This window comes from Sphingomonas sp. PR090111-T3T-6A (genome assembly GCF_000383095.1).
Lineage (GTDB): Bacteria > Pseudomonadota > Alphaproteobacteria > Sphingomonadales > Sphingomonadaceae > Solisphingomonas.
Genome location: NZ_AORL01000009.1, coordinates 110,813 through 202,123, shown reverse-complemented (window position 1 = coordinate 202,123; position 91,311 = coordinate 110,813). Strand labels below are relative to the sequence as shown.

Genomic DNA, 91,311 nt, shown 5'->3' with positions numbered 1-91,311 from the left:
CGGTATAGAACAGCCCCTAGCGCTGCCGCGCTGGGCGCTGTTGTCGTTTGTGGCATACGCCGCCAGCGCTCAGACGTGGCCACGACATGCCAAGGCGCAGGACGTCGCCCTCTCCTTCGGGACCGTTTCGTAATCAGGCATGACAATAACGGACATCCCTGCTGGCTAGCACCGCGTGGCTTTCCGCAGCTTCGCCAGCTATGCGGCCCGTACGTTTATCCCTACGTTAAAAAATTCTGCTAGAAGCCATCGGCGATGACCCATGTGCTGATCTCTGTGGACACCGAATTGTCGGCGGGGAGACGGGCGCGGGGGCAGGGCGTCCGCGAGAATTTCGAGAGTTCGATCCTGGGACGATGCCCGGCGGGTGATTTCGGCATCGGCTGGCAGATGGACTGCCTCGATCACCACGGGCTCAAAGGCGTGTTCTTCGTGGACCCGATGCCGGCGCTGGTTCATGGTGAGCAGGTCGTCGCCGATATCGTCGGGCCGATCCGCGCTCGCGGCCATGAGGTTCAGCTGCATATCCACACCGAATGGCTGCGATGGGCGAATTCGTCACCCGTAGCCGGCCGTTTGGGGCACAACATCGGCGATTTCGATCTCGACGATCAGACGCGTTTGCTGTCCCTTGCGCGCGATCTTCTCGTCAGGGCCGGCGCCCCGCAGCCCATCGCGTTTCGGGCAGGCAATTACGGGGCCGACGACAACAGCCTGCGAGCGCTCGCGGCGCTTGGGGTCGCGTGGGACACCAGCGTCAATCCGGCCTATCTCGGCGGCGATTGCCGCATTTCCGTCGCTCAAGGACAGGTCGGGGCGGTGGAGAAAGAGGGGGTTTCCCTGTTGCCCGTGTCGGGATTTTTCGACCGGCCCCGTCACTTCAGACCCGCCCAGATCTGTGCCGCGTCCGGCATGGAGATGCGTGCGGCGCTTCTCCATGCCGCAGAGACGGGGCAGCCGGCCTTCGTGATCGTCACCCACAGTTTCGAGATGCTGTCCCGCGACCGGCAACGACCGAACCGCTCCGTCATGGCCCGGTTCGACAGCATGTGCCGAACCATTGCGGATCATCCCTCGCTCCGGACGAGCGGCTTCGCGGACCTCGATCGGAGCGAGGTGCTGGGCGGGGATCGCCAGCAGGAGCGCCTGCCTGCCAATCTGCTGCGGACCGGCCTGCGGTTTGCGGATCAACTGATCGGGACCTGGCGCTATGAGCGCCAGGTGCTGCCCGGATGAGTCGTCATCCGCCGGCGATCGTGCTTGGCGTGGACTCTCCGATCGGGCTGACCGTGATCCGGGATCTGGGCTCGCACGGGGTGCCGGTGCACGGCGTCGGCAAGGCTGCGTCGATCGGGCGGGCTTCCCGCTATTGCACGAGCTTTTCCGAGCGTTCGCAACGCCCCATCGGGCAATGGCTGCCGGAGATGATCGAGGCGACCGGTGCGGCGGCCGTGCTGGCCATTTCGGAGAACGATCTCGCGGCACTTGCCGACCTGCCGCAGCGGATCGGAGATTGCGAGATATTGACGCCACGGGCCTCGGCCCTGCGTCTGGTGCTCGACAAGCGCGAGACGTTGCTGCGTGCGGCGGCCTTGGGGATCGATACGCCGCAGAGCTGGCAGCCGGCCGATGGCGACGATTTCGCAGCACGGGCCGGCGGACTGGGTTTCCCGGTCGTGGCGAAATGGGCCGATCCGACAGCCATGTTGCCAAAGCTGGAGGCGCACGGGTTCGATTTCGCCAAGGCCGAGTTCATTCTGGATGAGGGTGGTCTGCTGGCGCTGCTCGATCGCTATCGTCCGCTTGGTTGCTGGCCTTTGATCCAGAGCTATTGCCCTGGCGTCGGGCTGGGGCAGATGATCCATATGGCCGATGGCGAGGCGACGCTGCGATTCCAGCATCGCCGATTGCATGAATGGCCTCCCGAAGGCGGTGTCTCGACCTATTGCGCGGCGGAGCCGCTCGATCGCCATCGGGATCAGATGGAGAGGTCCATCGCCCTATTGCGGGCGGCCGGCTGGCAGGGCACGGCGATGGTCGAATATCGCTTCGACGCTCGGACCGGCCGCTATTGGCTGATGGAAATCAATGGCCGGTTCTGGGGTAGTCTGCCATTGGCCTGGCATTGCGGCGCGCATTTCGCGTGGGAAGCCTATCGCCGTGCGGTGCTTGGCGATCGTGGTCCGGCCGCGGCGCCCGGCGACACTCTCCGCGCCCGTTACATGATCCCGGAAACCCGCCGCCTGCTGCGTATCCTGTTTTCCCGGTCGAGCATCGCCGACCCGATGTTCCGGCCTCGCCCGCTCGCGGACCTCGCATCCTATGTGCTGGGATTCATCGATCCCCGCACCCGCTATTATGTGATGAGCTTGCGCGATCCGGCGCCCTTCATACGAGACTTGGTCAACGTCCTTGGGAAAGCCGTGCGGCGGGGTAGCTCCTGACGAGATCGGCCACCGCCGTTTCGATCGAGCGCAGGCAGGTGGTCATATAGGCCGCGTCCAGCCCGTACGGATCATGCAGATGCGGCCTCGCCGGCCTGGCCCAGCGGCCGAGGAGCGATCGCGGCAGGTGGCGGAGCCTTTCATTCGCGGCGAGGCGAGCGAGCTGGCGCACCTCCATCGCCAGCAGAAAGTCGCCGGGCTGGGGAGCATAATCCTCTACGCGTTGCGTCCGATGCGTGGAAAGATCCACGCCGAGATCGGCGGCCGCCTGCACCGCGGGGGGATGTGCCGGCCCATCCGCCGACGTCGACAGGCCGAACGACATGCTATCGAAGCCCAGATCGCGTGCGACCTGATCGGCGAATGCGCTCCGGCAGATATTGCCCTGGCATATGAACACGAAGCGCCGGACCGATTCCGGCTCGGGCATGACGATATGCGACAGGCGCCCCGCAACCTGAAGGTGGGACAGCAGAAGCCGTACCAATCCTCGGGCCGTGCCGTATCGCGTGCGGATAGGCGAAGAGTGGCGCGGGGGTTCGACGATCGATCGGCCTGTGTCCATGGCCGGATGCTTATCACAGCCCCGGCCCCGGTCGAGGATGGCCGTGGTGGAACAGTCCCGATGCTGGCCAGACTCCCGCATCCGGAGAAACCCGCCGGAAGCCGAAAATGGGGATGATTTAATTATTGAACGATCGTTCCTTAAAGCGTAGGAGAGGGTCATGGCGAGACCCCGGGAATTTGACGCTGACGCTGCTCTCGATGCGGCCATCGGGATATTCCGCGAACATGGCTTCGAGGGCACGTCCGCGCAGATGCTCGTCGATGCGATGGGGATCGGGCGGCAGAGCCTCTACAACTCGTTCGGCGACAAATGGCAGCTCTATCGGTCTGCTGTCCGCCGATATGGCGAGGCGGAGCGCGCCGCCCATATCGAGGCGTTGCGCAGCGGACCGCGGGCGATCGACGGCATCGAGGCGATGCTGCGCCGGGTGGTCGATACGGCTGCCCAGCCGTGTCTCGGCACCAGTTCGATTTGCGAGTTCGGCACGTCGCGGCCGGATCTCGTCGAGGAGCGCGCGCCTCTCGCCCGCGCCATTCGCTCTGCTGTGGTCGATCGCATCCGCGAAGCCCAGTCCGAGGGAGGCATCCCACGGGGCCTCGATCCGGAGGCGATCGCCGACTTCCTGATCGCGAGCTTCGTCGGAATCCGGGTGGCCGCACGCGGCGGCGCGGACATGACGGCGCTGACTAGCCTCGCCGACTTGACGCTTCGAGCCCTGCGGTAAGCCGGCGCCTTTTTATTTGTTCAATTATGGAATGATCATTCAATTCAGGAGTGCGGACATGAAAGCTGTCGTGATGAACGGGATCGGCGGCGCCGGTATGCTGGCTTATGTCGATGGGCCGGACCCGGTGCCCGGAGCAGGCGAAGTGCTGGTGGAAGTCGCCGTTGCCGGGGTCAATTTCATGGATGTCGGCGTCCGGCAGGGGATGGCGTGGCGCGACATGCCCGATCCGAAGATCCTCGGCGTGGAGGGAGCCGGGCGCGTGGTGGCGATGGGCGATGGCGTCGAAGGCTTCCGGCCCGGCCAACGCGTCGCCTGGGTCTATGCGCCCGGAAGCTATGCGGAGAAGGTCGTGATCCCGGCGGGGGCGCTCGTCGCCGTTCCCGATGCCATCGACGACCGGACCGCTGCGTCGATCATGATGCAGGGCCTCACCGCCAGCCATTTCGCAACCGACTTCTATCCGGTGCAGCCCGGCGACATCGCCTTCGTCCACGCGGCGGCGGGTGGGGTCGGGCTGCTCCTGACCCAGATCATCAAACTGCGCGGCGGCCATGTCATCGGTCGGGTGTCGTCGAACGACAAGGCGGCCGTCGCGCGGGAGGCGGGCGCGGACCATGTGATCGTGGAGGCCGAAGGCCGGTTCGCGGACGAGGCCCTGCGCCTGTCCGGCGGCGAAGGCGTGCATGTCGTCTATGACGGTTCCGGCCCCGCCACTTTCCAAGGCTCGCTCGACATATTGCGGCGATCGGGCACGTTCTGCTGGTATGGCCCCGTCCTTGGCGGACCCGGCCCGCTCGACATCATGAGCCTGCCGAGGAGCATCAAGATCGGCTACGCGACCTTCTTCGATCATATTCCCACGCCGGAATTGCTGCGAGCCCGCACCGCGCAGCTCTTCGACTGGATCATCGACGGCAGGCTCAAGGTCCGGATCGGCGGGGAGTATCCGCTTGCTGAGGCTGCGCAGGCGCATCGCGACATGGAAAGCCGCGCGACCACCGGCAAGCTGCTGCTATTCCCTTGAGGGCGTGAGGCCCGGCCTCCCTTAATGCGCGAGCAGGATGGGGAGGTCGGCCGCCGCGAGCAGGTGGCGGGTGGTGCCGCCCAGCAGCCATTCCACGATCTGCGAGTGGCGATAGGCACCGGCGACCAGAAGGTCCGCGCCCACCGCCTTGGCTTCCGAGACGATCTGGGCGCCGAGGTCCGGCCCGCTGCGGGGGACGATGTGCAGCGCCGGCTCGACCCCGGTTTCCGAGAGGAGGTGCGAGAGGCATGGCGCGGCATCGTCCCCCTCGCCGATGCGGATCGCCGTCAGCCGCGTTGCGGTCCTGAGCCAGGGGCCGGCGCCTTCGATGGCGTGCCGTGTCGCCTCGCTGTTGCTGAGGGCGACGGCGACGTGCGCGAAGCGGGGGCGTTCACCGCTCCGCCATCCGGGCGGCACGATCAGGACAGGCTTGCCGGAACGGAAAATCGCGGCGTGGAGGGCATCCCCGCTATCCAGATTGACCTCGCGCGCGAGGACGAGAACGATCACGTCGGCGGCCTTGGCCTCGTTGCAGACGATCTCCTCCTCGGCGCCGGGAATGGACGTCCACCGCATGCCCGGGCTGTCGTTCTGCGAGCACCATTGCGTGAAGGCGGCACGGGTCGCATCGGCGCGTTGCCGGGCGGAACCTTCCTTTCCCGCGCGCAGGCGCTGTAGCTCGATTTCCTCGCTCGCCGCGATCATGGTTTCAGGATCGACCACGACATGCAGGGCCGCGATCTCCGCGTGGGGCAGCGAATGCGCGGCAGTCCGAGCCGCGTCGAGGCAGGCGGGCGTGCTCTTCGCGCCGACGAGGATGGCGAGCAGCTTCATGTCAGTTCCTGCCTCCCTGGAAGAGGAACGCCGGCGCGACATATCCGAGCCATACGGCGAGGAGGCAGAATATCACCGAAACCAGGATGTTGGCGACTGCCCGGCCGGGCTCGCCGGCCTGGATCAGCGCGAGGGTCTGGAGGCTGAACGAGGAGAAGGTCGTATAGCCGCCACAGAGCCCGACCAGCACGAAGAGACGGATGTCGGGAGACACCATCCATCGCCCGCCGGGCTCGGTGAGGGCGGCGAACAGGCCGATCAGGAAAGAGCCGCTGACGTTGATGGCGATCGTGCCCCACGGCATCGCCTCGCCCAGCCACGCCGTGATGACGAGGTTGATCCCGTAGCGCAGCAGGGTGCCGGTCGCTCCGCCGGCAGCGATCCAGGCGGAGGTCGGCATCGTGCGGCTCAGGCCGGATGTTTGATGGCCGCCCGTTCCCCGATCGGAACGCCGGCTTCGGGGCGGATGGCACGGGCGTCGCGAAGGGTGCCGCCGGGAGGAAGGGCGCGCCCGCGACGCTTCGGCACGGCGATCCGTTGCGACAGATAGATGCCGCTGTGGCCCGAGCAGAGATAGGACACGAAGCAGGCCACCGCGATCGGCACGGCATAGGCGCCGCCGAACAGCTCGACGCCCATGATCGTGCACGCGAGCGGCGTGTTGGCCGCGCCTGCGAAGACCGCGACGAAGCCCAGGCCGGCAAACAGGTCCACCGGCGCATGGAGCAGGCCGGCCAGCGCATTGCCCAGCGCCGCCCCGATGAAGAACAGCGGCGTCACCTCGCCGCCCTTGAAGCCCGCGCTCAGCGTCACGACCGTGAACAGCATCTTGAGCGCCCAACTCCATGGATCGACGCTCGGGCCGAAGAAGCCGAGGATCGTCGGATCGTCCGGAACGGCGCTCCACACACCGAGCCCCAGATAGGCCCGCGTGCCGAGCGCATAGACGAGCGCGATCACCGTCAGCCCGCCGATCACCGGCCGTGCCGGGCCATAAGGGACGACCCGCTTCAGCCAGCCGCCGAGCGCGTGATTGGCCTCCGCGAAGGCGAGCCCGGCCAGTCCGAAGGCGACACCCGCAGCCGCGCTCTTGGCCCACAGCAGCGGGCCGGTGAGCAGCGTCGCGGCGGCGCTCTCCAGCGGCGTATGGATCGGGTAGATCGGATGGCGGATGCCCCAGGCGTGGCAGGTCCAATCCCCCACCAGCGCGGCGGCGAGGCACGGCAGCAGCGCCGCATATTCCATGCGCCCGACCGCCAGCACCTCCAGCGCGAATACCGCGCCGGCCAGTGGCGTCCCGAACACCGCGCCGAAGCCGGCGGCGATACCCGCCATCAGCAGGATACGGACGCTCGGCGCATCGAGCCGGAACAGCCGTGCCGTGGCGCTGGCGAGGCTCCCGCCGAGCTGCACCGCGGTGCCCTCTCGTCCGGCCGACCCGCCGAACAGATGGGTGACGACGGTGCCGAGGAAGATCAGCGGCGCCATGCGCAGCGGCACGCCGCCGCCGGGTTCGTGGATCTGCTCGACGATGAGGTTGTTGCCGCCCTCCACCGACTTGCCGAGCCGATGGTAGAGCCAGCCCACCGCGCCGCCGCCGGCCGGCAGCAGGAAGAGCAGCCAGGGATGATCGAACCGCGCATGCGTGGCGGCGTCGAGGCTCCACAGGAAGGCCGCGCACAGCGTCCCCACCACCACCGACATGGGGGCGAGGACAACCGTCCAGCGCAGGACGGATGAGGCGTGATGACGCTGGGTGCGGACAAAGGCCGCGAGATTCAGGGCATCGAACAGGTTGCGGAACGTAGCGCGCACGACTCCTCCTTGCAGAACATCTGCAAAAAGTAGGAGTCATCAGCCCTGATGGCGGTTCGACCCGAAGGCCCGGCAGAATCCATTGCCGAGGGCGGAATTAGGGAAGATGCGCCGTCACGTCAATCGAGGGCGGCCGCGCGCGACTTCCCCGTTGGGTCGATCGTACCATAGCAACGCAGGAACTGGGCGACGATCCGCGATGCCTCACGCCGGATCGCGCTCGCATCCTGAGCCTCGACGCCCCACATGATGCGCTGGTGGGAGCCGCCGGTGCACAGGCTCAACAGCATTCCCGCCGCTTCGACCGGATCGTCCCTGCGCAGGGTGCCGGCCTCCATCTGGCCCGCGAAATAGTCGCCCATGAGCGCCTTGCTCCTGCCGGGAGCGCGCTCGAAGAAGATGCGGCCGATTTCGGGGAAGTGCTCGACCTCGCTGATGATCAGCCGCTGGAGCGCGATCGCGTCCGGCATCGTGATCCGCGTGATGAACTTTTCGACGAAGCTCGTCAGCACATCCTCGATCGCGCGGTTCGGATCGAGGACCGTCGTCATCACCGATCGGAAGGCGGCCGTTGCTGATTCCAGCACGGCGGCGAACAGCTCTTCCTTCGATGTGAAATAGCTCCAGAGCGTTCCCTTGGAGCCCCCCATCTGCTCCGAGATCGCCGACATGGTCGTGCGATCATAGCCGTTCTCCAGGAACACGCGCGTGGCGATCTCGATGATCGCGGCGCGGCGCTCGGCCTTGCGCGTCTCGCGCCGGCCCGGCGCGGGGTTCTCTGCGTCCGTCATCATAACCGTACTATAGAGTACGATTTCCTGTTGACAAGCGCAGCGGCTGCGCGCAGAGGGCAAAACCGTACTGTATGGTACGGAGTTTCAATGATGCATCTCACGAGACCTCGTGGGTTGCCGCTGCGCGCGGCCGCCCTGGCCCTGCTGCTGTCCGGTTGCGCGGCCGTCCCGAAACTCGGCCCCCAGCCGGAGGTGCGTCCGGCGCAGAGCTTCGCTGCCGGGCGGAGCCTGACGCCCACACCGTCCGCGCCCTCGGCATGGCCGGATGGCGCGTGGTGGCGCGGCTATGGCGATCCGCAGCTGACGGCGCTGATCGAAGAGGGGCTCGCCACAGCGCCCGATCTCGCTGCCGCGGTCGCGCGCCTGCATCAGGCCGACGGTTACCGGCAGCAGGCCGGTGCGGCGCTTCTGCCCAGCATCGACGCCAACGCTTCGGTCAGCGAGGCGAAACAGAGCTACCATAATGGCATTCCGGCCGCCTTCGTGCCGCATGGCTGGAACAGCACGGGCAACGCTGCGCTCGACTTCAGCTTCGATCTCGACCTGTGGGGCAAGAATCGCGCGAATCTGCGTGCCGCTACGTCGGATGCGGAGGCGGCGTCGCTCGATGTGGCGCAGGCGCGCCTGCTGCTTTCCACCAACATCGCCGGCGCCTATGCCGATCTCGCCCGCCTGTTCGCGGAGCGGGACGTCGAGGAGCAGGCCGTCGCGCTGCGCGTCAACACGCAGCAGCTCGTCGCCAACCGCGTCGCGATCGGGCTCGATACCCGCGCCGAACTCAAGCAGGCCGATGCCGCCGTTCCCGCCGAGCGGGCCCGTCTCGCGCAGGTCGAGGAGTCGATCGGGCTTACCCGCAACCGCATTGCCGCGCTGATGGGGCAGGGGCCGGATCGCGGGCTCGCCATCGCCCGGCCGACGCTCTCCTTTACCGCGCGGACCGTGCCGGCGGATGTCACGACCGATCTGATCGGGCGGCGGCCGGATGTCGTGTCGGCCCGCGCCCGCGTGGAAGCCAGCGCGCAGCGGATCAAGGCGGCGCGCGCCGATTTCTATCCTTCGGTGGGATTGTCCGCGCTGGTCGGTTTTGAGTCGCTGGGCGTCTCCAACCTCTTCCTGTCCGGTTCGGGCTTCGGGCAGGCCGGCCCGGCGGTCAGCCTGCCGATCTTCCACGGCGGCGAGATTTCCGGGCGGTACCGCGTGGCGCGCGCCGCTTACGACGAAGCGGTCGCGACCTACAACGGCGCCGTCACGACCGCTTTCCACGATGTCGCGGATGCGGTGACCAGCCAGTCCATGCTCGCCACCCAGCTCACCCAGTCGCGCCAGTCGCTCGACGCCGCGCGTGAGGCCTATGCCGTCGCGCGCCAGCGCTACGAAGGCGGGCTCTCCACCTATCTGACCGTGCTGACCGCCGAAGACAGCGTGCTTCAGGAACAGCGCACGGTCGTCGATCTGGAAGCGCGCGCCTTCACGCTGGACGTCGCACTGGTCCGCGCGCTGGGCGGCGGTGCCGTCCCGACCCCTCCCACCCGCTCCGCCACCGAGACCCCCAAGGAGACCCGCCATGGCTGAGGCCGATCTGCACGCCCCCGCATCGCTCGATCCGTCACCCGCGCCGCCCAGGGCCACGCGGCGCAAGCTGCTCACCGGCATCGCCGGCGCGGTGCTGCTCGCGGGTGTCGGCTATGGCGGCTGGTATGCCCTGATCGGCAGCCATCACGTCAGCACCGACAACGCCTATGTCGGCGCCGATACCGCGCAGGTGACGCCGATGGTCGCTGGGCAGGTGGCCGAGGTGCTGGTTTCCGACACCCAGACGGTGCGGCGCGGCGACGTGCTTGTCCGCATCGACGACGCCGATGCCCGCATCGCGCTCGCCGACGCGGAGGCCGCGCTGGCCAAGGCGAAGCGTCAGTTCGGGCAGACCAGCGCGACCGGCACCGCGCTCGCGGCCCAGCTTGCGGCCCGGGATCAGGCGATCGCCAGCGCGCAGGCGCAATTGTCCTCCGCGCAGGCGGCGTTCGAGAAGGCCGGGGTCGATCTTGAGCGACGCAGGAAGCTCGCGCCGAGCGGCGCTGTCTCCGCCGATGAGCTGACCTCCGCCGTCAATGCTTATGCGGCGGCGAAGGCCAGTCTGGACAATGCCCGCGCAGGCGTCCGTCAGGCGACCTCCGCACGCGGGGCGGCCGAGGGCGATCTCGCGGCCAATCAGGCGCTGATCCAGGGCACCACGACCGTCACCAACCCGGACGTGCTGGCCGCGCAGGCGCGCGTCGATCAGGCCCGGCTCGATCTGTCGCGCACCGTGATCCGCGCGCCCTTCGACGGCGTCGTCACCAGCCGCGCCGTGCAGGTGGGGCAGCGCCTCGCGCCGGGCGCCGCGATCATGCGGGTCGTGCCGATCCGCCAGCTTTATGTCGACGCCAATTTCAAGGAAGGGCAGCTCGCCCATGTGAAGCCCGGTCAGAAGGTGGAGCTGACCTCCGATCTCTATGGTTCGGGCGTGGTCTATCACGGCACGGTCACGGGCTTCTCGGGCGGCACCGGCGCGGCTTTCGCGCTGATCCCGGCCCAGAATGCGACGGGCAACTGGATCAAGATCGTCCAGCGCCTGCCCGTCCGCATCCGCCTCGACCCGCGCGAGCTGGACGCCCATCCGTTGCGTGTCGGCCTGTCGATGGACGCCGACATCACCATCTGAGCCGGAGGGTTTTCGCCATGTCCAGCCCGCAGGCCCAGCCGACGACGACGCTCAGCGGAGCCCCGCTGCTGTTCGCGGCGCTCGCGCTCGCGCTCAGCAATTTCATGGTGGTGCTGGACACCACCATCGCCAACGTCTCGGTGCCGCACATTGCGGGCGGCATCGGCGTCTCGCCCGATCAGGGGACGTGGATCATCACCTCCTATTCGGTGGCGGAAGCGGTGTGCGTGCCGTTGACCGGCTTCCTCACCGCGCGCTTCGGCAGCGTGCGGCTGTTCATCGGCGCGCTGATCGGCTTCGCGATCTTCTCGATGCTGTGCGGGGTGTCGACCACGCTCGGCGAGATCGTGATCTTCCGCCTCGGCCAGGGCTTCTGCGGAGGCCCGCTGATGCCGCTGACGCAGACGCTGCTGATGCGCATCTTCCCCAAGGAGCGGCACGGGCAGGCGCTGGCGCTCTGGTCCATGACCACGGTCACCGCGCCGATCTTCGGGCCGATCCTGGGCGGTATCCTCAGTGACGACTGGTCGTGGCACTGGATCTTCTTCATCAACCTGCCGGTCGCAGTCGGCTGCATGGCGGGTGCGCATCTGCTGCTCCGTCCGGTCGAGACCGCGCTCAGGCCCGCCCGGATCGACCGCGTCGGGCTCGGCCTGATGGTGCTGTGGATCGCCGCGCTCCAGATCATGCTCGATCTCGGTCACGATAGGGACTGGTTCCACAACAGCTTCATCGTCGTGCTGGCGGTGATCGCGGTGATCGGCTTCGCGCTCTTCTGCGCGTGGGAGTTCACGGAGGCGCAGCCGGCCGTGGACCTGCGCGTGTTCCGCCATCGGGGCTTCGCCGCGAGCGTGATCGCACTGGGCTTCGCCTTCGGCACCTATTTCACGTCTGCCGTGCTGATCCCGCAATGGCTGCAACGCAATCTGGGCTACACGGCGACCTGGGCCGGCTATGCGACGGCCTTCACCGGCGTGACGGCGGTGATCGCCTCGCCGATCGTTGGCAAGCTCTCGGCCAAGGTGGACCCGCGCAAGCTGGTGAGCTTCGGCATCCTCTGGCTGGGCGTGACGACGCTGCTGCGTGTCCATTGGAACAGCAGTGCCGACTTCTGGTCGCTCGCGCTGCCGCAATTGTTGCAGGGCGTGGGGATGCCCTTCTTCTTCATCCCGATCACCAGCCTCGGGCTGGGCGCGGTCAAGGATGACGAGATCGCCTCCGCCGCCGGCCTGATGAGCTTCCTGCGCACCATGTCAGGCGCGATCGCGACGTCGATCGCGACGACCGCCTGGGATGACGACACGCGCGTCGCGCGCAGCGAGCTGGTATCGAAGCTCCAGACCGGGGACGCCACCGCCAGCCTGCAAAGCCATGGCTTCGGCGTCGAACAGGCCCGTGGACTGATCGAGCAACTCGTCAACAACGAGGCGACGGCGCTCGCGACCAATCATATCTTCCTGGTGTCGGGGATCGTCTTCTTCTTCGCGGCGGCTCTCATCTGGGTGGCTCCGAAGCCCATGCACAAGGTGGGGCCAGGCGCGGCACATTGAGGCCCGGTGGAAGGGGACCTCACCGATGCGCTTCGAGGGTCACTTCCACAAACCGCTGGGCCAGTGGGGGCTGTCGATCTGCTCGTTCAGCGACCAGGCGCGATCGGCGTAGCGTTCGGCCGCCATGACATGGCGATCGCGGCTGGCGCTGTCGCTCGCCCGGCTCGCGGCACGACGTTCCTTCTGCTCCAGCGTGAGAAAGTGCCGGACCTCGGCGTCGGCCGTCTGCCTCTCGGTTTGCACGTCTCCATCTCCTCTGTCCCGAGATGGAATAAAACACCGCCAAATGTGTTTCGTGCCGAAATAAATCAAAACAATGCGGAAAAATTCCTGAAATCCATATGAGGGATAACATGGATTAATATAGACGCCTCGCTGTATGATCGGGTGGCGTCTTGGTCTTGTCTGGAAGAATTTTGAGCTGCGCATCAGCAGGCATAGACCCGTGCCGTGATATGGCCGATCTTCTCAGCCAGCCCGCGAGGATCGGTCAGCACGAGTTGCCGTCCCTTGAGCGTAAGTTCGCCCTCCTTGCGCAGCAATTGAAGCATGCGGTTGATGTGAACGGCGGTCAGCCCGAGCACGTCCGCCAGCTTTTCCTGCGTGAGCGGCAGTTCGAACGCCCAGGCGTCCGCGAGGCCGGAGAGCTGGAAACGATCGAGCAGTTCGAGCAGCAGGTCGCAGATCCGCTCATGCGCGGTCAGCCGGCCGAGACGGGCGATGTGCGCCAGGAGATAGGCTTCGTCCAGCGCCGTGCTGATCGCATAGGCTTCCGCCAGCGCAGGCGATATGGCGGGGCGGGGCGCGACGCAGATCGCCACTTCGGTGAGCGCGATCACCGTCGAGACCGAGCAGGGGCTATCCTGTCGGCAATGGCCGATCAGGTCACCGGGCAGCAGGAAACTCAATATCTGCCGGCGGCCATCGGGGAAGACGCGCACCCGTGCCGCCCAGCCGTCGACGATCAGCAGGGTATGGGTGATCGCCTGGCCTTCGCTCAGCAATTCCTGATCGGGCTCGACCAGCCGCACGCGAGCGATGGCGCCTGTGACGGCGGCCCTGGCGGGCCCGTCCAGTGGCATCAGCGTGTCCAGCCGCTGGAGAGCGGGAGGCGTATGCTGTCGATTGACGGCGCGGGTCATGGCTGTCCTTTCCGCGGGCCGGTGCTGCTCGACGATACCGCAAATGGCCGTAGCCCGATGGAGCCGGACCTTTCCCAGGCTGTTCCGATACCCCACCGGCATCGGCCGAACTCCGATATGTGCGCCGGAAGAAAGAAGATGGGGGCGGATCGTTCCCGCAGCCGCCGGCAGGCCTTTGCGTGTTGCCTATCGTTCGATTTCATGGCGACCGCATCGAGAAAGCGCCGGTCCCCGCGCCTGGCGACCCTCTCCCTCGCGAGGCGGCGGCCGGAAGGGGCGCGAATCCGTTTCGTGGCCGGTGCGGCAGGAGCCGCTTTCTGCGGGACGAGAATGGAAGAGGAGGCGACGAAAGGCCGCGTCGTCTATCCTGTCGCCATGTCCCCTGCGGCGATCCGAGTGCGTTTCGCCTCCCAGCCGAGGGCGACCGTAACATACGCTAAGGCGGCCGCACCGGAAGGATCTAATCTCATGTTAGACAGGGAGACCTCCGTGAACAGCGAGACCAGAGCCTATTGGCGGCAGCGTGCATCCGAGGAGCGGACCCGCGCCCAGGCCTGTCATGACGATGCTGTGCGATCCGTTCATGAGCGGATGGCGAATCTCTATGAGGGGCAACTCCAGGCATCCGGAGCGAACGACGCGCCGTAAGGCGGTTCGCCCATCCAAGGCAAACTTGTTTCGGAACCGTGTCGCGGCCATTGCGTTGAACTCGCTTCCGGGTTCGGCGGGCGGCAAGATTTCTGTCTCTATATAGGACAAATTTTCATATTAATCCGCTATTCCAGAATGTTGACTTGTGCCGAAAAGGCGTGCTTATGAACGGCGCGCGGCCAAAAATGGTGGCTTCGCTGATGGTTGAGGCGCGTTATCCAATATGGAAAAATATTCCTCCCGGAATTTTCGTGAAGCGCCGGATTCGAAGCCACAGGATGAGAGCAGCATCGACCGTTACCGGTCGATCGTGTTCCCCAATGCCGTGCGGGATCTGCGGCGGCAGCGGGGCTTCCCCCGGCTGCTCGCGCTCTCCGCGCTGATCCCCGACATTCCCTATGTCCGCCTCTCCAAGATCGAGCGGGGGGAGGTGGTCGCGCGCGCCGACGAACTGCGCCGTATCGCCGCCGCGCTGGAGGTCGCGCCGGAACAGTTGCTCGTCGATGTCGAGGCATCGGATTTCGACATCGCGGAATGGGCGGCGGACCTTCAGGACTGGTCGGCACGCGATCTGGAGGAGGACTGGTTCGCCGTCACGCTGGCCGCCGCGCTCCGCCACCGGCGGGAGGGCGACGGATCGCTGTCGATCGCGGCGATCGAGCGCGATTACGGCATCGCGCCGGTCATCCTGTCCCGGCTGGAAAACGCGTACAAGACGTTCGACCGCTGGAATGCGCAGACCGTCCGCGCGGTCTGCGCCCTGCTGGGCGTGCCCAACGTGCAGGCGCTGCGCACGCATGTCGAGCGGGTGCGGGCGAGCGGGGTTCTCGATGCGCACATCGCGCTGATCGCCAGCCCGTCGGTCCGCATCGGCAAGACGCGGGCCAAGGTCGCGGCGCTGCGCGAGGAGCTGGCGGGCGGTCTGCCCGCTCCGGTCGGCGCGAAGCTGGCGGCCCAGCCGAGGCGCGCGGCGCCGGTGGCCGCGTCCGATGCGCTGTCCGCAATGGCCCCCGTGGTCGAGGCGATCCAGGCGTCCGATGTCGCGATGGTGCGGCTGGTGCCCGTGTTCGGCGCGCCGCTGCTGGACGGGCTGATCGATCGCGTGCCCACCGGGCAGGTGGTGGAGGCGCCGCGCAGCGCGGGGCCGCGTGCCTACGGGTTGCGCGTCTGCCGGCCGACGCTGGGGCCGGGGCTTCCCGCGCACGGCACGGTGGTGGTCGATCCCGATCGCTTCCCGTCGTCCGGCGGGATCGCGGTGGTGCGTGAGGCCGAGGGGCTGCGGCTGCTGATCGTGACGGTGGATCGCCAGGGCCGGATGATCGGGTACAGCACGCATCCCGATCGCGAGGTGGAGCTGGACATGATCGATCCAGCCGATATCGGAACGGTGATCGGCGTCCTGCTGGATTGAGGCGTCCGCCCGCTTTTCGGGAGCGTAACGAGTTGTCTGACCAATATCGTCTATAATGTTCCCATACCCTTGAGCAGCCGGGAACATGATATGCGGCGTGATGCGGTCTTGCGACCAATCGGATCGGCGCGGAACGCGGGCGGCGCGCCTGATCTTTCCGCAGGGTTCGCCGTACGCGGCGCGGACAGCGTCGTGGACCTGCGATCCGGCATCGACGGCCGGGAGTTCCAGCCCTTCTACCAGCCCGTCGTCGATTTCCTGACCGGCGAGCTACTGGGTTTCGAATGTCTGGCGCGTTGGGCGCATCCGCGCCGGGGCCTGCTCGGGCCGGACAGCTTCATCCCGCTTGCCGAGGACAAGGGCTATATCGGCGCTCTCAGCGATGCGCTGCTTGCCGGCGCCGTTCAGGATGCGCGCGCCTGGCCGCTGCATCTGCGCTTTTCGATCAACGTCTCCCCTGTGCAGCTTCAGGATCTGGACCTTCCGCTCCGTTTGCTGCGACGCCTGCATGAAGGCGGGATCGAGCCGCATCGCCTGACCGTCGAGTTGACCGAAAGCCGGCCGGTGGCGGACATGGCGATGGCGCGCCGCGTGGTGACGACGCTGCGTGAGGCGGGGATCAAGGTGGTGCTGGACGATTTCGGTTCCGGCAGCGCGAGCCTGCTGTCCCTGCACCATCTGCCCTTCGACGGCCTCAAGGTCGATCGCTCCTTTCTCGTCGCCCTGGACAGCGAGAATGGGCGGACGATCATCCGGACGGTCGTGGATCTGGCCCGCAGCCTCGGCATGAGCACGGTCATCGAGGGTATCGAGACGCCGGAGCAGTTCGCCCAACTGCAAGGCATGGGCTTCGATCGCGCGCAGGGTTTTCTGTTCGGCCGGCCGATGCCGGCATCCGCTGCCGCGCGGCTGATCGCCACGCGCGGCCTCAAGCGTCTCGGCGTCCGCTGACGGCCCGCCTGAGGCGGGTCGCCGGCCTTCCTCAATATTCCGAATTGACCGCGATCGGGACGGGCGCGTCGAACGACGAGATGTCGCCGCGTGCGCCGTAGGTGGTGGTGGAACGCCCGGCGATGCGCTTCGCCTCGGTCGAGATCGCGCCGATCATCTCCACTGAAAGGTCGATCTGACGCTCCAGCACGGCGGCATTGGCGGCCGACGCCTCGCCCAGCGCGAGCAGCGCTTCCAGCAGCCGCGCGTGCACAGCTTCCTCGATCGTGTCGGCCCAATGCTCCTGCTCGCGCTCCAGGCGCGCCATCGCCGTCTCCAGCATCCCCACGAGACGCACCTTCACGGTGGCAAGCTCCGCGAGATCGCGCCCGCCGGTCCGGTTGGCGAGGCGCTCGGTCTCCTCCTGCATGATCAGCGTGAGCGAAGAGATCACGTCGATGAGGTTGCCGATCACTTCTTTCCTCCCTGCATCCGAATAATCTGGCCGAGCACGGCCGGCGCGAGGCCGAAGCCGCCGTGCGCGGCGATCGCATCGCCCATCCGCTCGGCCAGCATGCCCCGGAAAATCTCCTCGCCATGGCCACCGGAGAAGGCGCCGTCGGTGGGGACCGTCTCCATCATGATCTTGGCCATCTGCCCGGCAAACACGCTCTCGAAGGCGCGCGCGGTGGCCGCCGGATCGTTACCGGTGGCGGGCGGCATCTGCGGCGCGGGGCGCACGGGCAGCGGGGCGGTGGCGATGTCTTCCATCACTGCACCTCGATGTCGGCCTGGAGCGCGCCCGCTGTCCGGAGCGCCTGAAGCACCGTGATGAGATCGCGCGGGCTCACCCCGAAGGCATTGAGCCCGGACACCAGCGAGACGAGCGAGGTGCTCCCCTGCAACACCCCGAGCGAGCGGCCCGAGCCGTCGTCGACGTCGATGCGGGTGCGCGGCAGCACCTGCGTCGTGCCGTTGGAGAGCGGCCCCGGCTGCGAGGCGACCGGCGTCTCGGTGACGCTGATGGTGAGCCCGCCCTGCGCGATGGCAACCGGGCTGACCCGCACGTCCGCGCCCATCACCACCGTGCCAGTCGCCTCGTTGATGACGACGCGGGCGGGCTGGTCGATGTCGATCGGGACATCCTCGACACGGGCGACGAGATCGACCACCGATCCGCCGAAGCCTGCCGGCGGCGTCAGCTCCACGGTCGCGGGGTCGAGCACCTCGGCCGCGCCCGCGATGCGCTGGTTGACCGCGCCGGCAATGCGATAGGCGGTGGTGAAATCCGGGTTCTTGAGCGCGAGCTTGAGCGTGCGCGCCGATTTGAGAGCGAAGGGCACCTCACGCTCGACGATGGCCCCGCCCGCGATCCGCGCCGAGGTGGAGACACCGCGCGTCACGGTGGCGGCCGCGCCCTGCGCGCGGAAGCCCGAGACGGCGACCGGCCCCTGCGCGACGGCGTAGATCTCGCCGTCGAGGCCGCGCAGCGATGTGACGAGCAATGTGCCGCCCTGAAGGCTGGTGGCGTCACCCATCGCGCCGATCTGGACGTCGATGGTGCTGCCCGAGCGCGCGAAGGGCGGCAGCGTAGCGATCACCGAGACGGCGGCGACATTCTGCGTCTGCATCCGAACGCCGCGGATGTTCACGCCCATGCGCTCCAGCATCGACTGGATCGTCTCCTCGGTGAAGGGGATGTTGCGCGTCCGGTCCCCCGTGCCCTGAAGGCCGACCACCAGCCCGTAGCCGACCAGCTGGTTCGGCCGGACATTCTCGATATTGACGATATCCTTGATCCGCGAGGTGGGCGTCGCCAGCGCGGCGCTGCCGCCGGCCGTCGCGAGCATCGCCGTCAGGGCGAGGAGGAAGCCGGAGGAGTGTCGCATCACATTCCTTATAGGATGACGGGGAGCGCCGCCGGGCCGGCCGCGCGGGGATTTTAGGAGGGCCGTCATCAGCGGGAGCGCCGGGCCTGCCGCATGACGTAGCTGATCACCTCGGCGACGGCGGCATAGTGCTCGACGGGGATGGGGTGATCGATCTCGACCGTGGCGAAGAGGGCGCGAGCGAGCGGCGGGCTTTCGACGATCGGCACGCCGGCCTCGGTCGCGATCTCGCGGATGCGGAGCGCCACCATGTCGGTGCCCTTGGCCACCACCTTGGGCGCGGCGGAGACGCCATGCTCGTAATGGAGCGCCACCGCATAATGGGTGGGGTTGGTGATGACGACACTGGCGTCCGGCACGGCGGCCATCATCCGGCGCCGCGCGCGCTGCATCCGGATCGCGCGGATGCGGCCCTTGATCTTGGGGTCGCCTTCGTTCTGCTTATGCTCGTCCTTCACCTCCTGCTTGGTCATCCGCATCCGGTTCAGGAAGGCGCGGCGCTGGTAGAGGAAGTCGGCGAGCGCCAGCGCGATCACCATCAGGCCGACGGTCTTGAGCAGGCGGTAGGCGAGTTCGGCGGTCGCGCTGGCGATCATGTCGGGGCCGGCGCCGATCATCTGGTCGAGCGCGATCACGCGCGGCCACAGCAGCAGCAGCGAGGCGACCGCGATCGCGAGGAACTTGGCGAGCGTCTTGGCGAACTCCACCAGCGCGCGCTGGCCGAGCAGCCGGCCGAGCCCGGTCATGGGCGACAGCTTCGACCATTGGGGCGCAAGGCGGGACCAGCTCAGCGTCGGCCGGCCCTGGATGAAGATGGTGGAGAGCGCGCAGCCCACCAGCACGGCGGCGAGCGGCGCGACGGCGAGGGCGAACTGTCCCGCGATGCCGGTGGCGAGATCCTGCGCGCCCAGGGGATCGAGCGCATAATCCTCCGCGCTGCCCCATAGCCGGACGAACATCGCCCCGAGCCGCGCCAGCGTCCAGGCGCCCATGCCGCCCGCCACGATCATCATGCCGACGAACATGGTGGCGTGGCGCACCTCGCTGGCGATCGGCACCTGCCCGCGCTTGCGCGCGTCCTCAAGGCGCTTGGCGGTGGGCTCCTCGGTCTTCTGGTCCTGATCGGTATCGGCCATGTCAGAAGGCCCAGCCGGTCCGCATGAAGGCCGCCATCGCCTGGCTGAAGCCGGTCAGCGCGACGCCCAGCGTGCCCGCGAGCAGGGTCAGCCCGAGCAGGATGTTGAGCGGCTGGGCGATGAAGAAGATCTGGATCGTCGGCGCCACCCGCGCGGAGATGCCGAGCGCGACGTTGAACAGGATGCCGTAGGCGATCAGCGGCGCCGCCATGCCGAGCGCGAGCCCCGTGGCGCGCGTCGTCGCCTGGATCGCGAGCTGGGCGAAGTCCCCGCCCGGCGGCAGATGGCCGACCGGGAACAGGTCGTAGGAATGGACGATCATCCCGATCCAGAGATGATGGACGCCGAGCGCCATGCAGGAGACGGTGGCCGCGACCGTGATGAACTTGGCGAGCAGCGGCACCTGCCCGCCCATCGAGGCGTCCGCGATCAGCGTCGAGGAAAGGCCGACCTGCACGCTGATCAGCCCGCCCGCCATCGCGGCGGTGTTGAACAGGATGCGCACGATCATTCCCATCGCGATGCCGACCAGCATCTCCGCGATCACGGTGGCGGCGAGGCCGGCCTCGTCGGCGCTGGCCGCCGCCACCTTGCAGTCGAGCAGGCCGTAGAGGCCGAGCGTCATCCCGATCGCCAGCATCAACCGGATCTGCCCCGGCATTCCGTCGTCCGAGAAAGCGGGGAGCAGCATCACCACCGCCCCCACCCGCGCGAACAGGAGCAGGAAGGCCGTCGCGTGGAAGGGGAGGTCCGCCATGGCGCGCTCAGCCCGCGATGATCGCGTCGGCCACGCGCGCCATGAAGGTGGAGAGCGCATGCCCCATCAGCGGCAGGCAGAGCAGCAGCACCACCCCGATCGCCACGATCTTGGGCACGAAGGTGAGCGTGCTCTCCTGCACCTGCGTCAGCGCCTGGAACAGGCCAACGGTGACGCCCACCACCAGCGATGCGAGCAGCATCGGGCCGGCCAGCGTGAGCGTCAGCACCAGCGATGCCTTGGCGAACTCGGCGGCCTGGAAGGCGTCCATCGCCGTCAGATCTGCATGTGCATGATTTCGGTGTAGGCGCTCACCACGCGGTCGCGCACGGCGACGACGGTGTTGAGCGCCGTCTCCGCCGCGCCGATCGCGGTGACGACGTCCACCAGATCGCCCTTGCCGGCGACCTGTTTGGCGCTTGCCGTTTCGGCCTGACGCAGCGAGCCGGAGGCTTCGCCGACGAGGCTTTCCACCATGCCACCGAAGCTGGCGGCGGGGGAGGCGGCGGCCGTGTCGTCCGGCGTCGAGGACGGGGCGGATGCCGCGCCCAGCACGCGATTATAGGCGGAAGCGGCGTCGAGGCTGCTGATCGACATGGCGTGTCCCTTCACTTGATGAGATCGAGCGTGCGCATCGTCATGTCGCGCGCGGACTCGATCGCGTTGAGATTGGCTTCGTAGGAGCGCTGGGCGGCCTTCATGTCGGCCGTCTCGATCAGGTTGTTCACATTGGGCTGGAGCACATAGCCCGACGCATCCGCCGCCGGATTTCCGGGCTGGTAGATGCGGTTGAAGTCGGACTTGTCGCCGACGATGGAATCCACTTTCACCATCGTGCCGCCGGTCGCCTTGTCGACCTCCGACTGGAAGGTGGCGACGCGGCGGCGATAGGGATTGCCGCCCGGCGTCTTGGCCACCGAATCCGCGTTGGCGAGGTTTTCGGCGATGATGCGCATCCGGAGCGACTGCGCGCGCAGGCCCGACGCGGAGACGCCGATCGACGTCTTGAGATCCATAAATCCTCCTCGCTGCCGGCCCCTGGACGCGCGTGGTCCCGCCCCGTCCTCCCGGCATTTTCCTTATAGGCATTTCTTGCCGGGTTCCGGCTGATCCCGGAAATTTATTCCTATAACAAATCCCGGAAGGAGAGCCGCATGTCCGTGCTCGAGGGAATACCGATCGACCTGTCGATCGTGCTGGGATCGACCCATGTGCCGATCCGTCAGGTGCTGAAGATGAGCCGTGGCGCGATGATCCCGCTCGATTGCGGGCATGACGATCCCACGCTGGTCTATGTGAACGACGAGCTGGTCGCGCAGGGGCGCATCCTCGTCGAGAATGAGCGCATGTCGCTGGAGATCACCGAGATCATCCGGAAGGCGCCCTGAGATGGACATCCTTTCCGTGCTGCGCACGCTCGGTGCGCTGGGCATCGTGCTCGGGATGCTGGGCGGCGCGCTGTGGGCGGTGCGCCGCTACGACATCCGCCTGCCGTCGCGTTTCCTCGCGGGGCCGCAGGAGCGGCGGCTCGCGGTGGTCGAGCGGCTGGCGCTCGACGGGCGGCGCTCGGTGGCGCTGATCCGCGCCGGCGATCGCGAGCACACCGTGCTGATCGCGCCCGAAGGCCTGCTGCTGCTCGACGCCGCCAAACCCACCTCTCCGAGGAGCCTCGCCGATGCGTAAGGCGCTCATTCCGCTGATCCTGCTGCCCGTCCTGCTGCTGGCGGCCGAACCGGCGCTGGCCCAGAGCATCGCCGCCAACGGGCAGAACCTTACCGCCAATCTGGGGCCGGGGGCGCTTTCCGGCCGGGCGATCCAGCTCGTGCTGACGCTGACGGTGCTGAGCCTCGCGCCCGGCATCCTGATGACCGTCACCTCCTTCACCCGCATCGTCGTGGCGCTGTCGCTGCTGCGCTCGGGGCTGGGCGCGCAGGGCGTGCCGCCGAACCCGGTGATCATCAGCCTCGCGATGTTCCTGTCCTTCTTCGTGATGGGGCCGACCTTCGACGCCGCGTGGCGGCAGGGCGTGGTGCCCTATAATCAGGGACGGCTGACCGAGGCGCAGCTCTTCGACCGGGCCTCCCGGCCGTTCGAGGACTTCATGCTGAAGCATGTCCGCGACGACGATCTGCGCCTGTTCGTCCGTCTCTCCGGCAAGCCGCCGGTGGCGCGCGCCGACCTGCCGATCTCGACGGTGATCCCGGCCTTCATGATCTCGGAGCTGCGCCGCTCGTTCGAGATCGGCTTCCTGCTGCTGCTGCCCTTCCTCGTGATCGACATCGCGGTGTCGGCGGTGCTGATGGCGATGGGCATGATGATGCTGCCGCCGGCGACGATCTCGCTGCCGATGAAGATCATCTTCTTCGTGCTGGTCGACGGCTGGGCGCTGGTGGCGGGCTCGCTCGTCAAGAGCTTCGGCGGGGTGGGCTGATCCCGGTTCAGCCGCGCCGGTTGTAGCGGAGCGCTGGGTCGTCCAGCCAGCGCGCGAGGGTGGCGAAGGCCAGCGGCGTGAGGAAGCTCAGGCCCGCCTCGCCGTCCTTCGCCCAGCGGACGGCGGCCGACACCGGCGGCAGGCCGGCGATGGCGAGCGTCAGAAGCTGGTCGGGTTCCAGCGCCGTGGCGGTGACGATCCGCGCGCCGCGCTGCGACAGGTTGGCGACGGCGGCGTGATGATGATGCCCGTCGAGCTGGATGTCGGCGCTGCAATCGGTGACGAGACGCGGCGCGCGGATCTGCCGGACGCCCGCCCGTTGCGGTGCCGGCCGGGGCTCGGCGAGGATCTGGCGGAGGTCCTCCACCCGCTCGTCGAACTGGACGCCGAGGCCGCCTTCCTTCGTCCAGCGCACCCTGCCCGAAACGGACTGGCCGTTGCGCAGCTCGATCTGCACGGCGTCCCCGGTCTCGAACCGGGTGAACACCTCGGCCATCAGCCCGCCCGCCGAGATGTTGCGGACGCGGCAGAGGCCGTCCGTCCGTTCGCCGACGATCCGGCCGACAAGCAGCAGCGTCAGCGCGCGCGGGTCGCGCCGCTCCTGCCCGCGCTGGGGAGCGGAAGGCGAGGATCGTGTGGGCATGGCCTCCTCCTGCATGGCTCGATCCCGCGTCTCAGGCCGGCGTCGCCTGGGTAACGATCGCGCGGCGCACCGTTTCCCGGCCGAAGGTCTGCACCGCCGCGTCGAGCAACACCCGGCGGAAGGCGTCGACACCCGGCACCAGTCCATCCGGCCCACTGGCCATGGGCGTACGATAGGTGCGCATGTTCACCGCGTCGAGCAGAAGCGGCATGTTCTTGCGTATCCTTTCGGCCTGTTCGCTCGACACCTCGATCTGGCCCTCGAACGTCACATAGCCCGAGAGGCGCCCGTCCGCGAAGACGAGCGGGGCGATGATGGGGCCGGTCGACACGAACCGGGTGTCCCGTTCGGCCTGCGCGTGCCGGTCGGCCATCACCAGGCTTGTGGCGAACGCGCCGGCGCCGCCGGTGCCGAGGCCCGCGATCAGGATCAGCGCGGAGAGCAGGGCTTTCTTCATCGTCTCTGTCCCCGGCCTAGAACTGGAAGCTCGCGTCGCGCGGCAGCACGGGGGGCTCGGCCATGACGACGATGGTGATGCGGCGGTTTTCCGGGCGCTCGGGCTGATCGGTGTAGATCGGCTCGGTGCCCGCCTTGGCGGTGACCGCGGTGAAATGATCGGCGGGAAGGCCGGCGGCGATCATCGCCGAGCGTGCGGCCAGAGCCCGCTCACCCGACAGGCGCCAGTTGGCGTCGCTCTGGCCGCCAATGGAATCGGTATGGCCCTCGATCGCGATCTGCGCGCCCGACTTGATGAGCTTCTGCGCGATCCGGCCGAGCAGCGCGCGGGCATAATCGTTGAGCTGGGCGGTCGTGCCCACGAACATGGTGCGCTTCGCGGAATCGACGAGGTTGATGCGCACACCGTCGCGATCGGGCTTCACCTGCACATTATGCTGGCTGTCGGGCTGGGCTTCGAGCGCGACCAGCATCTCGTCGGCGAAGACGCGCAGGGCGGAATCGGGGATGTCGGCGGTGCCGCCACGCGCAGCACCCTTGGCCCCCGCTTCGGCGGAGGGCTGGCCGACCGGGTCCTTGTCATTGGCCTGCGCGCGGCGGGCATGGCCGCCGAGGCCGGGCTGCGGGCCGGGCTCGGTGGTGAGCACGGCGGGCACGGAATTGGTGGTGGCGGGCGAGAAATATTCCGCCAGCCCCTTGAGCCGCGTCTTGTCCGGGTTGGAGAGCAGCCAGAGCAGCATGAAGAAGGCCATCATCGCCGTCACGAAATCGGCATAGGCGACCTTCCACGCGCCGCCGTGATGGACGGCGTGCTTCGGCTTGCGGCGGCGGCGGATGATGACGGGCGCGCTGTCCTCGCTGTCGAACCGGGCCATCTCGTCAAACCTCCGCGAGGGCGGCGCTGAGCCGGGTCTGCACGGCAGTGAGCCGCACCGGGGCGACCGCCTCCGCCGCCGACAGGCCGGCGGCGATCCGGTCAAGCACGGCCGCGCTCTCGTCGGCGCGCTGGGCGAGGAGGTCGAAGAGCTGGAACTGCTCCAGATATTCCATGGCGAAGCGCGCGTCGGAGGCCAGCAGGGTGGCGAGGCCGTCGATCAGCGCGCGCATGTCGCGGATCTCCGTGGCGATCGCCGCGCAGAGCGCGCCGTGCGCGGGGCCGGTTCGTTCCTCGATCATCCCCAATCCTTCGTTTCCGGCCATGTCAGAACAGCTCGACATCGCCGCCGGCATCGCCCGCCGCGTGCAGCGCGCGCAGCGGCGGCGCCCGGTCGATCAGCGTGGAGCGCACCCGCCCTTCGTAGGGCATGAACTCCACCTTGCGGGCGTGCGTGCCCTCCAGCTCGCAGCGGCCGATCTCGATCCCTTCGGCCGCCATGAACTGGCGCGCGAAGGCGGCGTTGCTGCTGCCGATCCGGCCGAGCCCGGCGATGATGTTGGCCCCGCCATAGAGATGCGCGCGCAGCCGGCTGCGCGAGGCGCCCGCCTGCATCATCGCGTTGATCAGCAATTCCATCGCATGGATGCCGTAGCGCTGCTGCTCGGCCGGCGGCACCTCGTCGCCGGGCTCCGCGAGCAGGAAATGGTTCATCCCCCCGATCCGCGCCTGAGGGTCCTGGAGGCAGACCGCCACGCAGGACCCGAGCAGCGTCGAGATGATCACGCCCGGTTCGGCGACGACCCTGTGCTCGCCCTGGACGATGGGGATGCGGCGCATAGGATCAGTTCAGCTCCCCGAACACGCGCTCGATCTTCTCCTTGAGCGCGGCGGGGGCGAAGGGCTTCACCACATAATTGTTCACGCCGAGCGCGGCGGCCTTCTGCACCACCTCGCGATCGGCCGAGCCCGTCAGCATGATGAAGACGGTCTTGCCGATCACCGGATCGGCGCGCACCGCCTCCAGGAACTGGAGACCGTCCATGTCGGGCATGTTGTAATCCGAGATCACCAGATGCACGCGATCCGACTTGATCGCCGCCAGTGCCTCGGCGGCGCCGGCCTTGTCGCGGACATCCTTGAAGCCGAGATCCTGGAGGGTGCGTCGGATCATCGCCCTCATGCTCGTCTGGTCGTCCACGACCATGACCCGTATTGCTGACGCTGCCGGCATGACTTGCTCCCAAAAATCCTAGTGCGCCCGACATGCCGCGAGGATGGCCTCGGGCAGTGCGGACAGGCTCAGTTCGCGTTCGACCCCGCCCAGCTCGAAGGCCGCGCGCGGCATTCCGTAGACCACGCAGCTCGCCTCGTTCTGGCCGAACGTGCGGGCGCCGGCGCGGCGCATCTCCAGCAGTCCCTCGGCCCCGTCCTGGCCCATGCCGGTGAGGATCACGCCCACCGCCGCGGCGCCGAGTGGCGCCACGGAGCGGAACAGCGCGTCGACCGACGGCCGATGGCCGCTGACCGGCTCCGCCGCCCGCAGCCGGATATGCCCGGTGCTGTCGCCGGACAGTTCCATGTGGGTTGCCCCCCCAGGAGCAATATAGACGGTTCCGCGCCGCAACGGCGTGCGGTCGGCCGGTTCGATGACGGTGACGCGGGCGTCCCGGTCGAGCCGCGCCGCGAAGCCTCGGGTGAAGGCGGCGGGCATGTGTTGCACCACCAGCACCGGCGGGCAGTCCGCCGGCAGCGCATGGACCAGCGAGAAGAGCGCCTCCACCCCGCCGGTCGACGCGCCGATGGCGATCACCATGTCGCGCCACGTGCCGGCCGGCGCGGCGGCCACGGGCGTCACCGGCGATGGCCCCGGACGGACGGAGGCGCGGGCCGCCTCCTTCACCATCTTGCGCAGCCGCGCACCGTCCTGCGCGATCTCCAGCGGGTTGCCGGTCGGCTTGGCGATGCAGTCGACGGCGCCCAGCCGCAGCGCCTCGATCGTCACCTCCGCGCCGCGCGCGGTGAGCGTCGAGCACATGATGACCGGCATCGGGCGCAGGCGCATGATCCGTTCGAGGAAGGACAGCCCGTCCATCCCCGGCATCTCGACGTCGAGGGTGACGACGTCGGGGTTCAGCTCCTTGATCATCGCGCGTGCGGCGTGCGGCTCGGGCGCGAGGCCGACGACCTCGATGGCGGGGTCGGCCGAGAGGATGCGGTTCAGCATCGCGCGCATCGATGCGCTGTCGTCGACCACCAGCACGCGGACGGGGGCATCGGCGGCGGGGATCATGCCGCCTCCTTCACATAGGCGGTCTGCGCGACGGGGCGCATCGCGGCGGTGGCGGGGCCGATCAGTCGCTCGGAATGGCCGATATAGAGATGGCCGCCCGGCCGCAGCAGGCCGACGAGACGCGCCTCCAGCTCGGCCTTCGCCGCATCGTCGAAATAGATCATCACGTTGCGGCAGAAGATCGCGTCGTACCGCTGGCGCATCGGCCAGTCCGCGAAGAGGTTGAGCGGTCGCGCCGTCACCAGCGCGCGCAGCTCGTCGGCGATCCGATGCTCGGCGCCTTCCGTGTGCAGCCAGCGCGAGCGATAGGCCTGCGGGATCGGGCGGACGGCCGTGTCGTCATAGACACCACGCGCCACCGCCGCAACCGCCTGCGGCGCGATATCCGTGGCGAGCAGCTTCACTTGGCCACGGGCGAGCCAGTCGGTGTCCCGGTCGGTGCCCGCGAGCGTCATGGCGATGGAATAGACTTCCTCGCCCGTCGAGCAGCCGGCCGACCAGATCCGCACCGGCTGACCCGCCTCGGCGCGCTGGCGGAGCGCGGGCAGCACATGGGTGCGCAAATGATCGAAATGATGCTGTTCGCGGAAGAAATGGGTGTGGTTGGTGGTGAGTGCCTCCACCATCACCGCGCGTTCGGCGGCGTCGCGGCGGACCAGCGCTACATAGTCCCGGAAATGGCCGAGCCCATGATCGCGCAAGCGCCGCGACAGCCGCGAATGCACCAGCGTCACCTTGCTGTCCGGCAGGTGGATGCGCGCTTCCTCGTGCAGGATCGCCGCGATCGCCCGGAATTCGGCCGGGTCGAGCGTCGCGCCGCCCGCGAGCGCGGAGGCGGGCGCGTCGGCTTCGGGGGCGGCGGCCTCGATCACGCGGCGATGTCGGCGAGCTGGCGGACGAGGCTGATCGCGTCGAGGTCGAGCAGCAGCACCATGGCGTCGTTCGCCTCGCTGCCGAGCTGACGGCGCTCGATCCGGGCGAGGCCGGCGACGACATTGCTCTCGTTCACGCCGGTATCGGGCGCGGGCTGGATGTCGGCGCCGTTGATGACGACAATGTCGGCCAGCTCGTCGACGAGGAAGCCCGCCTGCTTGCCGCCAACATGCGCCACCAGCACGCAGGAGCGCGCGTGGATCGGGCTCGGTGTCCAGCCCAGACGCTCGGCGAGACCGATGACCGGCACCACCGCGCCGCGCAGGTTGGTGACGCCGAGGATGTAGGAGGGCACGCCCGGCAGCGGAGTCGGCTCCTCCCATTCGCGGATCTCGACGATCGCGCGCATGTCGATGCCGAACATCTGGTTGCCCAGCGTGAAGGTGACGACCTTGCGCTCGTCGATGCCGGGTTCTTCGATCCTGCTCATGCGGCCATTCCCTTGGGTGCGAATTTGCTGAAACCGGGCGATGCGATCAGGGCATCGATGTCGAGGATGAGTGCGATCGAGCCGTCGCCGAGGATGGTCGCGCCACCGAGGCCCTTGATCGGATAGAGATTGTCCTCGAGGCTCTTGATCACGACCTCGCGGCGGTTCTCGATCGTGTCGATCATCAGCCCGACGAGGCCGGACGTGCCGCTCTCGACGATGATGACGACCGATTCCTCGGGTGCGCGGCGCTGATGCTCGGCGATGCCGAACAGATCGCTCGCGCGGCGCATCGGCAGATAGGCGCCGCGCAGCTCGATCACCTCGGAGCCGGGCGAGACGCGCTTCACCTGCCCCGCCACCGGCTGCACCGTCTCCACCACGTTGGAGAGCGGCAGCACGAAGCGCTGGTCGGCCAGCCGCACGATCATGCCGTCGAGGATGGCCAGCGTAAGCGGCAGCGCCATGGTGAAGCTGGTGCCCTCGCCGGGGATGGAGTGGATCTCCACCCGGCCGCCGAGCGCCTCGACATTGCTGCGCACCACATCCATGCCGACGCCGCGGCCGGAGATGTTGGAGATAGTCTCCGCGGTCGAGAAGCCCGGCGCGCAGATCAGGTTGTCGATCTCCTCGTCGGTCAGCACCGCGTCGGGCGAGACGATGCCCTTCTCGATCGCCTTGGCACGCACCCGCGCCCGGTCGATCCCGCGCCCGTCGTCGGCGACGCGCACGATGATGCGCGCGCCCTTCTGCTCGGCGGAGAGGCGGATCGTCCCTTCGGCGGGCTTGCCGGCGGCGAGGCGGTCCTCGGGGGATTCGATGCCATGATCGACGGCGTTGCGGATCATGTGGGTGAGCGGATCGCCGATCTTCTCCAGCACGCCCTTGTCGACCTCGGTCGTCTCGCCGGTGGTTTCGAGCACCACCTGCTTGCCGGTGGCCGCCATCAGGTCGCGCAGCATCCGGGGGACGCGCGAGAAGGCCTGACGGATCGGCTGCGCGCGCAAGGACATCACATTGTCCTGAATCTGCCGCGTCAGGCGGGCGAGCTGGGGCAGCTCGACGCGCTCCTGATCGGCGGGCGCGAGGCGGTCGGACAGGATCGAGCCCTGAATCACCAGCTCGCCGATCAGGTTCAGCAGCTGGTCGAGCTTGGAGAGATCGACGCGGATCGTCTGCTGCGGCGCTTCGGACGCCTTCGCCTCGGGGGCGGTGGGCTCGCTGGTCTCGACGATGCGGAGTGTCGGGGTGGCAGCGGGCGGGGACGCGATCTCGGGCAGCGGCGCCGGCGCGGGCGGTGCGATTGGAGCCGCTTCCTCGCGCCGGACGTCGATCAGCGAATCCGGCGCCACGAAATCGAAGCACTCGCGGATGTCCGCTTCCTCGACCGTGCCGGGCAGGCCGATCGTCCAGACGCAGTAGCTCTCCTCGGGATCGAGATCGCGCAAGGCAGGCAGCGCGGAGAGATCGGCGTCGAGGATCGTGCCGCCCATCCGCTCCAGCTCGCGGATCACGAGGATCGGCTCGCCGCCATTGGCCATCGCGTCGCGCGAGGGGCCGAAGCGCACCGTCCAGCCGCTCGCCGCTGCCGGTTCGGCCGCGAAATCGTCGAGGGCAACCGCCACCGGCTCGAAGCCGAACGGATCGTCGAGGATGTCGAGATCGACCACGACCGGCGCGAAGCCGAACTCGTCCGCCGGTTCGGGCGCTGCGACCGGGGCTGGCACCGGCTCCGCGGACGCGCCCTTGTTGGCGAGGAGCTTGTCGAGCTGCTCCAGCATCTGGGCGTCGGCCGGCGGCGTGCCGCCCGACTGGGCTGCCGCGACATGATCGGAGAGGATGTCGAACGCGCCCAGCATGATGCCGGTCACGGCCGCGTCCGGCGGGATCGAGCCGCCGCGCACCTCGTCGAGCACATTCTCGAAGCGGTGCGAGAAGGCAAGCAGCGCCATGTGCCCGAACGCGCCCGAGCCGCCCTTGATCGAGTGGACCGCGCGGAACACGCCCGCGATCGTGTCGGCCGAGACCTGCCCGCTGGCCATCGCCGACAGCCCCTGTTCGGCGACGGCGAGCCCCTCGGCGCATTCCTCGAAGAAGATTCCCTGGATTTCGTCCAGGCCGTCGTCGCCCCCGGCGCTCACGGGCACACCCGGCGGATGGCGGCGCCAAGCTTGGCGGCGTCGAAGGGCTTGGTGATCCAGCCGGTGGCGCCGGCGCTGCGGGCGCGGGCTTTCTTGTCGTCCGAAAATTCGGTGGAGAGCACGAGGATCGGCGTCCCCCGGAATTCCGGCACGCCGCGCACTGCCTCGATCAGCTCGAAGCCGTCCATCCTGGGCATGTTGATGTCGGTGATGAGCAGGTCCGGCTTCACCTCGTGCATCCGCTCCAGCCCCTCGGCGCCGTCCTCGGCGCCCTCGATGCGGAAGCCCTGCGCGGTGAGTGAGGCCTTGAGCAGCATCCGCATACTGGCGGAATCATCGACCGTCAGGATGAGCTTGGTCACTGGACGGGTTCCTCTTCGTCGGTGAGCCCGATGCGCGGGGCGAGGCGGCACGCCTTCACCCGTTCCGCGAACGCGGGGCTGGATGATGGGATGGAGAAGGGCAGGCCCTTGGCCTCCGCTTCGTCCTTCGCGGCAACGAGGAGCTGGAGCACGGCCTGGCCGATGCTCTCCACCTCGCCGGCGTCGATCTCGATCCCGCCGGCCACGTCGCAGGCGAGGACGAGGCGGACGCGCAAGTCCTCCGCCGTCGTAGTGACGGCGTGCGCGGGCAGCGTCACCGTGCGGCCGGCGGCCGGGGCGGTGGCGGGGGGCGTCTCAAGCGGCTGCACTGAGCTGATCCTTGGCTTCGTCGAGCGCATCCTCGAGCTGGTTGAAGGAAGGTGCGTAGCTGGAGGGCGTCATCCGCCGCGCCAGCTCGACCGCGACCTGCGTGGGCAGGCCCTGCGCATGGGCGATGATCGCGGTCTTCACGAGCGCGAGGGGCTTCTGGTCCGCCTCGACGATCTGGAGCAGCTTGGACGCCACCGGCCCGACGAAGCAGTAGGAGAGCAGCACGCCCAGGAAGGTGCCAACCAGCGCGCCGCCGATCATCGCGCCGAGGATGTCGGTCGGCTGGTCGATCGAGCTCATCGTCTTGATGACGCCGAGCACCGCCGCGACGATGCCGAGCGCCGGCAGGCCGTCCGCCATCATCTGGAGCGCGTGCTGCGGCTGGAGTTCCTCGGCATGGTGGCGCTCGATGTCGCTTTCCATGGCTTCGGCGATCTGATGCGGGTCCTCGAAATTGACCGTCATCATGCGCAGATAGTCGCAGATGAACTCGATCAGCCCGGCATCGGCGAGCAGGCGCGGATAGCGGGAGAAGATCGGGCTGGCCTCGGGCTTGTCGAGATGGCTGTCGATCGCGGTCGGTCCGCCCTTGCGGAAGGTGGTGAGCAGCGCGAAGAGCAGCGCCAGCAGGTCGCGATAATCATTCTCCTGCCAGCGCGGGCCCTTGAAGACGCGCCGGATGCCGGCGCCGGCCTTCTTCACCGTGCCCATCGAATTGGCGAGCAGGAACGAGCCGATCGCGGCCCCCGCGATCGCCATCAGTTCATGCGGCAGGGCATGGAGGATGACCATGATGTTGCCGCCGGAAATCAGGAAGCTGCCGAAGACGCAGATCAGGACGACGACGACGCCGATTCCATTGAGCATGACCAACCTCGAAATAAAAAAGGCAGAAGCCGCCTGATGATTATAGGAGGGATGGCGAAGCGACGGTCGCGACCGACAAAAAAGCGGGGTCTCGATCCGATGGCCGCGCTTTTTCCTAAAATAGGGGGGTTAGTTGACGGAGGGACCATGTCGCTTGACGCCTACCGCCGGACCCAGTCGATATCGGCGACCCCGCGGGCCACCGAATATCGGCTGATGAGCCAGGTGACCGGGGATATGATCCAGGCCAGGGAAAATGGCCTGAAAGGAGCGGCGCTGATGCGCCCTCTGCACCGCAACCGCGAGGTGTGGAGCACGCTGGCCATCCTGTGCGGCTCGCCGGGCAACAAGCTGCCCGCGATGCTGCGCGCGAGCATCATCTCGCTGGCGCTCTGGGTGGAGCGCTACACCAGCGACGTGATCCGCCAGCGGGACTCGATCGACGCGCTGATCAGCGTGAACTGCGCCATCATCGAGGGGCTCGCCATGGAGAACGGCTCGCACCCGCCGATGGCGGAGAATGTCCTGCCCGTTTAACGATTGGTAATACTTTCCCCAGCATCGGACCCTCCGACAGGAGACGGTCATCCGCATGACGGAAACGGGGGCATCGATGAACCTGCCGGGAAGAGCTGTTCCCGAGCGGGCATTGCGGCGGTCGATCGGCGCGGCGCCTGCCCTGTGGGGTGCCGTGGCCGTGGCGATCTGCGGCGTGAGGCTGGCCGCCGCGGCTGGCGGCGATCGCTGGCCGGCCTTTCTGGATGAGGTGGATCGTGCCATGCCCTTGCTGGTGGCGCTGGGCGCGCTCTCGCTGGCGCTGCTGCTGATGGCGGCGACCTATGGCGTGGGGCGCAGGATCGCGCTGCCCTGGCTCGCTCTGCCGCTGCTTCTGCTGGTCGCCGCCCTGGTCCGCGCGGCGGCGGCTCTTCCTGCCATCCTCTCGGGGCCGGTGCCGGCCGAGATCGGTCTGGGCGGCGTGGTCGGCCCGCTTGCCCTGCTGCTGCTCGTCGAGGCCCTTTTCCTCGCGCTCAGGGACGAGCGGCGATCGAGTCAGCAGGCCATCCTGCTGGCCGCCTGCACGCTCGCGCTGTCGGGCTTCTCGGCCGGGCTCGCTTATCTCTGCACGACATGGTTCGTGGCGCTCGATCCGCGCATGATCCTCTCGATGCCGGTGGCGCTGCTGGTGGCGAGCCTGTCGCTGGCGCTGATGCACTGGCAATATCGCGCGGGTCGTCAGGACCTGCCGTGGAAATGGCGCATCGAGGGATGGCTGCTGCGCGGCTTCTTCGCGCTGTGCATCACGGCGCCCGTCGTCTGCGCGCTGCTGCTGCTCTGGGCGGTGCGCTATTCGATGCCGTCGCCCCGCTTCGTCGAGCTGGTCCATCTGTGCGTGCAGATCATCGTTTCGGCGGCGATCCTGTGCTGGAGCTGGTCGCGCATCCGCGTCGAGATGGGCGCGCACAGCGAGCTGATGGGCGCGCTCGACACGATGCCGATCGCGCTCGTCAGCCTGCGCGGCGAGATCCAGCACTGGTCCAAGGGCTGCGAGCGGCTCTACCATTATTCTGCTGAGCAGGCGCGGGGGCGCATCAAGCACCAGCTTCTCGGCATCGACGTGCCCGGCCGCTGGGAGGGGATGGTCGGCCGCCTGCGCGCGGGCCTGCCCTGCGAGGAGGAGATTTTCGAGCAGCGCCGGGACGGCGTGCCGCTGGTGGTGCTGGAACAGGCGCGCATCATCCACCGCACGACCGACCGGGAGCCGGTGATCGTGCTCTCCATGACCGACATCACCGCCCGCGTCCGCGCCGAGGAGGCGTTGCGCGCCAGCGATACGCGGCTGTCGCTGGCGGTGGAGGCGCATGGCATCGGCATTTTCGAATGGGATGCGAAGTACCGCACGCTCAACCTGTCCTCCGCCGCCGAGCTGCTGTCCGATCTGGCGCCGGGTTCGTTCCGGGGCGGGCTGGCGCGGTGGCGGCGGCATCTGCGCTCGGTGTTCGACGTCGAGCTGATTCCGGCGGGCGGGGAGACGGGGCGCCGCGTGTCGAGCTTCGACTTCCGCCTGCGTCGCCAGCGCGAGGGGGAACGGCTCTGCGCGATCGAAGGCGCGGCGCGGTGCGTCTATGCGCCCGACGGCCGGCTGGTGCAGCTCATCGGCGTGATGTTCGACCAGTCCGAGCGCGAGCAGCGCGCGGCGGCGCTGCGCGAACGGGAATCGATCCTTCGCTCGATCGTGCGGACGGTGCCCGACGCGATGATCTCGACCGATGAGGCCGGCATCATCCGCACCTTCAGCGCCACCGCCGAGAAGCTGCTCGGCTATCGCGAGAGCCAGGTGATCGGGCACAGCATCGACATGCTGCTGCCCGAACGCCACCGGACCGACGGCACCCCGTTGCTGGGCGAACGGCAGGGCAAGAGCCAGAGCTTCGCCCTGCTTCATCGCAACGGGGCGGACATCCCCGTCGAAATCGCCGTCGGCGAGGCGTGGATCGGCCGCCAGCGCACCTTCATCGGCTTCTTCCGCGACATGACCGAACGGCTCGCCAGCCAGACCCGCCTCGCCGAGCTGCGCGAGGAGCTGATTCACGTCTCGCGCCTGCACGCGATGGGGGAGGTGGCCGCCGGCCTCGCGCATGAGCTGAACCAGCCGCTGGCCGCCACGGCGAACTTCCTCGGCGCGGCGGAGGTGCTGCTCGAACAGGCGGGCGACAATCGGGAGCAGGTGCGCGAGTTCGTCCGGCTCGCCGGCACCCAGTCGCTGCGGGCCGGCGAGATCATGCGGCGGATGCGCGATTTCTCCTCGCGCGGGCCGGGCGGCCTCAGGGTCGAGCGCCTGTCGGAGGTGGTGATCGACGCCGTCGATCTCGTCTTCGCCGGGCGGGCGGCAAGCCGTGCGGCCATCTGCATCGACATCGACCAGGCCGTGCCGCTGGTGCGGGTGGACCGCGTCCAGATTCAGCAGGTGATCGTCAACCTGCTGCGCAACGCGCTGGAGGCGCTGGCCGACGTGCCGGACGGCGCGCCGCAGATCCGCATCCAGTCCCGCCCGACGGGGCGCGGCATGGTGGAGATCGAGGTGTGGGACAATGGCCCCGGTTTCCCGGCCGAGGTATTGTCGCGGCGCTACCAGCCCTTCTTCTCCACCAAGAAGGACGGCATGGGCATCGGCCTGTCGATCTGTCGCCGCATCATCGAAGGCCATGGCGGTGCGCTGACCATCGAGAGCCTGCCCGGCGCCGGCGCTGCCATGCGCTTCACCGTGCCGGGCGCCGACGCGGCGGAGCAGGAGGCGGCATGAGCGTGCGCCATCTCTATATCGTCGACGACGACGATGTCGTGCGGGCGTCGCTTCGTGGGCTGATGTCCACCCAGCCCGGACTGGAGATCCGGGAGTTCTCCTCGGGCGATCGCTTTCTGGAGGCGATGCACGATCTGGAGCCGGGGTGTCTGCTGCTCGATCTGCTGATGCCGGGCCGGCAAGGCATGGAGGTGCTCCAGACCGTTTCCCACGAATCCGCGCGTTTCGCGGTGATCATGCTCACAGGCCAGGGCGATATCCCCGCGGTGGTGCAGGCGATGCAGTTCGGTGCGGTGAACTTCCTCGAAAAACCGTGCGACCACCGGATGCTGATCACCGCGGTCAACAGCGCCTTCTTCCAGCTCCAGCATGAGCGCCAGCAGCGGATGAGCCGCGAGACGGCTCGCGCCAAGCTGGATTTGCTGTCCGGGCGCGAACTCGATGTGCTCCACGGCCTGATCGAGGGGCTGCCCAACAAGCTGATCGCCCATCAGCTCGAGATCAGCCCCCGCACGGTGGAGATCTATCGTGCCAATCTGATGGAGAAGCTGGGCGTGCGGAGCCTTTCCGAAGTGCTCAGGATCACCTTTGCCGCCGGCATGGACCTGAAATAACCCCTGCCGGGGCCCGTCGCGGGGCAAATGCCGCCGCGATGCCCTGAAATAGTCCTTCGCGGCGGCCTCTTCGTGCGGCTGCGCGCCGTCGGCATCCTCTCCTCGTCCTATAATTCATGAAGGCTACGAGCTTCCCGCGCGGAGCTGTCGCGACCTCGCCAAGCAGGATCGTGTCCGGGCGCACCGTACGGCCCCTTCATCAGAAGCAAAGGATCAAAGATGCTGGATGCCCTCAACAACTGGCGATTAACACGAAAGATGTTCTTCGCCTTCGCGCTGATCGCGATGGTCATGGCCGGGCTCGGGCTGACGGCCGTCGTTTCCAATCGGGTGATCGACGCGGCGAGCCGCGACAATGCCGAGCGCGACGTGCCCACCACCGCCTCGCTCGCGCGGATCGTCGGCTATGTCCGTGAATATCGCATCCTGATGTTCGCCCATCTGAATGCGCGCAATCCCGCCGAAACCGCCGAGATGGAAGAGCGGGTCGCCGGCAATCACGCCAACATGGTGAAGGAGCTGCAAACGCTCTCCGGCATCGCGAACCCGGACCTTTCGGGCGATATCGCGAAGCTCAAGTCGGACATCGAGAAGCTGGAGGAGGTGAACGCCCGCACCCTCGCGCTCAGCCGGATGGGCAATCCCGCGGCTACGCTCGATCTGCTCAAGAGCGACGGCAAGCGCGCGTCCCATACCGTGCTCGACGACGGCAGCGACTTGCTCCAGAAGGCTATCGACGGCTCCAACGCCGCCCACGCCAAGGCCAGCAGCTTCGCCAGCCTGATGCATTATGTCATGCTGGCGCTGATCCTCGCCTCGATCGGTTTCCTCGCCTTCATCTGGAAGCTGCTCAACGACACCTTCGTGGAGCCGCTCGGCGAACTCACCAACGCGACGGTGGAGCTGGCGGAGGGTGCCCTCGTCGACGTGCCTCATTCCGACCGCGCCGACGAACTGGGCGAGATCGCCAAGGCGGTCGATCAGTTCCGCCTGATGGCCGTCGCCAAGCAGGAGGCGGAAGAGGCGGTCTCGAAGGAGAAGGCACTCGTCACCTCCAAGCTCGGCAGCGGCCTCGCCTCGCTTTCCAGCGGCGACCTCACCGTCGAGCTGTCGAGCGATTTCCCGGCGTCGGTCGGCTCGCTGCGGACGGACTTCAACGAAGCCATCGTGAAGCTGCGCGAGATGATCGGCTCGGTCTCCGATACGGCGGCGGGCATCCGCACCGGCTCGGACGAGATCGCCCAGGCGGCCGAAGACCTCGCCCGCCGCACCGAGAGCAACGCCGCCAGCCTGGAGGAAACCTCCGCCGCGCTTGCACAGATCGACGATCGCCTGAAGGCGACGGCCAAGGCGGCCGCGCGCACCGTCGAGCGCGCCGATCAGGCGATCGCCACCGTCGGCGGCGGCCGTTCGATCGCCGATGAAGCGGTGCAGGCGATGGAGCGCGTCCGCGCCAGCGCGACCGGCATCGACTCCGTCATCGAAGGCCTCGACAAGATTGCCTTCCAGACCCGCGTGCTCGCGATGAACGCCGCGGTCGAGGCCGGCCGTGCCGGTGATGCGGGCCGCGGCTTCGCGGTGGTGGCCGATCTGGTCAGCTCGCTTGCGATGCGCGCCGAGGAAGAGGCCAAGCGCGCGCGCGACCAGCTCACCGTGACGCAGACCGACATCGTCACGGCGGTGAGCGCCGTGGAACGTGTCGACGGGGCGCTGGCGGATATCTCGGGCGACGTGTCCGAAGTCCATTCGCTGCTCGGCACGATGGCCACCGACAATCAGGCGCAGTCCGCCGCGATCACGCAGATCAGCGCCGCGGTCGGCTCGATGGACCAGGCGACCCAGCAGAATGCCGCGATGGTGGAGGAGACCTCCGCCGCCGCGCGCAACCTCTCGCGCGAGGTGAACTCGCTGGCCGAGCAGGCGGCGCTGTTCAAGGTCCGCAACTCGTCCGCTCCGGTGGCGCGGAAGGCGGAGAAGCCGGCGGCCAAGCCGCGCCCCGAAACCGCTCCGCGAGCCTATGTCTCGCCGGTGAAGGCGCTGCCGGCGGTGGCCCAGGCGGGCGGGCGTTCGGTCGGCCCGGATGCCGGCAACGACGACTGGTCGGATTTCTGACCATCGTCCCGATCCCCGGCGGCCACCGCCGCCGGGGATATTCTCAATGTTCGGAAGCGTTCGGCAGGGGGGACGCGAACAGATCGTCGATGCTGCTCTGCCCGATGCGCACATCGATCAAGTCACAGCCCGGCGCATGGCGCGGCAGGATGAGCGTCGCCAGGCAATCGGCGATGGACGGATCGGAAGCGAGGCCGATCGTCGTCTCGATATCGGGCGTCGAAAGCCCGGATTCCCGCAAGCGCTGCGCGGCGGCATGCCACAGTTGCAGCGTGGAGCGGACGTCGAACTGGAGCGCGATCTGGTAGATCGGGATGGCGGCGCCGGCGCGATGCCGTGGCGGGGGCGCCACGCGCTCGACCATGCGCTGCCGGAGGCTCGTCTGCATGGGCTGCTCCGAGAAATGCAGGAACGGTTTATAGGAATGTGAAATGGGGAGCGCTCCTGCGGCGTCAGTGGCGGAGCTGCGAGCCGGCCTGCATCACGGCACCGGTCGCTTCGGCCGCCTCGATCACGGCACGGTCGAAATCCTCTTCCGCGATGAGCGGCCATTCGGCGCACGGCCGGACCGTGTCGGGAAGCACCACGGTGAGCGGCGCCGGGCTGGCGGGGGCGCCGCCGCTTTCCAGCTTGATCGAGCGGGCGCGGCTGCGCAGCACGCCCACCTTCCGGTAATCCGCCATAACCCTGTATTTCTCGTGCGAACCGGCGATCTCGCCGATCGTCTTGATCGCCCGCTTGGCGATCTGCCGCGCGCGCTCCTTGGAGATGCCGTTGGCTTCGAAGGATTCGCTGCCATCGATATCCAGCAGGCGCCCGTGGATGATCTCGCGGTCGCGCTGAAGGCGCTGCTCGAGCGATTCCAGCTCCTCGGGCTCGATGCCGTGAGTCGAGGAGCGCAGATAGCTGGCGGGCGTGCCGTCGGCCTGCGCCGGGCGGCGCTTCGGGCGGGGGCGGCGCTTGAGCTGCTCGATCGCGGCAGCGCGCAGATGCTCGATATAGCTGTCGATCAGCGCGTGGAGCGCGGAGGTGGCGAGATAGTCCGACGCGCCGGTCTCGGCGAGGATATGGGCATTCTCGTCCTGGATCAGGCCTTCCAGCGTGGTCTGGTCGCCCTCCGGCCCGTTGGCGACCGAGTTGATCGACACGGTGGTGGCGTCCACCTTCTGCGCGGAGGGGCGCTGGTCGGTCATCAGGCGGAAGCGGAGGCTCTGAAGCTCGCCGCGGATCTGCCAGTTCACGAAGGTGGTGAACTGCGCCTTGGCCGGATCATAGGCCTGGATCGCGCGATGGACGGCGATGGCGCAGACCTGTTCGGCATCCTCCCAATGGCCTGCCAGCCCATATTGGCGGATGAAGTGGCGGACGCGCGGGGCGATCAGCTTCATGATCCGGGCGAAGGCCTTGTCGACCTCATGGCGCTGGCGGGGCGTGCCCCGTCCTTCCTCGTCCTTCGGCATGTTGGCGATGACGACGGCGACCGCCGATTCCAGAGCGATGGTGGTCTTCGACATGACGTGCCCTCCGTTCGGGGGCGGATGATCGCCGCCCTCCCCACGTCACTCGGGCTACTTTCTAGGAGTTAATGAGAAGTTAATTCCATAATGGATTTATGAAACAAATCCCATAATTATGCGTTGCGCGGCACCTTCTCCGTCCCGAGGGCGGCGAAACGCTGCGGCCGGACCGCGTGCGCGACATAGCCGAGCAGCCATGCGCGATGCGCACGGGTGGCGTCTCCCGCCTCGGCGATTCGCTCTTCGGCGGCGTGGCTCCCGATCTGCGCCTTCAGCAGCTTGCGCGCGCGGTCGGGGCTCAGCTCCCCTTTCAGGAAACGGATGGCGTCGCCCAGGCCGAGATGGTGGCCGACATAGGCGCTCTGCGCGAGGTTCTCGACGCTGCTGCCCACCGCCACGCCGGCGGCACGGAGCTGATCGAGGTTGGAGCGCGCATAATCCGCGATGGCCTGGATCGCGGTGTCGCCGTCATAGCGGAGCTGGAGCAGCGCCGAGCGCGCATCGGACGCCACGCGGCCATGGCCGTTGAGCCAGCCCTGTGCGCCCGCAATCTGGTGGAGCCAGGTGCCGGGGCGCTCGGCCTCCGAGATCCACGTGCCGCTCAGGAACTGGCCGAGCCCGGCCGCGCTCGATCGCGGATTGCGGGAGAAGGTGAGCCAGCGTCCGTCCGGCCCGGTCGCAGCCTCGGCCTGGACGATCGTGGCGAGGAGGGCGGGGGGCAGGCCTGTCCGCTCTGCAGCAGCGCTCAGTGTCGCCGCATAGGGTGCATTGGCGCCGAGCCCTCCGGCCGCCGCATCGCCGCCCTGCGAGCCCGATCCATTATGGGAGGAATGTCCGTCCGGGTCGGGCAGCGGCACGCCGGGCGGCGGCGCGGCGATGGGCGGCGTGGCCACCGGCATCCCGTCGCCGCCGAGCAGCGCGACCAGCGCGTCCAATCCCATGTCCGGGCTCTCCGAACGGCCCGGCCCGGCCGGGGAGGACGCGGCATCGCCCCCCAGCGCGGCCTTCCACAGCCGGCTCGATAGCTCGGAGCGGGCCTGCGCGTAGATCAGCGCGGCCTTTTCCTGCGGGTTCACCTGCTCCGCCGTGCTGGCGGAGCCGCTGCGGATATGCCCGATCATCGCCGGTCCGTGAGGCGCAGGAAACGCGTCGCGGCCTGATCGTCGAGCCGTGCCTGCTCGGCCGTGGCCTCGGCCTGTCTCTGCTCTTCGCGATAGTTGCGGGCGGCATCCTCGATCGCCTTCGACATGCCATAGGCGGCCGTGGCGCGCGTCCGAAGCTGGGTGAGTTGAACGTCGATGACCGCGCGATCCTCGGCCAGCCGCTGCCGCTCGGCATGCATGCGGGCCATATAGGCATGGGAGGGGAAGAGCAGATCCTCGCCCGCGACATGGCGCTCGCGGCGCATCACGGCGTCGGCGTCCACCTGCGCATTCTCGATGGTGACCAACCGCTCGACCTGCACGTTGATCGCGACGCGCATCTCGTCGATCTCCCGCCGCTGAAGGCGGATCGCGCCATCAAAGGGTGTCTTCATCGCCAGTCTCCAGAAGCGCGGCGAGGGATGCGAAGGCGTCGGCGGCATGCCCCCGCTCGGCCTTGCCCTGCCGCAACAGCGCCTCGATGCGCGGCGCGGTGCGGATCGCCTCGTCCACCTCGGCATTGGCGCCGGGACGATAGGCGCCGAGACGGACCATCTCCTCCATGTCGCCATAGGTGGAGAGGATGCGCCGCGCCTCGTTGCGCAAGGCATTCTGCTCATCGTCATGGGCGTAGGGGAGGGTACGCGAGATCGACTTGAGCACGTCGATCGCAGGATAGCGGCCGCGCTCGGCGATCTTGCGGGTGATGACGACATGGCCGTCGAGAATGCCGCGCACGGCATCCGCGATCGGTTCGTTATGGTCGTCTCCATCCACCAATACGGTGAAGAGGCCAGTGATCGAGCCCTGCCCCGGCAGGCCTGGACCCGCGCGTTCGAGCAGGCGGGGCAGCTCTGCGAAGACGGTCGGCGGATAGCCTTTGGTGGCCGGCGGTTCGCCGCTCGCCAGCCCGATCTCGCGCTGGGCCATGGCGAAGCGTGTCACCGAATCCATCAGGCAGAGGACATGCAGCCCCTGATCGCGGAAATGCTCGGCGACGGCGAGGGTCGTCCACGCGGCCTGCCGCCGCATCAGCGCAGGCTCGTCCGAAGTGGCGACGACGACCGTGCTGCGCGCGAGGCCCTCGGGGCCGAGATCGTCCTCGACGAACTCCTGCACCTCGCGCCCGCGCTCGCCGACCAGCCCGATCACCGCGACGTCGCACTGCGTCCAGCGCGTCAGCATCGAGAGCAGGGTAGACTTGCCGACGCCCGAGCCCGCGAACAGGCCGAGCCGCTGCCCCCGGCAGAGCGGCGCGAAGATGTCGAGCGCGCGCACCCCCGTCTCGACCTTGGCGCCGACGCGGGCGCGGACCGAGGCGGGTGGCGGAGAGGCCTTGATCGGGCGCGGATCGGCGCCCAGCCCGAGCGGCCCCTTCCCGTCGATCGGCCGGCCGAGCCCGTCGATCGTCCGCCCCAGCCACGCCTCCGACGGACGCAAGGTGAACTGGCCGGCGACCAGATCGGCGCGTGCCCCGGAGGCGATGCCCTGCGGATCGCTGAACGGCAGGCACTGCGCGATGCCGCGATCGAGGCCGGTCACTTCCGCCTCCACCATGCCGTCGGGCGCCGCGATGCGGATGCGCGAGCCGATCCGCGCGGCGCCGGCGAGCCCCTCCGCCTCGATCAGCGCGCCGCGCACCGCCACGACCCGGCCGTAGCGCTGGTCCGGCGTCAGCGCGCGCAGGCCGGCTGCGGCGGAGGCGAGCGTGGTCATGGGTGGCTTGTCGCGGCCGTTGCGGCGGGCGTGCGCGCCATCGCCTCGGCCTCATAGGCGATCAGCCAGCGGCAATCGGCCAGCGCGCGATAGAATTGCGAGGTCGCGACCTTCTCGGCGAAGGTGGCGCAGATCGCGCGCGCCTCGATCGACTGGAAGGCGGCGAGCAGGTCGCGGACCAGCATCAGGATCGTCTCGCGGTGGCGATCGAGATCGTCGGGGTCGATATAGGCCATCATGCACGCAAAATAGAGCCGCTTGGCCGGCGTATCGGCCTCCTCGGGCGTCATCACGTCGCGACCGCGCAGGATGGCGGCGTTGTTCTCTAGGCAGAGCTGCGTCCTGCCGACGGCACGCAGCACCGCCCCGTTCAGGATCATCTTCTCCTTGTCGCGCAAGGTGATGTGCAGCGGCATTCCGGTCCCCGTCAGTGTGTTTCCGATATTATAGGAGCATGGCGGGGCAGCCGGGTTCAGCTAGGAAAAATTTTCCCCGTATTTGGCGGGCTTCGGGCCCTTCCTACAATGATGCTGGCAAAGGACGGGATGCCCGAAGGCGGCCCGCCGACCACTGCGCACGGAGAAAGTTGTGAGCCTCTATTCCGCTCTGTATGCCGGCGTCTCGGGTCTGAACGCTCAGTCCGCCGCGATGGCGACGGTCGCCGACAACATCACCAACGTCAACACGGTCGGCTACAAGGCGGTCGCGGCCGACTTCAGCACGCTGGTCGGCGGCGGCGGCCATGGCGGCGCCTATGCCGCGGGCGGCGTCAACATGGTCACCCGGCAATATATCTCGAAGGCGGGCACGCCCTTGCAGACCGGCAGCAGCTACGATCTCGCCATCAACGGCAACGGCTTCTTCGTCGTGCGCGACGGCACGGGCGCGGACAGCAAGGTCGCCTATACGCGTGCGGGTTCCTTCTCGCCGGACGACTCCGGCTTCCTGAAGAACTCCTCCGGCTATTATCTCCAGGGCTGGCCGCTCGATTCCAACGGCAATTTCACCAACAACGGCAATCTGAGCGATCTTCAGACGATCAACTACAAGGCGCTGTCCGGCACGGCGGAGCCCACCACCTTCGCCAATGTGCAGATCAACCTGCAATCGAGCACGCAGGAGATCACGGGCTATACGGCGGGCGATATCGCCAAGGGCAATGTGACGGCGCAATTCTCGCGCCCGATCACCGTCTATGACGAGCAGGGCGGCGAGCATCAGCTCAACCTCGGATTCGTGAAGACCGGCCCGAACACCTGGCAGGCAGAAGTCTATGCCGTCCCGGCGAGCGACGTATCGGCGGCCGACGGCATCCTCGCCACGGGGCAGGTGGAGTTCAACCCGGACGGCAGCCTCGACGCGGCGGGTTCGGACCCGGCGCTGTTCGCGGGCCTCAACCCCGGCTGGACCAACGGCGCGGGCGCGCAGCCGATCAAGCTCGGCCTCGGCACCGACGGCAAGCTCGACGGCCTGACCCAGACGAGCGATGCGTCCGGGTTGATCGGCTCCTCGGTAGACGGCGGGCTGTTCGGCGCCGTCACCGGCATCACCGTCTCGGATAGCGGCGTCGTCAGCGCGGTGTTCGACAAGGGCGAGATCCGCCCGATCTACCAGCTTCCGATCGCCACCTTCGCCAACCCCGACGGTCTCACCGCGATCCAGGGCAATGCCTACACCGTGTCTGACGATTCCGGTAACGCGCTCATCAATCCCGCCGGCACGCAGGGCTCCGGCAAGATCACCGAGAACATGCTCGAAGGCTCGACCGCCGATCTGGGCACCGAGTTCACCAACATGATCCGCTTCCAGCGCGCCTACAGCGCCTCGTCGAAGATCATCACGACGGTGGACCAGATGCTTCAGGAGCTGAGCGACCTCAAGCGCTGACGCTTCCTCCCGGCCACCGCCCCATCCCCATCTTCCGATAGTCCGAAGGAAGCCATCCCGTGTCTCTCAACGACATTCTCGGAACCGCCATGTCTGGCCTCGCCGCCTCGCAGGCGGGGATGGGGGCGGTGTCCAACAACATCTCGAACGTCAACACGCCGGGCTATGCGCGGCAGAGGGTGGCCGTCACCAGCAATGTCGCGGCCGGCCGCACCAACGGCGTGCTGGTGTCCGAGCCGGAGCGGGTGGCGGACCGCTATCTGGAGAATGCCGTCTACCGGCGCGGCGGGGATGCCGGGCAGGCGGATGTCCTCTCCAGCTATCTGGATCAGCTCCAGTCCTATCTCGGCAAGCCGGGCAGCGGCACGGGCCTGCCCGAGCAGCTCAACGATGTGCTGGCCAACGCCACCAAGATGACCGGCTCGCAGGACCCCGGGCAGACCCGCAACCAGTTCGTCAGCAGCGTGCAGAACCTGCTCGATTCGATGGGCGGGCTGGATCAGGACATCGACGGGCTGCGCGCCAATGTCGCAAGCGACGTCAGCACCACGGTCAGCCGCATCAACGTCCTGCTCAGCAAGATCGACGACCTGAACGACACGGTGTCGACGCTCAAGGGGCAGGGCCACAGCACCGCCGGCCCCGAGGACGAGCGGGTGTCCGCGCTTCAGGAACTGAGCGGGCTGATGAACGTCACCGTCCGCGACCAGCCGGACGGCCGCGTGACGATCGACACCGCCTCGGGGCAGGCGCTGCTCGACGGCAGGCTGCGCCTTCTGAGCTATCCGGCCGGTAACACGGCCTCGCAGTCGACCTATCCGCCGATCGATATCCGCTTCGCCGACGCCGCGGGCCAGCCGGGGCCGACGACCGGCGAGACGATCGACGGCGGCACCATCGGCGGCAAGCTGGGCGGTCTGCTGAAGCTGCGCGACAAGACGCTGCCCGCTTATGCCGAGCGCATGGGCTCCATGTACGGCGGGCTCGCCGGTGCGCTCAACTCCGCCTCCAATGCGGGCACGACGCAGCCGGCGCCGCAGTCGCTCGACGGCCGGCCGAGCGGGCTCATCGGCAGCGACCGGCTGGGCTTCACCGGCAAGGCGGTGTTCGCCGTCACCGCGCAGGACGGCACGGTGCTCGCCACCACCACCATCGATTTCGACGCGCTGGGGCCGACAGCCACCGTCGACGATGCGGTGAACGCGATCAATGCCGGGCTCGGCGGGCTGGGCACGGCGACGCTCTCGGCGGACGGCACGCTCAGCATCAAGGCGGCGAACTCGGACAACGGCGTCGCCGTGGCGCAGGACCCGACGACGCCGAGCGATCGCGCCGGCGTCGGCTTCTCGCAATATTTCGGGCTCAACGATCTGGTGCGGAGCGACGGCAACCCGCTCGTCCCCTCGGGCTTCGACGCGACCGATCCGACCGGCTTCGCCACCGGCCAGACTGCGCAGATCGTGCTGCGCGATTCCGCGGGCCGCGAACTCGGCAGCTATACGCTGAGCGGGGCTCCGGGGCAGACCTTCGGCGATGTCATCAACGGGCTCAACGGCAGCTCGCTCTCGGCGTTCGGCAGCTTCGCGCTGGATGACCGGGGCCAGATCCGCTTCACGCCCAATGCGCAGGCGGCGGGCGCCACCGTCACCATTCCATCCGACTCCACCAACCGCAACGGCACCGGCGTGTCCTTCTCGGCGCTGTCGGGGCTGAGCGGCGATTATGCCGGCCTGTCCTCCGCCAAGGTGCGGCCCGATATCGCGTCGGACGTCTCGCGGCTGCCGCTCGCGGTCTACAAGGCCGGCGCCGCGGTGGGCGAGAACGGTATCGGCAAGGGCGACACCACCGGCGCCAACAACTTCATCGACGTGCTGAACGGCCAGGCCGATTTCGGCAAGGGCGTGAAGAGCAGCATCGGGCAGTATGCCAACCAGCTCTTCGGCGACATCGGCAACGACGCCGCGCAGGCCCAGACCAACGCCACCGACACCGCCGCGCGCCGCGACGACGCCGTCAACCGGCGGGACAGCTTCGCGGGCGTCAACATCGACGAGGAACTGGCCCAGATGGTCGTGCTGCAAAACAGCTATTCGGCGGCCGCCCGCGTGCTGACCACCGCCAGCAGCATGTACGACACGCTTCTCAACATGGTGAGCTGAGGGAGTTTGGTATGAGAGTCGCTACCATGGCGCAGCAGAACGTCATCTCCGCTGCATTGAGCCGCTCGCGAGAGCAGGTCGCCAACCTGAACATCCAGCTTGAGACGACGAAGAAGGTGCAGGACTATGCCTCGCTCGGCAGCAATGTCGGCCGGGTGCTCTCGGCATCGTCGATGCTGGCGCAGCAGCAGGCGCAGGGCGTGGTCGCCAAGCGCGTCGACACCACGCTGGGCTTCTACAAGGTGAGCCTCGGCACGATCGACGACAGCGTGAGCGACCTCAAGACCAAGCTGCTCAAGGCGATCGGCACCGGGGATTCGCCGGATCTGGGCTCCGCGATCGAGGAGGCGTTCAACGATCTGCGCGATTCCCTCAACGCCAACGAGGCCGGCGTGCCGATCTTCGCCGGGTCGCAGACCGACAGCCAGCCCTTCAAGCCGAACCAGCTTTCGGACATGATCGGCCTGACGCCGCCGGAGGCCGCCTTCGGCAATGACGATGTGCGCACCACGGCGCGGCTCAGCGACAATGTCGACACGCAATATGGCATCGGCGCCAGCGACATCGGCACCGGGCTGGTGCAGGCGTTCAGCACGCTGGCCGGGCTCGCGCCGTTCGGCGACAAGCTGACCGACGCGCAGATGGACGGCCTCAAGACCGCCATGGGCCAGATCGATCAGGGCCTGACCGACCTGCGCTCGGTCGATGCGCGCAACGGTGACATGATGAACAAGGTGGAGGCGTTCGGCAATCGGGCGCAGGATCGCGCCACCCTGCTCACGCAGGTGGTCGGCGACGCGGAAGACGCGGACATGGATCAGGTGGCCTATGATCTCTCGAACCGCACCACCCAGCTTCAGGCCTCCTATGCCGCGTTGCAGAAGCTGAACGGCATGTCGCTGCTGAACTTCTTCGACTGAAGCATCACCATCATGGGCTCCGGGAGGGGGCGTCCGGCGGCTGGCCGGGCGCCCCCTTTCTCATGCGCCGGCGTCGATCAGCTCGGCCAGATCGCCGACCGGGCTCGCCGAGGGCAGCGCGGCCATCGCCTTGGCGAACAGCGCCGGATCGGTGGCGCCCGGCGCGCTGGTGAGTGCTGCGAACACCGGGCCGTTGGGCAGGCGGGCGAAGGCCGGGGCGTAGCGGGCGTGGAGCGCCGCCAGCTCGTCCTCCTGCCGCAGCATGGCGAGCGCGATCGCGCGGCGCAGCACGATCGCCTGGCCGACATCGCTGAGAGCACCGACGGTCGGGAGCTGGGCCTTGGTCTCCGTGGCGACGGTCGCCCAGTCATGCCGTTTCCACGCCATCTCGCCCCGGATCGCGCCGCCGCCGGGCACGTCCTGAAGCACGGCGTCTGCCTCGCGCACGCGTCCAAGCTGGTTGAGCGCGACCGCCTCGACGCGCTTGCGCTCGAACAGCATCGCGTCCGGATAGGCGGCATTGGCCGTCTTGCGCATCGCCACCACCGCGCGATCGGGGCGGCCCGCGAGCACATAGAGCGAGGCCACCTTCACCGAGAGCGGACCCTGCGAAAGGTCCGTCGCGCGCACCAGAAGCTGATGCTCATACAGTTCGGCGGCGCGCTGGTAGAGTTCGGCGGCCTGCAACCGGCCGGCGAGCTTGGTCACCAGGAGGTCGCCCTCGGCCCCGCCGGGCAGCAGGTCGCGATAATCCCAGAACAGCCCCGCCGCCCGATCGAGCGGCAGGCCGCCCGCAGGGTCCAGCGCGGCGGCGAGCTTCGCCTGAAGCGTGGCCACGAAGTCCGGCCCCTGCCGTGCGGGATCGTAGAAGCGGTAGAGCGTCGCGCCGGTGCGCAGCGTCGCGTCGAGATCGCCGGTGCGGATGGCGGTCTGGTAGCCGAGGCGCAGCGCGCGCTCCTCGATCGTGTCGCCACGCCAGCGATAGCGGAAGGCGTCGAGCTGGCGGATCGTCTCGGCGGGTTTGATCCAGCCGTTCGCCGAGGCCAGCTCGATTCCGCTCAGCCGGGCGTTGGCGCGCTCCGCCGCCGTGCCGCTCTTCTCGACGCGGGCAAGCCGGAGGCGGGCTTCGCCGGCATTGCCCATCAGGCCGTCGGCGCGTCCGCGATAGAGATTGGCCGCCGGATCACGGTCCGGCAGCGTGGAGAGCCAGGACAAAGCGAGCCGGGGCTGGCCTCCGTCGACCGCCGCTCGCGCTGCCGCGACGAGAAAGGGCGCACGGGCTTCCGGCGAACGCCGCTCGATCACGGAACGCGCGCAGGCGACCAGCGAGAGGGCTTCGGCCGGCAGGCCCGCCTCGGCGAGCGCGCGCAGCCGCCACGCGCAGGCTTCGGCATTGCCGCCCAGCATGCCCGTGGAGAGATCGCGCGACGCGTCGTCCCAGCGTGCCATCAGCACCTCGGCCGCGCCATGGGCCAGCCGCCAATTGTCGACCATCGTGAGATCGGGGTCGTCGTCGGCCATCAGGTCGAGCAGGCCGATCGCCTCGGCACCGCGCCCGCGCCCGATCAGGCTGCGCGCGAAGGCCCAGCGCACGCGCTGGCGCTGGATGCCGGAAGACGCGGCCAGCGCGCGCCAGGCGTCGGCCTCGGGCAGCGTTGCCCAGCTATTGCCGTTGGCAATCGGCGTGCCCTGCGCCAGCTCCGCCGCGAAGCCCGGCAGGCGCGCGGGCGGCGGTGCCGGGGCGGGCACGGGCGTGGGCGACGTGGCGGGTGGAAGGGAAGGCGCCGCGATCGCGGCCGCCGACGCCAGCAACAGGGGCCATTTCATCGGACAAGCATCTCGGGCAGGTGATAGGCCTCGGCGAGCGCCCCCCCGGCCGCGCAGGCGACAAGGAACAGCGCTCCCCGGATCGCCAGCGTGCGCAGCGATGGCCCGGCCGGGGATACGACCTCGGCGGGCGGCGGCGCGGCGGGCGCCGGGGGCGGATCGGTCCGGCGGCGCTGCGGCGTTCCGGCCGGGCTGCCGGACGAAAACACGCGCACCCGGCCGGGGCGCTGATCGTGGCTCATGGGGGGCTCCCTGCTTTTCCCTCTATTATAGAAGAGGAACGAGCCGCCGGTTCGTTCCCGCGCCCGTTGGATCGGCGCGTTCAGGGTCATCCGGAGTCCGATATGCGCAAGGCCGTCAACACCGCGATCACCGCCTTGTCGGTGCTGGCCGCGAGCGATGCGTCCGCCGCGTCGCGCCCGGCGACGGCGCTGGCCCCGCAATTCGTCGCGCTGAGCGAGATCACCACGCCCATCTTCGGCGAGAGCCGGATCGAGGGGGCGCTGAGCGTCACGCTGGTGCTGGAGGCGGACAGCGTGGGCGCCGCCGATACGCTGCGCACCCGGATGCCGGAACTGCGCGCCACGGCGCTGACGGCGGCGCTGGAATTTTCGCGCCTCTACGCATCGGGCTACACGCCGGTGGACGCCGGGCGGCTGAGCGCGGACCTCAACGCGGCGATGAAGCGCGCCCATCCCGGCATCGCGCGCGTGCTGATCGTCAGGCTGGACGCCATTCCCGCCTGATGCAGTGCGGCGGAGCGGCCCGAGGGAGCCGCTCCGCCTTCTCTTCTCACTGGGCCGTGGCGACCTGAGGCGCAGGGGCCGCGGCCGGCGCGGGTGCCGCCTGCTCCGCCACCGCGCGCACCGGGCGATGCCGGGGGCGCTGGCTCTGGTCGGCGGCCTGCGCTTTTGCAGCGGACGGCGAGGCGCTCTTTGCCGGCGTCTCGGCCCGCGCGGCCACGCGGGCCGGCGGAGCCTTCACGACATGCCGCCCGGCCATCGCCATGCTGAGTTCGGCCGCGCCGTCCGGGCTCATGCTGGCGAGCAGCAGCGCGGTCGAGCGATCGCGCATGCGGCGGGCGACCTCGATCTGCACGTCGAGTTCGAGCTTCTCGAAGATCGGCGCGGCCTTGGCAGGCTTCATCGCCTGATAGATGCGCGCCAGCTCGTCATAGGGCGCGGCCGAGGTGCCGTTCATCGGCGCGGGCGTCGTGCCGGGGGCGGGCGCCGCCTGCTGGCCGGACTGCATCGCGCTTTGCAGGCGCTGCTCGGCGGCGCGCTGGGCCTGCTCGCGCAGTTCGAGCGCGCGCTTCTGCCCGGCGAGCGCCTGGTCCCGTTCTCGCAGGCTTTGCTGGATCGATGTGCCCAGCCGCGTCGGCACCTCGGCCTCGACCGGGGCGGCGGCGGGCGTCGCGGAGGCCATGGCGTTGGCGATGGCCGAGATGCCGGCCGCCCCCATCATCATGGTGATGAGCGGCGGCTTCCAGCCGATCCGCTGGAGCGAGGCGGGGAGGAGAGAGCGGACCTTCATCACTGGAGGCTCGCATGAGCCGGGACAGCCTCGACGGCCGGGGCATCGGCGCGCGACGCGGCGCGACGGCGAAGGCGCTTGGGGGCGGGCTTGGGCGCGGCGGGTTCGGCTTCGGGCGGCTTCTGGCGGTCGCCGGGGCTGGCGGCCTCCATGATGCGGTCCGCCACTGCATTGCCGATGCCGATCATCACCGACAGCTCGTCGCGCAGCGTCTCGCCGGTGGCGATGATGCGGGCGTTGGCGGCGCCGTCGGTGACGAGCACGTCCTTCAGTTCGCCCAGCACCGCGCGGGCCTGCGCGGTGGCGCGGTCGAGCGACTTGATCGTGTCGCCGAGATCGCCCGTCTGGATCAGCCGGATGTTGCGGATCATCCGCAGGCCCTGGAAGATCACGCCCAGGCACAGGGCGGCCACGACGATATTGGTAAGGCTCGCGAACGTCATTTCCCATTCTCCCGGGCGATGTCGGTGACCATGCGGACGGCCATGTTGCTGCGGCGCTGGCCGATATGCGCGTGGCCCAGCGGCACGCCGCCGCAATGGACCTCCAGCGTGTCGTCGGGGCCGCGATCGAGGCGGATCGTCTGGCCGACGGCGAGGTTGGAGACGTCGTGCAGCCGCATCTGCCGCTGGCCGAGCACGACATCCATGGTGATCTCGGTCTGCCATAGCTCGCTCGCCATATGGGCTTCCCACATGCGATCGCGGCCGAGCTTCTCGCCCATGAAGCGCTGGAGCAGGCGCCCGCGCACCGGCTCGATCGTGGCATAGGGCAACAGCACGGTGAACCGCCCCCCGCGCCCTTCCATGTCGACCGAGAAGGTGGCGACGGCGGCGATATTGGAGGGGCCGGCGATGGCGGCGAAGCGGGGGCTCGTCTCGATCCGCTTCAGCTCCATCTTCACGGGCTCGATCGCCTCGAAGGCGTTGGCGAGATCGTCGAGCGCGAGCTGCACCATGCGCGATACGAGCTTGGTCTCGATCGTGGTGAAGGCGCGGCCCTCGATGCGCAGCGGGGAATTGCCCTTGCGCCCGCCGAGCAGCGCGTCGACCACCGCGTAGATCAGGTTGGAATCGACGATGGCGATCCCGTAATTCTCCCATTCCTGCACGTTGAACACGCCGATCATGGCGGGTAGCGGCACGCGGTTCATGAACTCGCCGAAGCGCACCGATGTCACCTCGTCGAGCGTCACGTCGATCGCGTCGGAGGTGAGGTTGCGCATCGAGGTGGCGAAGCTGCGCACCATGCGCTCGCACACCACCTCCAGCATCGGCAGCCGCTCATGGCTGATGACGTTGGACTCGATGACCGCGCGCAGGCCGCTCTTGGGCTTGGCGGGCGATGCCGAGCCGAAGCCCAGCAGCGCGTCGATGTCGGCCTGGTCGAACGGCGTGTCGCCGTCGAGCGAGACGGGCTGGGGGGTAAAGAGCGCGATCTCCTCGAAATCGTCGCCGCCTTCGCCGGGCTCGGGGCCGTTCGTCATTGCTGCACCAGATCCTGGATCAGCACGTCGCGCACCATGCCGCCGCCCATCGTGTCGTTGGCGCGGGCCAGCATCTCCTCCTTCATGCGGAAGACGGCGGCCGAGCCGTTCAGATCCTCCGGACGCAGCTCGCGCAGGAAGGGCTGGAGCGTGTCGAGATAGAGCGGCATCTTCGCGGTGATCGCGGCGTTGCGGCCGGCATCCGCCGCGACCAGCATGACGTGCAGCTTGAGCAGATGGGCGCGCCCGTCGCTGCTGCGCAGGTTCACGACCATCGAGGGCACGTCGACATAGGCCTTGGCGGGCGCATCGCTGGCGCTTGCCCCTGCCGGCTCGGCAGAAGGCCCGCGCGACCACCAAGCATAGCCGCCGCCGGCCGCGCCGAGCAACGCCACCACGCCGGCGGCGATGAGGATCAGGCGCTTGCGCGAGCGGGCAGGCGGGGCGCCGCCGGCTTTGACGTCGGCTTCGATGACGGACGTGGTGGGCACCTGTTCACCCCCTTGGGATTTGCGGATCGTCGCGCCGAAATGATCGCTTCCGCGTCCATCCCGGCTCGTTCCCGTCTATTATAGGATGAGCGCGCGGCAGATTTTGCCGCCCCGGTTGCGATTTTTTCGGGAAGGTCCGCTTTTATGGACGTGTCATCCTTTGTGCTGCTCAGCCACGAACAGGCGCTGCGCCGCCGTCTGGACGTCGCGGCCAACAATATGGCGAACACCAACACGGTGGGCTTCAAGCGCGAGCAGCCGCTCTTCCACGAATATGTCGAGCAGGCGAGCGACGCCCCGATCGAGGACGCGAAGAAAACCTCCTTCGTGCTCGACTTCGGCGCCATCCACGACACCACGCAGGGCGCCTTCCAGGCGACCGGCAACCCGCTCGACGTGATGATCGACGGTCCGGGCTATCTCTCGGTGCAGACGCCCGGCGGCGTCGCCTATACGCGCGCGGGCTTCGTGAAGGTGCTCCAGTCGGGCGTACTCGCCACGTCGAGCGGCGATCCGCTGCTCGACGACAAGGGGCGGACCATCACCGTCCCCACCGACCAGCAGAACCGCCTCACCATCACCGCCGATGGCTCCGTGATGGGGCCGGACGGGGTGATCGGGCGGCTCGGCGTCACCAGTTTCTCGAACGAGGCGATCGTCACCCCGCGCGGCGACGGGATGATGGCGGGCACCGGCGGCCGCGTGCTCACGCCTGCCGAGACGCATCTCAAGAGCGGCGGCGTCGAGGCCTCGAACGTCGAGCCGATCGCCGAGACCACCAAGATGGTCGAGATCCTGCGCGCCTACCAGACCAGCCAGGCCATGTCGCAGAGCCTCGACGATCTGCGCCACAACGCCATCCAGCGGCTCGGCAAGGTCAACTGATCCCAACCCTCTTCACGACCGAAGGAAGACATCCATGCGTTCGCTCTCCATCGCCTCGACCGGCATGTTGGCCCAGCAGACCAATGTCGACGTGATCTCGAACAACATCGCCAACATGAACACCACCGCCTACAAGCGGCAGCGGGCGGAGTTCCAGGATCTGCTCTACCAGCAGGTGTCGCGCCCCGGCGCGGAATCGAGCCCCGACGGCAACCGCGTGCCGACCGGCATCCAGATCGGCGCGGGCGTCCGCACCGGCGGCGTCTATCGCATCAACGAGCAGGGTGCCGCGACCAGCACCAGCAATCCCTATGATATGGAAATCGAAGGCCCCGGCTATTTCCAGATCATCCTGCCGAGCGGCGAGACCGCCTATACCCGCGCCGGCTCCTTCCAGCCCAACGATCAGGGCGAGCTGGTGACCAGCGACGGCTATCGCGTCGAGCCGCCGATCACGCTTCCGCAGGGCGTGCTCGACACGGTGATCTCCAAGACCGGCCTCGTGCAGGTGAAGCTCGCCAACCAGACCAACCTCCAGACGGTCGGCCAGCTCCAGCTTGCCACCTTCGTCAACGAGGCGGGGCTGGAGGCCAAGGGCTCCAACCTGTTCATGGAGACCGAGGCCTCCGGCCAGCCGACCATCGCCGATCCGGGCGAGCCGGGCTTCGGCACGGTGAGCCAGGGTTTCCTGGAAGCGTCCAACGTCAATCCGGTCTCGGAGATCACCTCGCTCATCTCTGCCCAGCGCGCCTATGAGATGAACAGCCGCGTGGTGAAGACGGCGGACGAGATGCTCTCCACCACCACCCAGCTGCATTGATCCCTGACATGGCGACCCTGCTGCTCGCGGCCCTGCTGGCCGCCGCTCCCGCCCCGCCGGCCGTCGATGTGCCAGTGCTCGCCCGCACGGTGGAGCGGGGCGAGACGCTCTCCGCCGCCGACTTCGCCGTGGAGCAGCGCGCGCCGGGCTGGGCGCGGGGCGCCACGCCCGTGGTCTCCGCCGTTGGCCTTCAGGCATCGCGCCGTCTGGCTGCGGGGACGGTGGTGCGCGGCGGCGATCTGATGCGCCCGCAAGTCGTCAAGCGCGGCGAGACGGTGATGATCGCCTTCAACACCGGCGGGCTGAAGATCACGACAGAAGGGAAGGCGCTCAACGGCGGCGGTATCGGCGATCCGGTGCGCGTGCTGAGCAGCGCCACCAGCCGCACGCTGGATGCGACGATCGAAGGCAGCGGCCGGGTCCGCCTGGCGACACGATAGGAGGAAGCGGATGCGACGGATCATTCCCCTGCTGCTGATGGCGGGGCTGACGGGCTGCGGCGTGGCGGGGCGGCTGGAGAATGTCGGCCGCGCGCCGAAGATGACGCCGCCGCCGGCTGACCCTGTGGCGCCGGTGATCGAGCCGTCGCTGGGCGATCAGGCCGCCGCCCACCGCGCCGGGATGCGGGACCGGGCGCAGCCGCCGGCCGCGCCCAGCGCCTCGCTGTTCCGCACGGGCGCGGGGGCCTTCTTCCACGATCAGCGGGCGTCGCGTGCCGGCGACGTGCTGACCATCCGCATCAACATCGCCGACAAGGCGGTGCTGGACAATTCCACCACCCGATCGCGCACCGGCGCCGAGACGGCGGGGCTGAGTTCGCTGTTCGGGCTGGAATCGCAGCTCGTGAAGGTGCTCCCCGGTCACCCGGACCCCTCCAAGCTGGTCGACAGCAGTTCCAACTCCACCTCCTCCGGCGCGGGCAACACCGCGCGCAGCGAGCAGATCAACACCACCATCGCCGCGATCGTCACCGACGTGCTGCCCAACGGCAATCTCATGGTGCAGGGCCGGCAGGAGGTGCGCGTCAATTTCGAGCTGCGCGAGCTGATCGTGTCCGGCATCGTCCGCCCCGAGGACATCGCGCGCGACAACAGCATCCTCCACAGCCAGATCGCCGAGGCGCGGATCAGCTATGGCGGCCGCGGCCAGCTCACCGACGCGCAGCAGCAGCGCTGGGGCCAGCAGATCTACGACGCGCTCTTCCCCTTCTGATCGCGGGGGAGTGGCGTCCAAAAAATTTCGGTGTTTTCGTTGGGCGTGTCGGAAATCCTTCCCAGAATTAAATGTGACTTGATCCCGATCCTGTCACCGCCGGCTGAGCGCTTTCAGTCAAGGCCGAAGAATTCGGCTTTCATATCCCAGAAGGATCAAAGACATGGGCTTTTCGGTTAACACCAACATCGGCGCGATGACGGCTCTCCAGAGCCTGAACATGACGAACCAGTCGATGGCGACCACCCAGAGCCGCATCAACACCGGTCTCTCCGTGGCTTCGACCAAGGACGATTCGGCGGCCTACAACATCGCGCAGGGCCTGCGCGGCGACATCAGCGGCCTGACCGCCGTGACCTCGTCGCTCAACAATGCGAAGAGCGTGACCGACGTCGCGGTTTCGGGTGCGGAGAGCATCTCCGACATCCTGAACCAGATGAAGACGCTCGCCGCGAAGTCGGACGACGACACGCTGACCGCTGACCAGCGCAAGCAGTACAACACCGACTTCACCAACCTGCGTGACCAGATCACCACGATCGTGGACTCGTCGGACTTCAACGGCATCAACCTGCTGAAGTCGGGCGGCGGCAGCGTCTCGGCGCTCCAGTCGCTTCAGGGTGGCTCCACCTCGCCGACCAACGCGGCGGCGTGGGACCCCTCGACGCTCGACGTCGCGAACGTCGATCTGGGCCTCGGCGGCAGCACGATCACCGTGGCGGCCACCGACGACATCAGCTCGCAGGCGAACGCCCATGCGATGCTGTCGACGCTGAAGACCAGCTCGGACAACCTGGCTTCCAAGCTGTCCGATCTGGGTTCGGCTTCGCGCACGATCGACCGTCAGCTCACCTTCACGAGCAAGCTGTCTGATGCGCTCGAGAGCGGCGTGGGCAACCTCGTCGACGCCGATCTCGCCAAGGAATCGGCGAACCTTCAGGCCCTTCAGGTCAAGCAGCAGCTTGGCGTGCAGGCCCTGTCGATCGCCAACCAGGCGCCGCAGACGATCCTTTCGCTCTTCCGCTAAGGGATCGGACGACGCCCCATCATAGCTCCCCCGCTTGGGGGCGGCGTTCAGGGAGACCGGGATGGCATCCGCCATCCCGGTCTTTTGCTGTGGGCGGCAGGGATCGGGCGCGGAAGGGGCGCCTGACGGGCATGAAAAAAAAGGCCGGCGCCGGGATGGTCCCCGGCGCCGGCCCTGTGGCCTTGGGAGGGTCGTTCAGCGTCTCAGGCGGCGCGGTCCTGCCACTCCAGCACCGTGAGATAGTTGGCGAGGCGGTTCTGCTCCAGCGAGGCGATCAGGCGGTTGCGGTGATAGGGCAGCAGCAGCGCCGCCACCTGCTCGCTCCATGGCGCATCGGCCGAGAAGACCACGCCCAGCCCGAACACGGCCGGAACCTCGGCGAAGGCATAGTCCCGGCCCTCGGCCTTGGCCTCGGCGAGGAAGTCCTCGACGGCGGTCATCACGCCGTTGCGGGGGCCGCCCTCATGCGTGGCGACGGCGAACTGGCCCATGCCGCGAAAGCCGCGCCCGGCGACCGGCTGGCTGCTGCCGGGGAAGACGCCGCCCTGATAGTCGTAGGCGTGGCGGAACTCGGCGGGGATGCGCTGCGGTGCATAATAGAAATCCCGTCGGCCGCAGGGCCAGGCGACATCGTGGAGGAAGGCGAGCATCGGCTTGCCGTCGCGGCGGTTGACCGCCTCGACCTGCTTCAGCTCATGATAGACGGTGTACCAGTTGTGATCGCCGTCGATCACCCAGGCGTCGATGCCGGAAAGGCCGCCCAGAGCCTCGAGGCTCGGCTGGGCGACATGGCGGACATGCGGCCGGTCCGCCACCCAGCTCAGGAATTCAGTCTTGGGCGAGGGGTCGATGCTGGTGAGGTGGCCGCCGCGCGCGGCAGCATGATCGGCCAGCCGCGCCGACATGCCGCCATATTCCGCGCCGACCTCGGCGACGGTGCGGGCGTCCGCGAGGCGCAGCGCCTCGAGGATGATGTCGGAAAATTCGGACATGGAGTGGATCAGGAGATTGGCCATGATCAGGCGACCTTCTTGTGGACCAGCGCAGACGCGCCGCGCTGGAGGATGGGGCGGAATACGAGGCTGAGGAGCATATGCTGATCGCCGTCAGCGGGCGGCGGGGGGACGAGCATGAAAGCCTGCGGCCCGTCGAGGCGGTAGAGGCCGGGGGCGACCTCCTCCATGCCGTCGACGATCGGCGTGGCGGGGCGCATCTTCTCCTTGATCCGGGGGGAGAGGAACTCCTTGACCGGCTGGAAGGCGACCTCCTCGATCTGCACGACGTCGAAGAGCTGGCCGAAGCGCAGGCCGATCGAATAGCGCGAGGCGCCGATCGGGATCACCGCCTGATAATAGCCCTCCGCCGTCGGATGGGCGTCGATCGTGGTGGTGGTGTTGCCGCCGGCGTCGAGCAGCGCGATCGGCAGCTTGAGCGCCCCCACGTCGAAGTCGGTCTTGCGCAGATCGAGCCCGAAGCGGCGCGAGCCGAGGATGGCGAGGTTGATCGGAAGGCCATGGCGCTGCAACTCGCCGGGCAGGAACATGCGCGAGGCGTCCTTGATGTAGAACAGGCCGCGCCGCTTGAGCCCTTCGCCGGCGGCCTTGCTGTCCACCATGCGGATCTGCACGTCGGTGCCCATGTTCACGTCGTGCTGGAAATTCTCCAGCAGCGTCACCTCGTCGGCGAGCGGCAGGAACAGCAGCCGGGCCAGCACGGCGAGCGATGTCCGGCGCGAGCCGTCGGCGTCGCTGGAGGCGGGCGGGCGCACCACCGCGCTGCCCACGCCGCGCAGGAAGGCGAGGCAGGCCTCCTGCGCGATCTCGCGGCAGTTGCTCTGCGCGCCCTTGATGTCGTGCGCGCCGTGGATGGGCTCGCCGGCGGGCGTGTAGTCGATCACCGACCCTTGCGCGACCGTGCAGAGCTGCTCGACGATCGAGATGTCCTCGGCCAGCGCATAGAGCGCCTTGAAGTCGTAATGGCGGACGTCGAACAGGCCCTTCTTGTCGAGGCCCGATTGCTGGACCTCGCGCAGCAGCAGGTAGCGGCCCGCGATCTCCAGCTTCATCGCCGCGCGCAGCACGGGCTCGATGACGTTCTGGACCGAGCCGTTATAGCCGAGGTCGATCATCATCACGCTGTCGCCGTCCATCACGCCGCGGGCGCGGAGATGGGCGAACAGTCCTTCCGCCAGCCCGGCCGAGCGCTTGAGGATCCTGGCGCTGGTGGCGGGCTGGCGGATCGCCTTGGCGAAGCGGCGGACGTCGGCAGGCTCGCCGAGCGCGTCCCATTCCTTTTCCTGCAACAGCATCTGCCGGGCGGGGAGCGCGGTGCTGCGCAGGCCCGGCAGCGCGTCGGCCATATAGTCGTCGATCGCGGCCTTGTCGGTAAAGCTCGCGGCGGTGGCGGTGAAGCGGCTGATCTCCACCGGGATCACGCGGTCCGCCCAATCCGGATAGAGCGTCTCGAAGGCGCGGGCCGGCAGATAGCCGTCGCGCAGCAGGAAGAGCAGCTTGACCGGCTTGCCGCTGGCCGTCTCCATCGCCTCGGCCTCGGCGCGGAGCCATTGCGCAAAGCCCTGCATCAGCGGGCCGAGCACGTCATGGCCGAGCATGAAGGCGGGGTCGCGCTCGCGGCGAAGCGCGATCTGCGGCCGGTGCGATTGCAGCAGGGGAACCGAGACGCGGCTGGCGGGCTCGATCATCGAGGCGGCGGCGGCCTCCAGGCGGAGGCGCTGCTCGGCCACTTCGTCGAACTGCTTGAGATGGACATTGTGGATGCCGAGCCGGGCCGGCGCGTCGCGATCCGCGATGGGGTTGTCGCCGACATGCAGGATGGCGGACGGGGGCAGGCCGAGCCCGGCCAGCACATGGGTGAACAGCCCGGCCGCCTTGCCCATCCCATATTCGGACGAACAGAAGATGCGGTCGATCAGTCCGAGAAGCTCGGGGCCGGCGGCCTGCTCGATCAGCCGGCGGAGCTGCGGCTCCGACAGATAGGTGTCCGAGACGATGACGACCTGAAGGCCGCGCCGGCGGGCATCGAGGATCAGGTCGCGCGTGGGCGCGAAGGCGTAGCAATGCCGCGCCTCGGCATCGAGTTCGGCCTGCGCCATGGCGGCGCGCTGCTCGTCCGTGCTTTCGGGCAGCAGCTCGGCGTGAATCTCCTCCAGCCTCACCTCGTAGCGGCCGTGCAGATAGGGCGCCTGGCGGCGGGCCTTGCGCTCGGCCCAGATACGGGATTCCACGGCGCCGCCGGGAAGAGAGAGATCGGCGAAGACGTCGATCGGCGCGTGGACGTTGCGCCATATCAACGTGTCGAAGCAGTCGAGCGACAGGCACCGGATCTCGGGCGGCATCGTGGCCAGCAGCCCCGGCAGGCCGTCGGCCCGGATGGAAGTCTGGATCATCGTCATCCCCAGCGGAAGAGGGGCGCCCGGATCGGGGCGCTCCTTCCGTTATAGGATGAATGGGGCCGTCTCGTGCGGCGTGGGCCGATTGTCGCTGAGGCCGCCGGCCGCGAGCCGGGTGGCGAGCGACCATAGGCAGTTTAACCGGAGATGAACCTAAGGATTATCCCGTAGTTGGTGAACAATTCTTCATGTTGAACAGCGCTGTCTGGCGGGGTCGTTCGACGACGCGCGTCGGCCAACCCGGGGGGGAAACGGCGAGTATGTGTTTGGAGCGGGACACAGATGGACGTATCTTGGGCGAGCGGAATCGGGGATCCCTGCCTCAAGGGTGAACTATCCGTAACGATATATGACGCAATCCTGAAATTCGCGGTGTCCGATCCATCGCTGCTGTGGCGTGCGGCTGCGCGCCGGCTTGCAGAGGGTGGGCTGGGCCTTGAGGATGTGAACGCGACGATCGGCTATGCCGACGATCCGCTTATCGAGGAATGCCTGACCGCGCTGATCCTGCCCCTCTCGATCGAAGGAGGGGAACTGATCGACTACGAGGTTCAGCCCGACGTCGAGACGACCGCCATCGTCGGGGCGGAGGAGATATTGTCCGCGCTCAACAGCTGAGCCGCCGCAGGGACGACGGGGGCGCCGCGGCCATCGGCGGGGCCCCCTTCGTCGTGCGTGCCGCTCAGGCGTCTGCGGTGGGAGCCGAAGGCGACGAGACGGCGACCAGCCCCTGCAGCGAGTAGCGCAGCCCGTTCACGCCCAGCAGCACATTCTGTCCGTCTGTCACCACGTCCTTGACGATGCCGACCGTGTTGATCGTCGCCTGCAAATCCGTGCCGTTGTCCGTCTTCGCCGAGAGAGAGAGCGTATAGGCGCCGTCAGGCGCGGTCGAGCCGTCGTCCAGCTTGCCATCCCAGGTGAACCGCCCCTCGGAGGCCGGATCGAGCTTGATCTCCTTCACCACCTTGCCGTCCGCATCCTTGATCGTGGCGGTCAGCGTGGCGGGCTTGCTGGAGATGGCATAGGTCCAGGTCGGCGTCGCATCACCCTTGAGGCCGGCGGTATCGGTGTCGAACCGCGCCTCGCGGCCGATGAAGGAGGAGGCCTGCGACACGCCCTGCGCGCTGAGGCTGGCGAGGATGTTGTTGAGCGTGCCGGTCTGCTGCATCTCCTGCTCGACCTGCGAATATTGGACGAGCTGCTGGGTATATTCCGACGTGTCCATCGGATTCAGCGGGTCCTGATTCTGGAGCTGCGTGGTGAGCAGCTTCAGGAAGAGATTGAGATCCGGCGAGAAGCTGTTGGCGGCCTGCTGCGTGTTGTTGGCGTTGCTGGTGGCCGTGTTGCTCGTCGAGGAATCGGCGCTGGGAACGGAGGTCATGTCGGGTGGCTCCTATGCCATGAGGTCGACGCGGCTGCTCGTGCGGAGCTGCCGATACGGGCTGGGGGAGGCGGTGGAATCGCTGTCGTCGCGGAACGCGGCGCCTGCGTGGCGAGGGCGCCCGTCGGAATGCCCGTGCTGCTGCTGCTGCTGCTGCTGCTGTTGCTGGGCGAACTGGCCGGCACTGCTGTCGCGACGGTCGAAGCTGAAGCTGGAGCTGTCGGTATGGATGCCCGCGTCGGCGAGCGAGCGGCCGAGATCGCCGGCATCACGGCGCAGCATGTCGAGCGCCTGCGGGTTGTCGGCGCGCACCGCTGCGTGGAGGGCTCCCTTGCTGTCGAAGGAGAGGCGCACCTCGACCTGACCCATCTCGGCCGGCGTCAGGCGGATCGTCACCTCGTCCCGGCCCGCCGCGACATGGCGCGCGATCTCGACGCCGATATCGCGCCCGATCCGGCCGGGCTCGGCGGTGACCACCGGGCCGCCCTGCGAGGCGAGAGAGGGCGCGAAGACCGGTGTCTGCCGGACGGACGGTGTCATGGCGGGAGTCTGGGTTGCCAGCAGCGGCGGGAGATTGTCCGGGCTATTGGCTGCCGGGGCCGTGCCGGCGGGATCATGCGGCGTGGGGAGGATGGCCTGTGTTCCTGCGCTGCTCCCTGTGGCGTCCGCCTCCTCGCCCTTCTGCCCGGACGCATGCGCGACGGCGGGTTGCGGAGGGGCGGTCGGGGCGGGGATAGCCGCCAGCGTCACGGGCTGCGGCGGTTGCGCATCGCCCGAGGCTGTCGGAGCGGACTTGTCGGTCTTGTCTTTCTCCACGCCGACGCTTTTCCCGTCCTTTGCGTCGGCATCGTCGTCCTCGCCCCCGGTGACCGGCTTCCGGATTTCGGTGTTCTCGGTGGGAACAACCTGTCGAGGGCGCGCCTGAGTGACGAGCATATCCGCCACGGCGGCAGGCGTCGGAGCCGGGGTTGCTGGTGCAGGCGAGGCGGTCGGGGCCGGCTCGGCCGGCGTTTCGGCCTCAGGCGCCGTGGCGTCCGCGAGGGGCTGGTCCGGTTGCGCCTCCGGTTCCCCGGAGAGGGGCGTGGACGCAGGCGGCCGATGATCGGCGGCGGGCGCTGCGGTCGCGACGGGTTGGGCAGGCGCCGGCTCGACGGGAGCCGGTGTTGGCGCACCGCTCGGTTGGGCGGCCGGCGTCGCGGTGCCGCCTGACGTCCCGCTCGCCATGGCCAGCAGGCCTCCGAAGGCGGAGGCGGCCGGTGACGGAGCATCCGCCGCGCGGGCGGGCGTGGGCGTGGGGGCGACAGGCGCGACGTTCATTCAGCAATCTTCCCGAAGGCAAAGGAGCCACACTCCATCATAGGAGGATCGGGCCGGGCACCGGCTTCACGCCGCCGCTTTTGGATCAGCCGACCATGCCGAGGCTGCGGATGCGGGCGCGGGCGTGGATCTCGTTCTGCGACAGCACCACGGTCGACGGCCGCACCCGCTCGATGATCGACCGCACGAAGGGGCGCAGCGGCGGGCTGGTGAGCAGGCAGGGAATCTCGCCGTCCTGCGCCAGCCGGTCGAACGTCTCGCGGACCGAGGCGATGAACTCCTGGAGCTTGGAGGGCGCCATGGCGAGATGCCGCTCCTCGCCCTGCCCGAGGATGCTGTCGCCGAACGCCTCGTCCCAGCGCGGCGCCAGCGTGACGATCGGGATGGTGCCATCGCGCGTCTGTTGCGCGGAGATCTGCCGCGCCAGCCGGGTGCGGACATGTTCGGCCATCTGGGCGATGTTCTGGGTGAAGCCGGTCGCCTCGCCGATCCCTTCGAGGATCGAGGGGATGTCGCGGATCGACACGCCCTCCGACAGCAGGGTCTGGAGGATGCGCTGGATGCCCGAGATCGAGATCTTGGCGGGGACCAGCTCGTTGTAGAGCTTCTCCGATTCCCGATGCACTTCGGTCAGCAGCTTCTGCGTCTCGGAATAGGAGAGCAGGTCCGCGATCGAGTCCTTGACGATCTCGGTCAGGTGGGTGGTGATGATCGCGCCGCTGTCGACCACCGTCAGGCCCCGGAAGCCGGCTTCCTCGCGCAGCGTCCGGTCGATCCACAGCGCGGGCAGGTTGAACACCGGCTCGCGCGTCTCCTCGCCGGCGAGGCCGGGCGGGCCGCCCGAAGGGTTGATGACGAGCAGCTTGTCGATGCGGATCTCGCCGCGCGCGACCTCGGTCTCCTTGACGTGGACGACATATTCGTTGGGCTTGAGCGCCAGATTGTCGGTGATGCGCACCGCCGGCAGCACGAAGCCATAGTCGGCCGCCATCTGCCGCCGGAGCGCGCGGACCTGGATGTCGAGGCGCGGCTCGGTCTGCGAATTGTTGATGATGGGGAGCAGCGCATAGCCCAGCTCGATGCGCACCGCGTCGATGGCCAGCGTCTGCTGGATAGGCTCCTCGACGTCGCTGGCCTTCTGCTGGGCGATCGCCTCCTGAAGCTGCGCCTGCGCGGCGGTCGCCACCGCGCGGCGGTTGAGCGCCCAGCCGGCCCAGCCGGTCAGCCCGCCCAGCACCGCGAAGGGCAGGAAGGGCAGGCCCGGCATGATCGCGAGCAGCGCCAGCAGCGCCGACACCATGCCGAACGCCTTGGGATAGCGGCCGAGCTGATCGCCCAGCGCCGCGCCCGTCTTGCCGCTGATGCCACCCTTGGAGACGAGCAGGCCCGCGGCCGTCGAGACGATCAGCGCCGGGATCTGGCTGACGAGGCCGTCGCCCGCCGTCAGCACGGTATAGGTGCGGAAGGCCTCGCCGATCGGCACGCCATGGATGATGACGCCGACGATCAGGCCCACGACGATGTTGATCGCGGTGATGACGAGGGCGGCGACCGCATCGCCCTTCACGAATTTGGAGGCGCCGTCCATCGCGCCGTAGAAGCCGCTCTCGGCCTCCAGCTCGGTGCGGCGCTCGCGGGCCTGCGTCTCGGTGATGAGGCCGGCGTTCAGGTCGGCGTCGATCGCCATCTGCTTGCCGGGCATCGCATCGAGGCTGAAGCGCGCCGCGACTTCGGCGATGCGCCCCGCGCCCTTGGTGATGACGACGAAGTTGATGACGACGAGGATCATGAAGATGGTGAGGCCGATCACCGTCTGCCCGCCCATCAGGAACTCGCCGAACGCCCCGATCACGCCGCCCGCCGCCTGATGCCCCTCATGGCCATGGCCGAGGATCAGGCGCGTCGAGGCGAGGTTCAGGCCCAGCCTGAGCATCGTGGTGATGAGCAGGATGGTCGGGAAGCTCGAAAGCTGGAGCGGCGTGTCGATGAAAAGCGCCGTCATCAGGATCAGCACCGAGGCGGTGATCGACAGCGCAAGGCCGAAATCGAGCATCCAGCCCGGCATCGGCAGGATCAGCATGGCGATGATGCCGATGACGCCGATCGCGAGCGCGAGGTCGCGGTTCGGCCCAAGCCGCTTCAGCAACATGTCGAGCTGGGGAGGCATGGCTACACTCCGAAACGGGAAGGGGCGTCAGGACGCCGGCGCGATGACGATGCCGTCCTCGATGAAGCTGCGCAGCTTGTTGCGCATGGTCCGCACCGAGATGCCGAGGATGTTGGCCGCCGACGTGCGGTTGCCGTGGCAGCGCGCCAGCGTCTGCAGGATCAGCTCGCGCTCCACCTCGGCGACGGTGCGGCCGACCAGCCGCTCATATTCCACCGGCGCTTCGGCGGGGAGCGCGGCCGGCGCCGCGTCCCGGTTGCCGTTGAGGCGGGCGACCACGTCCTCGACGTCGATCGCCACGTCCACCATCACCAGCGGCCGGCCGGAGCGCTGGAGGCGTTCCAGCGCCGCCATGCTGGCGTTGCGGACCGACAGCTCCCCCTCCGCATCGCGCACCATCCCGGCGGCGACATCCAAGGCAGCGCCGGGATCGCCGACCAGCAGGAGATGGCCGGCCGAAGCCTCGGTTGCGGCCATCAGCGGTCCTGCCTCACGATTTCCGTGAGCGTCACGCCCAGCGTGCCGTCGATCAGGACGACCTCGCCGCGGGCGATCAGCCGGTTGTTGACGAAGATGTCCGCTGGCTCGCCGACGCGCCGGTCCAGCTCCACCACGTCGCCGGTCTTGAGGCGCATCAGCTCGCCGATGTCCATGCGCGAGCGGCCGAGCACCGCCTGCACCTTCACCGGCACGTCGAACACGGCCTGGAGATCGTTGGCGGTGGGCGCCGCGCCGGAGGCGGGGCCGGGGCTCGGCGGGGGCGTGTCGGAGGGATCGGTCTCGAACTGGGTGGGCGCCAGCTGGCGCGGTTCGGCATCCTGGGTCATCGCTTCCTCGTTCATGCGTTCATCCACTGGCGGATCACCGAGGCGGCCTCGGCGGGGCTGGACGTGATGGCGTCACCGATGCGCTTCAGCGCGGAGAGGCGGATGCGGCCATCGACCTGCGCCAGCGCGATCTCCTGATCGAGAAGGGGCAGGCCGTCCTCATCCAGCCCGGCATTTTCAAGCTGGGGCAGGGCTTCTCCGTCCTCCGCCCGGCCGCCGACCGGGATCAGCTCGTTGGGCGAGGCGCCGTCAGCGGGGCGGAGGCGGGTCATCGCCATGCGCAGCGCGATCAGTGCGCCGCCGGCCACCAGCAGGATTTTGACGAGACCGATGAGCTGGTCCGTCGTCAGGCCGAAAGGCAGACCGGTCTTGGCCGCGATCTCGTCGGCAGTCGGCGCGAAGGCCATGCTGTCGACCACCACGCTGTCGCCGCGCTCGGCATCATAGCCCACGGCATTCTCGATCAGGCGGGTGAGCCGCTGGTTCTCGACCGGTGACAGCCCCTTGGGCGCGGCATCGACCATCACCGCCACGGTCAGCCGCGTGATCTTGCCGGGCGAGCGGACGCTCACGGTATGGGTGCGGCTGTTCTGGAAGGTCGTGTCTTCCGACGTGTCGTCCTTGGCGGATTGCTGGCTGTCGCGCCCGGCGCCGTTGATGCCGGTGTTGTCGGGGAGCTGGGTGCTGACCGACGCGCCGTCCGCGCCCGCCTTGTTCTGGCTATTCTGATCCTTGGAATCGACCGAGACCTGATGCTGGATCACCTGCTTGTCGGGATCGAAGACCTCGGCCTCCTCGCGCGTCTGGTCGCGGTCGAGCGTGACGGCGACCTGCGCGTGCACCTTGCCGGCGCCGACGACGGGTTCGACGAGCTGCTCGATCTCGGTGCGCAGCCGCTCCTCCACCTGCGCCTGGCGCTCTTCCATCTCGGAGGAGAGGGCATCGCCCTCCTCGCCGGCGCGGGCGAGCAAGGTGCCCTGCTGGTCGACGATCGACACACTGGTGGGCGACAGCTCCGGCACCGAGGAGGAGACGAGATAGCGGATCGACTGCACCGCCTCGCCCGGCAGGCGGCCGCGCGTCTTGAGCGTCACCGCCGCGGTCGCCTTACGGGCCTCGTTCGAGAACATCTCGCGGTCCGGCATGACGATGTGGACGCGCGCTTTCTCCACGCTTTCGAGGCTCTCGATCGACTTGGCCAGCTCGCCCTCGATGGCGCGCGTCTCGTTCATCTTGGCGCGCGAGGAGGAGACGCCGAACGGCTCCTCCGCGTCGAGCACCTCATAGCCGATCTTGCCGCCCAGCTTCTCGGACGCCATGCCCATCCGCAGCTCCGGCAGGCGATCGGCCGGCGCCAGAATGGCAGTGCCGTCGGGTGAGAGCTGGAAGGGGACGTTCTGCGCCTTGAGCTTCTCGCTGATCGCCTGGGCCGCGGACGGGTCCAGATCCGAATAGAGATAGCCCATCCGGGGCGAGGAACCGTGCAGCGCGAGCGCGGCGATGCCGAGGAGCAGGGCCAGCGCGACGCCGCCCATCATCATCAGCTTGCGCGTCCCGAGCTCAGCGATCAGTGTACGCAATCCATTCAAGGCCGGCCTCGCGAGATAGACTGCAAGGGCGTCGCGCCCCTGCCTTCTCCATTATAGGATGACTCGCATAGGCAAATCTTGCCGGGAGAAATTCTTTTAGATCGCGGGGTTTTTCCGTAGGATTGCCTGCATTTCGGCCATGACGGCTTCCCGGCGAGCGGCGGCGTCGACGGCCAGTCCACCCTCCTCCCAGAAAATCGCAGCATCGCCCTCGGGCAGGGTCTCGTCGGGAAGGACGGTGAGCGAGACGCGGCGACGTTCGCTGGCCTTGGGCTCCATCATTTGCTCCACCGCGCTTGCGAGCGCGGGGTGCACGCGGATGCCGAGGCGCGTGCCGCGCGCCACCTGGCGCAGCACACGGTCCAGCGCCTCGGCGATCGCGCGCACGGGCGCCGCCGCGACGGCGTGGCCGGCGAGCATGTCGGCGGCGGCGAGCGCGGCCTCGGCGGCATCCCTGGCGATGTCGTCGGCGGTCTCGGCCAGCCGCGCGTCGATCTGCTCGATCGCGGCGTGGAGCGCATCGGCGGCGGCGAGCAGGGCGACGTCACGTTCCTGCCGTGCCTGCTCCAGACCGCGCGCGAAGGCGTCGGCGCCGGCGATGGCCAGCTCCTCGCGATGCGTCTCCTCCATCGCCTCGATCTTCGCGTGGAGCGCGTCGATCCGGTCGTTGAGGGTGCGGGCGTCGAAGGCCGGGGCATCGCCGCCGGTCATGTGGAACACCCGATCGAATCCGAACGGCTTAACGTGGATGGCGGCCTCCATCACCGGCTTTCCCCTGTTGGCAGACCGGACATGCCGGCCATCAATAGATCATCGCATCATCGCTCTTGGGATCGACCAGCACGATCTCGCCCCGGTCGCCCAGCGACTTGGCGAGGCGCACGAGGCTGGCCTGCGCCTCCTCGCAATCGCGCGCACGCACCGGCCCCATCGCCACCATGTCCTCGCGCATCAGCTTGGCGGCGCGATCGGTCATGGCGTTGAGGAAGAGCTGGCGCATCTCCTCGGGCGCGCCCTTCAGCGCCAGCGCCAGCTCGCGCTTGTTGCTGTTGCGCACGACCGTCTGGATCGCGGCGGGCAGCAGCTTGCCGAGATCCTCGAAGGTGAACATCAGCGCGCGGATGCGCTCGGCGGATTCGGGCGCGCGTTCGTCGAGCGCGGAGAGCATCGTCTCCTCCGACGAGCGATCGAGCGCGTTGAAGATCTCGGCCATGGCCTCGTGCGGATCGCGCCGCTGCGAGCGGGCGAGGTTGGTCATGAATTCGGTGCGGAGCGTCTGCTCCACTTCCTGGATCACGTCCTTCTGCACCGTGTCCATGCGCAGCATCCGCATCACGACGTCGGTGGACAACTCCTTGGGAAGCTCGGAGAGAACGCGCGCGGCATGATCGGAGCGGAGCTTGTGGAGGATCACCGCCACGGTCTGCGGATATTCGTTCTTCAGATAGGAGGCGAGCACGGACTCGCTGACGTTGGAGAGCTTGTCCCACATCGTCCGGCCGGAGGGGCCGCGGATATCCTCCATGATCTCGCGCACGCGGTCGGGCGGCAGGATGCCTTCGAGCAGGCGCTCGGTCGTCTCGAACGAGCCGTGCAGCGAGGTCATGCTGGAGACCTCGCCCGAGAACTGGACGAGCAGATGCTCCACCACCGCCGCCGGAATGCGGCCGAGCTGCGCGATGCAGGAGGACAGCTCCTTGATCTCCTCGGTGGAGAGCTGCTCCCAGATCGGGCCGCCATGGTCCTGCCCCAATGCCAGCATCAGCGCGGCCGCGCGCTGGAGGCCGGTATATTTCTTGAGTTCGGCAGGTTCGGCGACCGTCGCCAGCATGTTCATCCGCTATCCCCAAAAATGTCGGCAACCCGGCCCGATCCGGCGGTCTTCCGTCTATCTTATAGGAGAGGCTCGGGTTGCGCGGCCGACGGAGGCGAAATTGACCACGAACATTTCCGGCAGTGTGATCGGTCTCAGCATCCTGACCGGGATGACGGACCTGTCGAGCCTAGGCATCACGACGCCGACGGTGGAAAGCGCCGCCGCACGCGCCGCGCGGCTGCTGTTCACCACGCCGGACACCACGCCGCCCTGGCAGGCGCCGGCCTCCTCCACGCCCGAATCCGCGCAGGTGGGCGCCATCCGCGCGATGGCCACGATCATCGACCAGATGAACCCGGACGAGGCGGCCGGGTCGAACGATGTCGAAAGCACCTTCGTCACCTACAAGGCGCTGGACCGCCTGCGCATCCTCGCCAACGCCGCGGCGCAGCCCGACATGTCGCCCACGCAGCGCGCCAATCTTCAGAAGACCTTTGCCAAGGGCCTGGCCGACCTGGAGGGCTTCCTCGCCAACGTGCCGTCCGATCTGCTGAACATCGCGTTCGGCGATCCGTCCACCAGCGTCAAAAGCACGTCGCTTCAGGCGACCACCGACATCGGCACCACGATCGGCAAGGGCGTGCTCGACGACCATTCGCTGCCCGTGCCGGGCGTCGCCGGCAACGAGGTGCTGACCATCAACCTCGCCAAGGGCAGCCAGAAGAGCAGCGTGAACGTCGACCTGTCGACGATCGCCAACCAGCCGCCGACGCTCGACGACATCGCCAAGGCGTTCAACGACGCCATCGCCTCGGTCGGCGGGTTCGACGTCACCTTCTCGGTGACGAAGAGCAGCGGCAAATATGGTCTGTCCATGTCGTCGGACGGCACGCAGGTCTCGCTCGACCAGGTCGGCGCGCAGGATTCGCTCGTCGTGGTCGGCAGCCAGACCCAGTATGACACGCCGGTAGGCGCCCAAATCTATCATTATGACGATAGCGCCAGCGGGCTGATCGGCCAGCTCATCGGCAATGTCAGCGCCACCCTGCCGGGCTCGGCCAAGACCGACACGTCCGCCACGGCGTCCGGCGACGATTCCGATACGAAACCCGCGGCGCCGATCCCGGCCAATCTCGTCGCCCAGTCCACGGCGATGAGCAAGGACGGCTATACCTATGTCGTCGGCACCACCACGGGCGACATGGGGGCTCATGCCTCGAACGGCGGCGACGACCTTTTCCTCACCAAGGTGGACAGCCAGGGCCAGATCGTCTGGCAGCAGAAGCTGGGCGTGCAGGGCGAGGCGCAGGGCACGGCGGTGAGCCTCACGCCGCAGGGCGACGTGGTGGTGGCGGGCTCCGTCACCGGGCCGTTCGACGGCAGCCTCGGCACCACCAGCGACATGCTGGTCGCCAAGTTCAGCGCCAATGGCGAAAAGCAGTTCGCAACCTCCGTGCCGTCGAGCGGCGACGATTACGCGACCGCGGTGGCAGTGGCGCCGGACGGCTCCATCTATCTCGGCGGCAAGTCGGCGGGCACGGGCGGCGGCGGCGCCTATGTCGCGCACATGGATGCCAGCGGGAAGATGATCCAGCAGCGCACCATCGACGGCGCGGGCGTGGACGGCGTCACCGCCTTCGCGGTGGACGGCTCGGGCAATCTCCTCGCGCTCACCCGCGAAAGCGGACAGGCGATGGTCCACAAGCTGGACGGGCAGGATCTCAACAGCGAGCTGGGGCAGGTGAGCCTCGGCGCGGCGGATGCGCGCGCCATCGCGGTGGCGGCGGACGGCAGCATCGCGGTGGTGGGCGCCACCTCCTCGGCGCTGCCGGACAATCCCTCCTACAATGCCGCCAACGGCCGGGACGGCTTCGTCACGCGGCTGGCCGCGGACCTGACCGGGGCCAGCACCACTTATATCGGCGGCGCTGGGGACGACCAGATCGACAGCGTCTCCTTCATGGGCAGCGACATCTATGTCGGCGGCCGCACCACCAGCAATCTGAACGGCAATCTGCGCGGCAAGGTGGACGGCTTCGTCGGCCATATCGACGGCTCGACCGGCGCGGTGGCCAGCCTCTCGCAGTTCGGCGGCGGCGCCGGCGTATCCGATGCCGTCCACGTCTCGGTGGACAAGGGCGGCTCCAACATCCTCGGCGCGTTGGGCCTGCGGCAGGGCGTGCTGAACGATGACGTCTCGACCTCGCTCTCGACACAGGTCGGGCTGAACGCCGGCGACAGCTTCTCCTTCCAGCTCGACGGCGGCGCGGTCCACAAGATCACGATCGCCGAAGGGGAGACGCTCACCAGCCTCGAGCGCAAGATCAAGCTCGCCGGCGGCAACAACATCTCCGTCACCATCCACAGGGACACGGATGACGACGACGATGAAAGCAACAACGACGCGGCCGGGGGAGGCCAGCTTCAGATCCAGGTGATGCAGGGCCACACGCTCAGCCTGATGGCCGGCCCCCAGGGCACCGACGCGCTGGCGAAGCTGGGGCTGGAGCCGACCCGCCTGCATTCCGACGCGCCGCGCGGCGCCAAGGACCCGCTGGTGAAGCCGGGCGGCAGCTATGGCCTCTCGCTCAGCACCTCGCTCAGCATCGGCAGCGTCAACGACGCGAAGGCCGCGCTGGACGCCATCACCTCGGCCATCTCGCTGACGCAGACGGCCTATCGCTCGCTCTATTGGGACGATGCGAAGGCAGCGCAGGTGAACGGTCAGGTCGGCGCGGGCTCGGCTTATCAGCAGGCGCAGATCGCTTCCTACAAGGCGGCGCTCGACCGGCTGTCACAACCGGCATCCGGCCTGGGCATGCTCTGATCCGCGCCGCTCCCCCGTCATCGCAACGCCTGAAAGTCCGATCATGCCGACCACATCCCCGCTGCTCAGCAGCATCGTCCAGTCGATGAAGCAGCTCTCCGAGCGTCAGCGCGTCATTGCCCAGAACATCGCCAACAGCGAGACGCCCGGCTTCAAGGCGCAGGAGGTCGAGGCGCCCGATTTCTCCTCGTTGCTGGCGACGGGCGGCGTTCCGCACGTGGCGCGCCCGCAGGTGCAGGTGACGAGCGGGATGGTCGCGCTCGGCGTGCCGCCCACCTCGGTCAACCGCATCGTCGCCGACAGCGACGTGAGCGAGACCAAGCCCGACGGCAATAACGTCACGCTGGAGGACCAGCTTCTCAAGATGGGCGAGACGCAGACCGACTTCACGACGATGACCAACCTCTATCGCAAGCAGATGGCCTTGATTCAGGCCGCGATCGGCCATCAGTAAGGCCAGCGAGCCGCGTTGATATTCTATCCCGAAGAGGATAGTTGAAATGACCGTTCCAAGCCCATCCGCCCCGTGGGAGTAGTAACGTCTTGGAAACGTCTGTGGTCCTATGTTTCGGGGGTAGTTTACGTCTCACCGATACAGACTGGCATTGAGATGAGATACGATACTTCGCGGAGCCGCTTCAGTGTCGGGAGTTTCGAAAGCCGGCACAGCACCGATATTCCGGCCGACCTGATCATCGAGGAAGGCGAAGTCCTGCACGCTTCGCTGGTCAACTTCTCGCGACATGGGGCACGTCTGCATGTGCCGGGCGATTATGCATCCGGACAGACCTTCCGTCTCGAAGTCGCGGGCTGGCCGACGCTCGACGGGCGGGTCGTATGGAGCGAGAAGGGGCGCGTCGGCTGCCTGTTCGACCAGCCGCCCAGCCAGAAGACCTTCACGAGCATGTGCGCGTCCGCCACGGCGTGCGACCGCGAAGGGCTGTAGCCTCAGCGGCGAGTGCCGAACCGGCTGCTTTCGAACGACACGACCGCCCCGGCCTTGTCGCCGAGCGGGATGGCCGCCGTGCCATAGATGCCGCGCGCGCCGTGCGTGCCGATCATCGCACCGACCTCTCCATGGATCTGACGCCCCGGCTGGCCCGAGCCTTCCAGCCCGGCGCGCGCCGCATCGACGCTGGCCTCGGTGTTGTGGCTCAGCAGATCGGCCTTTTGCTCGTCGCTGAGGCGGAGCGTGTAAGGGTCGGCCGGCTCCGCCGTCTGCGCCCATGCCGCGGCCGGCGCGAGGCCGAGAAGCCCGGCGACCGCGAATGCGATCGGGGCCGTGCGGAGGCGAGGGCGTGTCGGGCAGGTCATGCCCCCTTATAGGCTCGCGAAGTCTGGCGGCACAATGAACGGGATGGTGCCACGAAGAGACTTGCGACTTTCGCGCCGTTCTCCACGATGAACGTGTCGCTCAGTCGCCGTTCAGCCGCGATACGCTTTCTAGGTGTCATCTCTTTGCAGGAACACGCGTTATGCTGCCTCGCTTCGTGAAGAATAGCCTGTTCGCGGCCACCGGCCTTTCCATGGCCGTGGCGCCGTTCGCCGCCACGGGCGCGTCGGCGCAAAGCTACCCGCCGCCCTCCGGCGGTTACGATCAGGGCTATGATCAGGCGCCCCCGCCCGCCGAAGGTGGCTATGATCAGGGTTACGACGATCAGGGGCCGCCCCCCGGCTACGATCAGGGCAGCCCGCCTCCGGGGTATAATCAGGGCACGCCGCCGCAGGGTGCTTACAATCAGGCGCCTCCGCAGGGCTATGCGCCGCCTCCGCCTCCGGTCGCTCCGCCGGGCTATGACGGCACCCGTCCGCCGCCCCCGCCGCCTGGCTATCAGCCCGGCCCCGCCGACGCCGCCCAGCGCGATCAGGACCAGCGCTACGCCGCCTATGCCGAGCAGTGGGCGCGCGACAATTGCGTCAAGGCGCATGGCGATGCCGGCACCGGCGCACTGATCGGCGGCGCGCTCGGTGCGATCATCGGATCGGGCTTCGGCGGCCATGGCGGCGGCGCCATCGCGGGTGCGGTAGTCGGTGCGGCCGGCGGCGCCGTGGTGGCGGACAGCGCGGGCAGCAACGCGACCAGCCCCGGCTGCCCGCCGGGCTTCGTCGTCCGCCGCGACGCGCCGTCCTTTGCCTATGGCGGCTATGCCGGCCAGCCTTATGTCTATGCGGCGCCGGGCTGGTATCGCCCGTGGGTCTATTATGGCGGCGCGTGGACCTATCGGCCCTATCCCTATCATGTCTGGTATTATGGCCATTACGGCCGGCCCTATGGCTATTACCGCCACGGCCCCTATCGCCGCCGCTGGTGAGCCTGCTCCCGGCCCGTCGCGCGGCGGGCCGGGGTTCGTTCAGGAGGCGTCCGCCAGAGCGGACCGCCGCATCGAATAGCCGAAATAGATCAGGCACGCCGCACCGATCCAGAACGCGAACAGCAGATAGGTGCCCGCCGGCAGCCCGGCGATCAGATAGAGGCAGAACAGCACGCTCAGCACCGGCAGCACCGGATAGAGCGGCACATGATAGCCGCGCGACAGGTCCGGGTTGGTTCGCCGCAGGATGATGACGCCCGCCGACACCGTCGCGAACGCGATCAGCGTCCCCATGCTGGTGAGGTTGACCAGCACGTCCAGGGGCACCAGCGCCGCCAGCAGCGCTGCGCCGATCGCCACCACCCAGGTGTTCTGCCTCGGCACATGGCTGACCGGATCGATCCGGCTGAAGAAGGCGGGGAGCAGCCCGTCGCGGCTCATCGCGTAGAGGATGCGCGTCTGCCCGAACAGCACCACCAGCGTCACGCTGAAGATCGACGCGATGGCGCCCAGCGACAGCACCACCGCTGGCCAGGCCGCGCCGGTGAGGTTGTGGAGGATCACGGCGAGCCCCGCCTCCTGCCCGGCGAACACGGTCCAGCGCTGCGCGCCCACGGCCGCCAGCGCCACGAGGATATAGGCCCCCGTCACGATCAGCAGCGACAGCACGATCGCCAGCGGCAGGGTGCGGCGTGGGTTCTTCACCTCCTCGGCGGCGGTCGAGACGGCGTCGATGCCGATGTAGGAGAAGAAGATCGACGAGGCCGCCGATCCGATCCCCAGCATCCCCATCGGCGCGAAGGGGTGGAAGTTGGCGGGCGAGAAATGGGCGAGCGCGATGACGACGAACAGCGCCAGCACGGCCAGCTTGGCGACCACCAGCACCGCGTTTGCGGTCGAGGATTCCCGCGCGCCGCGCAGCAGTAGCACGAGGCACAGCAGCACGAGGATGACGGCGGGCAGATTGACGATGCCGCCTCGGCCCGGCGGATCGGCGATGGCTTCGGGCAGGCGCCAGCCGGTCACCACCAGCAGCAGCTCGTTCAGATACTGCCCCCAGCCGACCGCGATGGCCGACGCCGACACGCCATATTCGAGCAGCAGGCAGGCGCCGATCAGGAAGGCCGCCAGCTCGCCCAGCGTCGCATAGGCGTAGGAATAGGAGGAGCCCGCGGCCGGTACGGTGGAGGCCAGCTCCGCATAGCAGAGCGCGGTCAGCGCGGCGGTGATCCCGGCGATGACGAAGGAGAGGGTGACCGCCGGCCCAGCCTCGGGCACCGCGGTGGTCAGTGCGACGAAGATGCCCGTCCCGATCGTCGCGCCGACGCCCAGCATGGTGAGCGGGAACAGCCCGATCGTGCGCGCAAGCGATCGCTCGTCCTCATCGTCCGAGAGGAAGTCGACCACGGGCTTGCAGCGCAGAATCGTCTTCAGCGCGCTCGGCTTGGTCATCGGTTCGGCTCCCCCGGGGATCGCGGCTCAAAGATGCGAGCGCCTGTAGGCAGAGCCTCGCCCCTCGGCAACCGGAGACGCGATTCAGAGATCGGGCAGCGACTGCTCCGCCTCGCCCCAGCCCCGGAGCGCGGGGCCGGTGGCGCGCGCCAGCAGCGTGTCGGCGTCGGCGATGGCGAAGGGGTGCGCGTCCTTGAGTTCGGCGAGTTCGTCCCATGTCAGCGGCGCGGCCACCCAGGCGGAATCGCGGGCGCGGGCGGAATAGGGGAGCACGGCCGTCGCCCCGCGCTCGTTGCGCAGCCAGTCGAGGAAGATGCGGCCCTTGCGCTCCGCCTTGCGCATGTTGGCGGTGAAGCGCCTGGGGTTCGCCTCCGCCACCGCGCGCGAGAAACGCGAGGCGAAGTCCTTGACCGCCGGCCAGTCCGCCTTGCCATCGAGCGGGACCACGACGTGCACGCCCTTGCCGCCCGACGCCATCGGGAAGCTCGCCAGCCCCATCTCGCCCAGCAGGTCGCGGAGCTGCTCGGCGCCGTGGCGGACCTCGGCGAAGTCCAGCCCTTCCTCGGGGTCGAGATCGAACACCATGCGGTCGGGATGCTCGACATCGGCGGCAGGCGCCCCCCAGCCGTGGAACTCGATCGTGCCCATCTGCACGCAGGTGAGCAGGCCCTCGCCGTCGTTGACGACGAGATAGTCCTCGGTCTTGCCGCTCTTCTCGCGGATCGGCACGCTGTCGACCCGCCCGCCGAAGCTGCCGGCGTCATGCTTCTGGAAGAAGCAATGCCGCGCACGCCCCTGCGGGCAGCGGACGAGGCTAACCGGGCGGCCCGCCAGCCAGCGCAGCAGCGGGTCGGCGAGCCTGGCGTAATAGGCGGCGAGCTGGCCCTTGGTGGTGCCGTCGCCGGGGAAGATCACGCGGTCGGGATGGCTGATCGCGACGCCGAAGGGCTTGTTGTCGTCGACGGCTTGCGGAGCGGGCTTCTCGGGCACGACTTCCTCCGCCTCCTTGTCCTCGCGCAGGCCGATGAAGCTCGCGTGGCGAACGGCGCCCTCGCCGGTGAACTCGACGAAGGCGACCTCGGCGACCAGCCTGGGCGACACCCAGCGCACGCCCCGCGCAGCGGCCCTCGGCACATCGGTGGGCGGCGTCTTGCGGACGAGGGGACGAAGCTTCGCCATCAGCAGCTCGCGCGTCGCGGTGTCGAAACCCGTGCCGACGCGCCCGGCATAGCGCAGTCTTCCCCCCTCGTTCAGCCCCAGCGCGAGGCTGCGCAGGTCGCGATCCTTCTTGTCGCTTTCCAGATAGCCGAGGATCACGAATTCCTGCCGGCGCGTGCATTTGACCTTGAGCCAGTTCCGCGTCCGCGTGCCGCGATAGGGCGCGTCGGCGCGCTTGGAGACGATGCCTTCATAACCGCCCTTGCAGAGCTTCTCGAACAGCGCCTCGCCGGAAGCCGAGATGTGATCGGCATAATGGACGGGCTCGGCGGCACCGGCGAGGAGGGCGGCGAGCCGCTCCTTGCGCTCGGCATTGCCGAGCCTGGTCAGATCCTCGCCATCCTGTTCGAGCAGGTCGAAGGCGAAATAATGGAGCCGGCCCTTGCCCTCTTGCAACGCCGCCTGAAGCGCCGAGAAGCTGGGCCGGCCTTCCGTGTCGAGGGCCACCACCTCGCCGTCGATCAGCGCGGAGCCCAGCCCCAAAGCCGTCACGGCGTCGACGATCGGCCGGAAGCGATCCGACCAGTCGAGCCCATGGCGCGTATAAGCCCGCGCCTCGCCCCCCGAGACGGCGATCAGCGCACGATAGCCATCATATTTGACCTCATGCAGCCAACCCGATCCGGCCGGGACATGATCGACCAGAGTGGCAAGCTGCACGTCGCGGAAGGCGGGGAGGGGGCCGGCCTTGCGTCTGGCCAGCCTCGGCTTGGCCGGGGCCTTGCCGGGGGCGTTGGCGGCTTTGGGATCGGCCTTCGCCTTCTTCGAATCCGAATGCCACACCGGGTCGTCGCCCTTGGCGATTTCGGCCATGGTCCGCCCGGTCTCGACGCTGGTCAGGCCCGTGTCGACCAGCGCGCCGGACGCGCCGGCATAAGCATCCTCCACCTTGCGAAGCAGCCAGTTCTCGCGCTTCTCGCCCGGCCTTGGCTTCATGCGGACGAGCAGCCACTCGCCCTTCATCCGCTCGCCATGGAGGATGACGTGGACATGGCCTTCCTCGATCGTCTTGGCCGGGTCTTTCCCGCCGACCGCCTCCCACGTCCCCTTGTCCCACAGCATCACGGTGCCGCCGCCATATTCGCCCTTGGGGATGGTCCCCTCGAAGCCCGCATAGGACATGGGGTGATCCTCGGTGCGGACAGCGAGGCGCTTGTCGCCGGGATCGAGGCTGGGGCCGCGCGTCACCGCCCAGCTTTTCAGTACGCCGTCCATCTCCAGCCGGAAATCCCAGTGGAGGCGGGTCGCATCATGCTTCTGGACGATGAAGAGATGGCCCGCCTTCGCGCCCCGCACGCCCCTGGGCTCGGCGGTCCTCGAGAAATCGCGCTTGGCGTTGTAGGTCTGGAGCGGATCGGATTTGCGGCTGGCCATCAGGCGCGCTTCCGCGTGGTGGTCGCTTTGCGTGCGGGGGCCTTCCTCGGCGCCGGCCTGGCATCGCTGCCGGGCCTGTCGAGCGACTTCTTGAGCGCGGCCATCAGGTCGATGACATTGGAGCCGCGCGACGGTGCCCGCTCCTCGGTGTCGAGGCTGACCTTGCCGGTCTTCGACCTGCGCTTGCGCTCGATCAGGTCGCGTAGCGCATCGACATAGCGGTCATGATAGCTTGCGGCGTCGAAGCTGCCGGTCTTCTTCTCGATCAGCGAGGTGGCAAGATCGAGCAAATCCTCATCGGGCTTGGCGTCGCTGATGTCACGGAAATAGCTCGCCGCCTTGTTGACCTCGTCGGCGTAGCGCAGCGTCTCCAGCACCATGCCGCGGCCGCACGGCTTCAGGCTCACCACATATTCGCGGCCGCGCAGCGCAAGCTGCCCGAGCCCTACCTTCTTCGCCCGGCGCAGCGCCTCGCGCAGCACAATGAACGCCTCCTCGGCGAGATCGTCTGCGGGGACGACATAATAGGGCTTCTCGTAATAGATCGCGTCGATGTCGCCCAGGTCGACGAACTGGGTCAGCTCCAGCGTCTTCTTGCTCTCCAGCTTGACGCCCTCGATCTCCTTCTCGTCGAGCAGGACATATTCGCCCCTCTCATATTCGAAGCCCTTCATGATCTCGTCCGGATCGACCGGGCCGATGCCGTCGACGACCTTCTCGTAATGGATGCGCTTGCCCGACGGCTCGTGGATCTGCCGGAAGGAGATGGCCGCGCCGCTCCTGGTGGCCGAATAGATCTCGACGGGGATCGACACGAGGGCGAGGCGGATCTGCCCCTGCCAATAGGCGCGCGCGGGCATGTTTCGGGGCTCCTGACCGGACCTCCCGCATCAATGCCGCGCGCGGCGAGTCAGTTCCTTGAGGACTCCCGGCGGAGGCGGCGCTCCGCCATCAATCCGAAGCTCAGCCCGATCGTCGTCCACAACAGCGCCTGAATGCCGAGCGCCGACAGCCGGAACTGCCAGAGCAGGCTGGCGGGGAAATCGGCCGGCACCTCGTCGAAGCGCGGCAGCAGCGCCTGCGCGATGACGATCACCACGACATAGCTCGCCACGCCCGCCAGCACCGCGTCGAACCCGCCGAGTCGGTGCGCCAGCATCGCCTTCACCCGGAACGCCACCACCGTCGCCACCACCGAGGCGATCAGCATCGCGAAATAGGCGGCGGTGCGGATCTGGATGGTATCGGGCTGGCCGACGGCGGGCGGATTGGGCGGATATTTGAGCGCCGGCACCACCGCGATCACGACAAACGCCAGCATCGCGAGAGCCGCCGCCAGCGTCCGCGGCCCGACCTGCGCGAGGCGGCCATAGGCATAAGCGAAGAGCAGCGAGAAGATGCCACCGATCGCCGCGCCATAGAGCGCCATCGCGGTCAGCAGGCCCGGCCCTTTCTGGGTCGCGCGGGAGAAGATTTCGACCTCCTCCTCGTCATGGCCATGATCGTGGTGCGCGTGCGCCTCGTGGGTCGCCTCGAAGCCGATCGCATGATCGACCTGCGGCTCGGCCACGGCGCGCGCGAACAGGGTGCAGATGAGCGCCGCGAGGATACCGGCCAGCATCCCCCGCCACAGCAGGTCCTTGGTCATGAGCCGCCCTTTAGTGGCAGGGAAAGCCGAGGAGATGGCGGCCGTCATGCACGAACTCGTGCACCGCCTTGCCGTCGAACAGGGAGACGGCGCCCTGCTCGGTGCTGACGAAATAAAGCGCGAGCATTGCGATCAGCAGGCCGAACACCGCCCACGGCGCGATATCCTTGAGCGGGATCGCGGCGGCATCGCCCACCGGCAGGAACTGATCGTCGAGAAAGGCGGCGTTGGCGGCCATGGCAGAACTCCTTGCGGGATATCGCGTCCCGGAACCGAAGAAAGGATCCTGCCCGAGGTCTGACTCTCGACAGCGCCGAAGCGTTGCCGATAACAGTGGCGCGACCGTGCCGGAATTTCACCGGCTTCCCGCTCAGGATCTTATCGCCCCTGCTTAGGTGCGAAGGCCGGGCAGCGTCAAACAATATGCGGAGGCGGCGTTGCCCACTCATCTGAGCCTGCTGTGTTGTGCGGGCACCGCGTCGGCCCGCGCGGGCGGCTTTCCCGATCCGGCCGAGCCGCTCGACGAGGGCGGGCTGGCGAAGGCGCGCGCCTGCAGGCTCGAGCGGACGCCGGGCCTCGTCCTGCGCAGCCCGTCGCGCGCGGCGGTCGAGACGGCGGCGGCGATGGGGATCGGGGCATCGGCCGAGCCGCAGCTGGCGGACATCGCGTTCGGCGCGTGGACGGGCCTGTCCTTCGCCGAGCTGCATGAGCGCGACCCGGCGGCGTTCGCCGGCTGGCTGGCCGATCCGCGGCAGGCCGCGCCCGGCGGCGAGTCCTTCGAGGCACTACGCGCCCGCGTCCGCCCGTGGCTGGCCGAGATGACGGAACGGGAGGCGGCGACCCTCGCCATCTCTCACGCCATGCCGATCCGCGCGATACTGGCCGAGGCGCTGGGCCTGCCGGACGACGCAGCGATGCGCTTCGACATCGCGCCGCTGTCGGTGGCGATGCTCTCCCATCATCGCGGCTGGCGGCTCCAGCAGATCCGCGCCGACTGATCCGCTTGCCAAACGACCGGCCGGAGCCTAGCGCTTCGGCCGTCCGCCTTCGGTGACGAAGCGGGCGAAGATCGCGCCGGTGCCCCGAGAGGGGCTTAATAGGGAACGCGGTGAAGGCGGTTCACCGCCCGACTCCGAGGCTGTCCCTGCAACTGTAAGCGGTGAGCGCGATGCATATCGCTCTTCGGCAGGATCGAGGGGCAGCCACTGGGCCGGACGCTAAATCCTGCGAGGCCCGGGAAGGCCATGCATCAAGCGATGACCCGCGAGCCAGGAGACCTGCCGGCGTCTGGTCGCTCTCGCTTTGGCCCAGGGGATGGCCGAGGCACGGATCCGTCCGTCTGAGCGACGACCATGCGGCGGGGGCCTCGTGCCTCCACCGTCCGTCGTGACGCGAGGAGGGATGATGCATCGATTCCAGAACCCGACGCCACCGGCCCGTACCTTCATGCGCGGCAGCCCTCGCTCGCGCGCGTCCCACATCCTCTGAGGAGAGCCAATTTGGCCAAGGTTCCCACGACCGTCATCACCGGCTTCCTCGGCGCCGGCAAGACGACGCTGATCCGCCACCTGCTCCAGAACGCGAAGGGCCGCCGCCTCGCGCTCGTCATCAACGAATTCGGCGACGTCGGCGTCGACGGCGAGCTGGTGAAGGGCTGCAACGACGAGGCCTGCCCCGAGGATGACATCGTCGAGCTGGCGAACGGCTGCATCTGCTGCACCGTCGCCGACGATTTCCTGCCGACCATGCAGAAGCTGCTCGACCGGCCCAACCCGCCCGAACACATCATCATCGAGACCTCCGGCCTCGCGCTCCCCAAGCCGCTGGTGAAGGCGTTCCAGTGGCCGGACATCCGCGCGCGGGCGACGGTCGACGGCGTGATCGCGCTGATCGATGCCGACGCGGTGGCGGCCGGGCGCTTCGCCACCGACGAGGCGGCGCTGGCGGCGGCGCGCGCGGCCGATCCTTCGCTCGATCATGACAGCCCGCTGGAGGAGCTTTACGAGGATCAGCTCGCCTGCGCCGATCTCGTGGTGCTCAACAAGGCCGATCTGGTCGATGCCGAGACGCTGGCCGGCGTTGAGTGCGACATCGACGGCGAGACGCGCTCGGGCGTCCGCATCGTGCGCGCGAGCCATGGCGCGGTGGATGCCGCCGTGCTGCTCGGCCTGACCGCGGCGGCCGAGGACGATCTCGACGCCCGCCCCTCGCACCACGACAGCGAGGAGGATCATGACCATGACGACTTCGACAGCTTCGTCGTGACGGGCGGGGCGGTGGCCGATCCGGCGCCGCTGCTCGCCGCCATCGCCGGTGCGATCGACGCGCACGACATCCTGCGCGTAAAGGGCTTCGTGGCCGTCGAGGGCAAGCCGGCGCGGCTGCTGGTGCAGGCGGTCGGCCCGCGCATCCAGCATCATTTCGATCGTGCGTGGCTCGCGGACGAGGCGCCCCGCACCCAGCTCGTCGTGATCGGTCAGAAGGGGCTCGACCGCGCCGCCATCGAGCGCGCGCTGGGCGAGGTCATCGGCTGATGCATCTGCTGTCCGCCACGCCGGGGACGGTCTCGAACGGCGAGGAGGCGATCGATCTCGCCCAGTCGCCGGGCGACATCGTGATCCTGACCGTGGCGGACAGCGAACTCGCCTGCTTCTCGCGGGCGGCCTCGATGCTGGGGGAGGGCGGCCCCAGCGTCCGCCTCGCCAACCTGCTCCAGTTGAAGCACCCCTATTCGGTCGATCTCTATGTCGAGAAGGTGATCGCCAAGGCGCGCTTCGTGTGCGTGGTGCTGCTCGGCGGCAAGTCCTACTGGCCCTATGGCGTGGACGAGATCGCCAGCGTGGCGCGCGCCAAGGGCATCGCCTTCGCCGCCATCGCCGAGGGGCAGGAGCCGGACCCGGCGCTGCAACGCGCCTCCACCCTGCCGCCTGAGACCTGCGAGAAGCTGCGCGACTATCTGCGGCAGGGCGGGGTCGCCAACGCCCTCGGCTTCCTGCGCACCGCCGCGCGGCTGATCGGCCGGGACAGCGGCACGCCCGACGATCCGGTGCCGGTGGCGGACGCGGGCCTCTACGTACCGGGCATCGAACGTCCGACGCTGGCCGATGCGCAGGCACGCTGGGTGGAGGGGCGGCCGGTGGCGCTGCTCGTCTTCTACAAGGCGCTGCTGCTGGCGGGCACGCTGGAGGCGGTGGATGCGATGCTCGCCGGGCTGGAGGCGCGGGGGCTGAACGTGCTCGCCGTCCATGTCCGGGCGCTGCGCGAACCCTTTGCGCGCGACTGGCTGGACGGGCTGCTCGGCGAGGTCGCGCCCGACGTGATCCTCAATGCCACCTCCTTCGCGGCCTCCTCTCCGGGCGAGACGCGGACGCCGAGCGTGCTGGAACGCGCCGACTGCCCGATCCTCCAGATCATCCTCGCTGGCGTCGATCAGGAGAGCTGGGAGTGCTCCGCCCGAGGCCTCGGCCCCCGCGACCTCGCGATGAACGTCGCGCTGCCCGAGGTGGACGGCCGCCTTTTCACCCGCGCGGTGGCGTTCAAGGCGGCCGAACGCTTCGATGCGCTGACCGAATGCGGCATCGTCGCGCCGAAGGTGGTGCCGGATCGGGTGGCCTTCGTGGCGGACCTCGCGGCCAACTGGGCGAAGCTCCGCCGGACGCCTGCCGCCGAGCGGCGCGTCGCGCTGGTGCTCGCCAACTACCCCAATCGCGACGGGCGGATCGGCAACGGCGTCGGCCTCGACACGCCTGCGAGCACGGCCGCGATCGTCTCTGCCTTGCGTGAGGCGGGATACGCGACCGGCGGTGCGCCCGAGGACGGCGCGGCGCTGATGCTGCGGATGACGGGCGGCGTGACCAACGATCTGTCGTCGATGGATAGGCCGGGCGAGATCGCGCTGCCGCTCGCCGATTACCACAGGGCGTTTGCCGCGCTGCCCGAAGTGGCCCGGACGCTGATGACCGAGCGCTGGGGCGAACCGGAAGCCGATCCTTTCGTCAGCGACGGCGCTTTCCGCCTCGCCGTCCACCGCTTTGGCAACATCGCCATCGCGGTGCAGCCGGCGCGCGGCTACAACATCGATCCCAAGACGAGCTATCATGATCCGGCGCTGCCGCCGCCGCACGCCTATCTCGCTTTCCATATCTGGCTGGCGCTGGAGTTCGAGGCGCAGGCGGTCGTCCATGTCGGCAAACACGGCAATCTCGAATGGCTGCCGGGCAAGGCGGTGTCGCTGTCCGCGACATGCTTCCCGGAGATCTGCGCCGGGCCGCTGCCGCAAATCTATCCCTTCATCGTCAACGATCCGGGCGAGGGCACGCAGGCCAAGCGCCGCATCGCGGCCACCATCCTCGACCATCTCACCCCGCCGCTCACCCGCGCGGAGAGCTATGGGCCCCTCAAGCAGCTCGAAACGCTGGTCGACGAATATTACTTGGCCGCCGGCATGGACCCGCGCCGGCTGGAGCGGCTGAAGCGCGATATCCTCGACCTCGCGCAAGGCATCGGCCTCGATCGCGATGCCGGCGCTAGCGGTGACGGCGATGACGCGCTGGCCGCGATCGACAATTATCTCTGCGAACTGAAGGAGATGCAGATCCGCGACGGCCTGCATATCTTCATGCGCTCGCCGGAGGGGCGCCAGCGGCGCGACCTGTTGGTGGCGCTGGCCCGGACGCCACGGGGGTATGAGACGGCGGAGCAGGGCTCGCTGCTGCGGGCGCTGGCGGAGGATCTGGGGCTGGGCTTCGATCCGCTCGATTGCGTGATGGGCGCGCGCTGGGAGGGGCCGAGACCGCAGCGGCTGGCCGCGTTCTCCGACGATCCGTGGCGCACGGTGGGCGATACGGTGGAGCGGCTGGAGTTGCTGGCGGCCGAGCTTGTCTCGCCTTCGTGTCGGGAGTGCGGCGAAGGCAGCTGGACCCCGGATCAAGTCCGGGGTGACGAAGCTGAATGGTTGAGGACGGCCGCCGTGCTTGCCACGATCGGCAGCGTCCTTGCGCCCCGCGTCGATGCTTGCGGTGAGGCGGAGAAGGCAGCGCTTCTCACCGCGCTCGACGGGCGCTTCGTGATGCCCGGCCCCTCCGGCGCGCCGACGCGCGGGCGACCCGACGTGCTGCCGACCGGGCGCAACTTCTACTCGGTCGACACCCGCGCCGTGCCGACGGCGGTGGCGTGGGATTTGGGCTTCCGTTCGGCCCAGCTTCTCGTCGAGGATTATCTCCAGCGCGAGGGGGAGTATCCCCGTGCCATGGCGCTCTCCGCATGGGGGACCGCCAACATGCGCACCGGCGGCGACGACATCGCGCAGGCGTTGGCGCTGATGGGCGTCAGGCCGCGCTGGGAGTGGACGTCGGGCCGGGTGGTCGGCTTCGAGGTGATGAGCCTCGCCGAACTCGGACGCCCGCGCGTGGACGTGACCTTCCGCGTCTCGGGCTTCTTCCGCGACGCCTTCCCCGAGCAGATCGACCTCATCGACAGCGCCGCCCGCGCCGTCATGGCGCTCGACGAGCCGGACGCCGACAACCCCGCCGCCGCCCGCCACCGCGCCGAGACCGCCACGCTGGTCGATGCCGGAGCCGATCTGAAAACCGCCGCCCGCCGCGCCGGCGCCCGCGTCTTCGGATCGAAGCCCGGGGCCTATGGCGCCGGTCTTCAGGCGATGATCGACGAGCGGCTGTGGCACAGCCGGGCGGATCTGGCCGGCGTCTATCTCGACTGGGGTGGCTATGCCTATGGCGCGGGCGTCGAGGGCGATGCCGAGCGCGCCCTGTTCTCCACCCGCCTCGCGCAAGCCGATGCCGTCGTCCAGAACCAGGATAATCGCGAGCACGACCTGCTCGACAGCGACGATTACTACCAGTTCGAGGGCGGTATCGCGGCGGCGATCGAGCATCTCTCCGGCCGTGCACCGCTCTCTTACCACAACGATCACAGCCGCCCCGAGCGCCCCGTCGTGCGCACGCTGGCGGACGAGATCGGCCGCATCGTCCGCGCCCGCGTCACCAACCCCAAGTGGATCGCGGGCGTGATGCGTCACGGCTACAAGGGCGCGTTCGAGATCGCCGCGTCGGTCGACTATCTCTTCGCCTTCGCCGCCACGACGCACGCGGTGAAGGACCATCATTTCGACGCCGTCCACGCCGCCTTCATCGAGGACGAAGCGGTGCGCGCCTTCATGGCTGAGGCCAATCCGGCGGCGCTGCGCGAGACGGCGGCGCGGCTCGCCGAGGCGCTCGAGCGGGGCCTCTGGAAACCGAAATCCAACAGCGCGGGCGTGGTGCTCGCGGAACTTCAGGGAGACGCGTGATGGTCGAGCGGACCGAGGCCGAACATGCCGAGAAGATGAAGAAGAAGCAGGCCGCCCACGACAAGATCGTCGCCAACAAGACGATCGAGAGGGGCCTGCTGATCGTCCACACCGGCAAGGGCAAGGGCAAGACCACCGCCGCGCTCGGCATGGTGGTGCGCGCGATCGGGCACGGCAAGAAGGTCGGCGTCGTCCAGTTCGTGAAGGGCGCGATGACCACCGGCGAGAAGGTGGTGTTCGATGCCTTCCCCGCGCAGGTCGAGTTCAAGCCGATGGGCGAGGGTTTCACCTGGGACACGCAGGACCGCGCACGTGACATCGCGGTGGCGCGCACGGCGTGGGAGGAGGTGAAGCGGATGGTGGCCGATCCGGTCTACGACATGGTGCTGGCCGATGAACTCAACATCGTGCTGCGCTACGACTATCTGCCGCTCGACGAGGTGCTGGCCGTGCTGACCGCCAAGCCCGAGATGAAGCACGTCATCGTCACCGGCCGCAATGCGCCCGAGGCGCTGGTCGAGGCGGCCGATCTCGTCACCGAGATGACGCTGGTGAAGCACCCGTTCCGCTCGGGCGTGAAGGCGCAGGCGGGCATCGAGTTCTAGGGCGTGGGCCGGATGCATATCATCGCAACTTGACCGCCCGCAGGCGCACGGCAAGATTGCGCGCATAGGTTCGGCCAATAAGCGGGGTGTGGCTTGAAGCGTTCTCTGCTCGCTTTCGCTGGCGCAACGGCGCTGATCGGAGCCTCGGCTTCAACGCCCGTGGCGGCATCCACGCCCAGGCTCGCCGACATCCTGGGCTATTCCTTCGTCGGCGAGCTGACCGCCGCCGAGCATGTCGACCGCATCGCCTGGGTGGAGACGGTGCGCGGCGTGCGGAATGTCTGGGCGGCGGCCGGCCCGGATTTCCGGCCGCATCAGGTCACCCGCTATACGCAGGATGACGGGCAGGAGATCACGCATCTCCGCTTCTCTCAGGATGGCGGCACGATCGTCTATGTGCTGGGCGGCAGCCACGATGCCAACTGGCCGGCGGAGGGCAATCTCGCGCCCGATCCCGCCAATTCGCCGGTGCAGCCCAAGGTCGGCATCTGGACCGCGCCCTTCGACGGCGGAGAGCCCCGCCTCCTCTCGGAGGGCGATCAGCCGGCGGTTTCGGCGAAGGGCGTGGTCGCCTTCGTGAAGGACGACCAGATCTGGTCGATGCCGCTCGACGGTTCCGCCAGGCCGGAGCGGCTGCTGTTCGATCGTGGGAAGGATCGCACGCCGCTCTGGTCGCCGGATGGCAGTCGTCTGGCGTTCCTGTCGGGGCGGGGCGATCACGACTTCGTCACCGTCTTCACCGACAAGACGCATCCGCTCGTCTATCTCGCGCCCTCGACCGGGCGGGACGACGATCCCGTCTGGTCGCCGGACGGGCAGCGCATCGCCTTCAGCCGCCAGCCCGGCAGGGGCGGCGCGCCCGAGCCCCTCTTTCAGTTCCATCCGCGGCCCTTCTCGATCTGGACAGCGGACGCGACGACGGGCGAGGGCCGGCGCGTCTGGGCGAGCCCGGTCACGCTCGACGGCTCTTATCCGCAGAATGGCGACGGGCTCGGCCTGCGCTGGATGGCGGACGACCGGCTGACGATGATCACGACGCTGGACGGCTGGGAGCATCTCTACGCCCTGCCCACGGCCGGCGGGGCGCCGCGGCTGCTCACGCCGGGCCGCTTCATGGTCGAGCATGTCTCGGCAAGCCGTGATCTCAAGACGCTCTATTACGCGGCCAATACCGGCCCGGCGAAGGGCGATGACGATCGCCGGCACGTCTTCTCGGTCGGTATCGCGGCGAGCGCACCGCGGGAGCTGACGTCGGGCACGGGCCTGCAATGGTCGCCGGTCGCGGCGGGCCGGGGCGTCGCGCTGGTCGCCGCCGATGCGCAGCATCCGCCTGCGGTGGCGCTCGCGGATGGCAAGGCCTTGCAGCCGGTGCATGTCGCCGTGCCGGACTATCCCGCGCGATCGCTGGTGATCCCGAAGCCGGTGAGCTTCGCGGCGCCCGGCGGCTTCACCATCCAGGGCCAGCTCTTCGAGCCGGCCGGCGGCGGTGCGAAGCATCCGGCGCTGATCTTCGTCCATGGCGGCCCGCCGCGCCAGATGCTGCTCGGCTGGCATTATATGGACTATTATTCAAACGCTTACGCCGTGAACCAATATCTCGCCAGCCGGGGCTTCGTCGTCCTCTCGATCAACTACCGGCTGGGCGTGGGATATGGCCGGGCCTTCGAGCAGCCCGATCATTGGGGCCCGACCGGCGGCTCGGAATATCAGGATGTGCTGGCCGGCGCGCGCTGGCTTCAGGCGCAGGCCGGGGTCGATCCCGCTCGCATCGGCATCTGGGGCGGCTCCTATGGCGGTTATCTGACCGGCATGGCGCTTTCGCGCAATTCGGATGTGTTCAAGGCAGGCGTGGACTTCCACGGCGTCCATGACTGGTCGCTCGATATCGGCGAGGAAGCGGGGCACCCCGTCGAGCGCTACGAGAAGGGCGACTGGCAGCAACTGATGAAGACCGCCTTCGAGGCTTCTCCCGATGCACAGATCGCCAACTGGCGCTCGCCGGTGTTGCTGATTCAGGGGGATGACGATCGCAATGTCCGGTTCGATCAGACAGTGGATCTCGCCCGGCGGCTGACCCAGGCGGGCGTCCCCTTCGAGGAGATGGTGATCCCCAACGAAATCCACGGCTTCCTGCGCTACGATAGCTGGCTCCGGGCCGATCGGGCGACCGCACTTTTCCTGGAAGAAAAGCTGCGGCCTTGATCCCCGGCGCTCCGGAGCGAAGTGCCGGGATCGCCAACCGGCTTGCGGCCACGATGGTGCGGCGACATAGCCTCGGCCATGGGCATCTCCAAATCGATCGTCTACTTCGGCTATCTGGGCGATGAGGGCACGGATGGCGGCGTGGTCCGCCAGCGGCTCTCTTTCATGGACAGGCAACTGCGATGGTTGTCGGATCTCATGGAGGCGTCGGGGGAGCGGATCGAGGTTCTGGTGCCCTATGTCGCACCGCGAGCCTGGGATGCGGAGGTGCATGGCGTCATCACGCGCTACGGATTCCGGATCGATCCCGCATCCGTCCGCGCCGAGCGCCGCAACACTTTCGAATATCCCGGCTTCCGTGCATTGAAGGCGCTGGCCGAGCAATCCGATCCGGACGATCTGATCTATTATTGCCACAGCAAGGGCATCGTGCTGCTCGACGAAAGCAAGATGGGCCTGTTCAGGATACACACCGAGGTGGGTATCACGGCCGATCTGGACATGCTGACAGCGAGTTCGGCCCTTACCAGGGCGAGTATATTCCCATACAAATTCGGGTGGTGCTGGTATAATTTCTTCTGGATCAAGGCCGGTTATATGGCCGGTCTGTCGGTGGAGGAGTCCGCGGATCGCTATCACTTCGAGGCGCTGATCGGCGACCGTAGCGATAAGGAAGGGTATCGGGGCGTCCTGCCTCTGATCGACCGCCTGCCGTTCGAGGACACCGGAATAGCTGCCAAGCCCTGGTATCGGGCTGAAGAAACCTCGTCCCCCGCTTTGTTCGCCACATATGACCGTTACGCCGGGATGCAGTCGCCCGCCGACTCTGCCAACGCCCGGAAGGCGCTGGCGGATCGGCGCGCACGGGCCGGTTCGAAACCCCGCTCACCCCTGTCCTTGGCCTACTGGACCCGGCTCTTCGGAGGGAAAGCGCGGGTGGGAAAGTTGAAAGTATAGCAAAAGGACGAAGCCTCGCCCTGCCTCAGTTATCAAGAGGTGCGATGCTCTCCCGGCTTGTCACCATATCTTCTGGCCGGGGACAAGGGGAATGGAACGACTTTGCTTCGCGATGAATGCACCTTTTTCTACGACGACGATGCTGTCGTAGAAATGCACCGCGCGCGTAAGGCGTCCGATCTCGGAGCAGGGCAGGTCGTGACCGATCTGGGATTTGTTGTGCGGATTGCCCGCATGGAGTTCGTCGACGATGCCCTTCATGCGTTCTATGAAGGTCGTCGGCACGCCGAGGCCTCCGCCCCATGCCGGCCAATAGGCCGCGTGAGTATCTTCGACGACGTAAAGAGCTTCGCGGGGCATGTTGGGATAAAGGAAGTCGAACGTCGCGTTGACGTGCGCCGTGATGTGGCTGCCATCATCGAGGACGATATCGGGATAGCCGAATTCATCGACGATGGAATTCAGAAAGCCATGATCCGATTGGTCCCCTATCCGGATGGCAACCTGCTCATCTTCGAACTTCCGGCATTCGTCCCGAACGTCGATGCTGACGATCTGGGCGGCGGGCCCGAAATAATGCTTCCACATCTGGGATGAGCCGCCCTGGCCGGTGCCGATCTCGAGGAACATGATCCGTCGATCCCGGAACCGCGAAAAATAGCGCTCATAAATGGGAAGATATTGAAGCCACTTGTTTATGGGTTCGCCTTGGTTCGTCCAGAAATACTGATTCAGGGACATGGGCTAGCTCGATACGGCAAAGGCAGACGGCAGGGGGTATAAGCCCGCCCATGCGCATGGCAAGGAGACCCTTCAACGGGTGGAGAGGGGCTGCTACCCCATGGCATGCTCACCGCTTGCGATAGGCTCCTCGGCCGCACCACCTTCATTGAGCATGATCCGCCGATCACCGTGCATCGTGACGTGCTCTGCGTTCCGACCGGACGGGCGAAGAAGGATGAAGGGCTGTTCGACCAAGGGGGCAAGCTCATCGCCGATGCGGGCTACTTCCGGGCCCATCCCGATCGTGTATCGCTTTATCCCCTGCTCAATCCGCTTCCCCACGAGCGCTTCGATTACGCGCCCGATGACGTGCAATATGTCTTTCTGGGGGTGCTCAC

The 91,311-nt window shown here is 68.2% G+C and carries 94 protein-coding genes and 3 riboswitches (1 of these 97 running past the window's edge); of the genes, 37 read left to right on the top strand and 57 right to left on the bottom strand.

Annotated elements, in window-relative coordinates; genetic code table 11:
* Positions 1-255: 255 nt before the first annotated feature.
* Both ST3T6A_RS0102785 and ST3T6A_RS0102780 read left to right on the top strand, forming a co-directional pair.
* Positions 256-1,236: a polysaccharide deacetylase family protein gene (locus tag ST3T6A_RS0102785; RefSeq protein ID WP_019831367.1), complete on the top strand. Its 981-nt coding sequence runs from the start codon at positions 256-258 to the stop codon at positions 1,234-1,236.
* On the top strand, positions 1,233-2,444 hold the full coding sequence (locus tag ST3T6A_RS0102780; RefSeq protein ID WP_019831366.1) for a carboxylate--amine ligase: 1,212 nt from the start codon (positions 1,233-1,235) through the stop codon (positions 2,442-2,444). The genes ST3T6A_RS0102785 and ST3T6A_RS0102780 overlap by 4 nt, the downstream gene beginning before the upstream one ends.
* On the opposite strand, the gene ST3T6A_RS0102775 is transcribed toward ST3T6A_RS0102780, so the two are convergent.
* Positions 2,404-3,171, bottom strand: coding sequence for an arsenate-mycothiol transferase ArsC (locus ST3T6A_RS0102775; RefSeq protein WP_235785710.1), 768 nt, complete (start codon positions 3,169-3,171; stop codon positions 2,404-2,406). The two genes, ST3T6A_RS0102780 and ST3T6A_RS0102775, sit on opposite strands and share 41 nt — an antisense overlap.
* On the opposite strand from ST3T6A_RS0102775, the gene ST3T6A_RS0102770 reads away from it, so the two are divergent.
* Together ST3T6A_RS0102770 and ST3T6A_RS0102765 are read left to right on the top strand one after the other, a co-directional pair.
* On the top strand, positions 3,170-3,736 hold the full coding sequence (locus ST3T6A_RS0102770) for a TetR/AcrR family transcriptional regulator (RefSeq protein WP_019831364.1): 567 nt from the start codon (positions 3,170-3,172) through the stop codon (positions 3,734-3,736). The two genes, ST3T6A_RS0102775 and ST3T6A_RS0102770, sit on opposite strands and share 2 nt — an antisense overlap.
* A 58-nt stretch (positions 3,737-3,794) precedes the next feature.
* Positions 3,795-4,763: a quinone oxidoreductase family protein gene (locus tag ST3T6A_RS0102765; RefSeq protein ID WP_019831363.1), complete on the top strand. Its 969-nt coding sequence runs from the start codon at positions 3,795-3,797 to the stop codon at positions 4,761-4,763.
* A gap of 21 nt (positions 4,764-4,784) precedes the next feature.
* Here ST3T6A_RS0102765 and ST3T6A_RS0102760 read toward each other — a convergent pair whose 3' ends face one another.
* The 4 genes from ST3T6A_RS0102760 to ST3T6A_RS0102745 form a co-directional block, all read right to left on the bottom strand.
* Positions 4,785-5,597 carry a universal stress protein gene (locus tag ST3T6A_RS0102760; protein ID WP_019831362.1) on the bottom strand — a complete coding sequence of 271 codons (813 nt, stop codon included), beginning with the start codon at positions 5,595-5,597 and terminating at the stop codon, positions 4,785-4,787.
* A gap of 1 nt (position 5,598) precedes the next feature.
* Positions 5,599-5,997, bottom strand: coding sequence for a fluoride efflux transporter CrcB (gene crcB, locus ST3T6A_RS0102755; RefSeq protein WP_019831361.1), 399 nt, complete (start codon positions 5,995-5,997; stop codon positions 5,599-5,601).
* 8 nt (positions 5,998-6,005) lie between these two features.
* Positions 6,006-7,412, bottom strand: coding sequence for a voltage-gated chloride channel family protein (locus ST3T6A_RS0102750; RefSeq protein WP_019831360.1), 1,407 nt, complete (start codon positions 7,410-7,412; stop codon positions 6,006-6,008).
* A gap of 23 nt (positions 7,413-7,435) precedes the next feature.
* A riboswitch (Fluoride riboswitch) is annotated at positions 7,436-7,508 on the bottom strand.
* A 23-nt stretch (positions 7,509-7,531) separates the two neighbouring features.
* Positions 7,532-8,206, bottom strand: coding sequence for a TetR/AcrR family transcriptional regulator (locus tag ST3T6A_RS0102745; RefSeq protein WP_019831359.1), 675 nt, complete (start codon positions 8,204-8,206; stop codon positions 7,532-7,534).
* 90 nt (positions 8,207-8,296) lie between these two features.
* Here ST3T6A_RS0102745 and ST3T6A_RS0102740 point away from each other — a divergent pair, with 90 nt between their 5' ends.
* From ST3T6A_RS0102740 to ST3T6A_RS0102730, 3 genes are read left to right on the top strand one after another with little or no spacing between them, the layout of a single operon-like run.
* Positions 8,297-9,778, top strand: coding sequence for an efflux transporter outer membrane subunit (locus ST3T6A_RS0102740; RefSeq protein WP_037537537.1), 1,482 nt, complete (start codon positions 8,297-8,299; stop codon positions 9,776-9,778).
* Entirely contained in the window at positions 9,771-10,907 is a 1,137-nt protein-coding gene (locus tag ST3T6A_RS0102735) for an HlyD family efflux transporter periplasmic adaptor subunit (protein WP_019831357.1), read from the top strand. The genes ST3T6A_RS0102740 and ST3T6A_RS0102735 overlap by 8 nt, the downstream gene beginning before the upstream one ends.
* Before the next feature lie 17 nt (positions 10,908-10,924).
* On the top strand, positions 10,925-12,457 hold the full coding sequence (locus tag ST3T6A_RS0102730; protein WP_019831356.1) for a DHA2 family efflux MFS transporter permease subunit: 1,533 nt from the start codon (positions 10,925-10,927) through the stop codon (positions 12,455-12,457).
* 39 nt (positions 12,458-12,496) lie between these two features.
* Here the strand turns inward: ST3T6A_RS0102730 and ST3T6A_RS0102725 are convergent, their stop codons facing one another.
* A complete protein-coding gene (locus ST3T6A_RS0102725) occupies positions 12,497-12,700 on the bottom strand; it encodes a hypothetical protein (RefSeq protein ID WP_019831355.1) in 204 nt (67 codons plus the stop codon).
* Between the two features lie 185 nt (positions 12,701-12,885).
* Entirely contained in the window at positions 12,886-13,599 is a 714-nt protein-coding gene (locus tag ST3T6A_RS0102720) for a Crp/Fnr family transcriptional regulator (protein ID WP_019831354.1), read from the bottom strand.
* Between the two features lie 874 nt (positions 13,600-14,473).
* On the opposite strand from ST3T6A_RS0102720, the gene ST3T6A_RS0102710 reads away from it, so the two are divergent.
* Both ST3T6A_RS0102710 and ST3T6A_RS0102705 read left to right on the top strand, forming a co-directional pair.
* Positions 14,474-15,661, top strand: coding sequence for a helix-turn-helix domain-containing protein (locus tag ST3T6A_RS0102710; protein ID WP_019831352.1), 1,188 nt, complete (start codon positions 14,474-14,476; stop codon positions 15,659-15,661).
* Between the two features lie 192 nt (positions 15,662-15,853).
* On the top strand, positions 15,854-16,612 hold the full coding sequence (locus ST3T6A_RS0102705; protein ID WP_162140500.1) for an EAL domain-containing protein: 759 nt from the start codon (positions 15,854-15,856) through the stop codon (positions 16,610-16,612).
* Between the two features lie 31 nt (positions 16,613-16,643).
* Here ST3T6A_RS0102705 and ST3T6A_RS0102700 read toward each other — a convergent pair whose 3' ends face one another.
* The 8 genes from ST3T6A_RS0102700 to flgC form a co-directional block, all read right to left on the bottom strand.
* Complete coding sequence (locus ST3T6A_RS0102700) at positions 16,644-17,066, bottom strand: hypothetical protein (RefSeq protein WP_019831350.1); 423 nt, start codon at positions 17,064-17,066, stop codon at positions 16,644-16,646.
* Positions 17,063-17,362: a rod-binding protein gene (locus tag ST3T6A_RS0102695; RefSeq protein ID WP_019831349.1), complete on the bottom strand. Its 300-nt coding sequence runs from the start codon at positions 17,360-17,362 to the stop codon at positions 17,063-17,065. Before ST3T6A_RS0102695 ends, ST3T6A_RS0102700 begins: the two co-directional genes overlap by 4 nt.
* On the bottom strand, positions 17,362-18,441 hold the full coding sequence (locus tag ST3T6A_RS0102690; protein WP_235785712.1) for a flagellar basal body P-ring protein FlgI: 1,080 nt from the start codon (positions 18,439-18,441) through the stop codon (positions 17,362-17,364). The genes ST3T6A_RS0102695 and ST3T6A_RS0102690 overlap by 1 nt, the downstream gene beginning before the upstream one ends.
* Before the next feature lie 107 nt (positions 18,442-18,548).
* A complete protein-coding gene (gene flhB, locus ST3T6A_RS0102685; RefSeq protein ID WP_019831347.1) occupies positions 18,549-19,616 on the bottom strand; it encodes a flagellar biosynthesis protein FlhB in 1,068 nt (355 codons plus the stop codon).
* A 1-nt stretch (position 19,617) separates the two neighbouring features.
* The gene (gene fliR / locus ST3T6A_RS0102680; RefSeq protein WP_019831346.1) at positions 19,618-20,373 is read right to left on the bottom strand and encodes a flagellar biosynthetic protein FliR; all 756 of its coding nucleotides are present in this window, start codon (positions 20,371-20,373) and stop codon (positions 19,618-19,620) included.
* A gap of 7 nt (positions 20,374-20,380) precedes the next feature.
* Positions 20,381-20,644: a flagellar biosynthetic protein FliQ gene (locus ST3T6A_RS0102675; RefSeq protein WP_019831345.1), complete on the bottom strand. Its 264-nt coding sequence runs from the start codon at positions 20,642-20,644 to the stop codon at positions 20,381-20,383.
* 5 nt (positions 20,645-20,649) lie between these two features.
* A complete protein-coding gene (locus ST3T6A_RS0102670) occupies positions 20,650-20,970 on the bottom strand; it encodes a flagellar hook-basal body complex protein FliE (RefSeq protein ID WP_019831344.1) in 321 nt (106 codons plus the stop codon).
* Positions 20,971-20,981: 11 nt separating this feature from the next.
* Complete coding sequence (gene flgC / locus ST3T6A_RS0102665) at positions 20,982-21,389, bottom strand: flagellar basal body rod protein FlgC (protein WP_019831343.1); 408 nt, start codon at positions 21,387-21,389, stop codon at positions 20,982-20,984.
* 138 nt (positions 21,390-21,527) lie between these two features.
* Between flgC and ST3T6A_RS0102660 the strand changes: the two genes are divergently transcribed.
* The 3 genes from ST3T6A_RS0102660 to fliP are packed head-to-tail and all read left to right on the top strand — an operon-like array spanning position 21,528 to position 22,804.
* Positions 21,528-21,761, top strand: coding sequence for a FliM/FliN family flagellar motor switch protein (locus ST3T6A_RS0102660; protein ID WP_019831342.1), 234 nt, complete (start codon positions 21,528-21,530; stop codon positions 21,759-21,761).
* A 1-nt stretch (position 21,762) separates the two neighbouring features.
* Positions 21,763-22,056, top strand: coding sequence for a flagellar biosynthetic protein FliO (locus tag ST3T6A_RS0102655; protein WP_019831341.1), 294 nt, complete (start codon positions 21,763-21,765; stop codon positions 22,054-22,056).
* Positions 22,049-22,804 (top strand): flagellar type III secretion system pore protein FliP, encoded by a 756-nt coding sequence (gene fliP, locus ST3T6A_RS0102650; protein WP_019831340.1) that lies wholly within the window; start codon positions 22,049-22,051, stop codon positions 22,802-22,804. The genes ST3T6A_RS0102655 and fliP overlap by 8 nt, the downstream gene beginning before the upstream one ends.
* Before the next feature lie 7 nt (positions 22,805-22,811).
* On the opposite strand, the gene ST3T6A_RS19145 is transcribed toward fliP, so the two are convergent.
* Genes ST3T6A_RS19145 through motA form a run of 13 tightly spaced genes read right to left on the bottom strand, consistent with a single transcriptional unit; the run spans position 22,812 to position 32,133 of the window.
* A complete protein-coding gene (locus ST3T6A_RS19145) occupies positions 22,812-23,447 on the bottom strand; it encodes a PilZ domain-containing protein (RefSeq protein ID WP_162140499.1) in 636 nt (211 codons plus the stop codon).
* 31 nt (positions 23,448-23,478) lie between these two features.
* Positions 23,479-23,904, bottom strand: coding sequence for a hypothetical protein (locus tag ST3T6A_RS0102640; protein ID WP_019831338.1), 426 nt, complete (start codon positions 23,902-23,904; stop codon positions 23,479-23,481).
* 16 nt (positions 23,905-23,920) lie between these two features.
* Positions 23,921-24,778: a flagellar motor protein MotB gene (locus tag ST3T6A_RS0102635; protein WP_019831337.1), complete on the bottom strand. Its 858-nt coding sequence runs from the start codon at positions 24,776-24,778 to the stop codon at positions 23,921-23,923.
* Positions 24,779-24,782: 4 nt separating this feature from the next.
* The gene (locus ST3T6A_RS0102630; protein WP_019831336.1) at positions 24,783-25,079 is read right to left on the bottom strand and encodes a hypothetical protein; all 297 of its coding nucleotides are present in this window, start codon (positions 25,077-25,079) and stop codon (positions 24,783-24,785) included.
* 25 nt (positions 25,080-25,104) lie between these two features.
* Positions 25,105-25,617 (bottom strand): chemotaxis protein CheD, encoded by a 513-nt coding sequence (locus tag ST3T6A_RS0102625; protein WP_019831335.1) that lies wholly within the window; start codon positions 25,615-25,617, stop codon positions 25,105-25,107.
* 4 nt (positions 25,618-25,621) lie between these two features.
* Positions 25,622-26,011 (bottom strand): response regulator, encoded by a 390-nt coding sequence (locus ST3T6A_RS0102620; RefSeq protein WP_026359365.1) that lies wholly within the window; start codon positions 26,009-26,011, stop codon positions 25,622-25,624.
* A gap of 18 nt (positions 26,012-26,029) precedes the next feature.
* Positions 26,030-27,070: a protein-glutamate methylesterase/protein-glutamine glutaminase gene (locus ST3T6A_RS0102615; protein WP_019831333.1), complete on the bottom strand. Its 1,041-nt coding sequence runs from the start codon at positions 27,068-27,070 to the stop codon at positions 26,030-26,032.
* Positions 27,067-27,942, bottom strand: coding sequence for a CheR family methyltransferase (locus ST3T6A_RS0102610; RefSeq protein WP_019831332.1), 876 nt, complete (start codon positions 27,940-27,942; stop codon positions 27,067-27,069). Before ST3T6A_RS0102610 ends, ST3T6A_RS0102615 begins: the two co-directional genes overlap by 4 nt.
* A complete protein-coding gene (locus tag ST3T6A_RS0102605; RefSeq protein WP_019831331.1) occupies positions 27,939-28,433 on the bottom strand; it encodes a chemotaxis protein CheW in 495 nt (164 codons plus the stop codon). The genes ST3T6A_RS0102610 and ST3T6A_RS0102605 overlap by 4 nt, the downstream gene beginning before the upstream one ends.
* The gene (locus ST3T6A_RS0102600; protein ID WP_019831330.1) at positions 28,430-30,580 is read right to left on the bottom strand and encodes a chemotaxis protein CheA; all 2,151 of its coding nucleotides are present in this window, start codon (positions 30,578-30,580) and stop codon (positions 28,430-28,432) included. Before ST3T6A_RS0102600 ends, ST3T6A_RS0102605 begins: the two co-directional genes overlap by 4 nt.
* The gene (locus tag ST3T6A_RS0102595; RefSeq protein WP_019831329.1) at positions 30,571-30,936 is read right to left on the bottom strand and encodes a response regulator; all 366 of its coding nucleotides are present in this window, start codon (positions 30,934-30,936) and stop codon (positions 30,571-30,573) included. The genes ST3T6A_RS0102600 and ST3T6A_RS0102595 overlap by 10 nt, the downstream gene beginning before the upstream one ends.
* Entirely contained in the window at positions 30,933-31,265 is a 333-nt protein-coding gene (locus ST3T6A_RS0102590; RefSeq protein ID WP_019831328.1) for an STAS domain-containing protein, read from the bottom strand. Before ST3T6A_RS0102590 ends, ST3T6A_RS0102595 begins: the two co-directional genes overlap by 4 nt.
* Positions 31,252-32,133: a flagellar motor stator protein MotA gene (gene motA, locus ST3T6A_RS0102585; RefSeq protein ID WP_019831327.1), complete on the bottom strand. Its 882-nt coding sequence runs from the start codon at positions 32,131-32,133 to the stop codon at positions 31,252-31,254. Before motA ends, ST3T6A_RS0102590 begins: the two co-directional genes overlap by 14 nt.
* Positions 32,134-32,280: 147 nt before the next feature.
* Here motA and flaF point away from each other — a divergent pair, with 147 nt between their 5' ends.
* The 4 genes from flaF (at position 32,281) to ST3T6A_RS0102565 (ending at position 38,160) form a co-directional block, all read left to right on the top strand.
* Positions 32,281-32,670: a flagellar biosynthesis regulator FlaF gene (flaF, locus tag ST3T6A_RS0102580; protein ID WP_019831326.1), complete on the top strand. Its 390-nt coding sequence runs from the start codon at positions 32,281-32,283 to the stop codon at positions 32,668-32,670.
* A gap of 55 nt (positions 32,671-32,725) precedes the next feature.
* Entirely contained in the window at positions 32,726-35,434 is a 2,709-nt protein-coding gene (locus ST3T6A_RS21035) for a PAS domain S-box protein (RefSeq protein ID WP_083937299.1), read from the top strand.
* Entirely contained in the window at positions 35,431-36,048 is a 618-nt protein-coding gene (locus ST3T6A_RS0102570) for a response regulator transcription factor (protein WP_019831324.1), read from the top strand. Before ST3T6A_RS21035 ends, ST3T6A_RS0102570 begins: the two co-directional genes overlap by 4 nt.
* Before the next feature lie 219 nt (positions 36,049-36,267).
* On the top strand, positions 36,268-38,160 hold the full coding sequence (locus ST3T6A_RS0102565) for a HAMP domain-containing methyl-accepting chemotaxis protein (protein WP_026359364.1): 1,893 nt from the start codon (positions 36,268-36,270) through the stop codon (positions 38,158-38,160).
* 43 nt (positions 38,161-38,203) lie between these two features.
* Here ST3T6A_RS0102565 and ST3T6A_RS0102560 read toward each other — a convergent pair whose 3' ends face one another.
* The 6 genes from ST3T6A_RS0102560 to ST3T6A_RS0102535 form a co-directional block, all read right to left on the bottom strand.
* The gene (locus tag ST3T6A_RS0102560; RefSeq protein ID WP_019831322.1) at positions 38,204-38,548 is read right to left on the bottom strand and encodes a hypothetical protein; all 345 of its coding nucleotides are present in this window, start codon (positions 38,546-38,548) and stop codon (positions 38,204-38,206) included.
* A 64-nt stretch (positions 38,549-38,612) separates the two neighbouring features.
* The gene (locus tag ST3T6A_RS19135) at positions 38,613-39,674 is read right to left on the bottom strand and encodes a sigma factor (RefSeq protein ID WP_019831321.1); all 1,062 of its coding nucleotides are present in this window, start codon (positions 39,672-39,674) and stop codon (positions 38,613-38,615) included.
* A gap of 116 nt (positions 39,675-39,790) precedes the next feature.
* Complete coding sequence (locus tag ST3T6A_RS0102550) at positions 39,791-40,798, bottom strand: hypothetical protein (RefSeq protein WP_019831320.1); 1,008 nt, start codon at positions 40,796-40,798, stop codon at positions 39,791-39,793.
* Positions 40,795-41,214 (bottom strand): hypothetical protein, encoded by a 420-nt coding sequence (locus tag ST3T6A_RS0102545; protein ID WP_019831319.1) that lies wholly within the window; start codon positions 41,212-41,214, stop codon positions 40,795-40,797. The genes ST3T6A_RS0102550 and ST3T6A_RS0102545 overlap by 4 nt, the downstream gene beginning before the upstream one ends.
* The gene (fliI, locus tag ST3T6A_RS0102540) at positions 41,198-42,535 is read right to left on the bottom strand and encodes a flagellar protein export ATPase FliI (RefSeq protein ID WP_019831318.1); all 1,338 of its coding nucleotides are present in this window, start codon (positions 42,533-42,535) and stop codon (positions 41,198-41,200) included. The genes ST3T6A_RS0102545 and fliI overlap by 17 nt, the downstream gene beginning before the upstream one ends.
* The gene (locus ST3T6A_RS0102535) at positions 42,532-42,951 is read right to left on the bottom strand and encodes a flagellar biosynthesis repressor FlbT (protein WP_019831317.1); all 420 of its coding nucleotides are present in this window, start codon (positions 42,949-42,951) and stop codon (positions 42,532-42,534) included. Before ST3T6A_RS0102535 ends, fliI begins: the two co-directional genes overlap by 4 nt.
* Before the next feature lie 172 nt (positions 42,952-43,123).
* On the opposite strand from ST3T6A_RS0102535, the gene ST3T6A_RS0102530 reads away from it, so the two are divergent.
* From ST3T6A_RS0102530 to ST3T6A_RS0102520, 3 genes are read left to right on the top strand one after another with little or no spacing between them, the layout of a single operon-like run.
* On the top strand, positions 43,124-44,422 hold the full coding sequence (locus tag ST3T6A_RS0102530; RefSeq protein WP_019831316.1) for a flagellar hook protein FlgE: 1,299 nt from the start codon (positions 43,124-43,126) through the stop codon (positions 44,420-44,422).
* Positions 44,423-44,481: 59 nt separating this feature from the next.
* Positions 44,482-46,581 carry a flagellar hook-associated protein FlgK gene (gene flgK, locus ST3T6A_RS0102525; RefSeq protein ID WP_019831315.1) on the top strand — a complete coding sequence of 700 codons (2,100 nt, stop codon included), beginning with the start codon at positions 44,482-44,484 and terminating at the stop codon, positions 46,579-46,581.
* 11 nt (positions 46,582-46,592) lie between these two features.
* The gene (locus ST3T6A_RS0102520; RefSeq protein WP_157602353.1) at positions 46,593-47,501 is read left to right on the top strand and encodes a flagellin; all 909 of its coding nucleotides are present in this window, start codon (positions 46,593-46,595) and stop codon (positions 47,499-47,501) included.
* A 60-nt stretch (positions 47,502-47,561) separates the two neighbouring features.
* Here ST3T6A_RS0102520 and ST3T6A_RS0102515 read toward each other — a convergent pair whose 3' ends face one another.
* Together ST3T6A_RS0102515 and ST3T6A_RS0102510 are read right to left on the bottom strand one after the other, a co-directional pair.
* Positions 47,562-49,328 carry a hypothetical protein gene (locus ST3T6A_RS0102515; protein ID WP_019831313.1) on the bottom strand — a complete coding sequence of 589 codons (1,767 nt, stop codon included), beginning with the start codon at positions 49,326-49,328 and terminating at the stop codon, positions 47,562-47,564.
* Complete coding sequence (locus ST3T6A_RS0102510; protein WP_019831312.1) at positions 49,325-49,570, bottom strand: hypothetical protein; 246 nt, start codon at positions 49,568-49,570, stop codon at positions 49,325-49,327. Before ST3T6A_RS0102510 ends, ST3T6A_RS0102515 begins: the two co-directional genes overlap by 4 nt.
* Before the next feature lie 102 nt (positions 49,571-49,672).
* Between ST3T6A_RS0102510 and ST3T6A_RS0102505 the strand changes: the two genes are divergently transcribed.
* Positions 49,673-50,074, top strand: coding sequence for a hypothetical protein (locus ST3T6A_RS0102505; protein ID WP_019831311.1), 402 nt, complete (start codon positions 49,673-49,675; stop codon positions 50,072-50,074).
* Between the two features lie 46 nt (positions 50,075-50,120).
* Here the strand turns inward: ST3T6A_RS0102505 and ST3T6A_RS19130 are convergent, their stop codons facing one another.
* From ST3T6A_RS19130 to ST3T6A_RS0102485, 4 genes are read right to left on the bottom strand one after another with little or no spacing between them, the layout of a single operon-like run.
* On the bottom strand, positions 50,121-50,861 hold the full coding sequence (locus tag ST3T6A_RS19130) for a MotE family protein (RefSeq protein WP_019831310.1): 741 nt from the start codon (positions 50,859-50,861) through the stop codon (positions 50,121-50,123).
* Positions 50,861-51,304 (bottom strand): DUF6468 domain-containing protein, encoded by a 444-nt coding sequence (locus ST3T6A_RS19125; protein ID WP_019831309.1) that lies wholly within the window; start codon positions 51,302-51,304, stop codon positions 50,861-50,863. The genes ST3T6A_RS19130 and ST3T6A_RS19125 overlap by 1 nt, the downstream gene beginning before the upstream one ends.
* The gene (fliM, locus tag ST3T6A_RS0102490; RefSeq protein ID WP_019831308.1) at positions 51,301-52,347 is read right to left on the bottom strand and encodes a flagellar motor switch protein FliM; all 1,047 of its coding nucleotides are present in this window, start codon (positions 52,345-52,347) and stop codon (positions 51,301-51,303) included. The genes ST3T6A_RS19125 and fliM overlap by 4 nt, the downstream gene beginning before the upstream one ends.
* Entirely contained in the window at positions 52,344-52,838 is a 495-nt protein-coding gene (locus ST3T6A_RS0102485; protein ID WP_019831307.1) for a flagellar basal body-associated FliL family protein, read from the bottom strand. The genes fliM and ST3T6A_RS0102485 overlap by 4 nt, the downstream gene beginning before the upstream one ends.
* Positions 52,839-52,982: 144 nt before the next feature.
* Here ST3T6A_RS0102485 and ST3T6A_RS0102480 point away from each other — a divergent pair, with 144 nt between their 5' ends.
* The 5 genes from ST3T6A_RS0102480 to ST3T6A_RS0102460 all read left to right on the top strand — a co-directional run bounded on the left by ST3T6A_RS0102480 (position 52,983) and on the right by ST3T6A_RS0102460 (position 56,782).
* A complete protein-coding gene (locus ST3T6A_RS0102480) occupies positions 52,983-53,723 on the top strand; it encodes a flagellar hook-basal body complex protein (RefSeq protein ID WP_019831306.1) in 741 nt (246 codons plus the stop codon).
* A 34-nt stretch (positions 53,724-53,757) separates the two neighbouring features.
* Positions 53,758-54,543, top strand: coding sequence for a flagellar basal-body rod protein FlgG (gene flgG, locus ST3T6A_RS0102475; protein ID WP_019831305.1), 786 nt, complete (start codon positions 53,758-53,760; stop codon positions 54,541-54,543).
* A gap of 8 nt (positions 54,544-54,551) precedes the next feature.
* Positions 54,552-54,983: a flagellar basal body P-ring formation chaperone FlgA gene (gene flgA, locus ST3T6A_RS0102470; RefSeq protein WP_019831304.1), complete on the top strand. Its 432-nt coding sequence runs from the start codon at positions 54,552-54,554 to the stop codon at positions 54,981-54,983.
* 10 nt (positions 54,984-54,993) lie between these two features.
* Entirely contained in the window at positions 54,994-55,755 is a 762-nt protein-coding gene (gene flgH / locus ST3T6A_RS0102465) for a flagellar basal body L-ring protein FlgH (RefSeq protein ID WP_019831303.1), read from the top strand.
* A 163-nt stretch (positions 55,756-55,918) separates the two neighbouring features.
* The gene (locus ST3T6A_RS0102460) at positions 55,919-56,782 is read left to right on the top strand and encodes a flagellin (RefSeq protein WP_019831302.1); all 864 of its coding nucleotides are present in this window, start codon (positions 55,919-55,921) and stop codon (positions 56,780-56,782) included.
* Positions 56,783-56,985: 203 nt separating this feature from the next.
* Here the strand turns inward: ST3T6A_RS0102460 and ST3T6A_RS0102455 are convergent, their stop codons facing one another.
* Complete coding sequence (locus tag ST3T6A_RS0102455; RefSeq protein WP_019831301.1) at positions 56,986-57,798, bottom strand: class I SAM-dependent methyltransferase; 813 nt, start codon at positions 57,796-57,798, stop codon at positions 56,986-56,988.
* Positions 57,799-57,800: 2 nt separating this feature from the next.
* Complete coding sequence (locus tag ST3T6A_RS0102450; protein ID WP_026359363.1) at positions 57,801-60,188, bottom strand: HAD family hydrolase; 2,388 nt, start codon at positions 60,186-60,188, stop codon at positions 57,801-57,803.
* A gap of 375 nt (positions 60,189-60,563) precedes the next feature.
* Here ST3T6A_RS0102450 and ST3T6A_RS0102445 point away from each other — a divergent pair, with 375 nt between their 5' ends.
* Positions 60,564-60,809 (top strand): hypothetical protein, encoded by a 246-nt coding sequence (locus ST3T6A_RS0102445; protein ID WP_019831299.1) that lies wholly within the window; start codon positions 60,564-60,566, stop codon positions 60,807-60,809.
* A gap of 64 nt (positions 60,810-60,873) precedes the next feature.
* On the opposite strand, the gene ST3T6A_RS0102440 is transcribed toward ST3T6A_RS0102445, so the two are convergent.
* The 8 genes from ST3T6A_RS0102440 to fliG form a co-directional block, all read right to left on the bottom strand.
* Positions 60,874-61,572 (bottom strand): flagellar hook assembly protein FlgD, encoded by a 699-nt coding sequence (locus ST3T6A_RS0102440; RefSeq protein WP_019831298.1) that lies wholly within the window; start codon positions 61,570-61,572, stop codon positions 60,874-60,876.
* A 12-nt stretch (positions 61,573-61,584) separates the two neighbouring features.
* The gene (locus ST3T6A_RS0102435) at positions 61,585-62,889 is read right to left on the bottom strand and encodes a flagellar hook-length control protein FliK (RefSeq protein ID WP_157602350.1); all 1,305 of its coding nucleotides are present in this window, start codon (positions 62,887-62,889) and stop codon (positions 61,585-61,587) included.
* 85 nt (positions 62,890-62,974) lie between these two features.
* Positions 62,975-65,056, bottom strand: a complete 2,082-nt coding sequence (gene flhA / locus ST3T6A_RS0102430) for a flagellar biosynthesis protein FlhA (protein WP_019831296.1) — start codon at positions 65,054-65,056, stop codon at positions 62,975-62,977.
* A 27-nt stretch (positions 65,057-65,083) separates the two neighbouring features.
* On the bottom strand, positions 65,084-65,533 hold the full coding sequence (locus ST3T6A_RS22180; RefSeq protein WP_019831295.1) for a helix-turn-helix domain-containing protein: 450 nt from the start codon (positions 65,531-65,533) through the stop codon (positions 65,084-65,086).
* Entirely contained in the window at positions 65,533-65,898 is a 366-nt protein-coding gene (gene fliN / locus ST3T6A_RS0102420; protein WP_019831294.1) for a flagellar motor switch protein FliN, read from the bottom strand. The genes ST3T6A_RS22180 and fliN overlap by 1 nt, the downstream gene beginning before the upstream one ends.
* Complete coding sequence (gene fliF, locus ST3T6A_RS0102415; protein ID WP_051103369.1) at positions 65,895-67,424, bottom strand: flagellar basal-body MS-ring/collar protein FliF; 1,530 nt, start codon at positions 67,422-67,424, stop codon at positions 65,895-65,897. The genes fliN and fliF overlap by 4 nt, the downstream gene beginning before the upstream one ends.
* A 144-nt stretch (positions 67,425-67,568) precedes the next feature.
* On the bottom strand, positions 67,569-68,234 hold the full coding sequence (locus ST3T6A_RS0102410; RefSeq protein ID WP_019831292.1) for a FliH/SctL family protein: 666 nt from the start codon (positions 68,232-68,234) through the stop codon (positions 67,569-67,571).
* Between the two features lie 40 nt (positions 68,235-68,274).
* Positions 68,275-69,309: a flagellar motor switch protein FliG gene (fliG, locus tag ST3T6A_RS0102405; protein ID WP_019831291.1), complete on the bottom strand. Its 1,035-nt coding sequence runs from the start codon at positions 69,307-69,309 to the stop codon at positions 68,275-68,277.
* 97 nt (positions 69,310-69,406) lie between these two features.
* Here fliG and ST3T6A_RS0102400 point away from each other — a divergent pair, with 97 nt between their 5' ends.
* The 3 genes from ST3T6A_RS0102400 to ST3T6A_RS0102390 all read left to right on the top strand — a co-directional run bounded on the left by ST3T6A_RS0102400 (position 69,407) and on the right by ST3T6A_RS0102390 (position 73,061).
* Positions 69,407-72,115, top strand: coding sequence for a hypothetical protein (locus ST3T6A_RS0102400; RefSeq protein ID WP_019831290.1), 2,709 nt, complete (start codon positions 69,407-69,409; stop codon positions 72,113-72,115).
* A 43-nt stretch (positions 72,116-72,158) separates the two neighbouring features.
* Positions 72,159-72,569 carry a flagellar basal body protein gene (locus ST3T6A_RS0102395; RefSeq protein ID WP_019831289.1) on the top strand — a complete coding sequence of 137 codons (411 nt, stop codon included), beginning with the start codon at positions 72,159-72,161 and terminating at the stop codon, positions 72,567-72,569.
* A 156-nt stretch (positions 72,570-72,725) separates the two neighbouring features.
* Complete coding sequence (locus tag ST3T6A_RS0102390) at positions 72,726-73,061, top strand: PilZ domain-containing protein (protein ID WP_019831288.1); 336 nt, start codon at positions 72,726-72,728, stop codon at positions 73,059-73,061.
* Between the two features lie 2 nt (positions 73,062-73,063).
* On the opposite strand, the gene ST3T6A_RS0102385 is transcribed toward ST3T6A_RS0102390, so the two are convergent.
* A complete protein-coding gene (locus ST3T6A_RS0102385; protein WP_019831287.1) occupies positions 73,064-73,429 on the bottom strand; it encodes a hypothetical protein in 366 nt (121 codons plus the stop codon).
* A 161-nt stretch (positions 73,430-73,590) separates the two neighbouring features.
* Here ST3T6A_RS0102385 and ST3T6A_RS21835 point away from each other — a divergent pair, with 161 nt between their 5' ends.
* Positions 73,591-74,427 carry a hypothetical protein gene (locus ST3T6A_RS21835; RefSeq protein WP_051103366.1) on the top strand — a complete coding sequence of 279 codons (837 nt, stop codon included), beginning with the start codon at positions 73,591-73,593 and terminating at the stop codon, positions 74,425-74,427.
* Positions 74,428-74,466: 39 nt separating this feature from the next.
* Here ST3T6A_RS21835 and ST3T6A_RS0102375 read toward each other — a convergent pair whose 3' ends face one another.
* The 5 genes from ST3T6A_RS0102375 to ST3T6A_RS0102355 all read right to left on the bottom strand — a co-directional run bounded on the left by ST3T6A_RS0102375 (position 74,467) and on the right by ST3T6A_RS0102355 (position 80,357).
* Entirely contained in the window at positions 74,467-75,879 is a 1,413-nt protein-coding gene (locus ST3T6A_RS0102375) for an amino acid permease (RefSeq protein WP_019831286.1), read from the bottom strand.
* Between the two features lie 84 nt (positions 75,880-75,963).
* Positions 75,964-78,471 (bottom strand): DNA ligase D, encoded by a 2,508-nt coding sequence (ligD, locus tag ST3T6A_RS0102370; RefSeq protein WP_019831285.1) that lies wholly within the window; start codon positions 78,469-78,471, stop codon positions 75,964-75,966.
* Positions 78,471-79,331, bottom strand: a complete 861-nt coding sequence (gene ku / locus ST3T6A_RS0102365; protein WP_019831284.1) for a non-homologous end joining protein Ku — start codon at positions 79,329-79,331, stop codon at positions 78,471-78,473. Before ku ends, ligD begins: the two co-directional genes overlap by 1 nt.
* A gap of 50 nt (positions 79,332-79,381) precedes the next feature.
* Positions 79,382-80,119, bottom strand: a complete 738-nt coding sequence (locus ST3T6A_RS0102360) for a CbtA family protein (protein WP_019831283.1) — start codon at positions 80,117-80,119, stop codon at positions 79,382-79,384.
* Positions 80,120-80,129: 10 nt separating this feature from the next.
* Complete coding sequence (locus ST3T6A_RS0102355) at positions 80,130-80,357, bottom strand: CbtB domain-containing protein (RefSeq protein WP_019831282.1); 228 nt, start codon at positions 80,355-80,357, stop codon at positions 80,130-80,132.
* Between the two features lie 36 nt (positions 80,358-80,393).
* Positions 80,394-80,544, bottom strand: a riboswitch (cobalamin riboswitch).
* Positions 80,545-80,556: 12 nt separating this feature from the next.
* On the opposite strand from ST3T6A_RS0102355, the gene ST3T6A_RS0102350 reads away from it, so the two are divergent.
* The 6 genes from ST3T6A_RS0102350 (at position 80,557) to ST3T6A_RS0102325 (ending at position 90,190) form a co-directional block, all read left to right on the top strand.
* On the top strand, positions 80,557-81,117 hold the full coding sequence (locus ST3T6A_RS0102350) for a histidine phosphatase family protein (protein ID WP_019831281.1): 561 nt from the start codon (positions 80,557-80,559) through the stop codon (positions 81,115-81,117).
* A 65-nt stretch (positions 81,118-81,182) separates the two neighbouring features.
* A riboswitch (cobalamin riboswitch) is annotated at positions 81,183-81,418 on the top strand.
* A 200-nt stretch (positions 81,419-81,618) separates the two neighbouring features.
* Positions 81,619-82,653 carry a cobalamin biosynthesis protein CobW gene (gene cobW, locus ST3T6A_RS0102345; RefSeq protein WP_019831280.1) on the top strand — a complete coding sequence of 345 codons (1,035 nt, stop codon included), beginning with the start codon at positions 81,619-81,621 and terminating at the stop codon, positions 82,651-82,653.
* The gene (gene cobN, locus ST3T6A_RS0102340) at positions 82,653-86,426 is read left to right on the top strand and encodes a cobaltochelatase subunit CobN (protein WP_019831279.1); all 3,774 of its coding nucleotides are present in this window, start codon (positions 82,653-82,655) and stop codon (positions 86,424-86,426) included. The genes cobW and cobN overlap by 1 nt, the downstream gene beginning before the upstream one ends.
* On the top strand, positions 86,426-87,031 hold the full coding sequence (cobO, locus tag ST3T6A_RS0102335; protein WP_019831278.1) for a cob(I)yrinic acid a,c-diamide adenosyltransferase: 606 nt from the start codon (positions 86,426-86,428) through the stop codon (positions 87,029-87,031). Before cobN ends, cobO begins: the two co-directional genes overlap by 1 nt.
* Positions 87,032-87,124: 93 nt before the next feature.
* A complete protein-coding gene (locus tag ST3T6A_RS0102330) occupies positions 87,125-89,233 on the top strand; it encodes a S9 family peptidase (protein WP_157602344.1) in 2,109 nt (702 codons plus the stop codon).
* A 78-nt stretch (positions 89,234-89,311) separates the two neighbouring features.
* A complete protein-coding gene (locus tag ST3T6A_RS0102325; protein ID WP_019831276.1) occupies positions 89,312-90,190 on the top strand; it encodes a hypothetical protein in 879 nt (292 codons plus the stop codon).
* 60 nt (positions 90,191-90,250) lie between these two features.
* Here ST3T6A_RS0102325 and ST3T6A_RS19115 read toward each other — a convergent pair whose 3' ends face one another.
* Positions 90,251-90,931, bottom strand: coding sequence for a hypothetical protein (locus ST3T6A_RS19115; protein ID WP_019831275.1), 681 nt, complete (start codon positions 90,929-90,931; stop codon positions 90,251-90,253).
* A 105-nt stretch (positions 90,932-91,036) separates the two neighbouring features.
* On the opposite strand from ST3T6A_RS19115, the gene ST3T6A_RS0102315 reads away from it, so the two are divergent.
* On the top strand, positions 91,037-91,311 hold the 5' end (the start) of the coding sequence (locus tag ST3T6A_RS0102315; RefSeq protein ID WP_019831274.1) for a glycosyltransferase family 61 protein. It continues 733 nt past the right edge of the window; 275 of the gene's 1,008 nt are visible here — the first part of the coding sequence; the start codon lies at positions 91,037-91,039; its stop codon lies off the right edge, out of view.

Excerpts from the sequence above, each read along its gene's own strand:
- ST3T6A_RS0102785 (WP_019831367.1), top strand. The coding sequence starts at position 256 with ATGACCCATGTGCTGATCTCTGTGGACACCGAATTGTCGGCGGGGAGA.
- ST3T6A_RS0102780 (WP_019831366.1), top strand. The coding sequence starts at position 1,233 with ATGAGTCGTCATCCGCCGGCGATCGTGCTTGGCGTGGACTCTCCGATC.
- ST3T6A_RS0102770 (WP_019831364.1), top strand. The coding sequence starts at position 3,170 with ATGGCGAGACCCCGGGAATTTGACGCTGACGCTGCTCTCGATGCGGCC.
- ST3T6A_RS0102775 (WP_235785710.1), bottom strand. The coding sequence starts at position 3,171 with ATGACCCTCTCCTACGCTTTAAGGAACGATCGTTCAATAATTAAATCA.
- ST3T6A_RS0102765 (WP_019831363.1), top strand. The coding sequence starts at position 3,795 with ATGAAAGCTGTCGTGATGAACGGGATCGGCGGCGCCGGTATGCTGGCT.
- ST3T6A_RS0102760 (WP_019831362.1), bottom strand. The coding sequence starts at position 5,597 with ATGAAGCTGCTCGCCATCCTCGTCGGCGCGAAGAGCACGCCCGCCTGC.
- crcB (WP_019831361.1), bottom strand. The coding sequence starts at position 5,997 with ATGCCGACCTCCGCCTGGATCGCTGCCGGCGGAGCGACCGGCACCCTG.
- ST3T6A_RS0102745 (WP_019831359.1), bottom strand. The coding sequence starts at position 8,206 with ATGATGACGGACGCAGAGAACCCCGCGCCGGGCCGGCGCGAGACGCGC.
- ST3T6A_RS0102740 (WP_037537537.1), top strand. The coding sequence starts at position 8,297 with ATGCATCTCACGAGACCTCGTGGGTTGCCGCTGCGCGCGGCCGCCCTG.
- ST3T6A_RS0102735 (WP_019831357.1), top strand. The coding sequence starts at position 9,771 with ATGGCTGAGGCCGATCTGCACGCCCCCGCATCGCTCGATCCGTCACCC.
- ST3T6A_RS0102730 (WP_019831356.1), top strand. The coding sequence starts at position 10,925 with ATGTCCAGCCCGCAGGCCCAGCCGACGACGACGCTCAGCGGAGCCCCG.
- ST3T6A_RS0102720 (WP_019831354.1), bottom strand. The coding sequence starts at position 13,599 with ATGACCCGCGCCGTCAATCGACAGCATACGCCTCCCGCTCTCCAGCGG.
- ST3T6A_RS0102710 (WP_019831352.1), top strand. The coding sequence starts at position 14,474 with ATGGAAAAATATTCCTCCCGGAATTTTCGTGAAGCGCCGGATTCGAAG.
- ST3T6A_RS0102695 (WP_019831349.1), bottom strand. The coding sequence starts at position 17,362 with ATGGAAGACATCGCCACCGCCCCGCTGCCCGTGCGCCCCGCGCCGCAG.
- ST3T6A_RS0102690 (WP_235785712.1), bottom strand. The coding sequence starts at position 18,441 with ATGCTCGCGACGGCCGGCGGCAGCGCCGCGCTGGCGACGCCCACCTCG.
- flhB (WP_019831347.1), bottom strand. The coding sequence starts at position 19,616 with ATGGCCGATACCGATCAGGACCAGAAGACCGAGGAGCCCACCGCCAAG.
- fliR (WP_019831346.1), bottom strand. The coding sequence starts at position 20,373 with ATGGCGGACCTCCCCTTCCACGCGACGGCCTTCCTGCTCCTGTTCGCG.
- ST3T6A_RS0102675 (WP_019831345.1), bottom strand. The coding sequence starts at position 20,644 with ATGGACGCCTTCCAGGCCGCCGAGTTCGCCAAGGCATCGCTGGTGCTG.
- ST3T6A_RS0102670 (WP_019831344.1), bottom strand. The coding sequence starts at position 20,970 with ATGTCGATCAGCAGCCTCGACGCCGCTTCCGCCTATAATCGCGTGCTG.
- flgC (WP_019831343.1), bottom strand. The coding sequence starts at position 21,389 with ATGGATCTCAAGACGTCGATCGGCGTCTCCGCGTCGGGCCTGCGCGCG.
- ST3T6A_RS0102660 (WP_019831342.1), top strand. The coding sequence starts at position 21,528 with ATGTCCGTGCTCGAGGGAATACCGATCGACCTGTCGATCGTGCTGGGA.
- ST3T6A_RS0102655 (WP_019831341.1), top strand. The coding sequence starts at position 21,763 with ATGGACATCCTTTCCGTGCTGCGCACGCTCGGTGCGCTGGGCATCGTG.
- fliP (WP_019831340.1), top strand. The coding sequence starts at position 22,049 with ATGCGTAAGGCGCTCATTCCGCTGATCCTGCTGCCCGTCCTGCTGCTG.
- ST3T6A_RS19145 (WP_162140499.1), bottom strand. The coding sequence starts at position 23,447 with ATGCCCACACGATCCTCGCCTTCCGCTCCCCAGCGCGGGCAGGAGCGG.
- ST3T6A_RS0102640 (WP_019831338.1), bottom strand. The coding sequence starts at position 23,904 with ATGAAGAAAGCCCTGCTCTCCGCGCTGATCCTGATCGCGGGCCTCGGC.
- ST3T6A_RS0102635 (WP_019831337.1), bottom strand. The coding sequence starts at position 24,778 with ATGGCCCGGTTCGACAGCGAGGACAGCGCGCCCGTCATCATCCGCCGC.
- ST3T6A_RS0102630 (WP_019831336.1), bottom strand. The coding sequence starts at position 25,079 with ATGATCGAGGAACGAACCGGCCCCGCGCACGGCGCGCTCTGCGCGGCG.
- ST3T6A_RS0102625 (WP_019831335.1), bottom strand. The coding sequence starts at position 25,617 with ATGCGCCGCATCCCCATCGTCCAGGGCGAGCACAGGGTCGTCGCCGAA.
- ST3T6A_RS0102620 (WP_026359365.1), bottom strand. The coding sequence starts at position 26,011 with ATGCCGGCAGCGTCAGCAATACGGGTCATGGTCGTGGACGACCAGACG.
- ST3T6A_RS0102615 (WP_019831333.1), bottom strand. The coding sequence starts at position 27,070 with ATGATCCCCGCCGCCGATGCCCCCGTCCGCGTGCTGGTGGTCGACGAC.
- ST3T6A_RS0102605 (WP_019831331.1), bottom strand. The coding sequence starts at position 28,433 with ATGAGCAGGATCGAAGAACCCGGCATCGACGAGCGCAAGGTCGTCACC.
- motA (WP_019831327.1), bottom strand. The coding sequence starts at position 32,133 with ATGCTCAATGGAATCGGCGTCGTCGTCGTCCTGATCTGCGTCTTCGGC.
- flaF (WP_019831326.1), top strand. The coding sequence starts at position 32,281 with ATGTCGCTTGACGCCTACCGCCGGACCCAGTCGATATCGGCGACCCCG.
- ST3T6A_RS21035 (WP_083937299.1), top strand. The coding sequence starts at position 32,726 with ATGACGGAAACGGGGGCATCGATGAACCTGCCGGGAAGAGCTGTTCCC.
- ST3T6A_RS0102570 (WP_019831324.1), top strand. The coding sequence starts at position 35,431 with ATGAGCGTGCGCCATCTCTATATCGTCGACGACGACGATGTCGTGCGG.
- ST3T6A_RS0102565 (WP_026359364.1), top strand. The coding sequence starts at position 36,268 with ATGCTGGATGCCCTCAACAACTGGCGATTAACACGAAAGATGTTCTTC.
- ST3T6A_RS0102560 (WP_019831322.1), bottom strand. The coding sequence starts at position 38,548 with ATGCAGACGAGCCTCCGGCAGCGCATGGTCGAGCGCGTGGCGCCCCCG.
- ST3T6A_RS19135 (WP_019831321.1), bottom strand. The coding sequence starts at position 39,674 with ATGTCGAAGACCACCATCGCTCTGGAATCGGCGGTCGCCGTCGTCATC.
- ST3T6A_RS0102550 (WP_019831320.1), bottom strand. The coding sequence starts at position 40,798 with ATGATCGGGCATATCCGCAGCGGCTCCGCCAGCACGGCGGAGCAGGTG.
- ST3T6A_RS0102545 (WP_019831319.1), bottom strand. The coding sequence starts at position 41,214 with ATGAAGACACCCTTTGATGGCGCGATCCGCCTTCAGCGGCGGGAGATC.
- fliI (WP_019831318.1), bottom strand. The coding sequence starts at position 42,535 with ATGACCACGCTCGCCTCCGCCGCAGCCGGCCTGCGCGCGCTGACGCCG.
- ST3T6A_RS0102535 (WP_019831317.1), bottom strand. The coding sequence starts at position 42,951 with ATGCCGCTGCACATCACCTTGCGCGACAAGGAGAAGATGATCCTGAAC.
- ST3T6A_RS0102520 (WP_157602353.1), top strand. The coding sequence starts at position 46,593 with ATGAGAGTCGCTACCATGGCGCAGCAGAACGTCATCTCCGCTGCATTG.
- ST3T6A_RS0102515 (WP_019831313.1), bottom strand. The coding sequence starts at position 49,328 with ATGAAATGGCCCCTGTTGCTGGCGTCGGCGGCCGCGATCGCGGCGCCT.
- ST3T6A_RS0102510 (WP_019831312.1), bottom strand. The coding sequence starts at position 49,570 with ATGAGCCACGATCAGCGCCCCGGCCGGGTGCGCGTGTTTTCGTCCGGC.
- ST3T6A_RS0102505 (WP_019831311.1), top strand. The coding sequence starts at position 49,673 with ATGCGCAAGGCCGTCAACACCGCGATCACCGCCTTGTCGGTGCTGGCC.
- ST3T6A_RS19130 (WP_019831310.1), bottom strand. The coding sequence starts at position 50,861 with ATGAAGGTCCGCTCTCTCCTCCCCGCCTCGCTCCAGCGGATCGGCTGG.
- ST3T6A_RS19125 (WP_019831309.1), bottom strand. The coding sequence starts at position 51,304 with ATGACGTTCGCGAGCCTTACCAATATCGTCGTGGCCGCCCTGTGCCTG.
- fliM (WP_019831308.1), bottom strand. The coding sequence starts at position 52,347 with ATGACGAACGGCCCCGAGCCCGGCGAAGGCGGCGACGATTTCGAGGAG.
- ST3T6A_RS0102480 (WP_019831306.1), top strand. The coding sequence starts at position 52,983 with ATGGACGTGTCATCCTTTGTGCTGCTCAGCCACGAACAGGCGCTGCGC.
- flgG (WP_019831305.1), top strand. The coding sequence starts at position 53,758 with ATGCGTTCGCTCTCCATCGCCTCGACCGGCATGTTGGCCCAGCAGACC.
- flgA (WP_019831304.1), top strand. The coding sequence starts at position 54,552 with ATGGCGACCCTGCTGCTCGCGGCCCTGCTGGCCGCCGCTCCCGCCCCG.
- flgH (WP_019831303.1), top strand. The coding sequence starts at position 54,994 with ATGCGACGGATCATTCCCCTGCTGCTGATGGCGGGGCTGACGGGCTGC.
- ST3T6A_RS0102460 (WP_019831302.1), top strand. The coding sequence starts at position 55,919 with ATGGGCTTTTCGGTTAACACCAACATCGGCGCGATGACGGCTCTCCAG.
- ST3T6A_RS0102455 (WP_019831301.1), bottom strand. The coding sequence starts at position 57,798 with ATGGCCAATCTCCTGATCCACTCCATGTCCGAATTTTCCGACATCATC.
- ST3T6A_RS0102450 (WP_026359363.1), bottom strand. The coding sequence starts at position 60,188 with ATGATCCAGACTTCCATCCGGGCCGACGGCCTGCCGGGGCTGCTGGCC.
- ST3T6A_RS0102440 (WP_019831298.1), bottom strand. The coding sequence starts at position 61,572 with ATGACCTCCGTTCCCAGCGCCGATTCCTCGACGAGCAACACGGCCACC.
- ST3T6A_RS0102435 (WP_157602350.1), bottom strand. The coding sequence starts at position 62,889 with ATGAACGTCGCGCCTGTCGCCCCCACGCCCACGCCCGCCCGCGCGGCG.
- flhA (WP_019831296.1), bottom strand. The coding sequence starts at position 65,056 with ATGCCTCCCCAGCTCGACATGTTGCTGAAGCGGCTTGGGCCGAACCGC.
- ST3T6A_RS22180 (WP_019831295.1), bottom strand. The coding sequence starts at position 65,533 with ATGGCCGCAACCGAGGCTTCGGCCGGCCATCTCCTGCTGGTCGGCGAT.
- fliN (WP_019831294.1), bottom strand. The coding sequence starts at position 65,898 with ATGAACGAGGAAGCGATGACCCAGGATGCCGAACCGCGCCAGCTGGCG.
- fliF (WP_051103369.1), bottom strand. The coding sequence starts at position 67,424 with ATGATGATGGGCGGCGTCGCGCTGGCCCTGCTCCTCGGCATCGCCGCG.
- ST3T6A_RS0102410 (WP_019831292.1), bottom strand. The coding sequence starts at position 68,234 with ATGGAGGCCGCCATCCACGTTAAGCCGTTCGGATTCGATCGGGTGTTC.
- fliG (WP_019831291.1), bottom strand. The coding sequence starts at position 69,309 with ATGAACATGCTGGCGACGGTCGCCGAACCTGCCGAACTCAAGAAATAT.
- ST3T6A_RS0102395 (WP_019831289.1), top strand. The coding sequence starts at position 72,159 with ATGCCGACCACATCCCCGCTGCTCAGCAGCATCGTCCAGTCGATGAAG.
- ST3T6A_RS0102390 (WP_019831288.1), top strand. The coding sequence starts at position 72,726 with ATGAGATACGATACTTCGCGGAGCCGCTTCAGTGTCGGGAGTTTCGAA.
- ST3T6A_RS0102385 (WP_019831287.1), bottom strand. The coding sequence starts at position 73,429 with ATGACCTGCCCGACACGCCCTCGCCTCCGCACGGCCCCGATCGCATTC.
- ST3T6A_RS21835 (WP_051103366.1), top strand. The coding sequence starts at position 73,591 with ATGCTGCCTCGCTTCGTGAAGAATAGCCTGTTCGCGGCCACCGGCCTT.
- ST3T6A_RS0102375 (WP_019831286.1), bottom strand. The coding sequence starts at position 75,879 with ATGACCAAGCCGAGCGCGCTGAAGACGATTCTGCGCTGCAAGCCCGTG.
- ligD (WP_019831285.1), bottom strand. The coding sequence starts at position 78,471 with ATGGCCAGCCGCAAATCCGATCCGCTCCAGACCTACAACGCCAAGCGC.
- ku (WP_019831284.1), bottom strand. The coding sequence starts at position 79,331 with ATGCCCGCGCGCGCCTATTGGCAGGGGCAGATCCGCCTCGCCCTCGTG.
- ST3T6A_RS0102360 (WP_019831283.1), bottom strand. The coding sequence starts at position 80,119 with ATGACCAAGGACCTGCTGTGGCGGGGGATGCTGGCCGGTATCCTCGCG.
- ST3T6A_RS0102355 (WP_019831282.1), bottom strand. The coding sequence starts at position 80,357 with ATGGCCGCCAACGCCGCCTTTCTCGACGATCAGTTCCTGCCGGTGGGC.
- cobN (WP_019831279.1), top strand. The coding sequence starts at position 82,653 with ATGCATCTGCTGTCCGCCACGCCGGGGACGGTCTCGAACGGCGAGGAG.
- cobO (WP_019831278.1), top strand. The coding sequence starts at position 86,426 with ATGGTCGAGCGGACCGAGGCCGAACATGCCGAGAAGATGAAGAAGAAG.
- ST3T6A_RS0102325 (WP_019831276.1), top strand. The coding sequence starts at position 89,312 with ATGGGCATCTCCAAATCGATCGTCTACTTCGGCTATCTGGGCGATGAG.
- ST3T6A_RS19115 (WP_019831275.1), bottom strand. The coding sequence starts at position 90,931 with ATGTCCCTGAATCAGTATTTCTGGACGAACCAAGGCGAACCCATAAAC.